At 55.3% G+C, this 114827-nt stretch carries 113 protein-coding genes, 2 tRNA genes, 1 other RNA gene and 1 pseudogene (1 of these 117 running past the window's edge); 67 read left to right on the forward strand and 50 right to left on the reverse strand.

All coding sequences use genetic code 11. From position 1 onward, the window contains the following. Both dkgA and yqhD read right to left on the reverse strand, forming a co-directional pair. A protein-coding gene (gene dkgA / locus BJP35_RS17605; protein ID WP_020883657.1) for a 2,5-didehydrogluconate reductase DkgA crosses the window boundary here: on the reverse strand, positions 1-5 show its 5' portion. The gene continues 823 nt to the left of window position 1, outside the view; 5 of the gene's 828 nt are visible here — the first part of the coding sequence; the start codon lies at positions 3-5; its stop codon lies beyond the left edge, outside the window. 105 nt (positions 6-110) lie between these two features. Next, positions 111-1274 (reverse strand): alcohol dehydrogenase, encoded by a 1164-nt coding sequence (gene yqhD / locus BJP35_RS17610; protein WP_044857771.1) that lies wholly within the window; start codon positions 1272-1274, stop codon positions 111-113. 195 nt (positions 1275-1469) lie between these two features. On the opposite strand from yqhD, the gene BJP35_RS17615 reads away from it, so the two are divergent. After that, positions 1470-2369, forward strand: a complete 900-nt coding sequence (locus BJP35_RS17615) for an AraC family transcriptional regulator (RefSeq protein WP_020883659.1) — start codon at positions 1470-1472, stop codon at positions 2367-2369. A 47-nt stretch (positions 2370-2416) separates the two neighbouring features. On the opposite strand, the gene yghB is transcribed toward BJP35_RS17615, so the two are convergent. Together yghB and metC are read right to left on the reverse strand one after the other, a co-directional pair. After that, complete coding sequence (yghB, locus tag BJP35_RS17620) at positions 2417-3076, reverse strand: DedA family general envelope maintenance protein YghB (protein WP_014171613.1); 660 nt, start codon at positions 3074-3076, stop codon at positions 2417-2419. A gap of 149 nt (positions 3077-3225) precedes the next feature. Next, complete coding sequence (gene metC / locus BJP35_RS17625; RefSeq protein ID WP_047743652.1) at positions 3226-4413, reverse strand: cystathionine beta-lyase; 1188 nt, start codon at positions 4411-4413, stop codon at positions 3226-3228. A 251-nt stretch (positions 4414-4664) separates the two neighbouring features. On the opposite strand from metC, the gene exbB reads away from it, so the two are divergent. Both exbB and exbD read left to right on the forward strand, forming a co-directional pair. Continuing rightward, positions 4665-5396, forward strand: a complete 732-nt coding sequence (exbB, locus tag BJP35_RS17635) for a tol-pal system-associated acyl-CoA thioesterase (RefSeq protein ID WP_047743650.1) — start codon at positions 4665-4667, stop codon at positions 5394-5396. Between the two features lie 4 nt (positions 5397-5400). Continuing rightward, positions 5401-5826 (forward strand): TonB system transport protein ExbD, encoded by a 426-nt coding sequence (exbD, locus tag BJP35_RS17640; protein WP_014171610.1) that lies wholly within the window; start codon positions 5401-5403, stop codon positions 5824-5826. 45 nt (positions 5827-5871) lie between these two features. Here exbD and BJP35_RS17645 read toward each other — a convergent pair whose 3' ends face one another. Together BJP35_RS17645 and BJP35_RS17650 are read right to left on the reverse strand one after the other, a co-directional pair. Next, a complete protein-coding gene (locus BJP35_RS17645) occupies positions 5872-6324 on the reverse strand; it encodes a hypothetical protein (RefSeq protein WP_014171609.1) in 453 nt (150 codons plus the stop codon). A gap of 1 nt (position 6325) precedes the next feature. Next, a complete protein-coding gene (locus tag BJP35_RS17650; RefSeq protein WP_020883662.1) occupies positions 6326-6730 on the reverse strand; it encodes a hypothetical protein in 405 nt (134 codons plus the stop codon). A gap of 102 nt (positions 6731-6832) precedes the next feature. On the opposite strand from BJP35_RS17650, the gene BJP35_RS17655 reads away from it, so the two are divergent. Next, positions 6833-7336, forward strand: coding sequence for an ESA_00282 family adhesion-associated protein (locus BJP35_RS17655; RefSeq protein WP_020883663.1), 504 nt, complete (start codon positions 6833-6835; stop codon positions 7334-7336). A gap of 81 nt (positions 7337-7417) precedes the next feature. After that, the gene (locus BJP35_RS17660; RefSeq protein ID WP_014171606.1) at positions 7418-7906 is read left to right on the forward strand and encodes a TIGR00645 family protein; all 489 of its coding nucleotides are present in this window, start codon (positions 7418-7420) and stop codon (positions 7904-7906) included. Positions 7907-7958: 52 nt separating this feature from the next. Here the strand turns inward: BJP35_RS17660 and BJP35_RS17665 are convergent, their stop codons facing one another. Together BJP35_RS17665 and BJP35_RS17670 are read right to left on the reverse strand one after the other, a co-directional pair. Further along, entirely contained in the window at positions 7959-8999 is a 1041-nt protein-coding gene (locus tag BJP35_RS17665; protein ID WP_047743648.1) for an aldo/keto reductase, read from the reverse strand. 148 nt (positions 9000-9147) lie between these two features. Beyond that, positions 9148-11739, reverse strand: a complete 2592-nt coding sequence (locus BJP35_RS17670; RefSeq protein WP_047743640.1) for an autotransporter outer membrane beta-barrel domain-containing protein — start codon at positions 11737-11739, stop codon at positions 9148-9150. A 507-nt stretch (positions 11740-12246) separates the two neighbouring features. On the opposite strand from BJP35_RS17670, the gene BJP35_RS17675 reads away from it, so the two are divergent. Further along, a complete protein-coding gene (locus BJP35_RS17675; RefSeq protein WP_020883666.1) occupies positions 12247-13794 on the forward strand; it encodes a methyl-accepting chemotaxis protein in 1548 nt (515 codons plus the stop codon). A gap of 80 nt (positions 13795-13874) precedes the next feature. On the opposite strand, the gene BJP35_RS17680 is transcribed toward BJP35_RS17675, so the two are convergent. Further along, positions 13875-14207: a glycine zipper domain-containing protein gene (locus BJP35_RS17680; RefSeq protein ID WP_020883667.1), complete on the reverse strand. Its 333-nt coding sequence runs from the start codon at positions 14205-14207 to the stop codon at positions 13875-13877. Between the two features lie 160 nt (positions 14208-14367). Next, positions 14368-15237: a glutathione-dependent disulfide-bond oxidoreductase gene (gene yghU, locus BJP35_RS17685; RefSeq protein WP_020883668.1), complete on the reverse strand. Its 870-nt coding sequence runs from the start codon at positions 15235-15237 to the stop codon at positions 14368-14370. A gap of 213 nt (positions 15238-15450) precedes the next feature. Here yghU and gss point away from each other — a divergent pair, with 213 nt between their 5' ends. After that, positions 15451-17313, forward strand: coding sequence for a bifunctional glutathionylspermidine amidase/synthase (gene gss / locus BJP35_RS17690; protein ID WP_025203162.1), 1863 nt, complete (start codon positions 15451-15453; stop codon positions 17311-17313). Between the two features lie 65 nt (positions 17314-17378). Here gss and pgaD read toward each other — a convergent pair whose 3' ends face one another. From pgaD to pgaA, 4 genes are read right to left on the reverse strand one after another with little or no spacing between them, the layout of a single operon-like run. Beyond that, positions 17379-17810: a poly-beta-1,6-N-acetyl-D-glucosamine biosynthesis protein PgaD gene (gene pgaD, locus BJP35_RS17695; protein WP_014171599.1), complete on the reverse strand. Its 432-nt coding sequence runs from the start codon at positions 17808-17810 to the stop codon at positions 17379-17381. Beyond that, positions 17807-19138: a poly-beta-1,6-N-acetyl-D-glucosamine synthase gene (gene pgaC, locus BJP35_RS17700; RefSeq protein ID WP_032678962.1), complete on the reverse strand. Its 1332-nt coding sequence runs from the start codon at positions 19136-19138 to the stop codon at positions 17807-17809. Before pgaC ends, pgaD begins: the two co-directional genes overlap by 4 nt. Continuing rightward, positions 19131-21134: a poly-beta-1,6-N-acetyl-D-glucosamine N-deacetylase PgaB gene (gene pgaB / locus BJP35_RS17705; protein WP_047743638.1), complete on the reverse strand. Its 2004-nt coding sequence runs from the start codon at positions 21132-21134 to the stop codon at positions 19131-19133. The genes pgaC and pgaB overlap by 8 nt, the downstream gene beginning before the upstream one ends. An 8-nt stretch (positions 21135-21142) precedes the next feature. Beyond that, complete coding sequence (pgaA, locus tag BJP35_RS17710; RefSeq protein WP_047743636.1) at positions 21143-23581, reverse strand: poly-beta-1,6 N-acetyl-D-glucosamine export porin PgaA; 2439 nt, start codon at positions 23579-23581, stop codon at positions 21143-21145. Between the two features lie 671 nt (positions 23582-24252). Between pgaA and BJP35_RS17715 the strand changes: the two genes are divergently transcribed. Next, positions 24253-24780, forward strand: coding sequence for a LuxR C-terminal-related transcriptional regulator (locus BJP35_RS17715; protein WP_044857798.1), 528 nt, complete (start codon positions 24253-24255; stop codon positions 24778-24780). Between the two features lie 54 nt (positions 24781-24834). Here BJP35_RS17715 and BJP35_RS17720 read toward each other — a convergent pair. Continuing rightward, positions 24835-24910 (reverse strand) — tRNA-Phe (locus tag BJP35_RS17720). A 95-nt stretch (positions 24911-25005) separates the two neighbouring features. Next, positions 25006-25719 (reverse strand): DUF554 domain-containing protein, encoded by a 714-nt coding sequence (locus BJP35_RS17725; protein WP_014171594.1) that lies wholly within the window; start codon positions 25717-25719, stop codon positions 25006-25008. 255 nt (positions 25720-25974) lie between these two features. Between BJP35_RS17725 and BJP35_RS17730 the strand changes: the two genes are divergently transcribed. Then, complete coding sequence (locus tag BJP35_RS17730) at positions 25975-28110, forward strand: ornithine decarboxylase (RefSeq protein WP_025203245.1); 2136 nt, start codon at positions 25975-25977, stop codon at positions 28108-28110. Positions 28111-28160: 50 nt separating this feature from the next. Here the strand turns inward: BJP35_RS17730 and BJP35_RS17735 are convergent, their stop codons facing one another. Both BJP35_RS17735 and BJP35_RS17740 read right to left on the reverse strand, forming a co-directional pair. Then, on the reverse strand, positions 28161-28853 hold the full coding sequence (locus BJP35_RS17735) for a response regulator (protein WP_014171591.1): 693 nt from the start codon (positions 28851-28853) through the stop codon (positions 28161-28163). Next, positions 28843-30468: a sensor histidine kinase gene (locus BJP35_RS17740; protein WP_047356734.1), complete on the reverse strand. Its 1626-nt coding sequence runs from the start codon at positions 30466-30468 to the stop codon at positions 28843-28845. The genes BJP35_RS17735 and BJP35_RS17740 overlap by 11 nt, the downstream gene beginning before the upstream one ends. 345 nt (positions 30469-30813) lie before the next feature. Between BJP35_RS17740 and BJP35_RS17745 the strand changes: the two genes are divergently transcribed. From BJP35_RS17745 to citG, 8 genes are read left to right on the forward strand one after another with little or no spacing between them, the layout of a single operon-like run. Beyond that, on the forward strand, positions 30814-32175 hold the full coding sequence (locus BJP35_RS17745) for a 2-hydroxycarboxylate transporter family protein (RefSeq protein WP_014171589.1): 1362 nt from the start codon (positions 30814-30816) through the stop codon (positions 32173-32175). A gap of 17 nt (positions 32176-32192) precedes the next feature. After that, on the forward strand, positions 32193-33056 hold the full coding sequence (locus BJP35_RS17750; RefSeq protein WP_014171588.1) for a fumarylacetoacetate hydrolase family protein: 864 nt from the start codon (positions 32193-32195) through the stop codon (positions 33054-33056). Between the two features lie 10 nt (positions 33057-33066). Beyond that, positions 33067-34092: a [citrate (pro-3S)-lyase] ligase gene (citC, locus tag BJP35_RS17755; protein ID WP_014171587.1), complete on the forward strand. Its 1026-nt coding sequence runs from the start codon at positions 33067-33069 to the stop codon at positions 34090-34092. A 16-nt stretch (positions 34093-34108) separates the two neighbouring features. Then, entirely contained in the window at positions 34109-34402 is a 294-nt protein-coding gene (citD, locus tag BJP35_RS17760) for a citrate lyase acyl carrier protein (RefSeq protein ID WP_020883681.1), read from the forward strand. Then, positions 34399-35274, forward strand: a complete 876-nt coding sequence (gene citE, locus BJP35_RS17765) for a citrate (pro-3S)-lyase subunit beta (protein ID WP_014171585.1) — start codon at positions 34399-34401, stop codon at positions 35272-35274. Before citD ends, citE begins: the two co-directional genes overlap by 4 nt. 10 nt (positions 35275-35284) lie before the next feature. Then, a complete protein-coding gene (gene citF, locus BJP35_RS17770; RefSeq protein ID WP_086463448.1) occupies positions 35285-36802 on the forward strand; it encodes a citrate lyase subunit alpha in 1518 nt (505 codons plus the stop codon). Positions 36803-36804: 2 nt separating this feature from the next. After that, complete coding sequence (gene citX, locus BJP35_RS17775; RefSeq protein WP_086463449.1) at positions 36805-37344, forward strand: citrate lyase holo-[acyl-carrier protein] synthase; 540 nt, start codon at positions 36805-36807, stop codon at positions 37342-37344. Further along, positions 37322-38131: a triphosphoribosyl-dephospho-CoA synthase CitG gene (citG, locus tag BJP35_RS17780; protein ID WP_086463450.1), complete on the forward strand. Its 810-nt coding sequence runs from the start codon at positions 37322-37324 to the stop codon at positions 38129-38131. Before citX ends, citG begins: the two co-directional genes overlap by 23 nt. An 18-nt stretch (positions 38132-38149) precedes the next feature. Here citG and BJP35_RS17785 read toward each other — a convergent pair whose 3' ends face one another. From BJP35_RS17785 to mutY, 4 genes are all read right to left on the reverse strand, one after another. Continuing rightward, on the reverse strand, positions 38150-39406 hold the full coding sequence (locus BJP35_RS17785) for a nucleoside permease (RefSeq protein ID WP_020883685.1): 1257 nt from the start codon (positions 39404-39406) through the stop codon (positions 38150-38152). A gap of 245 nt (positions 39407-39651) precedes the next feature. Continuing rightward, positions 39652-40728 (reverse strand): membrane-bound lytic murein transglycosylase MltC, encoded by a 1077-nt coding sequence (gene mltC, locus BJP35_RS17790; protein ID WP_025203253.1) that lies wholly within the window; start codon positions 40726-40728, stop codon positions 39652-39654. Between the two features lie 56 nt (positions 40729-40784). Further along, the gene (locus tag BJP35_RS17795; protein ID WP_013098674.1) at positions 40785-41057 is read right to left on the reverse strand and encodes an oxidative damage protection protein; all 273 of its coding nucleotides are present in this window, start codon (positions 41055-41057) and stop codon (positions 40785-40787) included. Positions 41058-41083: 26 nt separating this feature from the next. Continuing rightward, positions 41084-42136, reverse strand: a complete 1053-nt coding sequence (mutY, locus tag BJP35_RS17800; protein WP_020883686.1) for an A/G-specific adenine glycosylase — start codon at positions 42134-42136, stop codon at positions 41084-41086. A 144-nt stretch (positions 42137-42280) separates the two neighbouring features. On the opposite strand from mutY, the gene trmB reads away from it, so the two are divergent. The 3 genes from trmB to BJP35_RS17815 are packed head-to-tail and all read left to right on the forward strand — an operon-like array spanning position 42281 to position 44099. Next, positions 42281-43000 (forward strand): tRNA (guanosine(46)-N7)-methyltransferase TrmB, encoded by a 720-nt coding sequence (gene trmB / locus BJP35_RS17805; protein ID WP_020883687.1) that lies wholly within the window; start codon positions 42281-42283, stop codon positions 42998-43000. Next, positions 43000-43326 (forward strand): YggL family protein, encoded by a 327-nt coding sequence (locus BJP35_RS17810; protein WP_086463451.1) that lies wholly within the window; start codon positions 43000-43002, stop codon positions 43324-43326. The genes trmB and BJP35_RS17810 overlap by 1 nt, the downstream gene beginning before the upstream one ends. A gap of 56 nt (positions 43327-43382) precedes the next feature. Continuing rightward, complete coding sequence (locus BJP35_RS17815) at positions 43383-44099, forward strand: DUF2884 domain-containing protein (protein ID WP_020883689.1); 717 nt, start codon at positions 43383-43385, stop codon at positions 44097-44099. 61 nt (positions 44100-44160) lie between these two features. On the opposite strand, the gene BJP35_RS17820 is transcribed toward BJP35_RS17815, so the two are convergent. The 6 genes from BJP35_RS17820 to BJP35_RS17845 form a co-directional block, all read right to left on the reverse strand. Continuing rightward, a complete protein-coding gene (locus tag BJP35_RS17820) occupies positions 44161-44523 on the reverse strand; it encodes an endonuclease domain-containing protein (RefSeq protein WP_047743623.1) in 363 nt (120 codons plus the stop codon). A 63-nt stretch (positions 44524-44586) separates the two neighbouring features. Then, positions 44587-45729 carry a radical SAM family heme chaperone HemW gene (gene hemW, locus BJP35_RS17825; protein ID WP_014171573.1) on the reverse strand — a complete coding sequence of 381 codons (1143 nt, stop codon included), beginning with the start codon at positions 45727-45729 and terminating at the stop codon, positions 44587-44589. After that, positions 45722-46315, reverse strand: a complete 594-nt coding sequence (locus tag BJP35_RS17830) for an XTP/dITP diphosphatase (RefSeq protein WP_086463452.1) — start codon at positions 46313-46315, stop codon at positions 45722-45724. Before BJP35_RS17830 ends, hemW begins: the two co-directional genes overlap by 8 nt. Before the next feature lie 3 nt (positions 46316-46318). Next, positions 46319-46615: a DUF167 family protein YggU gene (yggU, locus tag BJP35_RS17835; RefSeq protein WP_014885193.1), complete on the reverse strand. Its 297-nt coding sequence runs from the start codon at positions 46613-46615 to the stop codon at positions 46319-46321. Beyond that, the gene (locus BJP35_RS17840; protein WP_014171570.1) at positions 46612-47178 is read right to left on the reverse strand and encodes a YggT family protein; all 567 of its coding nucleotides are present in this window, start codon (positions 47176-47178) and stop codon (positions 46612-46614) included. The genes yggU and BJP35_RS17840 overlap by 4 nt, the downstream gene beginning before the upstream one ends. 21 nt (positions 47179-47199) lie before the next feature. Then, positions 47200-47901, reverse strand: a complete 702-nt coding sequence (locus BJP35_RS17845) for a YggS family pyridoxal phosphate-dependent enzyme (protein WP_044865459.1) — start codon at positions 47899-47901, stop codon at positions 47200-47202. 17 nt (positions 47902-47918) lie between these two features. On the opposite strand from BJP35_RS17845, the gene BJP35_RS17850 reads away from it, so the two are divergent. Continuing rightward, positions 47919-48944: a type IV pilus twitching motility protein PilT gene (locus BJP35_RS17850; RefSeq protein ID WP_032678947.1), complete on the forward strand. Its 1026-nt coding sequence runs from the start codon at positions 47919-47921 to the stop codon at positions 48942-48944. On the opposite strand, the gene ruvX is transcribed toward BJP35_RS17850, so the two are convergent. From ruvX to BJP35_RS24320, 9 genes are all read right to left on the reverse strand, one after another. Then, the gene (gene ruvX / locus BJP35_RS17855) at positions 48910-49326 is read right to left on the reverse strand and encodes a Holliday junction resolvase RuvX (protein WP_014171567.1); all 417 of its coding nucleotides are present in this window, start codon (positions 49324-49326) and stop codon (positions 48910-48912) included. The genes BJP35_RS17850 and ruvX overlap by 35 nt on opposite strands. Next, positions 49326-49886, reverse strand: coding sequence for a YqgE/AlgH family protein (locus BJP35_RS17860; RefSeq protein WP_020883695.1), 561 nt, complete (start codon positions 49884-49886; stop codon positions 49326-49328). Before BJP35_RS17860 ends, ruvX begins: the two co-directional genes overlap by 1 nt. An 86-nt stretch (positions 49887-49972) precedes the next feature. Then, positions 49973-50920 carry a glutathione synthase gene (gene gshB / locus BJP35_RS17865; RefSeq protein ID WP_086463453.1) on the reverse strand — a complete coding sequence of 316 codons (948 nt, stop codon included), beginning with the start codon at positions 50918-50920 and terminating at the stop codon, positions 49973-49975. A 39-nt stretch (positions 50921-50959) separates the two neighbouring features. Further along, entirely contained in the window at positions 50960-51691 is a 732-nt protein-coding gene (gene rsmE / locus BJP35_RS17870; RefSeq protein ID WP_086463454.1) for a 16S rRNA (uracil(1498)-N(3))-methyltransferase, read from the reverse strand. A gap of 52 nt (positions 51692-51743) precedes the next feature. Continuing rightward, positions 51744-52451: a deoxyribonuclease I gene (endA, locus tag BJP35_RS17875; protein WP_020883698.1), complete on the reverse strand. Its 708-nt coding sequence runs from the start codon at positions 52449-52451 to the stop codon at positions 51744-51746. 94 nt (positions 52452-52545) lie between these two features. Next, complete coding sequence (locus BJP35_RS17880; protein WP_086463455.1) at positions 52546-53043, reverse strand: SprT family zinc-dependent metalloprotease; 498 nt, start codon at positions 53041-53043, stop codon at positions 52546-52548. Positions 53044-53101: 58 nt separating this feature from the next. Next, positions 53102-54499: a galactose/proton symporter gene (gene galP / locus BJP35_RS17885; protein WP_086463456.1), complete on the reverse strand. Its 1398-nt coding sequence runs from the start codon at positions 54497-54499 to the stop codon at positions 53102-53104. Between the two features lie 367 nt (positions 54500-54866). After that, entirely contained in the window at positions 54867-56021 is a 1155-nt protein-coding gene (metK, locus tag BJP35_RS17890; protein WP_014171559.1) for a methionine adenosyltransferase, read from the reverse strand. A gap of 147 nt (positions 56022-56168) precedes the next feature. Continuing rightward, positions 56169-56351 (reverse strand): hypothetical protein, encoded by a 183-nt coding sequence (locus tag BJP35_RS24320; protein ID WP_143349638.1) that lies wholly within the window; start codon positions 56349-56351, stop codon positions 56169-56171. Between the two features lie 332 nt (positions 56352-56683). Between BJP35_RS24320 and yqgB the strand changes: the two genes are divergently transcribed. The 3 genes from yqgB (at position 56684) to speB (ending at position 59929) form a co-directional block, all read left to right on the forward strand. Beyond that, entirely contained in the window at positions 56684-56815 is a 132-nt protein-coding gene (gene yqgB / locus BJP35_RS17900; RefSeq protein WP_071605459.1) for an acid stress response protein YqgB, read from the forward strand. Between the two features lie 8 nt (positions 56816-56823). Then, positions 56824-58800 (forward strand): biosynthetic arginine decarboxylase, encoded by a 1977-nt coding sequence (gene speA, locus BJP35_RS17905; protein ID WP_020883700.1) that lies wholly within the window; start codon positions 56824-56826, stop codon positions 58798-58800. Between the two features lie 208 nt (positions 58801-59008). Beyond that, a complete protein-coding gene (gene speB, locus BJP35_RS17910; RefSeq protein ID WP_047743616.1) occupies positions 59009-59929 on the forward strand; it encodes an agmatinase in 921 nt (306 codons plus the stop codon). A gap of 3 nt (positions 59930-59932) precedes the next feature. On the opposite strand, the gene BJP35_RS17915 is transcribed toward speB, so the two are convergent. Beyond that, a complete protein-coding gene (locus tag BJP35_RS17915; protein WP_047743614.1) occupies positions 59933-61144 on the reverse strand; it encodes an MFS transporter in 1212 nt (403 codons plus the stop codon). Between the two features lie 417 nt (positions 61145-61561). On the opposite strand from BJP35_RS17915, the gene BJP35_RS17920 reads away from it, so the two are divergent. The 14 genes from BJP35_RS17920 (at position 61562) to BJP35_RS17985 (ending at position 74256) form a co-directional block, all read left to right on the forward strand. Continuing rightward, positions 61562-61885, forward strand: a complete 324-nt coding sequence (locus tag BJP35_RS17920) for a non-heme iron oxygenase ferredoxin subunit (protein WP_013098654.1) — start codon at positions 61562-61564, stop codon at positions 61883-61885. Further along, entirely contained in the window at positions 61882-62190 is a 309-nt protein-coding gene (locus BJP35_RS17925) for a recombinase-like helix-turn-helix domain-containing protein (protein ID WP_014171555.1), read from the forward strand. The genes BJP35_RS17920 and BJP35_RS17925 overlap by 4 nt, the downstream gene beginning before the upstream one ends. A 10-nt stretch (positions 62191-62200) precedes the next feature. Beyond that, positions 62201-63223, forward strand: coding sequence for an aromatic ring-hydroxylating dioxygenase subunit alpha (locus BJP35_RS17930; protein WP_020883703.1), 1023 nt, complete (start codon positions 62201-62203; stop codon positions 63221-63223). Further along, positions 63223-63972, forward strand: a complete 750-nt coding sequence (locus BJP35_RS17935; RefSeq protein ID WP_063156838.1) for an SDR family oxidoreductase — start codon at positions 63223-63225, stop codon at positions 63970-63972. Before BJP35_RS17930 ends, BJP35_RS17935 begins: the two co-directional genes overlap by 1 nt. Before the next feature lie 12 nt (positions 63973-63984). Then, positions 63985-64773, forward strand: a complete 789-nt coding sequence (locus BJP35_RS17940) for an IclR family transcriptional regulator (RefSeq protein WP_020883705.1) — start codon at positions 63985-63987, stop codon at positions 64771-64773. Positions 64774-64851: 78 nt separating this feature from the next. Further along, entirely contained in the window at positions 64852-65778 is a 927-nt protein-coding gene (locus BJP35_RS17945) for a VOC family protein (protein ID WP_086463457.1), read from the forward strand. After that, positions 65775-66962, forward strand: coding sequence for an NAD(P)/FAD-dependent oxidoreductase (locus BJP35_RS17950; protein WP_086463458.1), 1188 nt, complete (start codon positions 65775-65777; stop codon positions 66960-66962). Before BJP35_RS17945 ends, BJP35_RS17950 begins: the two co-directional genes overlap by 4 nt. 25 nt (positions 66963-66987) lie before the next feature. Beyond that, the gene (locus tag BJP35_RS17955) at positions 66988-68244 is read left to right on the forward strand and encodes an MFS transporter (RefSeq protein ID WP_086463459.1); all 1257 of its coding nucleotides are present in this window, start codon (positions 66988-66990) and stop codon (positions 68242-68244) included. A 10-nt stretch (positions 68245-68254) separates the two neighbouring features. Beyond that, positions 68255-68785, forward strand: coding sequence for a cupin domain-containing protein (locus tag BJP35_RS17960; RefSeq protein ID WP_014171547.1), 531 nt, complete (start codon positions 68255-68257; stop codon positions 68783-68785). A gap of 9 nt (positions 68786-68794) precedes the next feature. Next, complete coding sequence (locus BJP35_RS17965; RefSeq protein WP_047956080.1) at positions 68795-69565, forward strand: alpha/beta fold hydrolase; 771 nt, start codon at positions 68795-68797, stop codon at positions 69563-69565. Next, entirely contained in the window at positions 69549-70343 is a 795-nt protein-coding gene (locus BJP35_RS17970) for an SDR family oxidoreductase (RefSeq protein WP_063214047.1), read from the forward strand. The genes BJP35_RS17965 and BJP35_RS17970 overlap by 17 nt, the downstream gene beginning before the upstream one ends. Positions 70344-70352: 9 nt before the next feature. Beyond that, positions 70353-71123 carry an aspartate dehydrogenase gene (locus BJP35_RS17975; protein WP_086463460.1) on the forward strand — a complete coding sequence of 257 codons (771 nt, stop codon included), beginning with the start codon at positions 70353-70355 and terminating at the stop codon, positions 71121-71123. Positions 71124-71132: 9 nt separating this feature from the next. Continuing rightward, complete coding sequence (locus BJP35_RS17980) at positions 71133-72602, forward strand: aldehyde dehydrogenase (RefSeq protein WP_086463461.1); 1470 nt, start codon at positions 71133-71135, stop codon at positions 72600-72602. A gap of 13 nt (positions 72603-72615) precedes the next feature. Then, positions 72616-74256, forward strand: a complete 1641-nt coding sequence (locus BJP35_RS17985) for a thiamine pyrophosphate-binding protein (protein WP_086463462.1) — start codon at positions 72616-72618, stop codon at positions 74254-74256. A gap of 59 nt (positions 74257-74315) precedes the next feature. Here BJP35_RS17985 and BJP35_RS17990 read toward each other — a convergent pair whose 3' ends face one another. Further along, complete coding sequence (locus BJP35_RS17990) at positions 74316-75584, reverse strand: OprD family outer membrane porin (RefSeq protein WP_086463463.1); 1269 nt, start codon at positions 75582-75584, stop codon at positions 74316-74318. A gap of 220 nt (positions 75585-75804) precedes the next feature. Further along, positions 75805-76563 (reverse strand): M48 family metallopeptidase, encoded by a 759-nt coding sequence (locus tag BJP35_RS17995; protein WP_020883714.1) that lies wholly within the window; start codon positions 76561-76563, stop codon positions 75805-75807. Between the two features lie 272 nt (positions 76564-76835). Between BJP35_RS17995 and tkt the strand changes: the two genes are divergently transcribed. The 7 genes from tkt (at position 76836) to BJP35_RS18030 (ending at position 85267) form a co-directional block, all read left to right on the forward strand. Continuing rightward, positions 76836-78827 carry a transketolase gene (tkt, locus tag BJP35_RS18000; RefSeq protein ID WP_020883715.1) on the forward strand — a complete coding sequence of 664 codons (1992 nt, stop codon included), beginning with the start codon at positions 76836-76838 and terminating at the stop codon, positions 78825-78827. A 381-nt stretch (positions 78828-79208) separates the two neighbouring features. Further along, positions 79209-80228, forward strand: a complete 1020-nt coding sequence (epd, locus tag BJP35_RS18005) for an erythrose-4-phosphate dehydrogenase (RefSeq protein WP_014171537.1) — start codon at positions 79209-79211, stop codon at positions 80226-80228. Positions 80229-80277: 49 nt separating this feature from the next. After that, positions 80278-81441, forward strand: a complete 1164-nt coding sequence (gene pgk / locus BJP35_RS18010) for a phosphoglycerate kinase (protein WP_020883716.1) — start codon at positions 80278-80280, stop codon at positions 81439-81441. A 91-nt stretch (positions 81442-81532) separates the two neighbouring features. After that, complete coding sequence (gene fbaA / locus BJP35_RS18015; RefSeq protein WP_014171535.1) at positions 81533-82612, forward strand: class II fructose-bisphosphate aldolase; 1080 nt, start codon at positions 81533-81535, stop codon at positions 82610-82612. A 186-nt stretch (positions 82613-82798) separates the two neighbouring features. Further along, positions 82799-83653, forward strand: a complete 855-nt coding sequence (gene mscS, locus BJP35_RS18020) for a small-conductance mechanosensitive channel MscS (RefSeq protein ID WP_014171534.1) — start codon at positions 82799-82801, stop codon at positions 83651-83653. Between the two features lie 146 nt (positions 83654-83799). After that, entirely contained in the window at positions 83800-84435 is a 636-nt protein-coding gene (gene argO, locus BJP35_RS18025) for an arginine exporter ArgO (RefSeq protein ID WP_014171533.1), read from the forward strand. Positions 84436-84526: 91 nt separating this feature from the next. Further along, positions 84527-85267 carry an oxidative stress defense protein gene (locus BJP35_RS18030; RefSeq protein WP_025203272.1) on the forward strand — a complete coding sequence of 247 codons (741 nt, stop codon included), beginning with the start codon at positions 84527-84529 and terminating at the stop codon, positions 85265-85267. A gap of 47 nt (positions 85268-85314) precedes the next feature. On the opposite strand, the gene argP is transcribed toward BJP35_RS18030, so the two are convergent. Further along, a complete protein-coding gene (gene argP / locus BJP35_RS18035) occupies positions 85315-86208 on the reverse strand; it encodes a DNA-binding transcriptional regulator ArgP (protein WP_008499727.1) in 894 nt (297 codons plus the stop codon). 127 nt (positions 86209-86335) lie between these two features. On the opposite strand from argP, the gene rpiA reads away from it, so the two are divergent. Next, on the forward strand, positions 86336-86995 hold the full coding sequence (rpiA, locus tag BJP35_RS18040) for a ribose-5-phosphate isomerase RpiA (RefSeq protein ID WP_086463464.1): 660 nt from the start codon (positions 86336-86338) through the stop codon (positions 86993-86995). Positions 86996-87267: 272 nt separating this feature from the next. Then, positions 87268-88500 (forward strand): phosphoglycerate dehydrogenase, encoded by a 1233-nt coding sequence (gene serA, locus BJP35_RS18050; protein ID WP_014171529.1) that lies wholly within the window; start codon positions 87268-87270, stop codon positions 88498-88500. Between the two features lie 45 nt (positions 88501-88545). Here serA and BJP35_RS18055 read toward each other — a convergent pair whose 3' ends face one another. The 3 genes from BJP35_RS18055 to zapA all read right to left on the reverse strand — a co-directional run bounded on the left by BJP35_RS18055 (position 88546) and on the right by zapA (position 89722). Then, positions 88546-89142 (reverse strand): 5-formyltetrahydrofolate cyclo-ligase, encoded by a 597-nt coding sequence (locus BJP35_RS18055; protein ID WP_032670177.1) that lies wholly within the window; start codon positions 89140-89142, stop codon positions 88546-88548. A gap of 25 nt (positions 89143-89167) precedes the next feature. Continuing rightward, a non-coding RNA gene (ssrS, locus tag BJP35_RS18060) (6S RNA) lies at positions 89168-89351 on the reverse strand. A gap of 41 nt (positions 89352-89392) precedes the next feature. Then, complete coding sequence (zapA, locus tag BJP35_RS18065) at positions 89393-89722, reverse strand: cell division protein ZapA (protein WP_006811891.1); 330 nt, start codon at positions 89720-89722, stop codon at positions 89393-89395. 168 nt (positions 89723-89890) lie between these two features. Between zapA and BJP35_RS18075 the strand changes: the two genes are divergently transcribed. From BJP35_RS18075 to BJP35_RS18110, 8 genes are all read left to right on the forward strand, one after another. Beyond that, positions 89891-90469 (forward strand): YecA family protein, encoded by a 579-nt coding sequence (locus BJP35_RS18075; RefSeq protein WP_025203274.1) that lies wholly within the window; start codon positions 89891-89893, stop codon positions 90467-90469. 31 nt (positions 90470-90500) lie between these two features. Further along, positions 90501-91814 (forward strand): Xaa-Pro aminopeptidase, encoded by a 1314-nt coding sequence (gene pepP / locus BJP35_RS18080; protein ID WP_025203275.1) that lies wholly within the window; start codon positions 90501-90503, stop codon positions 91812-91814. After that, positions 91811-92989 carry a 2-octaprenyl-6-methoxyphenyl hydroxylase gene (gene ubiH, locus BJP35_RS18085; RefSeq protein ID WP_047743604.1) on the forward strand — a complete coding sequence of 393 codons (1179 nt, stop codon included), beginning with the start codon at positions 91811-91813 and terminating at the stop codon, positions 92987-92989. Before pepP ends, ubiH begins: the two co-directional genes overlap by 4 nt. A gap of 12 nt (positions 92990-93001) precedes the next feature. Continuing rightward, entirely contained in the window at positions 93002-94204 is a 1203-nt protein-coding gene (ubiI, locus tag BJP35_RS18090; RefSeq protein ID WP_047743603.1) for an FAD-dependent 2-octaprenylphenol hydroxylase, read from the forward strand. Between the two features lie 430 nt (positions 94205-94634). After that, positions 94635-95729: a glycine cleavage system aminomethyltransferase GcvT gene (gene gcvT, locus BJP35_RS18095; RefSeq protein WP_047743601.1), complete on the forward strand. Its 1095-nt coding sequence runs from the start codon at positions 94635-94637 to the stop codon at positions 95727-95729. A 23-nt stretch (positions 95730-95752) separates the two neighbouring features. After that, the gene (gcvH, locus tag BJP35_RS18100; protein ID WP_014171522.1) at positions 95753-96142 is read left to right on the forward strand and encodes a glycine cleavage system protein GcvH; all 390 of its coding nucleotides are present in this window, start codon (positions 95753-95755) and stop codon (positions 96140-96142) included. 125 nt (positions 96143-96267) lie between these two features. Beyond that, complete coding sequence (gene gcvP / locus BJP35_RS18105; protein ID WP_047743599.1) at positions 96268-99141, forward strand: aminomethyl-transferring glycine dehydrogenase; 2874 nt, start codon at positions 96268-96270, stop codon at positions 99139-99141. Positions 99142-99216: 75 nt separating this feature from the next. Further along, positions 99217-99960, forward strand: a complete 744-nt coding sequence (locus BJP35_RS18110; RefSeq protein WP_047743597.1) for an SDR family oxidoreductase — start codon at positions 99217-99219, stop codon at positions 99958-99960. A gap of 36 nt (positions 99961-99996) precedes the next feature. Here BJP35_RS18110 and bglA read toward each other — a convergent pair whose 3' ends face one another. Then, complete coding sequence (gene bglA / locus BJP35_RS18115) at positions 99997-101430, reverse strand: 6-phospho-beta-glucosidase BglA (protein WP_047743596.1); 1434 nt, start codon at positions 101428-101430, stop codon at positions 99997-99999. Positions 101431-101546: 116 nt separating this feature from the next. Beyond that, positions 101547-102278, reverse strand: coding sequence for a MurR/RpiR family transcriptional regulator (locus tag BJP35_RS18120; RefSeq protein ID WP_040018863.1), 732 nt, complete (start codon positions 102276-102278; stop codon positions 101547-101549). A gap of 266 nt (positions 102279-102544) precedes the next feature. On the opposite strand from BJP35_RS18120, the gene BJP35_RS18125 reads away from it, so the two are divergent. Further along, complete coding sequence (locus BJP35_RS18125) at positions 102545-103204, forward strand: hemolysin III family protein (protein WP_014171517.1); 660 nt, start codon at positions 102545-102547, stop codon at positions 103202-103204. Positions 103205-103314: 110 nt separating this feature from the next. Here BJP35_RS18125 and ygfZ read toward each other — a convergent pair whose 3' ends face one another. Next, entirely contained in the window at positions 103315-104295 is a 981-nt protein-coding gene (gene ygfZ, locus BJP35_RS18130) for a tRNA-modifying protein YgfZ (protein ID WP_047743594.1), read from the reverse strand. Positions 104296-104589: 294 nt separating this feature from the next. On the opposite strand from ygfZ, the gene sdhE reads away from it, so the two are divergent. After that, positions 104590-104856, forward strand: coding sequence for an FAD assembly factor SdhE (gene sdhE / locus BJP35_RS18135; protein ID WP_003863437.1), 267 nt, complete (start codon positions 104590-104592; stop codon positions 104854-104856). Then, complete coding sequence (locus tag BJP35_RS18140; RefSeq protein ID WP_014171514.1) at positions 104837-105247, forward strand: protein YgfX; 411 nt, start codon at positions 104837-104839, stop codon at positions 105245-105247. The genes sdhE and BJP35_RS18140 overlap by 20 nt, the downstream gene beginning before the upstream one ends. 6 nt (positions 105248-105253) lie before the next feature. Here the strand turns inward: BJP35_RS18140 and fldB are convergent, their stop codons facing one another. Beyond that, on the reverse strand, positions 105254-105775 hold the full coding sequence (gene fldB, locus BJP35_RS18145; RefSeq protein ID WP_014171513.1) for a flavodoxin FldB: 522 nt from the start codon (positions 105773-105775) through the stop codon (positions 105254-105256). A 101-nt stretch (positions 105776-105876) separates the two neighbouring features. Here fldB and xerD point away from each other — a divergent pair, with 101 nt between their 5' ends. From xerD to lysS, 5 genes are all read left to right on the forward strand, one after another. Further along, positions 105877-106773 (forward strand): site-specific tyrosine recombinase XerD, encoded by an 897-nt coding sequence (xerD, locus tag BJP35_RS18150; RefSeq protein ID WP_014171511.1) that lies wholly within the window; start codon positions 105877-105879, stop codon positions 106771-106773. Between the two features lie 23 nt (positions 106774-106796). Then, positions 106797-107510, forward strand: coding sequence for a bifunctional protein-disulfide isomerase/oxidoreductase DsbC (gene dsbC, locus BJP35_RS18155; RefSeq protein WP_020883731.1), 714 nt, complete (start codon positions 106797-106799; stop codon positions 107508-107510). Positions 107511-107515: 5 nt separating this feature from the next. Continuing rightward, the gene (gene recJ, locus BJP35_RS18160; protein ID WP_044866092.1) at positions 107516-109249 is read left to right on the forward strand and encodes a single-stranded-DNA-specific exonuclease RecJ; all 1734 of its coding nucleotides are present in this window, start codon (positions 107516-107518) and stop codon (positions 109247-109249) included. A gap of 90 nt (positions 109250-109339) precedes the next feature. Next, a protein-coding gene (prfB, locus tag BJP35_RS18165; protein WP_104440355.1) for a peptide chain release factor 2 occupies positions 109340-110438 on the forward strand; the annotation gives its coding sequence in 2 pieces (ribosomal slippage) (positions 109340-109414 and positions 109416-110438; 1098 coding nt in all). Between the two features lie 9 nt (positions 110439-110447). After that, the gene (gene lysS, locus BJP35_RS18170) at positions 110448-111965 is read left to right on the forward strand and encodes a lysine--tRNA ligase (protein ID WP_044866096.1); all 1518 of its coding nucleotides are present in this window, start codon (positions 110448-110450) and stop codon (positions 111963-111965) included. 39 nt (positions 111966-112004) lie between these two features. Here lysS and idi read toward each other — a convergent pair whose 3' ends face one another. Then, a complete protein-coding gene (gene idi / locus BJP35_RS18175) occupies positions 112005-112547 on the reverse strand; it encodes an isopentenyl-diphosphate Delta-isomerase (protein WP_014171506.1) in 543 nt (180 codons plus the stop codon). 162 nt (positions 112548-112709) lie between these two features. On the opposite strand from idi, the gene actS reads away from it, so the two are divergent. From actS to BJP35_RS18195, 4 genes and pseudogenes are all read left to right on the forward strand, one after another. Further along, on the forward strand, positions 112710-113450 hold the full coding sequence (gene actS / locus BJP35_RS18180; RefSeq protein WP_014171504.1) for an amidase activator ActS: 741 nt from the start codon (positions 112710-112712) through the stop codon (positions 113448-113450). Positions 113451-113530: 80 nt separating this feature from the next. Continuing rightward, positions 113531-113604, forward strand: a tRNA-Gly gene (locus BJP35_RS18185). Positions 113605-113978: 374 nt separating this feature from the next. Further along, positions 113979-114212: a hypothetical protein gene (locus BJP35_RS18190; protein WP_078774200.1), complete on the forward strand. Its 234-nt coding sequence runs from the start codon at positions 113979-113981 to the stop codon at positions 114210-114212. 103 nt (positions 114213-114315) lie between these two features. Then, a pseudogene (locus BJP35_RS18195) lies at positions 114316-114702 on the forward strand (type IV secretion protein Rhs); the annotation flags it as partial. Between the two features lie 17 nt (positions 114703-114719). Here BJP35_RS18195 and BJP35_RS18200 read toward each other — a convergent pair. Beyond that, on the reverse strand, positions 114720-114827 hold a 108-nt coding region (locus BJP35_RS18200; protein WP_143349615.1), incomplete at its 5' end, for an IS3 family transposase.

The raw sequence follows: 114827 nt of genomic DNA on the forward strand, positions 1-114827 counted from the left end.
GCCATTTTTCCTCCTTCAGGTGCTCATCGTCGGAGGGAACCCCCGACGATGTGATGTGCATTAAGTCTGGACGAAATGTCAAAAAACGAAAGTCGGGATGTCAAAAACGCTTAGCGTGCCGCTTCGTAGATACGACGGCTCACTTCCAGCGTAATGTCGCCGTGCTCGCCCAACTGGGTCATACCGTGTTCTTCAAGTTTCGCCAGCAGGGCAGGGATGGAGCTGCCATCCAGACCATAGCCGGACAGACGCGTTGGCACGCCCAGACCTTCAAAGAAGCTGCGGGTTGCTTCGATAGCCGCGTCGATACGCGCATCGTCAGAACCTTCGGTGATGTTCCACACGCGCTCAGCGTATTGCAGCAGTTTGGCGCGTTTGGTATCACGTTTTTCGTTCCACAGTGCAGGCAGGACGACGGCCAGCGTTTGTGCGTGATCCAGACCGTGCATGGCCGTCAGTTCGTGGCCCAGCATATGGGTTGCCCAGTCCTGCGGCACACCGGCACCGATCAGACCGTTCAGCGCCTGGGTTGCCGCCCACATCACGTTGGCGCGCACATCGTAGTTTTCCGGCTCTTTCAGCGCTTTCGGGCCGTCTTCAATCAGCGTCAGCAGAATGCCTTCCGCGAAGCGATCCTGAATTTTGGCATCTACCGGGTAGGTAACGTACTGCTCAACGGTGTGCACAAACGCATCGACCACACCGTTCGCGACCTGACGTGCAGGCAGGGTGTAGGTGTAAACCGGATCGAGGATAGCGAATACAGGCTGAACGTGATCGTTCATAAAGGCCTGCTTATCACCCGTAGTTTTACGGGAGATAACGGCACCTTTGTTGGATTCAGAACCGGTCGCAGGCAGGGTCAGCACGGAACCCATTGGGATCGCGCTTTTGATATCGCTGCCGCGGGTTTCCAGAATGTGCCACGGGTCAATACCGTCCGCGTAGTGCGCCGCAGCGGCGATGAATTTGGTGCCGTCCAGGACGGAGCCGCCGCCGACTGCCAGCAGGAAGGTGACTTTTTCATCACGGGCGATCTTGACCGCGTTCATCAGTGTTTCATAAGACGGGTTAGGCTCGATACCGCCGAACTCACGCACGTCCAGACCTTCCAGCGCGCTGTAAACCTGATCCAGTACGCCGGTTTTTTTCACGCTGCCGCCACCGTAGGTGATCAGTACGCGGGCATCAGCGGGGATCTGTGCGCGCAGGTCGGCGATAGCGCCTTTACCAAACAGAATGCGGGTTGGGGTGTGGAGATTAAAATTATTCATTGCTCGTTCCCTTATGTGGGTGAAAAACCGTGGTGGCGCTGAAGGCGACCTGATGCTGCACATTGTGGCCGTCCGGGGCTATCCTCTCAATGCACATTCCTGCCGATGTCTTGCCCATTTCTACAGAGCGCTGGAGAAAACACGGTAAACTGCGCACACTGTCAACGTCGGAAACCGTAGCCGGAGTAACGTAAAATGAACCGTGAAGCGATCTGCCTTCAGCTTACTGCGCAGATTAAAAGACTGATTGATAAAGAAAATGGCGTCGGTGACATGTTGCCTGACATTCGTCTTCTGTATGGGACGCAGCCAGGGACACGCACACCGGTCATGTACCAGCCGGGCATCGTTTTTCTCTTTTCAGGCCATAAAATTGGCTACATCAATGAGCGCGTGTTCCGGTATGACACCAATGAATATCTTCTGCTCACAGTACCTTTACCCTTTGAATGTGAAACTTTCGCGACAGAAGCGGTACCGCTGGCGGGCATTCGTTTAAATGTCGATATTCTTCAGCTGCAGGAACTGCTGATGGAGATTGGCGAGGACGCATTGTTCCGGCCGTCGATGCCCGCGAGCGGGATTAACTCCGCGACGTTATCCGAGGAGATCCTCTGCGCCATTGAGCGTCTGCTCGACGTTATGGAACGGCCACTGGATGCACGCATCCTGGGCAAACAGATTATCCGCGAAATTCTTTACCATGTGCTGCTGGGGCCGGGCGGTGGGGCATTACTCGCGCTGGTCAGCCGCCAGACGCACTTCAGCCTGATTAGCCGCGTGCTCAAGCGTATCGAAAGCCAGTACACGGAAAACCTGAGCGTTGACCAGCTGGCGGCGGAAGCAAACATGAGCGTCTCGGCGTTTCATCATAATTTTAAGTCGGTGACCAGCACCTCGCCGCTGCAGTATCTCAAAACCTATCGGCTGCATAAGGCTCGTATGCTGATGATCCACGATGGCATGAAGGCCAGCGCGGCGGCGATGCGGGTGGGCTATGAAAGTGCGTCGCAGTTTAGTCGGGAGTTTAAGCGTTACTTCGGCGTCACGCCGGGGGAAGATGCGTCGCGCATCAGAATGATGCAGGGGACCTGAGGGGAGAGTCCAGCCGGGTAAGCGTAACGTCACCCGGCTTTTTTATATCACGCGCTGCAGTATTTCTTCTTAATCACGACCGCAATCGTCCCGAGCAGTCCCGCGACCAGCAGGAAAAGCGGGAGAATCATCAGGAAGGTCATTACCTGGTCTTCGTGGTGTTTCACAAAGGGGATCATATTCAGCGCGTAGCCAAGCGTGGTCACCACGCCTACCCACAGCAGGGCGCTCAACCAGTTGAAGAACTGGAAGCGGCGGTTTGACAGCCCGGAAATGCCTGCCATGGTCGGCAGCAGCGTGCGAACAAACGCCAGAAAACGCCCGGCCAGCAGCGCCAGCAGACCATGGCGGTCAAACATGCAGGTCGCACGTTGATGATATTTATGCGGTAACTGAGCCAGCCAGCCTTTCACGACGCGCGTATTGCCGAGCCAGCGGCCCTGCAGATAGCTCAGCCAGCAACCGAGGCTGGCAGCGGAGGTAAGTATGACCATCGTCGGCGTGAAGTCCATGACGCCTTTACCGATTAACGCCCCGGCCAGTAAAAGCAGGCTGTCACCGGGTAAAAATGAGGCTGGCAGTAATCCATTTTCCAGAAACAGGGTTGCGAACATCACGAAATAGACGATACCTACAACGTGAGGGTCCGCCAGCGCGGCAAAATCGTGTTGCCAGAGCGCCGCAATAATATCTTGAATAACAGCCATGGACTTTCCTGTGGAACAGCAGATGCAGATATAGCGCTATTGTACTCCCTAATTCGCCCGTGGGGTTTGATCGCGGGCGCAACTAATGCAGACTTTTCTGGTGGCAGTGTTCACAAAAGCGTCCAGGGAGTACATTTTCAGCATGCACTCTACACGATACGTTCAAACCCTGCCGCTAAATCCGCAATTAAATCGTCAACATCTTCTAAACCAATATGCAGTCGGATCAGCGTGCCGCTGAAATCCACTTCTCCACCGGGGCGCAGAGCCGCAATTTGCTCCGGCTGGTTAGGCAGGATCAGGGATTCAAACCCGCCCCAGGAGTAAGCCATGCTGAAAAGGGTAAAATGATCCAGATAGTTCGCCAGTTCGTCGTTACTGAGCCGTTTTTTTAGAACAAATGAGAACAACCCGCTACTGCCCGTAAAGTCACGTTGCCAGAATTCATGGCCTTTGCTGCCCGGAAGCGCCGGATGGTTAACGCGCTCGACCTGCGGGTGCCGGGCCAGCCATTCGGCCACCTTCAGACTGCTTTCATGGTGCTGACGCAGGCGCACCCCCAGCGTACGGATACCGCGGCTGGTCATGTAGGCCGTATCCGCATCCACCATCTGGCCCATCAGGTAGGCATTCTCCCGAAGTTGATCCCAGCAGCGCGCGTTGGATACCGCAGTACCGATCATGCCATCAGAGTGGCCAATCAGATATTTGGTCGCTGCCTGAATAGAGATATCAATGTCGAATTCCAGCGCCCTGAACAGCACGCCCGCCGCCCAGGTGTTGTCGATCATGATGATTGCCTCGGGGGCTTTGCTGCGCACTGCTTTCACAATAGCCGGGACGTCGTGCACTTCCATGGTGATAGAGCCTGGGGATTCCAGAAACACAATGCGCGTGTTCGGCTGGATAAGTTCAGCGATACCTTCGCCAATCAGCGGATCGAACCAGCCGGTGGTCACGCCGAGCTTGCTGAGGATTTTGGTGCAAAAATTCTGGCTTGGTTCATAAGCGGTATTGGTCATCAGGATATGGTCGCCCTGTTCCACAAACGCCAGAATGGTATTGGCGACTGCCGCCGCACCACAGGGGAACAGGGCGCAGCCCACGCCGCCTTCCAGTTCGCACATGGCTTCCTGAAGTGAAAAATGGGTTAGCGTGCCACGACGGCCATAGAACAGCCCGCCTTTGGCGCGGTTGCGCGTGGCGATTTTTTTATCCTCGACGGTATCAAATACCAGCGAGGAGGCGCGTTGAATCACGCTGTTGACCGATCCCTGTGTGTATTTTTTGCTGCGTCCTGCCTGTACCAGCGTGGTATCAAGATGCTTCTTTGTCATGTTCGCTAACCCTGTTTTTATACGTCTGGACGTCCAGACTACCACGATTGTAAAAATCTGCACCCGGGGGCTTATCGAATAAGCAGAAAATATTAGCAAAAATACGCATAAGAAATTTTTACTGCGTAAGCGCAAGGAAAGTGAACGAAAATTACGGCAGTATGTAAATACTAATGAGAACTACTATCAATTCGACGACGTTTTGATATTATTACGGTCAGATTTTGTGATTTGCGTCCTGGAGATACAGAGTGGGTAATAATTTGATGCAGACGGATCTCTCCGTCTGGGGCATGTATCATCATGCTGACATCGTGGTTAAGATTGTGATGATCGGCCTGGTTCTGGCGTCCGTGATCACCTGGGCTATCTTCTTCAGTAAGAGCGTCGACCTGCTGTCGCAGAAGCGTCGCCTCAAGCGGGAACAACAGCAACTGGCTGAAGCCCGCTCCCTGGATCAGGCCTTAGACATGACCACATCCTTCCATGGAAAAAGCCTGACCACCCTGTTAGTCAACGAAGCACAGAACGAGCTGGAACTCTCCGCAGGCAGTGAAGATAACGAAGGCATTAAAGAACGTACCGGCTTCCGCCTGGAGCGTCGCGTTGCTGCCGTTGGCCGCCATATGGGCCGCGGTAACGGTTATCTGGCCACTATCGGGGCGATCTCACCGTTCATCGGTCTGTTCGGTACGGTCTGGGGCATCATGAACAGCTTTATCGGCATTGCGCAGACGCAGACCACCAACCTGGCGGTGGTTGCGCCAGGGATTGCCGAAGCGCTGCTGGCGACCGCAATCGGTCTGGTCGCGGCCATTCCGGCGGTCGTCATCTATAACATCTTCGCGCGTATGATTGGCAACTATAAAGCCACGCTCGGTGACGTCGCCGCGCAGGTGCTGTTGCTGCAAAGCCGCGATCTTGACCTCAATGCCAGCTCCGTTAAACCGGTGCATGCGGCGTCTAAACTGCGCGTAGGTTGATTGTATGGCGATGCGTCTTAACGAAAATCTGGACGATAACGGCGAAATGCATGAAATCAACGTGACGCCGTTTATCGACGTCATGCTGGTTCTGCTGATTATCTTCATGGTGGCTGCGCCGCTGGCGACGGTCGACGTGAAGGTGAATCTGCCTGCCTCTTCCAGCCAGCCGCAGCCGCGTCCTGAGAAACCTGTCTATTTGTCGGTGAAAGCGGATAAATCGATGTTCCTCGGCAACGACCCGGTGACGGATCAGTCTGTTATCCCGGCGCTGGATCAGCTCACCGGCGGCAAGAAAGACACCACGGTTTTCTTCCGCGCGGATAAAACCGTCGATTACGAAACCATGATGAAGGTAATGGACACGCTGCATCAGGCGGGTTATCTCAAGATTGGGCTGGTCGGCGAAGAGAAAGCGGCCGCGAAATAACAAAGAAGCTGGCGAAAGCCGGCTTTTTTTATGCGTGTCGGGCGATCAGTTTTTTGTCTCAGTGGGCGCAGGCGCAGGCGCGTGGGACGCCAGCGCGTCTTCATCAAGCGCAACGCAGGTGACGTTTGACGTGCGGTACTCGCCGTCAGACAGTTTGCGCGTCAGGCGCAGGGTGGCCACTTCTCTGGCGAGCAGGTACTGATAATTGGCCTCCAGACGCCCGAGAAGCTTCTCTTTCAGCTCAGGCCGCTGTTCGATGAGGGTATTCATCACCGCGCCGTATATCTCTTCCTTCACCTGCAGAGGATAAATCTCGCGGCGATTATGCCATTTCAGGCGTACCAGCGTCGCCGGGATCGATACCAGGTCCTGAGTTATTCGCGTCATCTCAGCATTTTTTGTGTTTCGCAGTGCATCGAGATTTTGCTTTAAGATAAATTCATCACTTTTTTTGTTATCTAAAGCCAAATAAACGTCGTTATCTTTAATTTCTTTCACGTTACTCTTCCCCCAGGTTATAAAAAATAGGGTTGTTGGTTTCACGCGTAATTAGATTAAGCCAAATTTCATTGCCGGCTTCGTTTATTTCTTTGGTTTTTTCCGCGATTATTTGACTTAATTTCTGGGCATCTATTTCACCTTCGGCCTGCAGGTCATTCAGCAGGTGGACAAAGGCTTCTATTTTAACGGCGCGAAATAACCGGTCCTTTATATGACGGTCGTGCTCTTCCAGTAACATATTACGGGATTTACCGGTGCGAGAAACGCCTATTAATATGTCAGACTCGTAATCAGAGAGCTTTCTTTTCCCCTGAGTGAAATTAGCCTCTTTTTCTGCTTCCGTCGTTTGCTGTTCCACAGGCGCAATGTGGTACTTAGCCGGGACGAGGTAGTCGGGCAGCATTTTAATTTCCTTTAATTACAACAGGGTGGGGTTGGTAAAGGCGTGAGATTCGTTGACAATATCATGAGGCAATTTTAAAATCAAAAAAAATGGAGCCTACCCATGAACAGCATTTTTTTTACGGTCATCACATTACTATTACTGACCGCTGGTGTTCTTTTATTGATGCAGGAGTTCAATAAAACGCAAGTGTCGAAAGACGCCAGTGAACCTCCGCTACCTGAACTGATGACAAAAGAGGAAGGTGAAGACCATTTCTCCGTATTGATGAACTCGGTTACACCGGTTTGGTACTGGCGGGTGAACCATGAATATATCGACTTTTTGCACGCGACAATTAAGCGAATGAAAATGTCGGAAATTAATGACACGCCTGGGTTGTTTGAAGCGCAGCGCCGCTGCAGCGACCTGAATTCCGCGGTGTATAAATATTATGACAATATCAAAAAGCGTTGCCTTAACGGTGAGAAGGTCTCCTGTTCCGATCTGGACGTATTAAACCTGCGCCAGTGTTTTCGTGAGTTCAGCCTGGAGGCGTATCCGGAACTGGTGGTGCTGGTCTGGCCGGAGTATGCGCGCCCGGACGTCAATCCTGACAATGTCTGAACGTACAACGAGTGAGTTGTTGCAAACAGTCAGCGCCGTTGAGATATACTGGGCGCTGGTTTCGTTTGCAGACAGGACTTTATGGAACGCTTCTTTGAAAACGCGATGTACGCCTCTCGCTGGATACTGGCACCCGTCTATTTTGGCCTTTCGCTGGCGCTGATTGCGCTGACGATTAAGTTTTTCCAGGAAATCTTGCATGTTCTGCCGAACATCTTTTCCATTGCCGAAGCAGATTTGATTCTGGTTCTGCTTTCGCTGGTGGATATGACGCTGGTGGGCGGATTACTGGTGATGGTGATGTTCTCCGGCTATGAGAACTTTGTCTCTCAGCTCGATATCGACGAGCGCAAAGAGAAGCTCAACTGGCTGGGCAAAATGGATGCCTCGTCGCTGAAGAATAAAGTGGCTGCGTCGATTGTGGCGATCTCATCTATCCACCTGTTACGCGTATTCATGGACGCCAAGAATGTCCCGGACAACAAACTGATGTGGTATGTGATTATCCATCTGACGTTTGTGCTGTCTGCGTTCGTGATGGGGTATCTGGATAAGATCAGTAAGAAGTAATTTTCCCCCCCTCTTCCCAGGGGAGAGGGGGGCGTGAGCGCGACAGACCGCGCTATTTATCCGACGATGCCTGCCACAAATTCAATTCCCCATCCGCAACATGCTGGTCAATCCTTTTCAGCTCATCGTCGCTAAAGTGCAGGTTATTCAGGGCCTGCACGTTCTCTTCGATCTGCTCCGGACGGCTCGCACCAATCAGTACGGATGTCACGCGTTCATCCTTCAGCAGCCAGCTCAGCGCCATTTGCGCCATCGTCTGAACACGGGCCTGTGCCATCTCATTCAGTAAACGCAGGCTGTTCAGGTTGGCTTCAGTCAGCATGTTTTCCGTCAGACCGCGCACCTTCTTGCCTTCACGCTGCATACGAGAATCTTCAGGAATACCGTTCAGGTATTTTCCGGTCAGCAGACCCTGCGCCAGCGGCGTAAACGCAATGCAACCCGCCCCGTTTTTCTCAAGCGTATCCAGCAGGCCGGTGTGATCGACCCAGCGGTTGAGCAGGTTGTAAGATGGCTGGTGGATAAGCAGCGGGATCTTCCACTCACGTAACAGGTCCGCCATTTTCTGGGTGCGCTCCGTGGAGTAGGAGGAGATACCGACATACAGCGCTTTACCGCTCTGCACAGCCTGGGCCAGCGCAGCGGCGGTCTCTTCCATCGGCGTATTTTCATCCACGCGGTGAGAATAGAAAATATCCACATACTCCAGCCCCATGCGCTTGAGGCTCTGATCGAGGCTGGCGAGCAGGTATTTGCGCGACCCGCCCGACCCATACGGCCCCGGCCACATGTCATAGCCTGCTTTGGTTGAGATGATCAGTTCATCGCGATACGCGGCAAAATCTTCCCGCAGCAGACGACCCATGTTTTCTTCCGCGCTTCCCGCCGGCGGGCCGTAGTTGTTGGCAAGATCGAAATGGGTAATGCCGAGGTCGAAGGCTTTATGCAACAGCGCCCGCTGAGAGTCGAGAGGCTGTACGTGGCCGAAACTATGCCACAGACCAAGCGACAGTGCCGGCAGGCGCAGGCCGCTTTTTCCGCAGTAGCGGTACTGCATATTTTCGTAGCGGGCGGGGTAAGGGTGCCAGGACATGATGTCTCCTTTCTTGTCGATGAATTTTCGAAACAACGTTTTCATTCTGTGCTTATCAAATCACAAATCCTGTTGATAAGCGATGACATGTCTGACCACCCGGAATGATTAAAGCCCGGCAGCATCAGACTGACCGGGCGTTCACTCGTCAGAAGCTGTAACTCATCCCCGCCTGCACGCTGGCATCGTTGTCCACGTCACCGGTGCCGACATACACCCCGGTATTGAGCGTGAAGTTATGCGCGATGGTTGCATTGATGCCTGCTCCGAAGATCCCCATCGTGTTGTTATGGCCGGAGGTGGTGTGGTAATCCGCCGCCTGAATATCAGTATCGTCGCTGAACTCTTTCTGGAAGCGTGCGTCGATCCACGGCATCATCTGCACGTTCTTGTTCAGATCGCGAAGCGTTGTGGTGAGTCTCAACCCGACCCCACTGTTCCAGGAAGAGACCTGACTGTCGGCGAAGGTCACTTCACTGTCGGAGAAGCCGTTTGCTTTGGTTTGATCCCAGCCTAAGGTGGCGTAAGGTTGCAGCAGGGTTTCACCTGGCAGCAACACGTTCACACCGGTACGCGCCTGCGCCATATACAGGGTGCCATCCGTCGAACCGTGCAGTGCTTCGGTCATGCCGCTGGTATTCCCCGTCACGTTATTCGCAGACAGGGTGTACCGCATATCGCCATAGCTGAAGCTACCGTCGGCAAACATACCCCATGTTCTGCCGTTAAGCGCCTGCTGCCAGCCACCGTATAGGCTGTAGTAATTACCGTAGACGCTGTCATTAAAGCTATCAGCGCCGTCATGGGTATCCTGCACGCGGCTGCGTGTCCATGCCAGTGCAATACCGCCAGTGACGCTATCACCGTTGTCCAGATGCGCCGTCCAGTCCACGCCACCCTGAGCGCCCTGGGTGATGCTCTTATAGTCAACATCATTGCTGAAATTGCCATTCTGATAGAGGAAATCACCCCAGACCTGCGCACCTTCCTCCTGCTTGCCGAGCAGGTTAGCCAGATGCACCTGATTCATATGGTTGCTGATATCATCAGCCACCTGATGTCCGGCCTGCTCGGCAGCGTCCAGACCGGCAACAAGGCCCTGAACGTCGCTCGCGAGGCTGCCCTTCTGGCTGTTAAATTCGATATTCCACGACTGCGTATTATCGGCGGTAAGGCGTGTCTGCGGCGCGGTATCTACGGCCACAATATTCAGACTGTTGTCATAATTATAAGCGCCGCTACGGTTTTCAACATTCTGTTGGCCATTTGTGAAGGTAGCCGCTGCATAATTTTGCGGGGTGCTGGTGCCTGAAGTGGTGAACGTACCCAGAATCACGTTCTGCTGATTTTGTGCCGAGGGAGTAATGCTGTTGACGACAACGGCGTTATTAACCCCGGTGATATTGCCGAAATCAACAAAGCTGTCGGTGCTCATATTTACCATCGCATTACTGCCGGTGGTAGTAGCGACAAGCGTTGAGCCATTTTGCAAACTCCAGCTGGTGGCATCGTTAATTTTATCAATGGCGATGCTGTTATTGCTGGTCGTGTTCACCGTCTCGAACTGACTAATTTCACCAGAAACAGAACTGCCGGCATCCATTGACAGCGTGTCGCTACCGTCACCGCCATCAACATTGCCGTTAACATGAGAATTATTGGTCAGCACGACCGTATCATCGCCCGCACCGGTTGTAATATCACCATTTACGGTGGCATTGTTTTGCAGCGTGATGGTGGTATTGCCGCTGTTTTGACCGGTATTTACCGCACCATTAATGGTGCTGTTATCCACCAGAACAGAATTCGCTGAACTGCCGTTCAGGGTAATATTGCCATTCACGACGCTCTTATTAGTAAACGTAAGTGATGTCGACCCCTTTTCATTAATAACGCCAATATCGCCAGTGACGGTACTGTTATTCAGGGCCAGGGAATCGGCCTGGGTGCCGTACATAGCGATGGCAAGATCGCCCACGCCATCCAGGTTGATGTCACTGAACGGCTTATACGCGCTGAGTTTTTCGGCCAGGTCGCCCATGTTCTGCGCGATTTCACTCTGCGAGGCATCGACGGTGGCTCCGGTCAGCGTAATGCGGGTATTTGATTGATCGCTCCCTGCATAAATACCGCCCTTATCCATTGTACTGTTGCTGAGGGTAATATCCTGTTCGCCAGCGCCGGCGCTTACAATGCTGCCGTGCAGCGCGCTCCCGTTCTCAATATTGACGGTGTGGTAGCCTTTATCCAGTGGATCGAGATAAATCGCTGAGCCCATCATATAGGTTTTATCACCCTGGTAATTGCCTGTACTGTTTTCACCGTTCAGCGTCGCGCCATCAACCGTCACGGTGGTATTGGTGGTCGCTCCTCCGCTACCGACTTCAATCATATCGGCCGTAGCGCCGTTATTCAGGGTGATATTCGCGGTACCGCCGTTGCTTCCCTGGATATAGTGGCCTGACATATCCGTTCCGGATACCGTTAATGACTGCGTGTCGCCATCACCTCGATGACCATCCATGAAAATATTATTCGCCGTGGCGTCGGCCATAACCGCATTTGTTACACCGGGATTTTGATAAAAGCTGTCATCGGTATATTTCGTTAATCCACAGGTTTGCGTCGTCACGCCATCCTCACACGGTGTCGCTGCCGTCATTGCTGCCTGGGTACCGAAAGAGGTTAAAGCCATTAAGACACACTGCGAAAGCAATGTGCGGTTCATAAATTTACGCATCTGAAACTCCGTTAATAAAAAATCGTCGACATCCTTGTAAAGGAATTTATTTAATTTAAGGAATTTCTCATAAGTAAAGGATGTAATGAAATTTAAAAGATAAGGAGTAAGTTATTGGGGTATTTAAATCAGGAAGTCTGATAATTAGGTGTTAATATATTTATGTGATAAATAGAACTGAATAGTTACCCTGCAAATTAAGCGGGTTTTCGCGAAAGGGTAGCGCTATTGATTGACGCAATCTGTTGATGAGGTACTCCTCAGGAGGTATGGCCGTTAATTTAATGCGCTGCAGTTTTACATTTATTTATCCACTGACAAAGTAAAACACATTCTTAGCAGGGTAATTTTCCCCTTCGAAAGTGTCTCTTTTTTCTGAATGAACGCAGGAGCAGTAAAAATTTTAATAAAAATAATGCGTGAAAGGTGATGAATTTGCTCATTCCTGCCGATAACGAGGGTAAGACTCGCCTCTGGGCGAATTCACCCTCACGGCAAGGAAGACTTATGAATATGTTGCGTAATTTCACGATCCGTTTCGTCATGCTGACGATTCTCGGGATCTTTTGTTTAATGTGGGCGGGCGTGGGGCTTTACAGCACCTGGTCTCTGTCACGGGTATCTGAGGGCAATGAGGTGGATCGCCAGCTGGTCAAACAGATGACCATACTCAGTCAGGGTAACGATCAGTATTTTCGCTTTGTGACCCGGTTGAGTCGTGCGATGGAAGTGAAAGCCGCGGGTGGCACACCGGACCTGGCCCCAGCCCAGCAGGCGCTGGACAATATGGGGAAGAAACTGGCTGAGATGAAGGCAATCTCACCAGGACCGATGGATGAGCAAGTTTCAGCTCAGGTGATCGGTAGCTGGCAGGCTTTGCTTGAGCAGGGCGTAACGCCGCAAATGCAGCAGGCGAAGCAATCCTCTCTGGAGGGCTACCGTCAGCAGGCGAATAACATCACCCCTCCGCTGAGTCGTGCGTTTGGTGCTGCTGCGGAGAACTTTAACAATGCGGCTGCCCGGGCACTCGACAGCACCCGAGTCGTCGTGGACAGCCTGACCAGCATGACCCGTACGGTGATTATCACCGCCACGATTATTGGCCTGTTAATACTGCTCTTCACCGACCGTTACCTGGTGGCGATGCTGGTAAAACCGCTGGCTCGCATTCGCCAGCAGTTCCGCCAGATTGCCCAGGGCGATCTCAGTCAGCCGATTGAACCGTTCGGTCGCAACTGCGTGGGTCAACTGGTTCCTCTGCTGAGCGCGATGCAGGATAGCCTGCGAGAAGCGGTGAGCTCTATTCGCTCCGGCAGCGAGAATATCTGGCGCGGCGCGACGGAGATCTCCAGCGGTAATAACGATCTCTCGTCCCGTACCGAAGAGCAGGCCGCCGCACTGGAAGAGACTGCGGCCAGCATGGAACAGCTGACCGCCACCGTGAAGCTGAATGCGGAAAGTGCGCGTCAGGCCAGCCAGCTGGCGGATGTGGCGTCAACAACGGCCAGCCGCGGCGGCTCGCTGGTGGAAGAGGTGGTGACCACCATGAGCGGTATTTCTGAGAGCTCGAAGAAGATTGCTGAAATCACCAATGTGATCAACAGCATTGCCTTCCAGACCAATATCCTGGCGCTAAACGCTGCCGTGGAAGCGGCGCGCGCGGGCGAGCAGGGACGTGGGTTTGCCGTCGTGGCCGGCGAGGTGCGTAGCCTGGCAAGCCGCAGCGCCAACGCGGCAAAAGAAATTGAGGGATTGATTACCGATTCCGTTTCCCGCGTAGAGCAGGGCGCAAAGCTGGTGGGCGACACGGGCACCACCATGGATGCCATTTTGCGTGATGTGACGGAAGTGACGACCATCATGAAGCAAATCGCGTCTGCGTCTGAGGAGCAAAGTAAGGGGATTTCGCAGGTGGGTATTGCTATCACGCAAATGGATGGCGTGACACAGCAAAACGCCTCGCTTGTGGAAGAGGTCTCGGCAGCGGCCTCCGCGCTTGAACGTCAGACCGAAGAGCTCCAGCGGTCGGTGCAGAAATTCCGCCTCTCGGCATAAACACTGCTAAAAGGCCGCCGTGTGCGGCCTTTTTTTCGGTTAAATGCAGGCGAGCCAAACGGAGCGCCGCCCGCCGCTTATCAGTGGGTGGCTTCACCAATCAGTGCGCCAGAGCCGGCACCGACGGCGGCCCCTTTCAGTACGCTGTTGCCTGTTACCGCCGCAGCACCTGCACCCACCACGGCACCCACCGCACCGCCTTTACGCGCAGCTTTACCTTTGTCACCGTTTTTGAACATCGCACCGGTACCCGCGCCAACGACCGCACCGCCTACCGTGGATTTCAAATCTTTGCCCGTGGCTGCGCCAATTGCCGCACCGGCCACTGCACCGGCGGCGGTTTTATCTATCGCCATACCAGAAGTGGAAAAGATCAGGGTGCTGATAATCAGCGCTGTTTTCATCAATTTCATAACAAATCCTTTGTGACTGCTGTCGGTTGAGTCCGCTTTTCTCGTCATCTGACCTGAGAAAAACGTCCGCATAGTGCCAGTAATACCGGCTCAACCCTTAAGCAAATCATGCCCCTGGCAGGGATCCCTGTTGCCGGGCGGTGGTCCGCCCGGCAGAGCATTACGCCTGACGCTTGTCTTCCGTATTGGTCTCGAAGTCGCTTGCCGCGTGGCGTTCGTGGAGCTGCTCGTTGAGCTCGCCGCTGGTGCGGTTAACGATACGCCCGCGCTTCACGGCAGGGCGGTGTGCCACATCTTTCGCCCAGCGCTGAACGTTGGTGTACTTCTCAGCGTCGAGGAACTCGGCGGCGTTATACACGCTACCCAGCGCCACGCAGCCGAACCACGGCCAGACCGCCATATCGGCGATGGTGTACTCTTCACCGGCCACGTAGCGGCTACGCGCCAGCTGTTTATCCAGCACGTCGAACAGGCGTTTGGCTTCCATCGTGAAGCGGTCAATCGCGTACTCAATCTTCACCGGTGCGTAGTTATAGAAGTGGCCGAAACCGCCGCCGAGGAACGGGGCCGCGCCCTGCAGCCAGAACAGCCAGTTCAGGGTTTCCGTACGTCCCGCCGGATCTTTTGGCAGGAAATGGCCGAACTTCTCTGCCAGATAGAGCAGGATGCTGCCGGATTCAAATACGCGCGTGGGCGGTGTCGTGGAGTGGTCACGCAGCGCCGGAATTTTCGAGTTCGGGTTCACTTCAACAAAGCCGCTGGAGAACTGGTCGCCTTCACCAATGCGAATCAACCATGCATCGTACTCGGCACCCGTCACGCCAAGCGCCAGAAGCTCTTCCAGCATGATGGTCACTTTCTGCCCGTTTGGTGTGCCCAGAGAATAGAGCTGCAGCGGATGCGAACCCACGGGTAACTCTTTCTCATGCGTCGCACCGGAGATCGGACGGTTAATATTGGCGAACGCGCCGCCGCCGTTCTTTTTCCATTCCCACACTTTGGGTGGCTGATAGGTATTTTCGTCTGACATGTTGGCCTGCCTTTTTTGTGATGTGTTGAGGGAGTGTAGCAGGAGTTCATGGCAGGGTTTAGCGAACTGAGCGCAATACATTTCCCCTTCGCGCCACACTACACAGACAGCGGAACGGGTGTATGATAAATCCCACCTCTGTCAGGTTAATTACAACGTGCAGACGACGACAACCCTTTCAACATTGCCGCCTGCCCGTTTTAGGTTGGATACATGCGTAAAGGAAAGTTAAGCAGTGACGCGCCATTCGGGACGTTATTAGGTTATGCGCCGGGTGGCGTGGCGATTTACTCTTCAAACTACGGCAGTCTCGATCCGCGTCGTTATCCGGAAGACGCGGATTTTCGCAGCTATATTGGCAATGAATACATGGGCCATAAGTGGCAGTGTGTTGAGTTCGCCCGCCGTTTTCTGTTCCTCAATTATGGATGTGTTTTCACCGACGTCGGTATGGCGTGGGAGATCTTCTCTCTGCGCTTTTTGCGCCAGGTCGTGAACGATAACATCCTGCCGCTTCAGGCCTTTGCCAATGGGTCGAAACGCGCGCCGCAGGCCGGAGCGTTGCTTATCTGGCAAAAGGGCGGGGAATTTCATGAGACCGGCCACGTTGCCGTGATCGCGCAACTGTTAGACGATAAGGTGCGCATTGCCGAGCAGAACGTTATTCACTCTCCGCTCCCGCTCGGGCAGCAGTGGACGCGCGAGCTGCGAATGACCGTTGAGAACGGTACTTACACGCTGCATGACACCTTTAACGATACCGAAATTCTCGGCTGGATGATCCAGACGGACGACACGGAGCACAGCATCCCTCAGCCGGAACTCGACGGTGAACTGCTGAAAATCAGCGGTGCGCGGCTGAAGAATAAACGTCAGTTTGACGGGAAATGGCTCAACGAAAACGACGCCCTGCAGCAGGCGTATGTCCGCGCAAACGGCCACTTTATCAATAAAGATCCCTGCCAGTATTTTACCATTACCGAAAGTGCCGAGCAGGAGCTGATCAAAGCGACCAATGAACTGCACCTGATGTACCTGCACGCGACCGACAAAGTGCTGAAAGACGATAACTTACTGGCGCTTTTTGACATCCCTAAAATCCTCTGGCCGCGTCTGCGCCTCTCATGGCAGTGGCGTCGTCACCATATGATCACCGGTCGTATGGATTTCTGTATGGATGAGCGTGGCATCAAGGTTTACGAGTACAACGCCGATTCTGCCTCCTGCCACACGGAAGGGGGATTAATCCTCGAAGAGTGGGTGAAGAACGGTTATCGCGGTAACGGCCACAATCCGGCGGAAGGTTTGCTGGAAGAACTTACCGGCGCGTGGAAGCACAGCCATGCGCGTCCGTTCGTGCACATCATGCAGGACAATGACGTCGAAGAGGATTATCACGCGCTCTTTATTCAGCGCTCTCTGCTGCAGGCCGGGTTTGAAACCAAAATTCTGCATGGGCTTAACGCTCTCAGCTGGGATGCAGCCGGGCAACTGATTGACGATGAAGGCCGTCACGTTAACTGCGTGTGGAAAACCTGGGCGTGGGAGACGGCGATAGAGCAGATCCGCGAGGTGAGCGAAACCGAATACGCCGCCGTGCCGATCCGCACCGGGCATCCGGCAGGTGACGTACGGCTGATTGACGTCCTGCTGCGTCCGGAAGTGCTGGTGTTCGAACCGCTGTGGACGGTTATTCCCGGCAACAAGGCGATCCTCCCGGTGCTCTGGCAGCTGTTCCCGAATCACCGTTATCTGCTCGATACCGATTTCGAGGTTAACGACCTGCTGAAACAGACCGGTTACGCCATCAAACCGATTGCCGGACGCTGCGGCAGCAATATCGATCTGATTAGCGCCGGGGATGAAGTGCTGGATAAGTCGAGCGGCAAGTTTGTCGATCGCAAAAATATCTACCAGCAGCTGTGGTGCCTGCCGAAGGTGGATGGCAAGCATATCCAGGTCTGTACGTTTACCGTGGGCGGTAACTACGGCGGCACCTGCCTGCGCGGGGATGATTCGCTGGTGGTGAAGAAAGAGAGCGACATCGAACCGTTGATTGTGGTGAAAGACAAGTAAGCTGTTCCGGCTGTCAACACACACCCGCAAGTGTTCCTTGCGGGTGTTTTTCGTTTTCTGGCGGCTCAGGGATGCTCGTCGTGCTGCTGACTTATCTTCAGGTCAATGATGCGGCCGATCTGGTCATGATAGACCGTCAGCAAATTGTACTGACTCATCTCTGAAATGATTTGTGGGGGAACGTTAAAGCTTCTCGCCAGCTCATCGTGACGCCAGGCATCGGGACGCCGCCGCCTTACCTGAGCGCGACGGCGATTGTACTGATACCACAGAATGAGCAACCAGCCGTTAAGCGCGGCGATCAGCAAATAGATCAGCACCGTATTAAACGAGGCAATAATAATGCCCCAGCGGTAGTTGCTCTCCTCGGTTACCTGCATCCACAGATTGGCATAGAGGAAAAACAGAAAACCTCCCCATGCCAGCAGCGTCAGCACCGCATCAAAAAGACGGGGCAATAGCCGATGTTCAGTCAGAATTAGCGTATTTTCGTTCATTGAATGCTTCCTTTTCCCCGGTCCGGACTGATCCAGCGCGCACGTGCACGCTGGCGTTTAAGCATGACTTTTGGAAAGGCGACGAGGGTGGTGAACAGACCAATCATCCAGTACACCATCGGGAACCAGATCACCCAGAAAAGTGAACTCGCCACGTTTCTTTCATAGCGCCGCTCGATATACAAACTGACGAGGAATTGCATCAGACACATGACCCCCAGAAGCAACCCGGTAAATTCAGGAGGAAACAGGCTCTCGACGGTCAGGTTTGTGGGTAACGTAATGATATGGCTGACAATGAACAGCAACACGGTCACCGCATAGGCGAATGCCCACAGCGTTGACAACGCGTACTCTAAAAACAGCGGCCACATGCGATGATGTTCCCAGCGCACGATCTTGCGAAGGTTAACCAGAAAGACCTCTGCACCGCCCTGCGCCCAGCGTAAACGCTGTTTCCACAGACCTTTTAACGTCTCTGGCATCAGGATCCAGCACAGCGCCCGCGGCTCAAAAAAGATATCCCAGTGTCGAAGCTGAAGCTTCCAGCTGATGTCGATATCTTCGGTGATCATATCCGGGCTCCAGTACCCCACATCTGCCAGCGCCTGTCGGCGAAAGGCCGCAATAACCCCGGAGACGGTAAAGACCCTGCCGTAGATCCGCTGCGTCCGTTTGATGAGACCAATAATCGATGAGAACTCGCCTACCTGAATACGGCCAATCAGCGTTGATCGTGTGCGAATACGCGGATTCCCGGTGACGGCCCCGACGTGGGGATACTTAATCAGCGGCTCTACCAGATAGGCTGCGGTATCACGATCGAGCAGGGCGTCGCCATCAATACAGACCAGCAGATCGCCGCGCGCCGCCGCCGCACCGGCCTTAAGCGCCACCGCCTTTCCCTGATTTTCTGCGAGGTGAATGACGCGCAGGCGCGGCTGTTCCTGCGCCAGCTGCTGCAGCACCTCTGCGGTGTTGTCGGAAGAACCATCGTTGATCGCGATAACTTCGATATGGGGGTAGCGCTGATCCAGCGCGGCGCTAATGGTCTCCCGGGCATTTCTTTCCTCGTTGAAACACGGGATCAGGATTGAAATTAACGGATCGCCGTCTAACGTGGGAGCGGGCGTCTGCTTATCCCATGACCAGTGCCGTTCAAGCTGAAACCAGAAATAGAGCCCCCCGGTTATCCAGAGCACGGACATGAACAGTGGCCAGAAGAAGACAAAATCCAGAATCAGTTCTCCGGTAAAGAGGGCAGCCACGCCCAGAGGCAACCCGAATACCAGGCATAAAATAGAGAATGCGATAATGCGATCAGTCATTGTCAGGGTACCAGTACGAAGAGAATTCAGGCCTGATGCGTGAAATATCAGGTTGGTTGTTGATGAAATCGTCGGGGTAGTAACCATAATTTTTGATGCCGTTCAGCTGGAGAACGCGCATCCACTGCGCCAGACGCGTGTCGGGCACGGCACGTTGAGGTTTCTGCTCCCAGTCCCGGGCCTGTAGCTCGAAAATGGTTTTATTGAGCGCACCGGGCCGTGCGGCAACGGCGGCGATCAACCGCGTGAGCCAGGCATCGCTTTCCTCGGCCGGAACGGATTCCATCAGCGGCATAGCCATCGGAACCGTCCAGTCGTAGGTCATCAGAAAATCATCCAGATTTTGTGCAAACCACGCTTCGCTCTCGGGCTGCAGGATGGGCAGGGCGAACATATTCCGCGCGGTTTTAATCTGCGGGCCGCGTATGTTTTTCACCGCCAGGCTAAGGCTGCGGGTAAAGCCGATGAGCGTCTGACTTTTAAAGCGACTCCAGGCGTGAAGGGTGGCCGGATCGTGTTGCATTGCGGCGATACTGCGGTTATTCCAGGCGCGCAGGGCATCCGGGCCGGCATCTTCAAAGTCTGTCAGCACCGCATCGTCGTGAAATAAGATCCCATTGAAGCTGGCGTAGCGGGCAAGATCTTCATAGATTTCCGTGACCTGCTGACGAACCTCGGGGTTCCACGGGGAGAGGCGGATGTAGGGGTCGGTAGCCTCGTGCAATTGGCCCGTTTGACGATCCCAGCGCTGTACCCGCGGGAGTGCGGGTGAGAGATCGAAAGAGAGCACCGGCATCCACGCATAGACTTTTACGCCTGCACGGGTTTGCAGCTGCCAGGCGACAAAATTAAACAGATCGGCGCGCACCGGAAGCCGGCTGTTAGGGAAGTAGAGCGCTTTGATCGTGCCATCGCCCAGCGGATCGGAAAACGCCTGCAGGAAAACATGACTGATTTTCATGTCGTAAACCCGCTGGACAAGTTTATTGATGTTGTTGGTTTGCTGGGCCGGATCGGGATCGTAGACATAATCGAGATCGACATGCATGACGCGCACGGGATCGGCCTCCTGAATCTGGCTGACCGTGCTGGCAAAGGATTTGAGCGAGGGATTTCCGGAAATCAAAAGACGCGGAATATTGCCGAGATCGCGCACATCCGCCAGCCCATCCTCAAGGGTAAAGGCCAGTTGATAACCCTGCTTTCTGGCGATGGCGAGCGATGTGCCGTTCGCGGCGCCATAGGGCCAGACCCAGGCGCGGGGCGCTTTTCCTGTCACCCGGGTAATTTTGTCGGTAACTTTGCGCACGTCATCAGCGATCCGCTGGTTGAACTGCCGATCGGTTTCATAACGCCCCGTCGCTTTATCGTAAAAGCGGTTGGCGATGGCGGGTTCACGGCTTCCCTGTGGGTTAGCCGGTATGCCGTAATGCGAAGCCCAGGTATGCGAGCCAATCTCAACCAGCGGAGACTGGCTTAGCTCCCGCACCATATCCCAGGTTGCAAAGCGCTCGCGGGGCGTCATCAGTCCGCCGAAATTGACCTGCTGATTCGCTGGCGTATCTACCCAACTGCCCACCGGTGCCCACAGCGCAGGGACGTTCCAGGCCTGAAGAAGTGGCCAGACGCGGGTGTAGAAACTGCTGTAGCCATCATCAAAACTGAGTAAATAGGCTCTGGGCGGCAGCGTTTTTTTGCCCTCATGCGCATCCAGAATATCCTGCACGCTAATGGCGTGATAACCGTGATGCACAAGCCAGCCGATCTGCTCGTTTAGGGCGCTGGTACGAACGGACAGGTAGCGCTGATCGGCTGCATCATCTTCAACGTCATGGTAGGCCAGAACCAGAAAATGGTTTTTTGGCCAGGGTTTACTTGCCTCAGGCTGTGGCCGTTCCTGGGGGGACATAAACGAGAGGGCCTGAGCGCAGACGCTCGCGCTGAGGCATAACCAGCCGATAATTATCAGGCTCACAGAAAAACGTTTGTTCAGCATATTCATCCTTAAAAGCGTAAATTCGCATCAAACGTGACGGAGAGATTGCTTTCTCGTTTACCGTCGAAAGGGCGCTTGTCCCAGTTCAGCATCACGCCGCTATCAATGACGTTGTTCCATTGAATGCGTTGCCCGTAACCCAGCAGGGCGATGGCGCCAGCGGGCTGATTTTTCTGCCAGTATTCCCCGCCGCCGAGAACGACCTGCTGGCTCCAGAGCGTGTCGTAATGGCGGTACATCTGATGATCGACGGACAGGGCCGCCGTTACGGAGAGATCCCGCTCCGGGTTGTAATAGAGCGTGTCCCGCAGGGTGTTGGTACTCGCTGATATACCCGGTTCGAGATCCAGCGTCAGGGTGGGTGTCTGCCACAGCCGCTCTTTACCCGTAAGGGCGAACTCCTGGCGGCGGTTATGGTCGGAAAAGTGGCTGGCAGAGGCGTTAAACTGGTACTCACGGCGTTCGTTTTGATACCAGCGAACCCAGCCTTCTCCCCGGTTTGCGCTGACGCCATTACGCAGTGCCCGTAAAGGCGTCGTGCGTGAAAGACGTTCAAGGTTTCCGCCCACCTGCCAGCTATCGTTCAGGCTGTACGCCGCCGAGAGGCGAGCACCGGGCTTGTTTGCACCGTGATAATGGTTACCGGAGAGTTCTGCTTCGACCAGAAGGTCGCGAGGCCGCCATTCGATGCCGGCAAACAGGTGGCGGCTGCTGCCTTTGCCTTCGTCGAAATTGCCCTGCGCAAATCGGGTTCCACCAAACAGCCGCCAGTTATCCGCGACGGGCGGACCGTAGATCGTGGCATCCCAGCTCAGATCGTGTGTGCCGCTGACGGGGTTATCAGAGTGCAGTCCTTTGCCCGCGTTCAGACGCAGTTCGGACAGATGATGGACGTTTCTGAGCCTGTCCAGACGTCGGGCGCTCCCGTCGACAGGCGCGCGGGCGATAACGTCATCGGCCAATAAATCCATCTGTCGCCACTCCTGCAGATCCATTGCGACGTAGGCCTGCTGCCGTTCCAGCTCGATATTGGATGGCTCCAGCGTCTCGGCCATTTTGAGCTTTTGCTCCGCCGCCCGCGGCAGACCCCGCGCCTGAAGTAAGGTGGCGTAATCAATCTGTAATCCCTGATTTCCCGGTGCTGACGCAGCCAGACGTTGCGCCAGCTTTTCGGCTTGCGGAAGGGCATTGGTCATCAGCAAATAGTTAAAGGTGAGCGACTGCCCGATGAGCCATTGATCGTTGGGTTGCGGGGTTGGCGAACCGAAATCGTAGCGGGTCCAGCGCGTGTTACGGGTTATCTTCTCAACATACTGGCGAGCGGCCTGATACTGCCCGGTATCCAGCCAGGCGTAGAAAAGCGCATGATCGTCGTCCTGCGGATCCGGCGCATAGTCTGGATACCGTTTGAGAAGCGAGAGGGCGGCATCGGCGTTTTTCTCCTCCAGATACGCGGAGATAACCCAGCCAATTGCCCAGGTCGGCACGGGATGCTGAGCCGACGTTAACGCCTGATATTCCCTGATGACCTGTGGATAATCACCGTGGGCGTAAAACGCGCCAAGCCGATCGACACGGGCCCGGATTACGTCCTCCGCTGCCTGGGGTTCGCTTTGCCAGCGGGACAGCAGTTCGTCATAGCGGTTCAGCGCCGCTTGCGCGAGCTGCAAACGCTCTGTTTCGGTACGGGCAGGCACATCGGCAAGGCGTACCATTTCGGCGGCGGCGTTGAGTGCCAGGCGGCGACGTTGCGCGGGGGGCAGCGTCACCGTTTGTGAAAGCCGCAGGGCAGGCGTGTCGGCCCGGTTGTCTGTTAACGCATCAATCAACTCAGTACGAAGGGCGTCATCCGCTGGCGCACTATTCAACGCGCGGATGTCTGCTAAAAGCCGCTCCTGGTTTTTCCCCAGGCGTGAATAGACATAAGAGAGCATCTGGATGTGAGCCAGAGAGGGCTTTTCCGCCACCCGTTGCCGGGCTTCCTGCAGAGCCAGTGTATCCATGCGGGCGTCGGCGAGGGTTTTGATGTAGCCGATGCGATAATCGTCGTTATCCGGTGCAAGGTTACACGCCTCCTTCCAGAGCATTAACGCAGGTTGCCACGCCTTTTGGTTTCGCCTTGCCTGAGCAGCAGCAGCCACGCCACGGGCAGGAAGAGGCATATAGACCTTGTAACGCAGCCAGACCTGAATAACGTCGTCATCACGACCCGCCCAGGACGCCACCTGCAACCAGTCCGCAACCTGCTCAGGCGTCAGGGCATGTTGCTGCTGATAACGCTGAAGATATTGCAGAAAAGGTGCGTAATTACCGTTACGCGCCTGCTGAATCTGTTGTTCATATACTGATTCTGCTGCCTGAACCAGAAAGGGGAAAAGTAATAACAGAAACAATAAAGCGGGAGTGCGGTAAAAGAATAACGTATTGAAGCGAAGTGATCTTTCCATATCTATTTGCCATTTGTTTATCATAAATCCATTGCATAACACGGCCGCCTTTAAGCACGGGGTTAAAGGCCATAAATGAGAACGTTTAATCTGAATGCAGTTACGTTATGGGGTACTTACTTAAAGGTAATTATGGGTCCTTATGGTCAGGGCTAAGTGGCTGGTAATGTACACCCGATATGTTGGCAGATAAATATGTTGAAAAGCAGGGTGGTTGTTTTGAGATAATTCTGTAATGAGCTGTCCTAAACGATTATTTTGAAATGAGTTTATATTTGTAATTTTATGATTTTATTGGTTTTTATTTATATTGTGACAAATTTGTTTATATTTTTAATGTGCCTTATTGGTGTGAATTAAAGTACTTTCCGGTGCATGTTTGGGAAGTTTCATGACAAAAATTCTTAATATCCATAAAAGTGACTTTTCTGAGATTGTTTTTTACTTATAATTAATGGCAGCCATTGAATGATAGTCTATGGGAAGACGTATCAATGAATGTGCGAATTGAGGGTCAATCAAAGCCAGAATACATTTATCGTTAATATAAAAGCGCTATAAAACGAAGGCGGACTTCTTTCAGAAGGGTCGTTCTTGCTTTAATCTAAAAGGGATGGTTAGTGGCAACTTCAATAGTGTTAGTGACACAGGATCGCTACCTTGTCAGGGGGATGAGGATATTTTTTCCGGATATAATCCTGCTGGACTCCATTGACAGAAAGATATTTGATAACGGCGCAGATGAATATTCTGTATTGATTGATAGCCGTGCACCGCTGCGTTTATATGATTACCTGATACGCCATCCGGCCAGAACGAAAAAAACAATCTGCTGCGTTATGCTCGATATGCGGCATCGCGAGGAGAATCTGCTCAGCATGAAGTTGTTTATGAACACGTCGCTCACGGCACCCGATATGGCGTCGTTATTCAACCTGGTGCTCAACATGAAGGGCAAACGTCTGACAACAAAGTGGCTGCTGAACTTACGGCTGAGCACGCATGAAGCCATTATGCTGCGGTTGCTCAGGGCTGGCATGGCGATGGAAGAAGTGGCACAGGAACTGAATACGTCGATTAAAAGCCTCTACCGTAAACGGACCGCGCTTTCAGAACGGCTGGGGGCAGAGAACTTCAACGAGGCTTGTTTGTTTATCTTTAAAAATAAACTGCTGGATTCGGATGGGAACGATCCCTAGCTTTGATTTACCCCAAAAGCAAAAACCCGCCACGAGGGCGGGTTTTCTGAAGAGTGGTGCCCGGACTCGGAATCGAACCAAGGACACGGGGATTTTCAATCCCCTGCTCTACCGACTGAGCTATCCGGGCAACGGGGCGCATTAAACCTGATATGCCCTCTGCCGTCAACGAAATTTGTTGTTTTCGTAACGGACTGCACACTCTCTCACCAGTTCGCCGTAAACTTAAGCAAAAAAGTGCGTCCAGAGCGCGGATAGCGGCATCGCAATCAACAACGCGGGCAGCATATTCACCACTGCAAACATCTTTATTCCGCATATCCGCAGCCCTGTCGCCAGCAGCAGCAGGCCACCGACGGCGGTGAAGTCGGCCATCATTGCCGGCGTGGTGAGAGGAAGGATCAGTGTGGCGCAGGTAGCGAGGGCCAGCTGGATAAGCAGCATGGGCACGCAAATCGCGGCGACGGCGATGCCGAGGGTCGTGGCGAAAATGGTGGCCGTGAAGAAATCAAGAAACGCCTTCGCAATCAATATGCTGGGGTCGCCAGTCATGCCTTCCTGCATTGAACCGAAAATGCCTGTGCCGCTGGCGCAAAAAAGAATAATTATCGCGACGTAGTTCTGAATAAACGACTCGTGAGTGCCGTTTTTCGCCTTGCCCGGGTGGGCAATCAGGTTTTTGGCTTTGCTGACCGCACTGTTAATACCCTTTTCCAGATAGCAGAACTCGCCAATGAGCGCGCCGAGCAGGGTAGCAAGCACCATCACCGGCAGGTTGGCGCACTTGATCACCAGTAAAATGCCGATACCTAACGAGGCCAGGCCGAATATTGAGGGCATGGAAGAGCGAATACGCTCCGGCAACCGCTGACTTAATACGGCGCCAAGTACGCCGCCCAGCAATACGGCACCGGCATTGATAAAGGGTCCGATAACCACCGTGAACTCCTGTTAGTTAATCATGGGTATTGCAGGATTATGACACGCCAGGGGCCTGTTAAGCTTAGGTTTAGGCGGGTTAACGCATACTGATTGCTTCTTGCACCTCAAAATAAAAGGTGACATGATTGCGCGAAATTTCTCCTTCCTGTGTACGGAGCCGCCAATGATGATGTTGTCTGTCGCTGCGCGAACGCTCACCCGTATCGATATTATCTACTCCTGTCTCACCGTTCGGTGAGGGTAACTGCACTTATGAAAACCATGAAAATCGCCGTCAGCCGCGAGCTGGTCTCTACTGTGTCTACGCACCGCGAAAAGGTGACGCTGGATAACACTGATTTTACGGATGTGGCGGCAGTCGTCATTACCCCCGCGGAAAGTTGCAGCGGCATTCTGGCATTGCTTAAACGCACGGGCTTTCAGCTTCCGGTGTTTATTTACTCGCAAGAGCCGTCTGACGTTCCTGATGGCGCAACGGCAGTGATATCAGGTAAAGCTCAGGAGTTTCTGGAACTGGAGACGGCGGCCAGCCGGTATGAAGAGAATCTGTTGCCGCCATTTTTTGACACCCTGAGCCAGTACGTGGCGATGGGCAACAGTACTTTTGCCTGTCCGGGACACCAGCACGGTGCATTTTTTAAAAAACACCCTGCGGGACGGCAGTTCTATGAATTCTTCGGTGAGAACGTATTTCGCGCCGATATGTGCAATGCCGATGTGAAACTGGGCGATCTGCTGATCCACGAAGGCTCCGCCAAGCATGCCCAGAAGTTCGCAGCAAAAGTCTTTAATGCTGATAAAACCTACTTTGTGCTGAACGGCACCTCCGCTGCAAATAAGGTGGTCACCAATGCGCTGCTGACCCGCGGTGACCTGGTGCTGTTCGATCGCAACAACCATAAGTCCAACCACCACGGTGCGCTGATCCAGGCGGGTGCCACGCCGGTTTATCTTGAAGCGGCGCGTAACCCGTTTGGTTTTATTGGCGGGATTGACGCGCAGTGCTTTGACGACGCGTACCTGCGAAATCAGATCCGTGAAGTTGCGCCGGAAAAGGCCATGGAGAAACGCCCGTTTCGTCTGGCGATCATTCAGCTTGGTACCTACGATGGCACGATCTACAACGCCCGTCAGGTGATCGACAAGATCGGCCATCTTTGTGACTACATCCTGTTTGATTCGGCCTGGGTGGGCTACGAGCAGTTTATTCCGATGATGGCGGAAACCTCTCCGCTGTTACTGGATCTGAACGAGAACGATCCCGGCATTTTCGTGACGCAGTCGGTGCATAAACAGCAGGCCGGGTTCTCGCAGACTTCGCAGATCCATAAAAAGGATAATCACATTCGCGGCCAGGCGCGTTTCTGTCCGCACAAGCGCCTCAACAATGCGTTCATGCTCCATGCCTCGACCAGTCCGTTCTATCCGCTGTTTGCAGCTCTTGATGTGAACGCGAAAATCCATGAAGGGGAGAGCGGGCGCCGGCTTTGGGCGGAGTGTGTTGAGCTGGGCATTGAGGCCCGCAAGGCGATCATTGCCAACTGCCATATGATCAAACCGTTTATTCCGCCGATGGTGGCCGGGCGTCCGTGGCAGGATCATCCCACTCACGCCATCGCCAGCGAGCGCCGCTTCTTCAGCTTTGAGCCGGGGGCTAAATGGCACGGGTTTGAAGGCTATGCCAGCGAGCAGTATTTCGTCGATCCGTGCAAGCTGCTGCTGACCACGCCGGGTATTGATGCGGAAACCGGGGAATATACCGAGTTCGGCATTCCGGCGACCATTCTTGCGCACTACCTGCGTGAAAACGGCATTGTGCCGGAGAAATGCGATCTCAACTCGATCCTCTTCCTGCTGACGCCTGCCGAAAGCAGTGAGAAGCTGGCGCAGCTGGTGGCGATGCTGGGTCAGTTTGAACAGCATATTGAAGACGATACGCCGCTCGCTGACGTCCTGCCGACCATCTACCAGAAATACCCGGTACGGTATCGCGATTACACCCTTCGCCAGCTCTGCCAGGAGATGCACGATCTCTACGTGAGCTTTGACGTGAAAGATCTGCAGAAGGCAATGTTCCGTAAAGAGAGTTTGCCAGAACGGGCGATGAATCCGCAGGATGCGAATCAGGCGTATATTCGCGGGAAGGTGGAGTTGGTGCGCATCCGTGATGCCGGCGGACGCATTGCCGCCGAGGGCGCGCTGCCGTATCCCCCTGGCGTACTGTGCGTGGTGCCGGGTGAAATCTGGGGTGGGGCGGTACAGCGTTACTTCCTGGCGCTGGAGGAGGGCATCAACCTGCTGCCAGGCTTCTCGCCGGAGCTGCAGGGCGTTTACAGCGAAAAGGATCCCGACGGGATTAAACGACTGTACGGGTATGTTTTGTCATAGTCGCCGTCATCCGTAATCCCGGCCCTCTCCCCAAAAGAGAGGGTCAGGGCTCACACCGCACTTCTTTTATACATCCTGCGTGGATGCCCAATCTTCCCGTACAACATCTCTACGCTCAGAAACCCCGCCTCCACGCAGTGCTCCAGATAGCGTCGGGTGGTGGTTTTACTTAATCCTGTCTCCTGCACGACCTCGTCGACGGAAAAACAGTGTGTCGCCTTGTCGTTAAACAACGCCTGCACCCGTGCCAGCGTATTCTCCTCAATGCCTTTGCTGCCGTTATCCAGACGGTAGTTTTTCGCCTGCAGCTGGTAGAGCGAGTCGACGTTCTGCTGGTCGACAATCTTCCAGACCCGCTGTTGTTCGGCAAACTGCACAAAGCGTTCAAGCGACTGGCTGAGGCGTTTCCAGGAGACCGGCTTCAGGATGTAATCAAAGGCGCCATTTCGGATGGCCTGGCTGCAGGTGTCCATGTCGCTGGCAGCAGTAATGAAAATTACCGAACAGTTGGCGCGGGTGAGCATGGGGTCATTGATCAGTGTGATCCCTTTACCGTCCGGCAGATAGTTATCCAGCAGCATAAGCTGCGGCTGTTTGCTTTCAAGCTGGACCTGGGCGGCAGCGAGAGACGAGGCGATCCCTACCAGCCTCAGGCGCGGATGTTTACCGATAAGTTCCGCGTGCAGTTGCGCCAGTTCGTTCTCGTCTTCAACAATCAATACGTCGATAAGTTCATGTTGCATAGTCGGTATCTTCCAGTTGCTGGGCGGGACGCCGGGCGGGAATAAACAGAGAGAAAATGGCGCCGCGCGGGGTGTTATCGGCAATTTCTATCGCGCCGCCAGCCTGCGTAACATAGCTTTCGATCAGATACAGGCCAATCCCGTGATCGCCGCGTGTTTTGGTGGTGATGCCGCGTTCAAATATCCTGTCACGGATCTCCGGTTTGATGCCAACGCCCTGGTCGGCCACTTCGATAATCAGCTCCTGCTCGCTCAGTTTGATCAGCACTTCGACCGGTGCATGGGGGAGCGGTGAGCGCTGCGTCGCTTCGATGGCGTTATCCAGCAGGTTGCCGATGATTGAGATCAGCTCTTCTTCAGCCAGCGACGGGAACGGCCTGTCCAGCCGGCAGGCCGGGTCAAAACTGAGCTCGACCCCTTTCTCCCGCGCGCGGGCGGCTTTACCCAGCAGCAGGCCACACAGGGTCGGGGAGCTGAAGCGGGAAGAGATAAAGTCCAGCAGCTCCTGAGCGTGTTCCGACTGCGCCTGAATATAGCCAATCGCCTCTTCATAGCGGCCCATGTGCAGCAGGCCGGACAGGGTGGTCATGCGGTTCAACTGCTCATGACGCATGATGCGCAGGTTATCGACATAGCGTTTAACCTGGCTGAGCTGGGCGCTAAGCGAGTCAATTTCATTCCGATCGCGGAAAGTGATCACCCAGCCCTGCAGCGAATCCTCAAGCATGATGCGCACCCGGCTGGCAATCACCGTGAGGGTGTTAAAACGGCAAATTTCATCATGGGTATCTTTCGCCAGCATCGTCTGCGTCGAGAAGAACGGGACAGGGTCGATAACCTGGCTAATCAGCTGCCCGCGCAGTTCACGGGCTGGCTGGCTCAGGCCAAGCAGCTTGCGTGCCGCCTGGTTTATTACCTCGATGCGCAGCTCATCATCAATGGCGATCACCCCTTCATAGATAGACTCCATCATCGCCTTTTGCTGGCGCACCAGCAGGCCGATTTCCCGTGGCTCCAGGGAGAAGATCTGCTTCTTGATACTGCGGGTAAAGAACCAGGAGAAGATAAAGAGTGCGATTAGCAGCAGCACGGCGGCCAGCAGGATATTGACCACTTTGCTGACGGTAATGGTATCAAGGTAGCTGGTGAGATAACCCACCGAGACAATCCCCACCACTTGCCCCGCATCGTTGAAGATGGGCGCTTTGCTGCGCAGCGAAATACCCAACCCCCCTTTGCGGATGGTGGTGGTGCTTTTTCCCTGCAGGACCTCCTCATTGTCTCCACCGATAAGCGTCTTGCCCACTCTGTCGGCAAAGACCGAATGAAAAAGATGTAGACCTTTATTATCTCCAATCACAATAAAGCTGGCATCACTGTGAGCGGCAATTTTCTGCATAAAATCATGGATGGCTTTGATATCTTTTTGTTCAACCGCATCACGTAATGAGGGAATAAGTGCGATCTCTTCCGCCTGTATTTTGGCACGTGCGCTCATTTCCTGATAAAGCTGCTTGCCGACATCGACGTAATAATATCCGCCCAGTAACGCAAAAAGTACTGAGAAAAAGGCGACCAGCGAAATAAACAGCTTAATCTGAAACGATACTTTCATAACTATCACGCGAGGTAGCAGCAAAGATTGCCAATATATCATCTTTTTTCGCGCGGATACCCGGTTTGCCGAAAACTTGTGATCCCTTGCACAGCAGGCCCTGTAAAAGAATTTTCCGAATAGCCTATGCGCCTGAAGCCGTCTGGAGAAATGTTATTTGATTGTTCGTTTTAGAAAAGAAACCATAAAAACCACGGCAATAAATAAGGCGTAAATCACATTAAATAAAAGAAACCATTAAAACCATAGCTGCCATAAAAACTTCGCTTTTAATATGCCATCCCTCACATAAAGTAAGCCTTTGTGACTCTAAGCTGAACGCACAAAATAACTAAGGGGCTTATTATGAGCACAACTGACGATTCTTTCTCTGTTACCCACGACCCGATTGATATTCAGCGACCATCACTCAAAGAGCGCTGGTGGCATATTATGGATACGTGGAAAATCGGAATTATCCCTCTGCCACTTTTTGTCCTGGCCGGCGCGCTGATTGCCATTGATTGCCTCGGCGGCAAACTGCCCAGCGATATCGTGGTGATGGTCGCCACGCTCGCGTTCTTCGGTTTTGCCTGCGGTGAGTTTGGCAAGCGCCTGCCGATTGTCGGTAAACTCGGTGCGGCGGCGATTTGCGCCACCTTTATTCCTTCGGCACTGGTCTATTACGGTCTGCTGCCGGATGTGGTGGTGGAGTCCACCACGAAGTTCTACAAATCCACCAACATTCTGTATCTCTACATCTGCTGCATCATTGTCGGCAGCATCATGAGCATGAACCGCACCGTGCTGATTCAGGGCTTCCTGCGCATCTTCTTCCCGATGCTGTGCGGCGAAATTGTCGGCATGATTGTTGGCATGGGCGTAGGGATAGCGCTGGGCCTTGAGCCATTCCAGATCTTCTTCTTTATCATTCTGCCGATCATGGCGGGCGGTGTTGGGGAAGGGGCGATCCCGCTCTCCATCGGCTATGCCACCCTGCTGCATATGGACCAGGGCGTGGCGCTCGGTCGCGTTCTGCCTATGGTTATGCTCGGCGGCCTGACGGCAATCATTATCTCCGGCTGCCTCAATCAGCTCGGTAAACGTTACCCGCACCTGACCGGCGAAGGCCAGCTGATGCCTAACCGTGCGAATACTGATGAAACCACCGCACAGCCTGCGTTCTCCGGTAAAGCAGACGTCACCACGATCGCTTCTGGCGCACTGCTGGCCGTTCTGCTCTACATGCTGGGGATGCTCGGCCACAAGCTGATTGGCCTGCCCGCACCGGTTGGCATGCTGTTTATGGCGGTGCTGGTCAAGCTTTGCAATGGTGCTTCTCCGCGTCTGCTGGAAGGCTCTCAGGTGGTGTATAAATTCTTCCAGACGTCAGTAACCTACCCCATTCTCTTCGCCGTGGGCGTGGCCATTACCCCCTGGCATGAGCTGGTCGCCGCATTCACGCTGACCAACCTGCTGGTGATTGTCAGCACCGTCTCCGCGCTGGTGGCGACCGGTTTCTTCGTGGGCAAAAAGATTGGCATGCACCCGATTGATGTCGCCATCGTCTCCTGCTGCCAGAGCGGCCAGGGCGGTACCGGTGACGTGGCGATTCTGACCGCAGGCAACCGTATGAGCCTGATGCCCTTCGCCCAGATTGCTACCCGTATTGGCGGCGCGATTAACGTCTCCATCTCTCTGCTGATACTGGGCAACTTCCTCGTTTAAGTTTTCAGGAAAGAACAATGAAACTCGCAAGCTTTTTATACCAGGGAACACGCAGCTACGGCATCGTTCAGGCCGAAGGTGTGATTGATTTAGGTCGCCGTCTCGGCGACCGCTACAGCGACCTCAAAGCGCTGCTGCAGGGCAACGGGCTGGCTGAGGCCACCCGTTATCTCAACGACGCCGTGGATGTCCCTCTGAATGCCATCACCTTCTTACCGGTGATTGAGCAGCCGGAAAAAATCCTCTGCGTGGGCATGAACTACGCCGACAAACGCAAAGAGTTTGACCAGCACAACCCGGCGCCGACGCTGTTTGTCCGCTTCCCGGATTCGCAGACCGGCCATAACGAACCGGTGCTGAAGCCGCGCCATTCCAGTGAATTCGACTACGAAGGAGAGCTGGCGGTCATTATCGGCAAAGCCGGAGAGAACATCAGCCGTGATGAGGCGCTGCGCCATGTGGCGGGTTACAGCTGCTACATGGACGGCTCCGCCCGCGACTGGCAGCACACCTGGTTTACGGCGGGCAAGAACTGGCGTCAGACCGGAGCGTTTGGCCCGTGGATGGCGACGGCGGATGAGATCCCGGACCCGCACCAGCTGGCGATCCGCACCTGGCTTAACGGCCGTATGGTGCAGGAAGACAACACCAGCAGCATGATCCACAAGGTCGCGGAGCTTATCGAATACATCAGCACCTTTACCCGCCTCAGCCCGGGCGATGTGATCATCACCGGCTCCCCTGGCGGCGTGGGCAAAAAGCGCAACCCGCCGCTGTTCATGAAAGAGGGCGATCGCATTGAGGTTGAGATCGAGCATATCGGTCATCTGAGCAATGTGATCATGGAAGCGCCCGCCACCGGGCTTGCGGCAGCACACTGAGTAAAACGGCATGAACAGTCAACCCACTATCGATTTTCGCCACACCCTTGTGGCGAAACACCCGGAACGCTTAAGCCAGATCCGTTACCTGCTGGCAGACAGCGGCCTTGGCCTGGACAACGACATCACGCTGTTTGTCGAAGCCTGGTCCGGCACGCAGCTGGTGGGTTGTGCCGGGCTTGCCGCTAACGTCATCAAGTGCGTGGCGGTAAACGAGCAGCTTCGTGGGGAGAACCTCAGCGCACGGTTGCTGGCAGAGGTGGAAAATGCGGCGCTGGAGCGCGGCCATTTTCACCTCTTCCTCTGCACCCGTCCGTGCAACAAGGAGCGCTTTGGCCGCAGCGGCTTCTGGCCGATTGCCCAGAGCGGGAACAACGCGGTGCTGATGGAGAACACCCCGCAGGGGATCCAGCGCTACTGCCGCGCGCTCAAGTGTCAGCGCAAGGCCGGGAAGAAGATTGGCGCGATCGTGATGAATGCGAATCCGTTTACCCTCGGCCACCGGCATCTGGTCGAGCAGGCCGCGGGGCAGTGCGATGCGCTGCATCTGTTTGTGGTGCGCGAGGATGCCTCGTTCTTCCCGTTCAGCGCCCGGCTAGAGATGGTACGGGCGGGCGTGGCGCATCTGCCGAACGTGATTGTGCATGAAGGATCGCAGTACATCATCTCCCGCGCCACGTTTCCGGCCTACTTCCTGAAAGAGACCGGCAAAGTACAGCAGGCGTGGAGCGAAATCGATGTGCTGATCTTTCGGGACTTCATCGCCCCGGCGCTGGGTATTACGCATCGCTTTATCGGTTCGGAGCCGTTTTGCGATATCACCCGTCAGTACAACCAGACCCTGCACGACCTGCTGGCCTCACAGATTGACGTGGTGGAAATGCCGCGCATCAAGGTCACCGGCAACGCTATTTCCGCGTCGGAAGTCCGCCGCTTGCTCAAGACACAGCAGTTTTCCCGGATCCGGGAGATTGTCCCGGACTCCACCTTCGCGCACCTCGAAACGCATTACCGTGCGAGTGCGGAAGTCGCATAACTATCAGGAATTTATCATGAAAATTGTAAGGGAGGCGCTGGCCGGTACGCAGGAGTCCAGCGACCTGATGGTAAAAATTGCCCCCGCTCAGGGTGAGCTGGAAATTATCATCCACAGTGAAGTGATTAAGCAGTTTGGCGAACATATTCGCCAGGTCGTTAACGACACATTGCGCGCCATGAACGTGCACCAGGGATTAATTATTGTTGAAGACAAAGGGGCGCTGGACTGTGTGATCCGCGCCCGCCTGCAAAGCGCGCTCCTGCGCGCAGCCGATGAGCCGACACTCAACTGGGGGGCGCTGAAATGAGCAAACTCCGCCGCAGTATGCTGTTCCTGCCGGGCGCAAACGCCGCCATGCTCTCTACGGCATTTATCTACCGCCCGGACTCCATCATGTTTGACCTTGAAGACGCCGTCGCCCTGCGCGAGAAGGATACCGCGCGCATGCTGGTGTTTCATGCCCTGCAGCACCCGATGTATCAGGATATCGAAACCGTGGTGCGCATTAACCCGCTGAGCACGCCGTTTGGCTTGCTGGATCTGGAAGCCGCCGTGCGGGCAGGGGTGGATGTGATTCGATTGCCGAAAACCGACACCCCGGAGGATATCGATGAGCTGGAAGGGCATCTGGCGCGTATCGAGCGTGAATGCGGGCGCGAGCCGGGCTCGACCCGCGTCATGGCGGCTATTGAATCGGCGATTGGGGTGATTAACGCCGTGGCCATTGCCCGCAGTTCTCCGCGCTTAATCGGGATCGCGCTGGCCGCCTTTGATTATGTGATGGACATGCAGACGGAACGCGGGGATGGCACTGAGCTGTTTTATGCCCGCTGTGCCGTGCTGCACGCCGCCCGCGCCGCGGGTATCGACGCTTTCGACGTGGTGTGGTCGGACGTTAACGATGAAGCCGGCTTCCTGCGCGAGGTCGATTTGATCCGCAAGATGGGCTTTAACGGTAAATCGCTGATTAACCCACGTCAGATTGACCTGTTACATAACGCCTATGCCCCAACCCAGCAGGAAGTGGATCACGCGAAACGGGTGATTGAAGCGGCAGAAGAGGGGGAGCGTAACGGCCTGGGCGTCGTGTCGCTCAACGGCAAAATGGTCGATGCCCCTATTATTAACCACGCGCAGATGGTGCTGGAACGCGCGGCGGCCTCCGGCGTGCGTCGTTAAGGATTACACAATGAATCAGACAGAACTTCTCTATGTGAATTTCCCCCATCTGCGGGACTTAAAACCGTTTGAGGCCGCCCACAGCGCAACGCCATGGCTGAACAGCCCTGACGAAAAACACACCCGTAAGCTCTGTGCTTCGGTCGAAGAGGCGGTGTTACGCAGCGGGTTACAGGACGGGATGACCGTCTCCTTCCACCACGCGTTTCGCGAAGGCGACCGGGTGATCAATACCGTCGTGGCGCTGCTTGCGCGTATGGGCTTTAAAAACCTGACGCTGGCTTCCAGCTCGCTGATGACCTGTAACGACGCGCTGATCGAACACATCGAAAGCGGCGTTATCACCCGGATTTACACCTCCGGTATGCGGGGCAAGCTGGCGGACGCTATCTCACACGGGTTGATGGCCGAGCCGGTACAAATTCACTCCCACGGCGGGCGCGTGAAGCTGTTGCAGGACGGCGAGCTGAATATCGACGTGGCGTTTCTTGGCGTGCCGTGCAGCGATGAATTTGGCAACGCCAACGGCACGCACGGGAAATCGTGCTGCGGCTCGCTTGGCTATGCAATGGTGGACGCGCATTTCGCCCGCAAGGTGGTGCTGCTGACCGAAGAACTGGTACCGTTCCCGAATATGCCCGCCAGCCTGGTGCAGGATCAGGTGGATTACATTGTGCAGGTGGAGAGCGTGGGTGACCCGGCGAAAATCAGCGTCGGTGCAGCTCGCGTGACCAGTAATCCGCGTGAGCTGATGATTGCCCGCTACGCGGCGGATGTGATTGAACATTCAGGCTATTTCAAACCCGGTTTTTCCATGCAGACCGGCTCCGGTGCGGCGGCTACCGCCTGTACCCGCTTTATGGAGGAGAAAATGGAGCGCAGCGGCGTGAAGGCGCGCTTCGCGCTCGGAGGCATTACCGGCAGCCTGGTGGATCTGCACGAGAAAGGCCTGATCGAAAAGCTGCTCGATACCCAGTGTTTCGACGGCGAGGCTGCGGCCTCGCTGGCACGAAATCCGAATCATGTGGAGATCTCCACCAACGTTTATGCCAACCCCGGCAGCAAGGCAGCAAGCTGCGACCAGCTTGATGTGGTGATCCTCAGCGCCCTGGAAATTGACGTCGATTTTAACGTCAATGTTATTACCGGCTCTGACGGCGTAATGCGTGGGGCATCCGGCGGACATTGTGATGTGGCCGCGGCGGCGAACCTGACCATCGTGGTCGCCCCCCTGCTGCGTAGCCGTATTCCAACCGTCGTGAAGCGGGTGACCACCCGGCTGACGCCCGGGGAGAGCATCGACGTGCTGGTTACCGATCACGGCATCGCGGTTAACCCGGCACGCCCGGAAATCCGCGAACGACTGCTTGCCGCAGGCCTCAACGTTGTCGATATCAACGCGCTTTTCGAGCGGGCGATATCACTGACTGGCGTACCAAAACCCATTGAGTTTACCGACAAAATCGTCGGTGTGATCCGCTACCGCGACGGCAGCGTCATCGACACCGTTCGACAGGTGAAGGAGTAATGATGACTGTAGCGACACCCGTGCGGGCGGGTGTCAGCCTGGAGGAGCTGCTGGCGGCGAAAGAGCGCCGTGCAGCACGCCAGACTGACTGGCTCACGCACTATCAACAACCGGTGATTTCTCTCACGCTCGTCACCCCCGGGGAGATCAAAGACAGCCTGCGCTATCGCAATACGATGGGCGTGGCATTGCAGATGTGCGACCAGCTGCTGTGGGAAAACCGCTGGCAGGTGCTGGACCGCCAGGTGCTGTGGCTGCCCACCGGGCCAGAAGCAATCTGGTGCGTGGCGCATCCGGCGGCGGAAATCAAAGCGCACTGTACGGATCTGGAGCAGACTCACCCGCTCGGCAGGCTGTGGGATTTGGATGTGATCTGCCCGGCACAGGGGCATGTGGGGCGCCAGTCTTTAGGGGCACACCTCCGGCGCTGTCTGTTATGTGATGAGCCTGCCCACGCCTGTTCCCGTTCGCGTAAGCATCCTGTAGAGCAGGTGGTGGCTCGCGTGGAGAAGATGATCGATGACTGGTTTGCTCGCGACTAACCCGCAGCCATGCGATGTGCCAGGGCTCGCCGAAGAAGCGTTATGGCAGGAGCTGGCGTTGACGCCCAAGCCGGGTCTGGTGGATAAGCTCAACAACGGTGCACACCGCGATATGGATCACGCGCTGTTTGCCCGCAGTATTGCGGCCATCACCCCGTGGTTTGCGCGCTTTGCAGAGCTGGGTCATACCCATGCGGATAAACCCGCGACGGAACAAATACGGATCATTCGCCCGATGGGCATTGCCTGTGAACAGGCAATGTACGCTGCAACGTGCGGGGTGAACACGCATAAAGGCGGCATTTTTGCCCTCGGTTTGCTGTGCTTTGCCGCCGGACGTGTGAAACACGCCACGGCTGAGAGCCTCTGTAATGAGGTGAGTCACCTCTGTCGCGGGCTGGTGGCGCGTGAGCTGGCGGCCCGCAGTGGACAGGCGACGGCAGGGGAGCGGCAGTTTCAGCAGTATGGTTTAACCGGCGCGCGGGGCGAAGCGGAAAGCGGTTTTGCTACGGTGCGTGCAGCGCTGGCGCAATGGAACGGGCACGCGCTGCATGACCTGCTGCTGCGCCTGATGGCGATGAATCAGGACAGTAACCTGGTGTCGCGCGGCGGTATGGAAGGGCTGCGCTATGTGCAGGGTTATGCGCGGGCATTACTGACGCGTGGCTGGGATCGTGATGCATTAATACAGATGGACAATGCGCTCATTGAACGGAATTTAAGCCCGGGGGGCAGTGCGGATTTATTGTCGGTAGGATGGGTGCTGGCGAAATTACCCCTCTCCTGAAAGGAGAGGGGATCATCATTAATGCGCGATAGGCTGCGCAGCGTGCGGTTCGCGTACGTGCTTGTACTTGAACAGTGCGATAAACGCGAAGAACAGTACCAACGAGTACGCGGCGAAGATAAGCCACACGGGCTGCCAGTTGGTGATGCCGTTAGTGGTGTACATCTCAACCACTTTACCGCTCACCACACCGCCCAGAATACAGCCGAAGCCGTTGGTCATCATCAGGAACATACCCTGAGCACTGGCGCGGATTTCAGGTTTCACCTCTTTTTCCACAAACACCGAACCAGAGATGTTGAAGAAGTCGAAGGCGCAGCCGTAAACAATCATCGACAGAACCAGCAGCACGGTACCGAACGGGCTTGGGTCGCCGTAGGCAAACAGACCGAAGCGCAACATCCATGCAGCGATACTGATCAGCATGACGTTCTTGATGCCGTAGCGGCTCAGGAAGAACGGGATGGTCAGGATGAACAGCGTCTCAGAGATCTGAGAGATGGACATCATCACTGACGCATGTTCAACGATAAAGCTGCCAGAGAACAGCGGGTTATTGTCGAAGCTGTGCAGGAAGGTGTTGCCGAACATGTTGGTGATCTGCAGTTCCGCACCCAGCAGCATGGAGAAGATAAAGAAGATCGCCATACGTTTGTTTTTAAACAGCGCAAAAGCGTCCAGACCGAGCATGGTGCTCCAGCTTTGGTTTTTCTGCTGGTTAGACACCGGAATATGCGGCAGGGTCAGGGTGAACAGCGCCAGCACCACGGAGAGTGCCGCCCCGATGTAGAGCTGCATATGGCTCAGTTCGAAGCCTGCGAAGCTCACGCCCCACATTGCCATGATAAAGCCGATGGTGCCCCAGATACGGATTGGCGGGAAATCGGTGACGATTTCCATACCGGCAGATTTCAGGCGGTAGTAGGAGATGGTGTTGATCAGGCCAAGCGTTGGCATGTAGGCCAGCGAGTTAAACAGGATCACCATGAACATCGCCCCCGGCGTGGTGACCTGGGCTGCCATAAACAGCGTCCCCGCACCCACCAAATGGCAAAGCATGTACAGCCATTTCGCACTTAACCATTTATCCGCCACGATACCCAGCAGCGTTGGCATAAAGACAGCCGCAATGCCGAGCGAGCTGTAGACGGCACCGATAGACGCACCATCGAACTTGAGCGTCACAAACATATAGGAGCCGAGTGTAGTCAGCCAGCTACCCCACAGGCAGAACTGCAGAAACGACAATATTTTAAGCTGCAGCTTAAGGTTCATGTTACTTTCCTCACAAGTGAGCGGGAGATATGTTGTTATAGGAACATTCAGGGTTGTTATTTGATGCAATTCTATCAGCAGGCGAGTTTATGTTTTGTTACCTCCCGCAAAAAAATGCAATCCACATTAATTTGCAGTTTGGATTGTGATGCAAATAACATTTTCGTATGGGTGGGAGCGGGGAGGGTGCGGTCTGATGCCCTCACCCTGGCCCTCTCCCACAGGAAGAGGGCAGGGTAAAGGGTTTAGCGTCGACGGTAGTTTTTTTGCGCCGTGTTCACTTTATACAGATAACGACGCGATTCCGCAGACGGGTGTCGGGTGGTAAGCGTGGAATAGACATCCCCCGGCGCCATACTGTTGATGATATTCGCCGCCTGCACTTTGTCACTCGAGAAGACGCGCAGGACGCTGCCCGCACCGCCGTTATACGCGGTGATCACCGCATAGCGACGTGATGTCGGGTTATCAATTCCACCCAGGTAGACATTGTTGAGCATCGCCAGGTAGGCGGTGCCGGTATCAATGTTGCTTTGTGGATCGAACAGATAACTGCGGCTCGGCGTACCGGATTTACCCTGAGCGCGGAAGACGTCTTTACCTGCGCTGTGCTGCACGACCTGCATCAGTCCCAGCGCGTCGGAACGGCTTACCGCGTACGGGTTAAACGACGATTCGGTCTGCATGATCGCCAGGATCAGCGACTCATCCACGCCGTACTTACGCGAGGCCTGACGTACCATGCCAATGTACTTATGCGCACGTTTGTCGAGGTGGTTCGGCACGAGGTTGATGGTGACGCTGTAGATGATCTTCAGGCCGTTAGAGCGGCTTTTCAGGCGTGTCTGCAGCAGATAATCGGCAAATTTTGTGGCACGCCCTTCCCAGCGAATGGCCTGTCCGGTCTGATCGACAACCTGGCCGTACAGGAACGGTTCTTTGGAGATGGTGATGTCATCGGCGTCGGAGTAGAGATCGATTGAGCCTGGATCGTCACCCATCAGCAAGGTTTTCACGATCGCCTGACGTAACCGTGCGGCAGGTTCGGTGCCTGCGATGGTTTCAACCGTGATAGTCCCCTCATCAAAGTTGATGTGGCTACGGGTCTGATAGGCGTCGGTGTACTTAACGTAGTCCTTAGGTCCGGCAATAAGAACTTCGTTAAATCCCCATATATTTTCGATGTTATGGGCAAACTGCCCCATCAAAATGTCAAAACCGTTGGTGTCCTTTATCCAGGCTTCGTTGTAATCATCGCCTTTTTTGGAAGAACAAGAGACAAGCAACGGCGCAACAAGGGCTAGCGCTAAAAATTTTTTCATCATTCCGGGAGTGCGTGTTGTGTTTGCTTGTACGGCGGAGTTGCCCCCGCACGCTGTTATTTTTCCGGCGGCGTATAGCCTTCGATGTGGACGTCTTTGCCTTCGAACAGGAAGTTCACCATCTCCTGTTCAAGCAGTTTGCGGTGCTCCGGGTTCATCATGCTGAGTTTCTTCTCGTTGATCAGCATGGTCTGTTTTTTCTGCCACTGTCCCCAGGCTTCTTTGGAAATTTCGTTATAGATGCGCTTACCCAGTTCGCCCGGATAAAGCTGGAAATCCTGGCCTTCAGCGTCACGCTGCAGGAAAGTACAAAAAATAGTTCTGGCCATACTCATTCCTCTGTTGGTGGCTGATGCTAAACCATTGCACCGGCACGTAATTGCTGTAACAGGCGCTCCACGGGAGCCGCCAGCCCGACTGATGGCGGTTGCGCTAAGTTATACCAGAGAGCCGTTCCTTCATCCATGCAGGCGGTGATTGAGGACACGGGAAGCCACATCGGTACAATATCGAGATGGAAATGGCTAAAGGTATGACGAAACGCGGTCAGCTGCGTCAGGTTATCGGCAGCGATGCCGCGCTGTTTAAGCCATTCCCGTAACAATTCTTCATCTTCAAACTGTGGGAAGCAGTATAGACCACCCCACAGGCCGCTCGGCGGCCGCTGCGCCAGAAAGACGCCATCGCCATGCTGCATCAACAGCATGTAGCCGGTGCGCTCTGGCAGCGTCTGCTTTGGCTTTTTGCCCGGATACTGCGCCCATGAATGGTTCGCATAAGCCACGCAGAGATTATTGACCGGGCAAAGTTCGCATTTCGGTTTTGATCGCGTGCAGACCATGGCCCCCAGGTCCATCATCGCCTGGTTAAAGCGCTCCACGCCTTTTGCCGGCGTAACCGCTTCGCTGATCTCCCACAGCCGTTTTTCGACCTCTTTTTTTCCCGGCCAGCCGTCAACGGCATAGCATCGTGCGAGGACGCGCTTCACGTTGCCGTCGAGGATCGGGAAATGCTTGCCTAAAGACAGGGAGAGGATTGCGCCAGCGGTTGAACGTCCGACGCCCGGCAAATCAGCCACTTCATCGAAGGTTTCCGGAAATGTGCCGTGGTGTCGGGTCGCCACCTGCTGCGCGGCTTTATGCAAATTGCGCGCACGGGCGTAGTAACCGAGACCGGTCCACAGGTGCAGCACCTCGTCTAATGGCGCATTGGCCAGGTCGGTCACCGTTGGGAAACGTGCCATAAAGCGCTCGAAGTAAGGAATCACCGTGGCGACCTGCGTTTGTTGCAACATCACTTCGGAGAGCCATACTTTGTAAGGCGTTTTTTCAATTTGCCAGGGCAGGGTTTTACGCCCGTATTTGTCGTACCAGTCCAGCACCTGGGCTGAAAATTGAGAGGCTTGCATGGTCATCGATTCGCATAATCAGGGACGCCGATTGCAGCACAGCGTCAATCTGCTGTAAACCGGATCTTTCCCATGCTTGCATAGAAGCCTTAACTTTGGATAATGCCCGTTTCCCGAACATTCTCACAAGCAGACAACTCTTTTATGAAAAACGACGTCATTTCACCGGAATTTGATGAAAACGGTCGCCCGCTGCGCCGTATTCGCAGCTTTGTCCGCCGTCAGGGTCGCCTGACCAAAGGGCAGCAACATGCGCTGGACAACTACTGGCCGGTGATGGGCGTTGAGTTCAGCGAGCAGCCTCTGGACTTTACCGAGCTGTTTGGCCGCGACGCGCCGGTAACACTGGAGATTGGCTTCGGTATGGGGTCTTCACTGGTTACCATGGCCCACGCGCGCCCGGAGCAAAATTTCCTCGGCATTGAGGTGCACTCACCAGGCGTAGGCGCATGTCTGGCAACGGCTCATGAAGAGGGCGTTGAGAACCTGCGCGTTATGTGTCACGACGCGGTTGAAGTGCTGCACAAAATGATTCCTGACAATTCTTTGACCATGGTTCAGCTCTTTTTCCCTGACCCGTGGCACAAAGCACGGCATAATAAACGCCGTATCGTTCAGGCGCCGTTTGCTGAGCTGGTAAAAAGTAAGCTGAAACTGGGCGGTGTCTTCCATATGGCGACCGACTGGGAACCTTATGCGGAACATATGCTGGAAGTCATGTCGTCTCTGGACGGGTATAAAAACCAGTCTGCAAGCAACGACTATGTACCGCGTCCCGATTCACGTCCGGTGACAAAATTTGAACAGCGTGGCCATCGTCTTGGTCACGGCGTATGGGACTTAATGTTCGAGAGGGTGAAATAATGGCAAAGAATCGTAGCCGTCGTCTGCGTAAAAAAATGCACATCGAAGAATTCCAGGAAGTGGGCTTCTCCGTTGCGTGGCGTTTCCCGGAAGGCACCAGCGTAGACCAGATCGATCAGGACGTAGATGCGTTCATTAATGAAGTGATCGAGCCAAACAACCTGGCCTTTGATGGTAGCGGTTATCTGGCATGGGAAGGTCTGATCTGCACCCAGGAAGTCGGTAAATGCACCGAAGAACATCAGGCGCTTGTACGCAAATGGCTTGAAGACCACAAACTGGAAGATGTCCGCGTCAGCGAACTTTTTGACGTTTGGTGGGACTAATTAAGCAGTAAGGGGCCAGCATTAGCTGGCCCATTTTGTCTGAGGGAGTGTTTAAGATGCGCAAAACGTTGCTGGCTGTTGCCTTAATGGCAACCGGATTCACCGCTCATGCGGAGTATAAATGTAGCGTCACCCCGCGTGATGACGTGGTGTTAAGCCCGCAAACCGTGCAGGTCAAAGGCGAGAACGGTCATCTGGTGATTACGCCGGACGGGAACGTCACATTTAACGGTAAACAGTACAACCTGACCCCCGCTCAGCGTGAGCAGGCGAAAGACTACCAGGCCGATTTGCGTACCGCGCTGCCGTGGATTGATGAAGGTGCCCTGACGCGCGTAGAGAAGAGCCGCGTCGCGCTGGATAAGATCATCACCAAAGAGGTGGGAGAGAGCAGTAACATGCGCACCCGCCTGACGAAGCTCGACAAACAGCTGAAAGAGCAGATGAACCGCATTATTGAGCATCGCTCCGACGGCCTGACGTTCCATTACAAGGCAATCGATCAGGTTCGTGCCGACGGTCAGCAGCTGGTGAACCAGGCAATGGGTGGCATCCTGCAGGACAGCATTAACGAGATGGGGGCTAAAGCGGTGCTGAAAGGCGGCGGTAACCCACTGCAGGGCGTGCTCGGTAGCCTGGGTGGGCTGCAGACCTCGATTCAGAACGAGTGGAAGAACCAGGAAGACGATTTCCAGCAGTTCGGCAAAGACGTCTGTAAACGCGTGGTGTCGCTGGAAGATAGCCGCAAGGCGCTGGTGGGGACGCTGAAGTAATTTCCCCTCACCCTAACCCTCTCCCCAAAGGGGCGAGGGGATGGTTTGCTCCCTTTCCCTTTTAGAGAGAAGGCCGGGGTGAGGGTTGCAGCATTTGCAGTGTTTCAAGGATCTTTTCTAACACCGCTTCTTCGTTATTCCAGAGTTCGTTGTTCCAAAATCGAATGACATACCAGCCTTTCTCGTTAAGCCAGCACGTTCTTTGACGATCGTATTCCTGCTTTTCATCATGTTGCCCGCCATCCAGTTCAATAGCCAGATGAGCCGCACAGCAGGCGAAATCCAGAATGTAGTGATCTACAGGATGTTGTCGACGAAATTTATAATTTTCGAAACGGCGGCTGCGCAGTAGATACCAAAGCCGTCTTTCTTCTTTTGTCAGCTCCCGTCTGAGCTGTTTTGCATAAGTTCGAGTAATATCCATCCCCACACTCTGCCAGCCTTTCCCTCAGCCGGCAGAATGGGGTGCAAAATCCTGAATCAGCCTTCAGGAATCTTCTGCGAGGAACAACTCAAGCAGGGAGTTTAAAAACAGTTTGCCGTGCTCGGTGATCTGCCAGTAATCCTCACACTCGGTGAGATATCCCTGCGCCAGCGCCTCGTCAATCTGCGGACGAATCGTGGCTTCCGGCAATCCGGTATAACGCGCAAACTCCGCACGTGGTGCGGGTTCCAGCAAGCGGAAGCGGTTCATAAAGAACTCAAACGGTTTATCCGCCGCCTCAACATCATGCTGACGTTCAAGGTAGCGGCCTTCCATGTAACCACGCGGATGACGCGTTTTGGCGGTACGCAGGATGCGCCCGTCAGGGAAGGTCACTTTACCGTGTGCGCCACAGCCAATCCCCAGATAATCACCAAAGCGCCAGTAGTTCAGGTTGTGCTGACACTGGTAACCCGGCTTCGCGTATGCGGAGGTTTCGTATTGCTGATAACCTGCCGCGGTCAAAAGCTGATGACCTTGCTCAAAGATATCCCACAGGGCGTCATCATCCGGCAGCACCGGCGGACGGGAACCAAACAGCGTGTTTGGCTCAATAGTCAGCTGATACCATGAGAGATGCGGTGGGTTAAGCGCGATCGCCTGACGCAGATCGTCCAGCGCTTCCTCCAGCGACTGGTCCGGCAGACCGTGCATCAAATCCAGGTTAAAGCTGCGCAGACCTAAGCCAGTGGCCAGGTTTGCCGCGCGCTTTGCCTCTTCCGGGCCGTGAATGCGTCCCAGACGTTTCAGCTTCGGCTCGCTAAAGCTCTGGACACCGATCGAGATGCGGTTCACGCCTGCACGTTGATAATCGACAAAACGGTCGGCTTCAACGGTGCCGGGGTTGGCTTCCATTGTTATTTCAGCATCCGCGGCCAGGTTCAGGCGCGCACGCACGCCGTCCAGCAGCGTTTGCATCGCCGGGCCAGAAAGCAGGCTCGGCGTACCGCCACCAATGAAAATGGTCTTAACTTCACGTCCCTGTGCGTAAGGTACATCGGCATCCAGGTCGGCCAGCAGATGCGCAACGTAGTCATCATGCGGCACTTCACCTTTCAGCGCGTGCGAGTTGAAATCGCAGTACGGGCATTTCTGCACGCACCACGGGATGTGAATATAAAGACTCAGAGGCGGCAAATTAGCCATTACGCAGTGCTTCCAGTAACAGTTTCAGGGCGCGTCCACGGTGGGAAATCGCGCTTTTCTCTTCGCGGGACAGTTCCGCAGCGGTTTTGCCCTCAGACGGGACAAAGAAAATCGGGTCGTAGCCAAAGCCACCACAGCCTGCCGCTTCACGGGTAATCACACCCGGCCAGCTGCCGTGGCAGACGACTGGCGTAGGGTCTTCGGCATGACGCAGATAGACCAGTACGCAGTGGAACTGAGCCTGGCGTTTATCATCTGGCACGTCTTTCAGCGCGACAAGCAGCTTTTCCAGATTCTGCTGGTCGGTGGCATCGACGCCTGAATAGCGTGCGGAGTAGATACCCGGCGCACCGCCAAGGGCATCTACCGCCAGACCGGAGTCGTCGGCAATCGCGGGCAAACCGGTAATCTGTGCGGCATGGCGCGCTTTCAGGATCGCGTTTTCGATAAACGTCAGCCCTGTCTCTTCGGCGGAATCCACACCCAGTTCGGTCTGTGCAACAACATCCAGTCCAAAATCATTTAATAGCGAGGCCAGCTCGCGCACTTTACCGGCGTTACCGGTAGCGAGAACAACTTTCTGCATGGTTTAATCCTGCTCTGTCAGCGCCGCGACTTCCGTCGGGATAGATTGCGGGTTGAGAATTTTTACCTGTTTATGCCGCCCAAGTTCACCTTTCTCGATGATCACCTGGCTTTTGGCGACACGAAACTGTTTTGCCAGATATTTGGTCAGATGCGCATTCGCCTGGCCATCAACCGGTGGGGCAGTGATGGCGACTTTTAGCTCGTCGCCATGCAGTCCAACAATACTGTCACGGCTGGCTTTCGGCTGAATATACAGCCGTAAAACCAGCCCGTCAGCGCAAGTGCTCACTGCACTCATAGCGCCATCCACAGCCCCGGCAGCAGCATATCGCCCGTGGACTGTAACAGCTCAGCGATCCCCATATTCACGACGTACAGCAGCAGAACCAGGATCATCGGAGAGAAATCGATGCCGCCCATCGACGGAAGCAGGTTACGGATTGGACGCAGCAGCGGCTCAGCCAGCTGAATTAACGCGTACTCCACCGGGCTACGGCCCTGGCTTACCCAGCTCATGATCGCCATGACCAGCAGCACCCAGAAGATCAGCAGACCGACGGTTTTTATCAGGATCAGTACGGCGGCAATCCAGATTATCGGCTGGAAGGTGATAACCATAAACAGCACAATCGCTTTGATAACGCTCAGAATAAACGCGACCAGCAGAGAAGCACTGTCAATGGGGCCCATCGCCGGAATGACGCGACGCAGCGGTCCTACGATAGGTTGCGTGATTTTCACGACAAACTGCGAGAACGGATTGTAAAAATCACAGCGGGCCCACTGCATCCAGACGCGCAGTAACAGCGCCATCGTATACAGCTCAATGACCGTTGAAAGCAGGAAAGTCAACGTCTTCATGGCGTTCCTCAGGTTTCCTTATTATTGGGTGTAATCGCGCGCACCGAAAATTGCCGTGCCGATGCGCACCATAGTGCTGCCTGCCGCGATGGCGGCTTCCATATCATCCGACATGCCCAGAGAAAGCGTGTCTACCGTTTGATAGCGCGCTTTAAGCGCCTCAAATGCTACAGCCATTTGCTGTGCCACGGCAAACTGCCTTTCATAACTTGACTCCGGTGCCGGGATGGCCATCAACCCGCGCAGGGTTAAGCGCGGCAGTGCCGCGACGTCTGCTGCCAGCGCATCCAGTTCTTCCAGCGCAATACCGGACTTGCTGTTTTCGTCACTGATGTTGACCTGAATCAGCACATTCAGCGGCGGTAACGCTTCAGGGCGCTGGTCGTTCAGGCGCGAAGCAATACGCAAACGGTCAATGGTATGGCACCAGTCGAAATGTTCAGCGACCAGACGGCTTTTGTTCGACTGCAAGGGGCCAATAAAGTGCCATTGCAGATCCGTCTTCCCCTGTTCCTGGAAGAAGCGAATTTTATCCACGCCCTCCTGCACGTAGTTTTCACCAAACGCATGCTGACCCGCCTCAATCGCATCTGCGATGGCGCTCGCAGGCTTGGTTTTACTCACTGCAAGTAACGTAATTTCTTCTGAAGCACGGCCGCAACGTGTTGCTGCAGCTGAGATTTTGTCCCGGACCTGTGCCAGGTTGTGCGCAATGTCGTTCATTTTCCGAGGAGTATTGTATGGATGTGGAAGAAATTGTGGCCCTTAGTGTAAAGCATAATGTCTCCGATCTACACCTGTGCAGTGATTCGCCACCGCGCTGGCGCAGATCAGGTCGTCTTGAACCCGCGCCGTTTCCGCCTCCCGAAGTCGATACGCTATTAAAAGCGTGGCTTAACGACGAACAGCAGGGAACGTGGTGGGCGAACGGGCAGGTGGATTTTGCCGTCACCCTGGCGGGCAATCAGCGCCTGCGCGGAAGCGCGTTTAAACAGACAAGCGGCGTCTCTATGACGCTGCGGCTGTTGCCCGGGGTCTGCCCGCAACTCTCCGCGTTGGGGGTGCCCCGGGTTGTTCCTGAGCTGTTATCCAGTGACAACGGGTTGATCCTGGTCACCGGGGCAACCGGCAGCGGTAAGTCCACTACGCTGGCAGCGATGGTAGATTTTCTTAATCACCATACTGACGGGCATATTCTGACGCTCGAAGACCCGGTGGAGTTTCTGTACCAGAGCGAACGTTGCCTGATCCAGCAGCGCGAGATTGGCCAACACAGCCCGTCATTTGCCGACGCGCTGCGCGGGGCGTTACGCCAGGATCCTGATGTCATACTGCTGGGTGAGCTGCGCGACAGTGAAACAATCCGCCTCGCGCTGACGGCGGCAGAAACCGGACATCTGGTGCTCGCGACACTGCATACTCGCGGGGCAGCGCAGGCGATTGAGCGGCTGGTTGATACGTTTCCGGCGCAGGAGAAAGATCCGGTGCGTAATCAGCTGGCCGGCAGCCTGCGGGCGGTGCTGGCGCAAAAGCTCCTCCCCGATGCGCAGGGCGGGCGCGTGGCGCTTTATGAGCTGCTGGTGAATACTCCGGCGGCGGCGAATCTCATTCGCGAAGGAAAAACGTGGCAATTGCCCGGTATTATTCAAACCGGCCAGCAGGCGGGGATGCAGAACTTTGACCAGAGCCTGGCTGAAAGACGGGCGCAGGGGCAACTCCAGGCCCCGGCGCTCAATAACCCTGTTCGAAATAGCTTTCGAGAATGATGACAGCGGACGCGGAGTCAACGCTGCCTTTGTTGAGAGCCCTGAAGCCGCCGTGTTCAAAAAGACCTGCACGTGCTTCAACGGTACTCAGACGCTCGTCGTGGAGCTTCACGGAGACGCCAAAGCGGCCATGGATTTTATTGGCGAACTTCCGCGCTCGGGCGGTAAGCGGTTGTTCAGTGCCATCCATGTTCAGCGGTAACCCAACGATGACGTCATCCGGCTGCCACTCTTTTAGCAGGCGCTCGATGAGGTTCCAGTCCGGTGTGCCGTCACTGGCCTTCAGGGCCGTGAGCGGGCGTGCGGTACCCGTGATTCGCTGACCCACGGCGACGCCTATGCTTTTGGTGCCAAAATCGAAGGCCAGAAGTGTTCCGCTCATCAGGCATGCCCCGCTACGCCAGGCATAGTCAGGATATCAATGCCGATCAGTTTTGCGGCGTCACGCCAGCGATCGGCAATAGGGGTTTTAAACAGAATGTTCATGTCCGCAGGCGCGGTCAGCCAGGCGTTATCGAGGATCTCTTGCTCAAGCTGGCCTTTCTCCCAGGAGGAGTAGCCCAGGGCCACCAGCACTTCCGACGGCTGCTCAGCGGTACCCAGCGTTTCGAGCACGTCGCGAGAGGTCGTAATGACGGTGTTGTCAGAGATGCGAATACTGGAAGAGAAGACCGGCGGCGTATGCAGGATAAAACCGCGATCCTCTGCGAGTGGCCCGCCCAGCATCACCGGTTTATCAAGCCTGATTTCCGGCAGACGCTCTTCAGCCGAAATTTTCAGCTTGTCCAGAATCCCTTCAACCTGCAGGTTTTCCAGCGGTTTGTTGATGATAATGCCCATCGCGCCGTCTTCATTGTATTCACAAATATAAACCACGGCGCGGCGAAAAATCGGATCCTGGAGAGCAGGCATGGCAATAAGAAAGTGATGCTGTAAATTCATTGTCAGAGGTACTGTTTCCTGGTTTAAAAAGCGACAGCCCCAGTATGCGGACAAACCGGGGTGCTGTCACTAATAGTATTGAAAGGTTATTTCTGTAAACGTTTCTCGATGGCGTCCATCAGCATTCCGGTGATCGAAATCGGGAATTCCGCTTCGATTTCACGAATACAGGTTGGGCTGGTCACGTTCACTTCGGTCAGGCGATCGCCGATGATATCCAGGCCGACAAAAATCAGGCCCTTGGCTTTCAGTGTCGGGCCAACGCGGCGGGCAATTTCCCAGTCGCTTTCACTTAACGGGCGCGGCTCACCGCGGCCACCGGCCGCCAGGTTACCGCGGGTTTCGCCGCCCTGCGGGATACGCGCGAGGCAATACGGCACCGGTTCACCATCCACCACCAGAACGCGTTTATCGCCATCTTTAATGGCCGGGAGGTAGTTTTGTGCCATGCAGTAACGCGTGCCCAGCTCGGTCAGCGTTTCGGCAATCACCCCAATATTCGGGTCGCTCTCTTTCACGCGGAAAATAGATGCGCCACCCATGCCGTCCAGCGGTTTCATGATGATGTCGCCGTGTTTCTGCCAGAACGCTTTCAGCTGTGCCTTGTTGCGGGTCACCAGCGTTTCAGGCGTCAGGTCAGAGAACCATGCGGTATAGAGCTTCTCGTTACAGTCGCGCAGGCTTTGCGGTTTGTTGACGATCAGCGTTCCTTTCTCTTCCGCGCGCTCAAGGATATAGGTGGAGTAGATGTATTCGGTGTCGAACGGAGGGTCTTTACGCATCAGAATGACATTGAGGTCGGCAAGGGCAATATCCTGCTCGGTGCCGAATTCATACCATTTGTCGTAATTCTGCTCGACGTTAACGATGCGGGTGCGTGCGCGGGCTTCACCGTTGATCAGGTAAAGATCGTTCATCTCCATGTAGTGGAGTTCATAGCCGCGACGCTGCGCTTCCAGCAGCATCGCGAAGCTGGAATCTTTCTTGATGTTAATGTTTGCGATGGGATCCATCACGATGCCGAGCTTGATCATTTTCATCTCCGTTAAAAGCCTGAGGGCTCAGGCTTAGCGTTAACCCAGATCGCCAAAACGCACCTGTAGCGCGGTAATGGCTGTGAGTGCCGTTGTCTCAGTACGCAGAACGCGAGGTCCCAACAGAATATCAGTAAACTGGTAACGCGCCGTCATGGCAATTTCGTCAGCGGACAAGCCGCCTTCCGGACCAATCAGCAGGCGAACACGTTCAACGGGTAGCGGCAGCGTATTGATGCTGGCGCTGGCGCGTGGATGGAGATTGAGCTTCAGCCCGCTTTCCTCTTCAGCACACCAGTCCTCCAGATCCATCGCCGGGCGGATCTCCGGAATACGGTTGCGGCCACTCTGTTCACAGGCAGCAATGGTAATTTTCTGCCACTGCTGGATCTTTTTATTCAGACGTTCCGCATCCAGTTTAACGCCACAGCGCTCAGAAAAAAGTGGCGTAATGAGGCTTACACCCAGTTCAATGGATTTCTGGATGGTGAACTCCATCTTTTCTCCGCGCGACATCACCTGTCCCAGGTGTATGTGCAGCGGAGATTCACGGTCATCCACTTCGCCGCGCAATATCGTTACATGCACGCTTTTTTTATCAGCACGCGTAATTTCCGCGTCGAAAACCTGATTAGAACCATCAAACAGCTGAATAGCTTGTCCTGCTCCCATGCGCAGTACGCGACCAACATGGTTGGCGGCATCGTCAGAGAGGGCAATTTCGCGGCCGACGGTAATCAGCTCCGGGTGGTAGATGCGAGGAATGCGCATAGTCAGAAATTCCATATGTCATGCGGTGTAAGCGAATTGCCGCTAGTGTAGGTTAGCTCTTTTGCGCCTGGCAAGCCCGCTGGACGTAAGGGTTGTGATTACCCTGAACTTTCGCGATGCGCGCGTCACGCTGGCATTCCCATTCCGTCACCGGATATTGCTTGTCCCATGCGTTGAACAGCTGCGTCTGCTGGCGGGAAAGGTTGAGGTCGTAACGGTCACGCATATAGAAATAGGTGCGGGCGATACTGCCGCGCGCGCGGGCCGGGGGCTCAGCGACTTTCTCTTTAAAATCAACCTTCATGCCGCACTGGCCGTACTGACCCTCTCCGCCGTTCCACTGGCTGTACATAAAGTTGCCGCGATCGCCATTCACCTCGCCAACCGCGGGTTGCAGGTTGTGCATATCGCTTTCCATCTGGCGATAGACCGGATCTTTGGCGCAATTTTTACGACCGCCATCCTGCCAGCACTGACGCTGGTGGCCAAACTGCCATGCCGGCACCACATGTTCCCACTCGATGCGGCTGGCGCGGTTTTCATTCTTACGCACTTTATAGCCGCAGGATTCGAGATCAACGATCCCTTTTTTACCCTGCCAGTTAATCTTACAGCCGCAATAAAAATCACCGGGAACATCCGCGTTGACCTTTACGCCTGCCGCTTTTGCCTGGGAGAAACTGTTAATACCGTCGGCCAGAGCCTGGCCGGAGAGTGCTGTCGCCAGAAAAGCGACCGCGAGAGAAAAATTACGGGACATCTTACACTCCGTGTCAAAACGAGCCCGCAACGTAACGAATGTTGTTCCTGTATGCAATCAGTCAGATCAGGAAAGTTCCTGAAAGTTCAGTTGGTTATTCCGCGACCAGCGGTTCACCACATTTGACGCAACGGTAGGTGGCCTCGCCGCGCACCACGCGATTATGACGGCGAACGGTAAGCTGATGCTGCTGACACTGGCAGCGGTAGGGGAAGGTATTGCGGCGTACCGACTCAAGTTCAAACTGATGGGTTCTGCGTGCCGGAACGCCCAGCACGACTTCCATCATCCACTTCCACTCTTTGCCGTGGGGTGCCACGCGGCCAAAGTGTTTCCATACCAGCAGGTGCGCCAGCTCGTGTGGCACCACTTCCTCAATAAACGCCTGCTGATTTTCCAGCATCAGCACCGGGTTCAGGCGGATCTCATAGGATTCGAGCCACGCCGTGCCCGCCGCCGTGCCACGCTGTTGGTAGACGAGTTTCGGCTCAGGGTAATTCCGGCCGAGTTTCAGGTTGGCCTGGGCGAGTTTTTCCCGCAGGCTGCGCATAACGGCTTGCTGAAGGGCGATGGGGAGACGGGGTGCTTTCATAGGGGCAGAGCATAAAGCGCGAAGCGGGGAGGTGCAAGAGGCACCTCCCGCCAGAGAATTAGTCGTGTGCGCCAATCTCGCGCAGTGGACGACCTTTCATCAGGTTACGTTCAATATGTTCCAGTGACACGTGTTTGGTTTCAGGAACCAGCCACAGCGTCAGAACAATAAAGAAGATGTTCAGGCCGGAGTAGACCCAGAAGGTGTTCGCGTTGCCCAGCGTATTGAGCATGGTCAGGAACGTCGCACCGACAATCATGTTGGCAATCCAGTTGGTCGCGGTGGAGCAGGTGATACCGAAATCACGCCCTTTCAGCGGCTGGATTTCAGAGCACAGCACCCAAATCAGCGGACCGGCGCTCATCGCAAACCCGACGATAAACATCAGCAGCATGCCCACTGCGAAATACTGGGCGGTTGGAGAGTGAATCCCCACGTGCATCATCGTGCCGAGAACACCCATACCGGCGGCCATCACCAGGAAGCCCAGCGTCAGGGTTGGCTTACGGCCCCAGCGGTCCACCAGACCGATAGCAATAAAGGTCGCCAGAACGTTGGTCAGCCCCACGATGACGGTCCCCCACATCTGCTCGGTGGTGTTGGTATACCCCGCCAGTTCAAAGATTTTTGGCGCGTAGTACATGATGACGTTCATCCCAGTGAACTGCTGCATCACCTGCAGGAGCACGCCCAGGAATACCGCACGACGGAAGTTGCTGTTCTCTTTAAACAGCGTCCAGCCTGACTGTTTTACCTTCAGGCTCTCGCGGATCTCTTCCAGTTCGTTTTTGGCTTCCGCGCTGGTATCGCGCAGTCGCAGCAGCACGCGCTCGGCATCGACGAAACGACGCTTCGCTGCAAACCAGCGTGGGCTGTCCGGCAGGAAGAAAACGCCAATCAGCAGCAGAATGGCAGGGATAATGATCACGCCAAGCATCCAGCGCCATGCGCCGCTGTAGCTGAACGCGGTATCGGAAAGGTAAGCTCCGAGGATGCCGATGGTGATCATCAGCTGGTACATCGAAATCATACTGCCACGGATTTTCTCGGGTGCGATTTCAGAGAGATAGAGTGGGGCGGTATACGACGCCACACCCACGGCCAGGCCAAGCAGTACACGGGAAAGCAGCAATACCTCAACGTTTGGAGCCGCTGCTGAGAAGAGAGAACCGGCAACAAACAGGATTGCACCGATCATCAGGCTCTTTTTGCGGCCCAGCCTGAAAGAGAGCCAGCCGCTGCCCACGGCACCCACGGCCGCACCAAACATCATGGAACTTACTACCCACTCCTGGGTGTGAGCGCTTATCTGGAACTCTTCAGTGATAAAGGGTAACGCACCGGCAATCACGCCAATGTCCAGGCCAAAAAGTAATCCTGCCAGGGCGGCGAGGAAGCAGACGAAAAATGTCATCGCCTTATTGGACGTACGCCCCTGTTTTTTATTGTCAGGCATTATGCCCTCCAGTTGGGTTATCAGTTTTATCGATGTTAAGGGTAAGTGAGCAACCCGTATAAATATGTGAGATAAATCACATTGGTGTAATCGGTTACACTGGTGTGCAACCGTAAATAAAATTAAAGCTTTGAAAATATAGAGGTAAATTAGTTGATGCGCATCGCGTTTGAATGAATTTCAGACTTAACTGAAAGGAAATGTAACAGCATAAGACATGCGATCATGCAAAGAGATTATTCTGAAAGCGAGGTATATCGGGCGGGGTGTAATCGGTTTCACGCAAAGCGCAATGTCAGGCTCTCTGGCTGACAAAAGCAAAAGGCCAGCACGGGGCTGGCCTTTTTTAACATTCGCTGTCAGTCGATTATTTCAGACCGGCAGCTTCACGCAGCAGAGCGGCTTTGTCGGTTTTTTCCCATGGGAAATGTTCACGACCAAAGTGACCGTATGCAGCGGTTTCTTTGTAGATTGGGTGCAGCAGATCCAGCATCTGAATCAGACCGTATGGGCGCAGGTCGAAGAACTCGCGCACCAGCAGTGTCAGTTGCTCGGATGGCACTTTCTCAGTACCAAAGGTTTCAACCATGATGGAGGTCGGTTCAGCCACGCCGATAGCGTAGGAAACCTGAATCTCACAGCGGTCAGCCAGGCCAGCAGCAACGATGTTTTTCGCAACATAACGCGCAGCGTACGCAGCAGAACGGTCAACTTTAGACGGGTCTTTACCGGAGAAGGCACCGCCACCGTGACGTGCCATGCCGCCGTAGGTATCAACGATGATTTTACGGCCGGTCAGACCGCAGTCACCCATTGGGCCGCCGATAACAAAGCGTCCGGTTGGGTTGATGAAGTATTTGGTTGCGGAGCTCAGCCATTCAGTTGGCAGAACCGGCTTGATGATCTCTTCCATCACTGCTTCCTGCAGGGATTTCTGGTCGATCTCTTCGGAATGCTGAGTAGACAGAACGACCGCGTCAATACCGACGATTTTGCCGTCGTCGTACTGGAAGGTCACCTGGCTTTTCGCATCAGGACGCAGCCACGGCAGGGTGCCATTCTTGCGCACTTCAGCCTGACGCTGCACCAGACGGTGTGCGTAGGTCACGGGCGCTGGCATCAGCACGTCAGTTTCGTTGGTTGCATAACCAAACATCAGGCCCTGGTCGCCCGCGCCCTGTTCCAGCGGATCGGCACGGTCAACGCCCTGGTTGATGTCCGGAGACTGTTTGCCAATTGCGCTCAGTACCGCGCAAGAGTTGGCATCAAAGCCCATATCAGAATGGACATAACCGATCTCACGAACCGTGTTACGGGTAATCTCTTCGATATCCACCCATGCGCTGGTGGTGATCTCACCGCCAACCAGAACCATGCCGGTTTTGACGTAGGTTTCACACGCGACGCGCGCTTTTGGATCCTGCGTCAGGATCGCATCAAGCACCGCATCGGAGATTTGGTCAGCAATTTTATCTGGATGTCCTTCTGATACGGACTCGGACGTAAACAGGTGTTTTGCCATGTTTTATTTCACCTAAAAGGAATTTGTTTAGCTCAAGCTGCTGTGTGGAATAGCCAAAGGAGATAATTCTACCAAGGCCTGCAGGTTAATGACACTGGCAGTCTGAGTGTTAATCAGTATGGATGGATTAACATCTGGATGGCTATTTTAGGTCAGTTCTTCGCCCGATTTCCAGTTTTTTTTGACTAACCTCTCACTGAGTTGAATTCGCTGCTGGAAATTTTTCCTGACGACGCTGGCAACCCGCGCATTTATCTTTTGCAATTTACCCCTGTTCTCGGTATAAAACGCGGCGCGCGGCTCATACCAATAAGCGCTCGATGAACTCATCGTGTCGCCACTTCCAGCCGGGTTAAGCAGTGAACTTTTAGCTTTGGCTTGTGGTCCGTTTCAGCAGGAGCGGCCGTGGAGGTGATACGAGATAATGAACCAGTGTTTTCCGCTAATTCAGCGCAGCCGTTCTGGCGCGTATTTGATTCCCGCAACCCGCATTTCTAATCTGCAAACCTGCCGATGTTATACCCATCTCGGGGCTTCTCAGGATTCCAGGGCCGGTCACGCTTTGTGAAAACTGAACAAGGGCGCTCTTGTTAAGACAAGAGTTTTCTCGTGGTTTCGCCGAACGTTGTCATAATTAAGTTCGGACACGTGTTTACAATGATATGAATATGAAACCGGTCGCACGGTCTGGTTTTCAGCATAGTCTGCTGGGAAATGGATCCGTTTATGGGTTGTTATCGCCGTATAACGCTGCGATAGTAGTCAACTGTTTTACACTTAATACAAAGAGTTGAGGTTCGCTATGTCTGACGACATGTCTTCGCTTTCGCCTTCGTCAGCGGGCGAACAGGGTGTACTACGTTCCATGCAGGAGGTTGCGATGAGCTCCCAGGAAGCCAGCAAGATGCTGCGCACTTACAATATTGCCTGGTGGGGCAATAACTACTACGACGTCAACGAACTGGGCCATATCAGCGTTTGCCCGGATCCTGACGTTCCTGAAGCGCGCGTGGATCTCGCCAAACTGGTGAAAGCACGCGAGGCGCAGGGCCAGCGTTTGCCTGCACTGTTCTGCTTCCCGCAGATCCTGCAACATCGTCTGCGTTCCATTAACGCCGCGTTTAAACGCGCGCGTGAATCTTACGGCTATAAAGGCGATTACTTCCTGGTTTACCCTATCAAGGTGAACCAGCACCGCCGCGTGATTGAATCCCTGATCCACTCCGGTGAACCGCTGGGCCTGGAAGCGGGTTCCAAAGCGGAGCTGATGGCCGTGCTGGCACATGCTGGCATGACCCGTTCGGTGATCGTCTGTAACGGTTATAAAGACCGTGAATACATTCGTCTGGCGCTGATTGGCGAAAAGATGGGCCACAAGGTCTATCTGGTTATCGAGAAGATGACAGAGATCGCTATCGTGCTGGAAGAGGCGGAGCGTCTGAACGTTATCCCGCGTCTGGGCGTGCGTGCGCGTCTGGCGTCGCAGGGTTCCGGTAAATGGCAGTCCTCAGGCGGCGAAAAATCCAAATTTGGTCTCGCGGCGACCCAGGTTCTGCAGCTGGTTGAGATTCTGCGTGAGCGTGGTCGTCTGGACAGCATTCAGCTGTTGCACTTCCACCTCGGCTCGCAGATGGCCAACATTCGCGACATTGCCACCGGCGTACGCGAATCAGCACGTTTTTACGTTGAGCTGCACAAGCTTGGCGTAAACATTCAGTGCTTCGACGTGGGCGGTGGTCTGGGCGTGGATTATGAAGGTACCCGCTCGCAGTCCGACTGTTCCGTGAACTACGGCCTGAACGAATATGCCAATAACATCATCTGGGCGATTGGCGATGCCTGTGAAGAGCACGGCCTGCCGCACCCAACGGTGATCACCGAGTCTGGCCGCGCGGTTACCGCACACCACACCGTGCTGGTATCGAACATTATCGGCGTTGAACGCAGTGAAATTTCCGAGGTAACCCCGCCAGCTGAGGACGCGCCTCGTGCGCTGCAAAGCATGTGGGAGACCTGGCAGGAGATGCACGAGCCGGGTACCCGCCGTTCGCTGCGCGAGTGGCTGCACGACAGCCAGATGGATCTGCATGATATTCATGTGGGGTATTCATCGGGCACGTTCAGCCTGCAGGAACGCGCATGGGCAGAACAGCTTTATCTGAACATGTGCCACGACGTACAGCAGCAGCTGGACCCGAGCAACCGTGCTCACCGTCCGATTATTGACGAACTGCAGGAGCGCATGGCGGACAAAATGTACGTCAACTTCTCGCTGTTCCAGTCGATGCCGGATGCCTGGGGTATCGATCAGCTGTTCCCGGTTCTGCCGCTGGAAGGGCTGAACCACGCCCCGGAACGTCGTGCGGTGCTGCTGGATATCACCTGCGACTCCGACGGTGCTATCGATCACTACGTCGACGGCGACGGTATCGCGACCACGATGCCTATGCCAGAGTACGATCCGGAGAACCCGCCGATGCTGGGCTTCTTCATGGTCGGTGCTTATCAGGAGATCCTCGGCAACATGCATAACCTGTTCGGTGATACCGAAGCGGTTGACGTGTTTGTCTTCCCTGACGGCAGCGTGGAAGTTGAGCTGTCCGACGAAGGGGACACCGTGGCGGATATGCTCGAATACGTTCAGCTGGATCCGAAAAAGCTGCTGACCCAGTTCCGTGACCAGGTGAAAAATACCGGTCTGGACGATGCGCTGCAGCAGCAGTTCCTGGAAGAGTTTGAAGCGGGTCTTTACGGATACACCTATCTGGAAGACGAGTAAGTAAACCTGCCTCTCTCTGTTGGAGAGGGGCGGCGTGAGGGCAAGGGGCAATACCCTCGCCTATACTCACTTGAACCCGTATGAATTAGCGGCGATAATTCGCCCCAATAAGCGATTTACAAATCAATCCCTTCCTCGTCGGGTTTAACGACGCGGAGGGGATTTTTTTCATCTGTTTTTAATGTATCGACTTTAAAGAGGTCAGGACATGAGCACTTTAGGCCATCAGTACGATAACTCTCTGGTATCTAACGCGTTTGGTTTTTTACGTCTCCCGATGAACTTCCAGCCGTACGACAGTGACGCTGACTGGGTGATCACCGGCGTGCCGTTTGATATGGCCACGTCAGGCCGTGCTGGTGGCCGTCATGGTCCGGCAGCTATTCGTCAGGTTTCCACTAACCTGGCCTGGGAGCACAACCGCTTCCCGTGGAACTTCGACATGCGCGAGCGCCTGAACGTGGTTGACTGCGGTGACCTGGTGTACGCCTTTGGCGACGCGCACGAGATGAGTGAAAAACTGCAGGCCCATGCCGAAAAACTGCTGGCTGCCGGTAAACGCATGCTCTCCTTCGGGGGTGACCACTTCGTCACGCTGCCGCTGCTGCGTGCTCACGCGAAGCACTTCGGTAAGATGGCGCTGGTGCATTTTGATGCCCATACCGACACCTATGCGAACGGCTGTGAATTCGACCATGGCACCATGTTCTTCACCGCGCCAAACGAAGGTCTGATCGATCCAAACCACTCTGTGCAGATTGGTATTCGTACCGAGTTTGATAAAGATAATGGCTTCACCGTGCTGGATGCCGGCCAGGTGAACGATCGCGGCGTGGATGACATCATCGCTCAGGTAAAACAGATTGTCGGCGATATGCCGGTTTACCTGACCTTCGATATCGACTGCCTGGATCCGGCGTTTGCCCCGGGCACCGGCACGCCGGTGATCGGCGGCCTGACCTCTGACCGCGCCATCAAACTGGTGCGCGGCCTGAAGGATCTGAACATCGTGGGTATGGACGTGGTGGAAGTGGCTCCGGCTTACGACCAGTCAGAGATCACTGCTCTGGCAGCGGCCACCCTCGCGCTGGAGATGCTCTACATCCAGGCCGCGAAAAAAGGCGAATAAGCCTTACGCCCGGATTGCTGCTGCGCGACGCATGCGCAGCAGCAACATGCCTCCTGCCAGCAGGGTGATAACCTGCGAGACGACCAGCACCGAAAAACCTGAGCTGACTGAACCCACCGATTTCATCACCATCCCCATCAGCAGCGGAATAAACGCCGCGCAAATATTCCCAATCCCGTTGATGATCCCGTAGGCACTGCCAACGGCTTCCCGCGCCGCATGATGCTGGATAACCGCCGGAATGGCGGCCCCCTGAAGTCCCCAGAAAATATTGGCAGAGAGCATAAACAGCGCCAGCCAGCCGGGCTGGTGGCTCAGCATCAGCATGACGACGGAACTCGCCGTTAAGATCCCGCCCACCACAAACAGCAGCGGTGCCTGGTCCGGGCGCATTTTGTCGAGCAGCACACCGCCCAGAAACTTTGAGCCAAGACTCAGCAGGAAGGGGATAGCCGCGAGAAAGCCGGTCGCGTGCAGGGAGAAGTGGTGTTCATCGCGCAGCCAGGCCGGAAGCCAGGCGCTGCTGCCCCAGAGATAACTCAGCGTGGCGATTTCAACCAGCAGGATCCAGCCCAGAAGCGGCGTCTGCCAGGCAAGCGTAAAGGTCTGCACAAACCCGGACGTTCGGCGCTTTTCCGTATGTTGAGGGGCCGGCAGGAAACGCCAGATTAACCCTCCACCCAGCGCCAGATTGATCGCCGCGAGGGCATAAAATGAGCCCGCCCAGCCAAGGTGTGCCATCAGCCAGGTGATCAGCGGAAAGCCTACCGCCAGCCCCAGTGAAACGCCCAGCGCGGTAACGGCGTTGGGCTTACCAATTTCCCCGGCGCTAAAGTTATCGCTGATAAAGCGTGTTTTCAGTGAAAAGAGTGGGCCTTCGGCAATGCCCAAAATCAGTCGGGCGATGAGCATGCCCATCAACGACCCCAGCAGTGGCGAGATGGCGCAGACCACGGCCCATATCGCAATGCTGGTTAACAATCCCTGTCGGTAATGTAATTTGCTTTCGATAACTGGAGTCAATAGTAAAGCGGAAAAACCATAACCCAGCAAAAAGCAGGTCATGAGCATTCCTTGTAACATTCTGTTTTCATTTAGCTGAAAATGTTCGGCAAATTCAGGGTTTAAAATCATCACCGAGATATTTACGCGGTCAACGTAGGAAATAATAATGAGCACCAGAAGTGCCAACGTGCCTTGCCATCTTGCCGTCATTTAATCCGCCTTAATCGTGCTGTCTGTTTATATTTTTTATGAACGTTATTGTCACGTAACTAAAATGGTTAACCTGTGAAACTCATTGTTTTAATGGGATAAATTAAATTAAAGTTTCACAGGTGAAACACCAGAGGTATGCGCGTATATAATTTTTAAGGAATAAAAAGAAAAGAAGTCAATCTCTATTTTAAAAAATAAAAGATCATCAAAAAAATGTATTCATTCACGCCTGAATAATGAAAATTTCATATCGCTGCATTTTTTCGTGATCGCTTGCACACTTAGCTAATTAAACCTTGACTGATTAACAAATTCGTCACATTCGCGCTTGACGAAACATTCATCGCTTTTATATTGACCGTATTAAATAAGAAACAGAGTTTCATATATGAAACAAAAGCCTGGAGGATCGTGATGAGCTGGATAGGCGTATGTGACGCAGAACAAGTACAGGAAGATTTCCCTTTTAGCGGTAACGTCGAGGGCAAAGAGATCGGCGTTTATTTGATTGATGGCGAATATTACGCACTGGAAGACGTATGCCCGCACGCTTACGCGCTGCTGAGTCAGGGTTTCGTCGAGGACGGTAAAGTGGAATGTCCGCTGCATGAGGCGGTTTTCGATGTCAAAACCGGCCAGTGCCTGCACGGCCCCGGCGGACGTAACCTCAATCGTTACCCGGTTCGGGTATTTGAAAACCAGATCCAGATTACCTTCGTCGAGGAGACAGTGGCATGAGCGAAAGTCTGAACTTCAACCCGGCGCTGCCGGAAAGCCGTCAGTTTACCCCTCCGGCTGAGGGCGGTAACGGCGCCATCCATAAGCCCGGTGATTACCAGAACCTGATCTGGCAGACCCGCAGCCGCGTACCGGAAAACTGGGAAATCACGCTTATCTCCACGCTGGAAGACCTTTTCGAACAGGGCGCGGAAACCGTGCCGGAACTGGTCAACGGACTGAACGCGGTACGTATGCACGATCAGCAGGGCGAGCCATGGAGCGATGCCAGCTTCCAGGCTTTCTTACAGGTTAACGGCTACTGAGGGCAATGCGATGACGACTACCGTACAAAACTATCTTGATAAAGGTCTGCGCGGCCTCTGGTACCCGGTGCTGGCCAGCTGGGAAGTTCAGTCTGCGCCCGTGGGGATCACCCGTCTGGGCGAACAGATTGTGGTCTGGCGCAACAAAGATGGCCAGGTGCAGGCGCTGGAAGATCGCTGTCCGCACCGTGGTGCGCGTCTGTCGATGGGCTGGAATCTGGGCGATCGTATCGCCTGCTGGTATCACGGCGTGGAAGTGGCGGGTAACGGCGAAGTGAAGGATGTGCCTGCGGTGGATAAATGTCCGCTGGTCGGCCAGCAGTGTGTGCGCAGCTACAACGTGCAGGAAGTGCACGGGGCCATCTTCCTTTGGTTTGGCGTTACCGCCGATCAGCAACCCGACGAACTGAGCTTCCCGGACGAACTGGCTGACACCGACGCCTACAGCAATTTTCTCTGCACCGCCGCGTGGAAATGCAATTACCAGTACGCACTGGAAAACGTGATGGACCCGATGCACGGCACCTATCTGCACTCTTCGTCGCACTCCATGGCGGAAGGGGATCGCAAAGCGGATATGGTTCTGCAGCCGACGAAAACCGGGTTTATCTTCGAGAAAAAAGGCCAGAGCGGCGTCAACTTCGACTGGGTTGAACTGGGCAACAGCGGCACCTACTGGATGCGTTTGTCCATTCCTTATAAGAAGCGTTTCGGGCCGGGCGGTCACTTCTTCATTGTTGGCATGGTGGTGCCGGAAGATAACGATAACTGTCGCGTCTTCTTCTGGCGTATCCGCCGTGTGCAGGGCTGGCAGCGCGATATGTGGCGTTTCATGTACCGTAACCGTCTGGAAAAACTGCACTGGGAAGTCCTTGAGCAGGACCGCGTGGTGCTGGAGAGCATGGCGCCAGATGCACGGGAACACGAATACCTTTACCAGCATGATGTGGGCCTCTCGCGCCTGCGCCGCATGATGCAAAAAGCGGCGAAAGAGCAGCTGGCGGCGCGTGAAGCTCAGCAGGGAGCCGCCTGATGAATGGGCTGCTGAACGGGAAACGCATCGTGGTGACCGGTGCCGCGCGTGGGCTGGGCTTTCATTTCGCGAAAGCCTGCGCAGAGCAGGGCGCGGCGGTGGTGATGTGCGACATCCTTCAGGGCGAGCTGGCTGAAAGCGCGCATGGCTTAAGTGAGAAGGGCTATGCGATTGAATCACACGTTATCGATCTGGCCGATCCGCTCTCCATTTCGCGGGTGTTCAGCACCATTGGCGAACAGGGACCGATCGACGGTCTGGTCAATAACGCGGCGATGGCGACCGGGGTCGGCGGCAAGGACATGCTTGATTACGATCCGGATCTGTGGGACCGGGTGATGAGCGTTAACGTCAAAGGCACCTGGCTGGTTACCCGGGATGCGGTACCGCTGCTGCGCGAAGGGGCAGCCATTGTCAATGTGGCTTCCGATACCGCGCTGTGGGGCGCGCCGCGCCTGATGGCCTACGTGGCCAGCAAGGGCGCCGTGATTGCCATGACCCGTTCAATGGCGCGCGAGCTGGGTGAAAAACGCATTCGTATTAACGCCATCGCCCCGGGCTTAACCCGCGTCGAAGCGACGGAATATGTTCCTGCAGAGCGGCATCAGCTTTACGAAAACGGCCGGGCGCTCACCGGGGCGCAGCAGCCGGAAGACGTCACCGGCAGCGTGGTCTGGCTGTTAAGCGATCTGTCGCGGTTTATCACCGGACAGCTGATTCCGGTCAACGGCGGTTTTGTCTTTAACTGAGGTAAAGCAACTATGGCAAGCGATCACGAAGTGAAGTACCTGGTGCCGGGGCTGGAGCGAGGCTTACAGCTGCTGCTGGCCTTTGGCGAGCAGCACCGTGAACTGACCTTTGCCGAGCTGCACAGGCTGGTCGATATGCCGAAAGCCACCGCCTACCGCGTGGTACAAACGCTGGAATACATGGGTTTTCTGGAGCGCAACACGCGAACCAATACCTTCTCACTTGGCATGAACGTCCTGCGTCTGGGCTTTGAATACATCGCCTCACTGGATGTGGCGCAGGTCGGTCAGCCGGTCATCGAGCAGCTGCGTGACGTCAGCCAGTGCAGCAGTCATCTGGCGATCCGCGACGGGCGCGACATCATCTATATCGCCCGCGTCAGCGCCGCCGGTTCTCGCATCAATCAGGTGAGCATTGGTACCCGTTTGCCGGTGCACTGCACGTCGCTGGGGCGCATGCTGCTGACTGATATTTCGCGAGCCGATTTCGAACAGCTGTTCCCGCACGAGCGTCTGCCGGGCAACACGCCGGGCCAGATCCACGACCGTGAAGCGTTGTGGCAGATGGTGCAGCAGGACAAAGCACGCGGCTATGTGATCGGCGAATCCTTCTTCCGTCATGGCATCTCCTCCATCGTTTATCCGGTGTATGACCGCAGCGGAAGGGTGGCGGCCGTGGTGAGCATTCTGGTGCCTTCGGAGGAGATCCCGCAGACCGATCGCGAGCGCCTGCAAAACGATGTCCGCATGGCGGCGGATAAAATTTCTGGCTTCTTAGGGTATTTGTCACAGGCCAGTTAAATCATCAGGTTAACGCCAGGCGCTTCATTGCGTCGGGCATGTTTTACGCCCAATCTGGGCCAGACGAGGCAACGAACGATGTGTATAACCGGAATTGAAAAGCTGGAATTTGGCGTCGAGAACCTGACGCACTGCGCCAAATTTATGCGTGATTTTGGCCTGACGGGCGATGCCAGCGGCCAGCGTTTTACTACCCTGAGCGGCGCGCGCGTGGAGCTTAATCCTGTCGACAGCCCTGACCTGCCACCAGCGTTTGAAGCAGGAAATACGTTGCGCCGGATGACCTGGGCAGTCGCCACCCGGGACGATCTGAAGGCGCTGCGCCCGAAGCTTGAGAAGCAGCCCGGTTTTCGTGAGGTGGGCGACGCGCTGGAGTGCCGCGATCCGAACGGCATGACCCTGCGCGTACAGGTCAGCCATCAGGTGCCGGTGGAGCTGAACGTCGAGCCGATTAACCAGTGGGGCGATGCCCGCCGTATCGACACGCCAAGCCCGGTCTACGATCGCGCCCAGCCTATTAACGTGGGCCACGTGGTGTTCTTCGTGGAGGAGCTGGCGGCGGTGGAGACGTTCTACCGTGAGGTGCTTGGGTTCCAGGTGTCTGACCGCTACATCAACCGTGCGGTGTTCCTGCGCTGTGGCGTGCGCGGCGGGCATCACAACCTGTTCCTTCTTCAGCTGCCTAACCGTAAGCGGGGTCTGAACCACGTGGCCTTTACCGTACGCGACATTCACGAGGTGATCGGCGGTGGGATAGCGATGAACAAAAACGCCTGGAGCACCTTTATTGGCCCGGGGCGTCATCCGGTCTCCTCGGCCTATTTCTGGTACGTCAACAGCCCAACCGGCGGGGCGTTTGAATACTACACCAACGATGATTACCTCACCGAAAACTGGCAGCCGCGCGAGCTGGAACATTCGCTGGTGTCGTTCACCGAGTGGGCGGTAGAGGGTGGGATTGACCACGACACGCGCCGTCAGCAGAAAAAGCCGGAGGCGGTATGACCTCGCGCATTGTCATTATTGGCGGCGGTCAGGCAGGTGGCTGGGCGGCGAAAACCCTGCGTGACGAAGGCTTCGACGGCGAGATTTGCGTCGTGGCGGAAGAGGCGTGGGATTTCTACGAACGCCCGCCGCTATCCAAGGCTGCGTTACTGGAGCCGGACGCGCCGCTACCGCGTCTCTTTCCTGAAGCGGTGCAACAGGCATTGGACCTGACATGGTGCCGGCCGGTGCGCGCGGAATCTCTCGATCGTCACGCGAAAACGGTGCGTTTAAGCAACGGTGAATACCTTAGTTACAACATTCTTTTAATCGCTACCGGTGGTCGGGCGCGTCTGCCGGGCGATGCATGGGCGGCCCACCCGCAGGTCTATACCCTGCGCCACTGGCAGGACGCACAGCGGCTGAAGGCGCGCCTGGCAGAGAGTCAAAACCTGGCGATTATCGGCGGAGGCTGGATTGGCCTGGAGATTGCGGCCTCCGCGCGTAAATGTGGCGTCGACGTGACGCTGTTTGAGCAGCAGCCCGCGCTGTGCATGCGTTCGGTGAGTGCCGAGGTATCGCTGCAGCTGGAAACACTTCACCGCGAACAGGGCGTGGATATCCGCATCGGCTGCGGAACGCTGGAGCTGGAAGATAACAATGGTCTGCCGGTCATTCACTGTGACGGCCAGCGTGAAACCTTTGATGCCGTGGTCGTCGGGATCGGTGTTGATCTCAATCTGGAGCTGGCGCGCGATGCGGGTCTGCAGACTGAGCGCGGGATCGTGGTGGACGCTCAGGGGCGAACGTCGGATCCGTTTATTTTTGCTGCCGGTGATGTGGCCCAGCACCATCACTATGGGCTGTGCATTCAGTCGTGGGCCTTTGCCCAGAATCAGGCGGTTGCCACGGCAAAGGCGATGCTCAATCCCGATGCCCCCGACTATGACGACGCGCCGTGGCTGTGGTCGGATCAATACCAGCACAACATTCAGATCCTCGGTATTCCGCAGGCCGGCTGCACAACCCTTGCCCGGGATAATGCGCTGTTTTTCTCACTGGATGAAAACGGACGGCTGACCCAGCTGGTGGCGTTCAACGATGCGCGTACCGTCAAGCTTGCGAAGCGCTGGATGGCTGCCGGAAGGGATCTGTCCGATGTGCCGCTGGCTGACCCGACTTTTTCACTGATGTCATTGCGATAGCTAACCCGCACCCGTAGGGGGAGACATGACCACATTTGAGACTAACACCGCGCCGGTTGAGGCAAGCGGTGAGGGCACCCGCACGCCCGAAAAAGCGGTGCGCTGGGCCATCCCGCTGTCATTGCTGGCCTGCGTGCTGCTGGCATTTTTCGACAAAATCAGCATTGCGGCGCTCTTTTCCGACAGCCATTTTCAGCAGGCGATGGGCATTGATTTTGACACCACGCGCCTCGGCATTCTGATGAGCGCCTTTCTGCTGAGCTACGGCTTCTCATCGGTCTTTTTAAGCGGACTGGGGGACAAGATTGCACCGCTTCGCCTGCTCACCGGCATGATGGTGGTGTGGTGCGTGCTGATGGTGGCCATGGGGTTTACCCATAACTACACGGTCATGATCGTCCTGCGCATTTTGCTGGGCGTGGCAGAAGGGCCGCTGTTTCCGCTGGCGTTTGCCATTGTGCGGCATAACTTCCCGCAGCATCTGCAGGCGCGAGCCACCATGTTGTGGCTGCTGGGTACCCCGGTAGGCGCGGCGATTGGTTTCCCTCTCTCTATCTGGCTACTGAATGCCTTCGGCTGGCAGAGCACCTTCTTTGTGATGGCGATGCTCACCGTGCCGGTGCTGGTGTTCGTGCGCATCGGTCTGCGCGGGATCCGTCTGGGTGCCAAACCGGCTGCGGATCGCGAATCACAAGATGAACGACGTGCCGCGCGGCGCGAGCTGTTTGTCAGCCCGCACTTCTGGATTATCTGCATCTTTAACATCGCGTTTCTCACCTACCTGTGGGGAATCAATGGCTGGCTGCCGGGTTACCTGATTAAAGGGAAAAGCATTCATCTTGAACACGCGGGCTGGCTGTCGTCGATGCCGTTTATTGCCATGCTGGCGGGTGAGGTGATTGGCGCATGGCTTTCTGACCGGGTCGATAAACGCGCGGTGGCCTGCTTTATCTCGATGGCTGGCGCGGGATTAGGCCTGACGGCGGTCATGCATCTTGATACCCCGCTGGCCGTTATCGCGGCGATGAGCTTTAGCACCTTTATGTGGGGCACCGGTGCGCCGAACATTTTCGCACTGCTGGCGAAGGCTACCCATCCCCGGGTGAGCGCGACGGCGGGCGGTATTTTCAACGGGCTGGGAAACTTTGCGGGCGCGCTGTCGCCGGCGGTGATGGGCGCGTTGATCGCCTTCACCCACAGCATGGATTCCGGGCTGATTTTTCTGGCGGTGATGGCGGCGGTGGGCTGCGTCCTGTTACTGCCGCTGCTGAGACGTTACTGAGGAGAGTGTCATGACTGATTCAACCGTAACTGCAAAACCAGGCATTAAACCTGACCATCTGACCATGGAAGAGTGGGTCGAGTCGCGCATTGCGCGCTTTGAAGGGCGTAAATATGACTGGAACGCGCTGAAGTTCCAGGCCGATTTCGATCCTAAATACCGCCGTGCGCAGATGCGCTACATCGGTACCGGGGCGACGGGCGTGGCAAGCGATACCAATACCGTGCCGGCTGAGCACTTTACCTTCTCCACCATGGTGCTGCCGTCGAAGTGCGAGGGACCATTGCATCTGCATGACGACGTGGAAGAGGTGTTCTTCATGCTTAAAGGGCAGATCACGCTGATGATCCAGGACGGCGATCACTACACCGAAACCGTGCTGCGCGAACGCGATCTGATCTCCGTTCCGCCGGGCATCTATCGCGGTCTGTTCAATCATGGTGAAGAAGAGGCGCTGATGTGCGTGATGCTCGGCACCAACAAGCCGGAAATCCCGACCTATCCGGCCGATCACCCGCTGTCGAAAGTGAAGCGGAACTAAGGGGGCGCGATGACGGGCTTTCGTGAACAGGGAAGCGGCATCCCGTTGATGCTGCTCCACGGCATCAGCTCCGGCGCTGCCTCCTGGCATAAACAGATGGCGCTGAACGGTTTTCGCGTGCTGGCGTGGGACATGCCCGGTTATGGCGAAAGCCCGATGCTGGCAACTGAGCGCGCCAACGCGGGGGATTACGCCGACGCGCTGGCGGCCATGCTGGACCGCGCGGGCGTCAGGCAGGTCGTTCTGGTCGGGCATTCGCTTGGGGCGCTGGTGGCAAGCGCCTTTGCGGCGAAGTATCCCGAACGCGTGCTGCATCTGGTGCTGGCCGATGCCGCGCAGGGTTACGGCCAGGCCGAGCCGGCGCAGCGCGAGCAGGTCTGGCGTAATCGGGAGCAGCAGATGGCGCTTGGGGGCGAGATCCTGGCGCAAACCCGGGCCGCTAAATTATTACGCCCGGGCGCGCGTGAGGACGATATTGCCACCGTTGCGGCGGGCATGCGCAAACTTCGCCCGGAAGGCTACCTCGCTGCCGCATGGATGCTGGCACATGACGATATTCACGGCTGGCTGAAGCGTTACGCCGGTGATTTTGAAGTCTGGTGCGGCGAGCAGGACGCCATTACCCAGCCTGAGCTGGTTCAGGGGCTGGCGCTACGTTACGGCATGCCGTTTACCGCGATTCCCCTGGCCGGGCACGCCAGCTATCTCGATAACGACGCGTTTTTTAATCAACAGCTTTTACGTATCAACGAAGAGGTGCGCGATGAATGCACAAATTGACGGGCGCGTAGCGGTAGTCACCGGCGGTTCTTCTGGCATTGGTTTTGAAACACTGCGCTTGCTGCTGGGCGAGGGGGCAAAAGTGGCGTTCTGTGGCCGCGACCCGGACCGGCTTGCCAGCGCGCATGCGTCGCTGCAAAACGAATTCCCTGATGGCGAGATTTTCTCTCACCGCTGCGACGTGCTGGACGCAGACCAGGTTCAGACCTTTGCCCAGGCCGTTAAGTCCCGCTTTGGCGGGACAGACTTGCTGATTAATAACGCCGGACAGGGGTATGTGGCGCACTTCAATGACACCCCGCGCGAGGCCTGGCTGCATGAAGCCGAACTGAAACTGTTTGGGGTGATTAACCCCGTGCAGGCTTTTCAGGCGCAGCTGGAGCAATCGGATATTGCCTCCATTACCTGCGTGAACTCGCTGCTGGCGCTGCAGCCAGAGGAACACATGATTGCCACCTCCGCAGCACGTGCCGCGCTGCTCAATATGACGCTCACGCTCTCGAAAGAGCTGGTGAGTAAGGGTATCCGCGTGAATTCCATTTTGCTTGGCATGGTGGAATCCGGCCAGTGGCGGCGTCGCTTTGAGAACCGGGCGGATAAAAGTCAGAGCTGGCCGCAGTGGACGGCGGATATCGCCCGCAAACGCGGCATTCCGATGGCGCGTCTCGGTAAGCCACAGGAGCCTGCGCAGGCTCTGCTGTTCCTCGCTTCGCCGCTGGCTTCGTTTACCACCGGTGCGGCGCTGGACGTTTCCGGCGGCTTCTGCCGTCATCTGTAAGGACACATCATGAAAAAAATCATGTTAATCGGCTACGGTGCCATGGCGCAGGCGGTCATTGAGCGTCTGCCCGAGCAGGTGGCCATCGGCTGGATCGTGGCGCGCGGGACGCATCATGCCGCGATTCGCCAGCAGTTTGGCGATGCGGTGGTGGCACTGACCTCGCCCGCATTATGTACGGATACTCCCGATCTGGTGCTGGAATGTGCCAGCCAGCAGGCGGTGGCGCAGTACGGGGAAGCAATTTTACGCCGTGGATGGCATCTGGCGGTGATCTCCACCGGCGCGCTGGCAGACAGCGCGCTGGAACAGCGTCTGCTTAACGCAGGCGGAAAGCTGACGTTGCTCTCCGGGGCGGTGGCGGGCATTGATGGCCTGGCGGCAGCAAAAGAGGGCGGGCTTGAGAAGGTGACCTACCAGTCGCGTAAAAGCCCGGCCAGCTGGCGCGGCAGCTATGCCGAGCAGCTTATCGATCTTAACGCTGTGTCCGAGGCGCAGATCTTCTTTGAAGGCAGCGCACGCGAAGCGGCACGACTGTTTCCGGCCAACGCCAACGTGGCGGCGACCGTGGCACTTGGCGGCGTGGGGATGGATGACACCCGCGTGCAACTGATGGTGGACCCGGCCACTCAACGCAATACCCACACGCTGCACGTCGAAGGGATGTTTGGCGAGTTCCATCTGGAGCTGAGCGGGCTACCGCTTGCCAGCAACCCCAAAACCTCCACCCTGGCGGCACTCAGCGCGGTTCGCGCCTGCCGTGAACTGACGCAGCGCTGAGGAGCGACGATGGACGATCTTAACATTTTCATTGGCGGCAACTGGCGGCGTGGCGGTGGTAACCTGATGCAGAGCCATTTCCCGGCAGACGGTGCGGTGAACGCCACGCTCCACGCGGCAAGCCTGGAGGATCTGCAGGAGGCTATCGACGCCGGAGAGCGCGCGTGGCGCGATCCTGCCTGGCGTAACAGCCTGCCGCATGCGCGTGCGAAGATCCTGCATAAGGTGGCGGTTCTGATCGAATCCCGCGTCGATGAACTGGCCCGCATGCAGAGTCGCGACAACGGTAAACCGCTGGCGGAAGCGCGGGGTCTGGTGATGAGCGCGGCAGGCACGGCGCGTTATTTTGCCGCCGCCTGCGAGCTGCTGGAAGGTGAACTGCCGACACCACGCCAGCCTGATGTGCTTACCCTCAGCCGATATGAACCGCTCGGCGTGGTGGCAGCTATCACGCCCTGGAATTCCCCCATTGCCAGCGAAATGCAGAAAGTGGCGCCGGCCATTGCTGCCGGTAACGCGGTGGTTCTCAAACCAGCCGAAGCCACCCCGCTGATGGCGCTGGAGCTGGCGCGTATTTTTGAGCAGGCAGGCTTACCCGCCGGGCTGCTGAGCGTGCTGCCGGGCAAAGGCTCGGTGATTGGCGATGCGCTGGCGCGTCACCCGAAAGTGCGAAAAATCTCCTTTACCGGTGGCACCACCACGGGCCGTCATCTGGCGCACGTGGCGGCGGAAAAATTGATCCCGGCCTCGCTGGAACTGGGCGGTAAATCCCCGACCATCGTGCTGGAAGATGCCGACGTTGAGCTGGCTGCGCGCGGGATCTGCTACGGCATTTTCAGCTCGGCAGGTCAGGCCTGTATTGCCGGTTCGCGGCTCTTTATCCATGAGCGCCTTTACGCCCCACTGATGGCGAGGCTGCTCGAGTTAACGCGCGGCCTGCGGGTCGGGCATCCCTTTACCGACGGCACCCATGTGGGACCGCTGATTAACGACGCGCACCGCAAGAGCGTGCAGGCTTACGTTGAACTGGCAAAGCGTGAAGGGGGCCGCGTGCTGTGTGGCGGGGAGATCCCTGCCGATCCACTGCTGGCAAACGGCAGTTACTTCCAGCCCACCATCATCGAAGGCCTGACCAACAGCGCGCGCGCCTGTCAGGAGGAGATCTTCGGCCCGGTGCTGGTGGCGATGCCCTTTAGCGATGAAGCCGCGTTGATCCGTGAGGCGAATGACTCCGTTTATGGCCTTGCCGCCGGGATCTGGACGCGGGATACCGGGCGCGCCCTGCGCCTGAGCGAGCAGCTTGAAGCGGGCACGGTGTGGATAAACACCTACAAAGTGTTTGCAATTTCGACCCCGTTCGGGGGCTTTAAAGAGAGCGGTCTGGGCCGCGAAAAGGGCATTCAGGGGCTGAAAGCCTGGATGCAGCAAAAGAGCATTTATCTGGCGACGGGTAACAGCGTCAACCACTGGTGCGACTGAGAAAGGGTGAGTAATGAGCGAAATGATAACCGTCGGCGACGCCATCGCCAGAACGCTGGAGCAGTATCAGGTTGAGGCCATCTACGGCGTCATCTCCATCCACAATTTACCCATCGCCGATGCGGTAGGGCAGCGCGGGAATATTCGCTTTGTACCCGCACGTGGCGAAGCGGGGTCGGTCACCATGGCCGATGCCCACGGCCGTTTTTCCGGGCTCGGTGTGGCGCTGACCAGTACCGGCGCCGGGGCGGGTAACGCCGTCGGCGCGCTGGTGGAAGCCATGAATGCCTGTACGCCGCTGCTGCACATCACCGGTCAGGTGGAAAAAGCCTGGCTGGATGCCGACACCGGCTTTATCCACGAAACCCGCGACCAGCTGACCTTCCTGAAGGCCAGCTCAAAACGGGCATACCGCATCAGCAACGCAAACCAGGCGATAGCGATCCTTCACAAGGCCATTCAGGAGGCGCAAACTCCGCCCTGCGGGCCGGTTTCCGTGGAGATCCCGATTGATATTCAGGGGGCGAAAATCCCCGTGTCGCTGATCACCGCTCCGGTGAAACCCACGTCGGTTTCCGCAGTTGATACGACAGTGGTCGACACGCTGTGGGCGCAGCTTAAACAGGCCAGACAGCCGCTGCTGTGGCTGGGGGGCGGAGCGCTCGGTAGCGCTGATGCGGTAAAAAAACTGGCGGATGCGGGAGTGACGGTTATCTCCAGCACCCACGCGCGCGGCGTGCTGCCGGACAGCCATCGCGCCAGCCTGCGGGCGTTTCATAACTCGCCGTCAGTTGAGGCGTTGATCGCCCAGTGCGACTTTACGCTGGTCGCCGGCTCACGCCTGCGCAGCAACGAAACCCGCTCGTGGACGCTTGAATTACCGCATCCCCGCGTCCAGATTGATATCGATCCCGCGGCGGCGAGCCGCAACTATCTGATGGACACAACCCTTGTGGCGGACTGCGCGGCGCTGTTAACCGCGCTGGCGGCTAAAGCGCAGGGGCGTGAATGGGGCGATGCACAGTGGGATACACAGGTGCAGCAGGCGCTGGCGAAAGCCGTTGCGGGACTGCGTGAGCAGTGCGGTGCTTATGCGAAGCTCAACGACGCCATCGAGAACGCGCTGCCGCAAGATGGCCTGCTGGTCCGTGATATCACCGTATCCGGAAGCCTGTGGGGCAGCCGTTTGTTCCGCGCCAACGGACCGCTGATGAACATTCACTCGCTGGCAGGCGCCATCGGCATGGGGCTACCGATGGCGATTGGCACGGCGATTGCCAACCCGCAACGCAAAGTGGTGGGGCTGGTGGGCGATGGTGGCGTAAGCCTGAATCTGGGCGAGATGGCAACGCTGGCGCAGGAGAAGGCCAACGTGACGCTGCTGGTGATGAACGACGGCGGTTACGGCGTCATGCGCGGCATTCAGGATAAGTATTTCGGCGGGCGTCAGTATTATAACGAGCTGCATACCCCGGACTTTACGCAGCTGGCGCATGCGATGGGGTTACAGGCGTGGAGCGTCGAACGGGCGGAGGATTTTGAGGCGGTGATGACCGAAGCGCTTGCCATGCCAGGACCGTCGGTAGTGGAAGTGCGGATGGGACAGATTGGCGCGCTGAAGTTTGCCGGGCCGCCGCAGAAGACGTTGTACTAAGCGTGTTTACCCTCACTCCAGCCCTCTCCCTTAGGGAGAAGGGCGGGTGAGGGGCTTAATCAGAACACGTTAAACGGGTATTCCACGTACGCGCGGATCTCATCCCCGCCCACGTTATAGTCGCTGGCGTTGCTGGACACGCGCAGGACGGAGTAACGGAGTTTCAGTTTCAGATCTTTAGCCGGGCCGTCCTGCACCTGATACTGGATCTGGTTAAACCACTCATGCTCTTTACCGTTGCTGGTTTCAGAGGTCTTGATGTTGTCGCCACGCACGTAAGCTGTGGTCCAGCTCAGACCCGGTAAGCCCAGACCGCCGAAGTCCAGCGCGTAAGAAGCCTGCCAGGAGCGCTCGTCTTCGCCGTTGAAATCAGACCAGTAGGAGTTCGCCAGCCAGATGGTATTGCCGCCGTCACCTACGCCACCCTGATCGCGATAGCTGCCATAGTGATAGCCGGTGCTGCCGCTGCTCTGCTGATACGCCACCTTGAAGGTATGAATATCCCAGATGTAGCTTGCCGCCAGGCTCCAGATGCTATTGCTGCGTCCGGTATCAAGGCTGTCTGCGTAGCGCTGATCCAGGCGTGAGTTATAGCCGTTGAAATCGAGCACCAGCTGTTGCCCGGTGCTGAACGGCTGTTTGAAGTTCATTCCCAGGTACTGCTTGTTCATCACCTCTTCCACATGAGAGGCATACAGCGCACCGCTGAACTGGTCGTTGAACTGGTAGCTCGCACCGCCGAAGGAGAGGCTCTTCAGGCCACTGTCGTGGCGGTCGTCACTTTTGCGCTGCTCATCGGTGAAGTAACCGGCGTTCACTTCCAGACCCACGATCTCTTTTGAGGTCAGCATGGTGCCGGTAAAGCTTTCAAACAGCAGACGGGAATTGTCGGCATTAACAATCGGTAATTCCGGACGCTGGTTACCGTAGCTCAGCACGGTATTGGAGATACGCATTTTTGCTGTGGCGCCAAATTTCGCCAGATCGGATTTAGCCCGGCCATCGTCTTCCTGTTTAAAGAAGTCAATGCCGCCCGCGCCGCTCTTTCCACGACCGCCGTCCAGACGCACGCCATACTGGGCAATGCCGTCCACACCAAAGCCAACCAGCCCTTCGGTATAGCCGGATTCAAACGTGGCAACGATGCCCTGACCCCATTCGGCTTTGTCCTGCTGGCCCTGATGATAATCACGACTGATATACGCATTGCGTAAAAACAGATCTAAATGGCTGTCGTCAACAAACCCTTTGCTGTCGGATTGCTGGCTTGCAACGGCGGGTAATGCGGCGAATAAACTTAACGCAATTAATGATAATTCTTTTTTCACGGAGGGAACGTCTCTGTCTTAATATTGTAAATTGAATTACTGCGAGCTCGATAATTACCCGAATGGTAAATGATTGCAATAATTATGTGACGAGACGTTTCAGGGCGATAAGCCAGTGTTTGCGCGGCTTAGAAAGGTACTAAAGTACTATTACCGATATGTGCGGTTAAATTAACAATTCATGCGAAATAAAAAGGAGGCAAATATGCCTCCTTTCGAATTATTTAATTCCGTCTGCGGCCATACGGTCGCGAATATGCTGTGCGCGCTCTTCTGATGCCGGGTGGTCATCAAACATGGAGCTCTGGCGACCGGCTTCCAGTTTGGCCAGTTTTTCGAAGCTGGTGGCTAAACCTGATGGATTAATGCCACGTTTGCGCAACAGATCGTAGGAGTAGTCATCCGCTTCGGATTCCTGACGCTGCGAGAACTGAGAGTTAACCAGCTTTTCACCCACATCGCCAAGCTGCGACTGTGACAGGCTGCCGACGATACCGCCCGTAGACGCCGCCGCGGCGCGGATGGCGTTAGTGCCTAACGCAACCTGCATGCCTTTCTTCACGTGGCCAAGTGCAACGTGGCCCATTTCATGGCCGATAACCGCTTCAACTTCGTTGTCGGTCATCATATCCATCAGCCCGCTGTAAACGCGGATGCAGCCGTTCGCCATCGCGAAGGCGTTTACATCTTTGGCCATGTACACCTTATAGTTCACCGGCTGGCCATTAATGTTATCACCCAGCGCGGAGGCTATCTTATTCAGACGCTGCGTGTAGGTACTATTGGCCGGGGCAAGCGTGGCTTTTCCGTCCATATCTTTACAGGCCTGGTCGCTCAGCGCTTTAACCTGTGCGTCGCTCAGGGAGTAGGCCTGAAAGGCTTCTGCGCCTGAGGACATCAGGCCGTTAGAATCCATATTCTGACAGCCGCTCAGCAGGAGCGTTGTACCCAGGGCCAGCACTATTGCACGCATTTTCATGATGTCGCTTCCGTACTCGTTAATCTGAATAAAATCTGAAAAGTGCACCGGCAACGAAGCCGGGGTCGGGCTAAGTATAAGGAATATCTACGGGGCCGGGCGAGCAGATTGCGCAACATGCGAGCATGATCCAGAGATTTCTTAAGCTGCAAAAGAATGCTCCATGTACATGACATGCCGCTTGGGTTACATTGTTGGCACTTTTTTCCGGCGTAGCCCAAAACGCGCTGTCGTCAAGGGCATGGCCTTTAACAGTCCGATCTGGAGTTAAAATGTCCTCACGTAAAGAGCTTGCTAATGCTATTCGTGCGCTGAGCATGGACGCAGTACAGAAAGCCAAATCCGGCCACCCGGGCGCCCCTATGGGGATGGCTGATATCGCCGAAGTCCTGTGGCGCGATTTCCTGAACCACAACCCGCAGAACCCTTCCTGGGCTGACCGCGACCGTTTCGTGCTGTCTAATGGCCACGGCTCAATGCTGATCTATAGCCTGCTGCACCTCACTGGCTACGATCTGCCAATTGAAGAGCTGAAAAACTTCCGCCAGCTGCACTCCAAAACGCCAGGTCACCCGGAAGTGGGTTACACCGCAGGTGTAGAAACCACCACCGGCCCGCTGGGTCAGGGTATTGCTAACGCGGTGGGTATGGCGATTGCCGAGAAAACCCTGGCCGCGCAGTTCAACCGTCCAGGTCATGACATTGTTGACCACTTCACCTACGCATTCATGGGCGACGGCTGCATGATGGAAGGCATTTCTCACGAAGTGTGCTCCCTGGCAGGTACCCTGAAGCTGGGCAAACTGGTTGCGTTCTATGACGACAACGGCATCTCCATCGACGGTCACGTTGAAGGCTGGTTCACTGACGACACCGCGAAGCGTTTCGAAGCTTACGGCTGGCACGTTGTGCGTGGCGTTGACGGTCACGATGCTGACTCGATTAAACGTGCAGTAGAAGAAGCGCGCGCAGTGACGGACAAGCCGTCACTGCTGATGTGCAAAACCATCATTGGTTTCGGTTCTCCAAACAAAGCGGGTACCCACGATTCCCACGGTGCGCCACTGGGCGACGCGGAAATCGCACTGACGCGCGAAGCGCTGGGCTGGAAATATCCTGCTTTCGAAATCCCATCTGAAATTTACGCGCAGTGGGATGCTAAAGAAGTGGGTCAGGCGAAAGAATCCGCATGGAACGAGAAGTTCGCTGCCTATGCGAAAGCCTTCCCACAGGAAGCGGCTGAATTTACCCGTCGTATGAAGGGTGACATGCCGTCTGACTTCGACGCCAAAGCGAACGAGTTCATTGCTAAACTGCAGGCGAACCCATCCAAAATCGCCAGCCGTAAAGCCTCTCAAAATGCGATTGAAGCGTTCGGTCCGCTGCTGCCAGAATTCCTGGGCGGCTCCGCTGACCTGGCGCCATCTAACCTGACAATCTGGTCTGGTTCTAAAGCAATCAACGAAGACACTGCAGGTAACTACATCCACTACGGTGTGCGTGAATTCGGTATGACTGCGATTGCGAACGGTATCTCCCTGCACGGTGGTTTCCTGCCGTACACCTCTACCTTCCTGATGTTTGTCGAGTACGCGCGTAACGCCGTGCGTATGGCTGCGCTGATGAAACAGCGTCAGGTGATGGTCTACACCCACGACTCCATCGGTCTGGGCGAAGATGGTCCAACTCACCAGCCGGTAGAGCAGGTGGCTTCCCTGCGCGTGACGCCAAACATGAGCACATGGCGTCCATGTGACCAGGTTGAGTCCGCCGTGGCGTGGAAATACGGTGTTGAGCGTCAGGACGGTCCAACTGCACTGATCCTCTCCCGTCAGAACCTGGCACAGCAGGAGCGTACTCCAGAGCAGCTGGCGAACATCGCCCGTGGTGGTTACGTGCTGAAAGATTGCGCGGGTCAGCCAGAGCTGATCTTCATCGCGACCGGTTCTGAAGTTGAGCTGGCTGTTGCCGCATGGGAAAAACTGTCTGCCGAAGGCGTTAAAGCGCGCGTGGTTTCCATGCCGTCTACCGATGCGTTCGACAAGCAGGATGCCGCCTACCGCGAATCCGTACTGCCTAAAGCCGTTACCGCGCGCGTGGCAGTAGAAGCAGGTATCGCTGACTACTGGTTCAAATATGTGGGCCTGAACGGCGCAATCGTCGGCATGACCACCTTCGGTGAATCTGCTCCGGCAGAGCTGCTGTTCGAAGAGTTCGGCTTCACCGTTGAAAACGTTGTCGCGAAAGCAAAAGAACTGCTGTAATTGTTTGTAGGGGAGGGGAGCGAGCCCCTGTCCATGCTCTCACTGAGAAGAGGGCGCAAACACCCTAAACGGTAACCTTTGGGTTACCGTTTTGTTTTTTCACGCTATCCGCCTTATATGTCCACTATTCCTCAAACATGTAACGTTCCTGTGAATTATTCCATCCAAAATGTGACGCAAGTCATATAGCGCGCTTATTGCTCTGGACAGACATTCCTTTTATTCACTGATTCGCTTATTCTAGCTGAAGCGTTTCAGTCGATTAAATGTTCGACAATTGACCAATCAATCGCAGTTTGTGACAGCAAGGATTCCCCTTCGGGCGTAGCTGGATTACTCTTTCAGCCACCTCAAACTCAGGGATAGCTTTGCAGGAGATCTATGACCGTACGCGTAGCGATTAATGGCTTCGGTCGCATCGGGCGTAACGTGGTTCGTGCTTTATATGAATCCGGGCGTCGGGCGGAAATAACCGTGGTGGCTATCAACGAACTGGCGGATGCTGCGGGCATGGCGCATTTGTTGAAATATGACACCAGCCACGGACGCTTTGCCTGGGATGTTCGCCAGGAAAGAGATCAGCTGTTTGTCGGCGACGATGCCATCCGCGTGCTGCATGAGAGCAGTATTGCCGGGCTACCGTGGCGTGAACTGGGTGTGGATATCGTACTTGACTGTACTGGCGTATACGGTAACCGCGAGCATGGCGAAGCGCATCTGACAGCAGGTGCGAAAAAAGTCCTGTTTTCCCATCCTGGCAGCAACGACCTCGACGCGACCGTCGTATTTGGCGTGAATCAGCATGAGCTGCAAGCCGAACACCGCATTGTTTCCAACGCCTCCTGCACCACCAACTGCATTATTCCGGTCATCAAACTGTTAGACGATGCGTATGGCATTGAATCCGGCACTGTAACCACGATTCATTCAGCGATGCACGATCAACAGGTGATTGACGCCTACCATCCGGACTTACGACGCACGCGAGCCGCGAGCCAGTCAATCATTCCGGTGGACACAAAACTGGCGGCAGGTATCACCCGTTTTTTCCCGCAGTTTAATGATCGTTTTGAAGCAATTGCCGTACGTGTACCGACGATTAACGTCACCGCAATTGACCTGAGCGTGACGGTGAAAAAACCGGTAAAAGCCTGTGAAGTCAACCTGTTGCTGCAAAAAGCGGCACAGGGGGCATTTCATGGTATAGTTGACTATACGGAATTACCGTTGGTCTCAGTAGATTTTAACCACGACCCGCACAGCGCCATTGTCGATGGCACTCAAACGCGCGTCAGTGGCGCACACCTTATCAAGACGCTGGTCTGGTGTGATAACGAATGGGGCTTTGCTAACCGAATGCTCGACACCACGTTAGCAATGGCCGCTCAAGGTTTCAGGTAAGACGCATCGTGCGTCTGCAAAACTTTAAGAATCAACGAGAGGATTCACCATGTCTGTAATTAAGATGACCGATCTGGATCTGGCTGGTAAACGCGTTTTCATCCGTGCTGATCTGAACGTACCGGTTAAAGATGGCAAAGTGACCAGCGACGCGCGTATCCGTGCATCTCTGCCAACCATCGAACTGGCTCTGAAGCAGGGCGCTAAAGTGATGGTGACCTCCCACCTGGGTCGTCCAACTGAAGGCGAGTACAATGAAGAGTTCTCTCTGCTGCCAGTTGTTAATTACCTGAAAGACAAACTGTCCAACCCGGTTCGCCTGGTAAAAGATTACCTGGACGGCGTAGACATCGCTGCCGGTGAACTGGTTGTTCTGGAAAACGTTCGCTTCAACAAAGGCGAAAAGAAAGACGACGAAGCGCTGTCCAAAAAATACGCTGCTCTGTGTGACGTATTCGTGATGGACGCCTTCGGTACTGCTCACCGTGCGCAGGCTTCAACCCACGGTATCGGTAAATTCGCAGACGTCGCGTGTGCCGGTCCTCTGCTGGCTGCTGAGCTGGACGCACTGGGTAAAGCGCTGAAAGAACCTGCTCGTCCAATGGTTGCAATCGTTGGTGGTTCTAAAGTTTCTACCAAACTGACCGTACTGGATTCGCTGTCTAAAATCGCTGACCAGCTGATCGTTGGTGGTGGTATCGCGAACACCTTCGTGGCGGCACAAGGCCATAACGTCGGTAAGTCCCTGTACGAAGCGGATCTGGTTGACGAAGCAAAACGTCTGCTGACCACCTGCGATATCCCGGTTCCAACGGATGTTCGCGTCGCGACTGAGTTCTCTGAAACAGCGGCTGCGACCCTGAAATCTGTTAACGACATCAAAGATGATGAGCAGATTCTGGACCTGGGCGACGTTTCTGCACAGAAACTGGCTGAAATCCTGAAAAACGCAAAAACTATCCTGTGGAATGGTCCTGTTGGCGTGTTCGAATTCCCGAACTTCCGCAAAGGTACTGAAATCGTTGCTAACGCTATCGCAGACAGCGAAGCGTTCTCTATCGCAGGCGGCGGTGATACGCTGGCAGCAATCGACCTGTTCGGTATTTCTGACAAGATCTCCTACATCTCCACTGGTGGCGGCGCATTCCTCGAGTTCGTGGAAGGCAAAGTACTGCCAGCAGTAGCAATGCTCGAAGAGCGCGCTAAGAAGTAAGCCATTCAAGGGCAGGGAAACCTGCCCAATTTTCAGCGCGCTTTAAGAGCTCGCACCTTTTCTAACGGCCGAAGATACAGGACTAAGCAACATGTCTAAAATTTTTGATTTCGTAAAACCTGGCGTGATCACTGGTGATGACGTTCAGAAAGTGTTCCAGGTAGCTAAAGAAAACAACTTCGCTCTGCCAGCAGTTAACTGCGTTGGTACCGACTCCATTAACGCCGTACTGGAAGCTGCTGCAAAAGTTAAAGCACCGGTTATCGTTCAGTTCTCTAACGGTGGCGCAGCATTCATCGCTGGTAAAGGCGTGAAAACTGACGTTCCTCAGGGCGCGGCAATCCTGGGCGCAATCTCTGGTGCGCACCATGTACACCAGATGGCTGAACACTACGGTGTTCCGGTTATCCTGCACACTGACCACTGCGCGAAGAAACTGCTGCCGTGGATCGACGGTCTGCTGGACGCGGGTGAAAAACACTTCGCAGCGACCGGTAAGCCACTGTTCTCTTCTCACATGATCGACCTGTCTGAAGAGTCCCTGCACGAAAACATCGAAATCTGCTCTAAGTACCTGGCGCGCATGGCCAAAATGGACATGACCCTGGAAATCGAACTGGGTTGCACCGGTGGTGAAGAAGACGGCGTGGACAACAGCCATATGGACGCTTCTGCACTGTATACCCAGCCAGAAGACGTTGATTACGCTTACACCGAGCTGAGCAAAATCAGCCCACGCTTCACCATCGCAGCGTCCTTCGGTAACGTACACGGCGTTTACAAACCAGGTAACGTGGTTCTGACCCCAACTATTCTGCGTGATTCTCAGGAATACGTTTCTAAGAAACACAACCTGCCGCACAACAGCCTGAACTTCGTCTTCCACGGCGGTTCCGGTTCTTCTGCTCAGGAAATCAAAGACTCCGTAAGCTACGGCGTAGTGAAAATGAACATCGATACCGACACCCAGTGGGCAACATGGGACGGTATCCTGCAGTACTACAAAACGAACGAAGCTTACCTGCAGGGCCAGCTGGGCAACCCGAAAGGCGAAGACCAGCCGAACAAGAAATACTACGATCCACGTGTATGGCTGCGTGCTGCGCAGACTTCCATGGTGGCGCGTCTGGAGCAGGCTTTCAAAGAACTGAACGCGGTTGACGTTCTGTAATTTAAGCTCCTCATAGCATCAGAAGGCCCGCGAATGCGGGCCTTTTTTTATGCTTTTTCAATGGTCTGCCCGGCCCGTTTATGTGATCTGTTTGGCAAAACCGGTCCTTTTTGTTTACCCTTTACTGACCTGCCTGTCTCCATGGGGGATGGATTTTGTGTTTTGGGATAACAAAAGGAAGACTAAATGGAACAACTCGATGTTGTAGACAGCATCAATAATGCCGGTAACTGGCTGGTGCGCAACCAGGCGCTGCTGCTGAGCTATGCCGTTAACATCGTCGCGGCGATTGCCATCATCATCGTCGGGATGATCGTGGCGCGTATCGTATCAAACGCCGTAAACCGCGTGATGCTGGCGCGTCACATTGACGCCACTGTGGCTGACTTCCTCTCTGCACTGGTGCGCTACGGTATTATTGCCTTTACGCTGATTGCTGCACTGGGGCGTGTTGGCGTACAGACTGCCTCGGTGATTGCTGTTCTCGGTGCCGCCGGTCTGGCCATTGGTCTGGCACTGCAGGGGTCGCTCTCGAACCTGGCAGCGGGTGTGTTGCTGGTAACCTTCCGACCGTTCCGCTCTGGCGAGTACGTTGACCTGGGCGGTATTGCCGGCACCGTACTGCAGGTGCAGATTTTCTCAACCACCCTGCGAACTGTTGATGGCCGTATCGTGGTGGTACCGAACGGGAAAATCATCGCGGGCAACATCATTAACTTTTCCCGCGAGCCGGTGCGTCGTAACGAGCTGATTATCAGCGTGGCGTATGACTCTGATATCGATCAGGTGAAATCGCTGATCGCCAATATCATTGCCTCCGACGATCGTATTCTGAAAGATAAAGAGCAGACCGTTCGCCTGAACGAGTTGGGGGCATCGTCCATCAACTTTGTTGTGCGCATCTGGAGCAAAAGCAGCGATCTGCAAAACGTTTACTGGGATGTTCTGGAACGTATCAAACGTGATTTTGATGCCAACGGGATCAGCTTCCCGTATCCACAGATGGACGTGAACCTTAAACGCGAGAAAGAAGCCGAGTAATCCTCTTCCTCAGGAGGCCCGGTGAGCGGCAACGCCACCGGGCCTTTTTATTAGCAATACTAATCACCAATTAATATTATCAATTTCCTCTAATAAGATTCTCGCAGTATAGTCAGCTCCCAGGACAACTTGCTGAGAATTTATTCATGTTATCTTATTATTTTCAAGGTCTTGCATTAGGTGCGGCCATGATCCTTCCCCTTGGCCCGCAGAACGCGTTCGTGATGAACCAGGGCATTCGCCGTCAGTATCATCTCATGATTGCCCTGCTGTGCGCGGTGAGCGATTTGCTGCTGATCTGCGCCGGAATCTTTGGCGGCAGTGCGCTGCTGATGCAGTCTCCCTGGCTGCTGGCGCTGGTGACCTGGGGTGGGGTAGCGTTCCTGCTGTGGTATGGGTTCGGGGCGCTGAAAACGGCAATGAGCAGCAATCTCGAACTGGCGAGCGCCGAGGTCATGAAGCAGGGCCGCTGGAAGATTATCGTTACCATGCTGGCGGTCACCTGGCTCAACCCGCACGTTTATCTGGATACCTTTGTGGTGCTGGGCAGCCTGGGTGGGCAGCTCGACGTTGAGCCGAAACGCTGGTTTGCCCTGGGTACCGTCAGCGCCTCATTCCTGTGGTTCTTCGGTCTCGCGATTCTGGCGGCATGGCTGGCCCCGCGTCTGCGTACCGCTAAAGCCCAGCGGATCATCAACACGCTGGTGGGCGTGGTGATGTGGTTTATTGCCTTTCAGCTGGCAAAAGAGGGGATTCATCATGTTCAGGAATTGCTCAACTAAGCGTTGTCTTATGGACAACTGAGCGAGAGCCGCTAAGCTTGCTGGCATGCGCCCTGTTGTTGGGCACTCTTCGCAACATGGAGGAATGACAGTGAAGTTTAAAGTGATGGCCCTGGCGGCATTAGTGAGTTTAGGTGCGGTGTCGGTGCAGGCAAGTGAATTGCCTGATGGCCCGCACATCGTCACTTCAGGCACCGCAAGCGTGGATGCGGTACCCGATGTTGCAACGCTGGCAATTGAAGTGAACGTGGCCGCGAAAGATGCCGCTTCTGCCAAGAAGCAGGCTGACGATCGTGTTGCGCAATATCTCTCTTTCCTGGAGCAGAACGGTGTCGCTAAAAAAGACATCAGCTCTGCCAACCTGCGTACCCAGCCTGATTACGACTACCAGAACGGTAAAAGCATCCTGAAAGGCTACCGTGCCGTGCGCACCGTTGAAGTGACCGTGCGTCAGCTCGATAAACTGAACTCGCTGCTGGATGGCGCGCTGAAAGCGGGTCTGAACGAAATTCGTTCCGTCTCACTGGGCGTTGCGCAACCGGAAAAATACAAAGACCAGGCGCGTAAAGCCGCCATTGATGATGCAATCCATCAGGCGCAACAGCTGGCGTCCGGGTTCAACAGTAAGCTCGGTCCGGTATACAGCGTGCGTTACCATGTCTCAAATTATCAGCCAAGCCCGATGGTACGGATGATGAAGGCCGACGCGGCGCCGGTGTCTGCTCAGGAAACTTATGAGCAGCCGACGATTCAGTTCGACGATCAGGTTGATGTGGTGTTCCAGCTGCAGCCGACCCAAAGTCAGCAGACTGAGCCGGCAAAAGCGCAGTAATCTGTCTTCACAATTCCCCTCTCCCGTCAGGAGAGGGGAATTGTTCCTTAATCCTGTCTCAACACCTTATGCCCATACGCCAGCAGCGCGTCGGTGACGTTGCGCATCATGCGGCTTTCTGGCGCAAAACGGTGCCAGTAGAGCATCCGGCGCTGATACAGCCCCGGCGTTAAGTCAATCAGCTCACCGCTTTTCAACTCTTTCTCTATCTGCAGGTGCGGGATCATACAGCAGGTCGTGCCCTGACGTGCGAGCTGCACAAACGCTTCAGACGAGTTCACGATATGACATGGCACGCTGCCCGGCGGCAGATCGAAGTTTTGCTGCAGGAAGGCCTGATGCATATCGTCCAGATGGTCGAACGCTACCGCAGGGGCTTTCAGCAGCGCGGCGCGGGTGACGCCGTTCGGGAAGTAGCGCTCGGCAAACGCTTTTGAGCCGACAAACAGGTAGTCCAGTGCGCCCAGCTGATCGACAAGACAGCTCGGCAGCGCCTGAGGCTGGATACTAACCGCCCCAACCACTTCACCGCGACGCAGGCGCTCCTGCGTACGGGTTTCATCTTCAACCTGCAGATTCAGGCGAATCGGGGAGTCTGCTAATACCGGCGCAAGGGCTGGCAACAGCCAGGTTGCCAGACTGTCGGCGTTCACCGCCAGCGAGAGCAGCAGCGGCGTTGAGCCGGTCTGTTCGTCACCCAGCCACTCATCTTCGAGCAGTTCAACCTGGCGCAGCAGGGCGAGGAGCTTTTGCCCTTGCTCCGTTGGACGCGGTGGAACGGTACGTACCAGCAGAGGCTGCCCGAACATGTTTTCCAGCTGCTTGATGCGTTGTGATACGGCGGACTGAGTGATACAAAGCTTTTGCGCTGCGCGCTCAAAACCGCGTTCACGAATAACTGCATCAAGTGCCTGTAGTGTTCTGTAGTCCGGACGTTTCATTGCTCTGGCTGACTCCTTAATTTTGCTTAATCTGCACTATGACACAATTTTCCCTTCGTGGCAGACGAAATCCACCCGGCGTGTTCTATAATGCGGCCTACGTTTTCACACCACAGGCTAAACGATCATGACGCAGGATGAACTGAAAAAAGCAGTAGGATGGGCCGCTCTCCAGTATGTGCAACCGGGTACCATTGTCGGTGTTGGTACGGGCTCGACGGCGGCACACTTTATCGATGCGCTGGGCACGATGAAAGGGCAGATCGAGGGCGCAGTTTCCAGCTCCGACGCTTCCACGGAAAAGCTGAAAAGCCTTGGCATCACCGTTTTCGATCTGAATGAAGTTGACCGTCTTGGCATCTACGTTGATGGCGCGGATGAAATCAACGGCCATATGCAGATGATCAAAGGCGGCGGTGCGGCGCTGACGCGTGAGAAAATCATCGCCTCTGTGGCGGATAAATTCATCTGTATCGCCGATGCGTCAAAGCAGGTTGATATCCTGGGTAAATTCCCGCTGCCGGTAGAAGTGATCCCAATGGCGCGGAGCGCTGTGGCGCGTGAACTGGTGAGACTGGGTGGACGCCCGGAATATCGTCAGGGCGTCATCACTGATAACGGCAACGTGATCCTCGACGTTCACGGTCTGGAAATTCTCGACGCCATTGCGCTGGAAAATGCCATTAACGGTATTCCAGGCGTAGTGACTGTAGGGTTATTCGCCAACCGTGGCGCGGATGTCGCGCTGATCGGCACGGCAGGTGGCGTGCAAACCATCGTAAAATGATCTGATGGGGGGAGGCCTCCCCCCGCTAAAAAAATTTTGAAAAGCTAAATTCGGTGACTTGTGTCACGCTTTTTACCCCTCGTTTGCCGATCCTGCCGCATTCGCAAATTTCTACAGCATTTTCCTCTGCCATTTTGCTCTGTATGACTTTTCTTCAGAGTGCCGACGCAAACGTTCATATTGCTGCAATAGTTTTTTTTGATATGTTGGCTACAGCGGATTTAAATCCAGCACAACATCAGTTCAGACAAAAACAGGGTCGGGTAAGGTAAATGGCAAAGGTATCACTGGAGAAAGACAAGATTAAATTCCTGCTGGTTGAGGGCGTGCATCAGAAAGCGCTTGATAGCCTTCGTGCAGCAGGTTACACCAACATCGAATTTCACAAAGGCGCGCTGGACACCGAAGAGCTGAAAGCGTCCATCCGTGATGCCCATTTCATTGGCCTGCGATCCCGTACCCAACTGACTGAAGACGTGATTGCCGCGGCGGAAAAGTTGGTTGCCATCGGCTGTTTCTGCATCGGTACCAACCAGGTTGACCTGAATGCCGCCGCAAAACGCGGTGTGCCTGTCTTTAACGCCCCGTTCTCCAACACCCGTTCCGTGGCGGAGTTAGTGATTGGCGAGCTGCTGCTGTTACTGCGTGGTATTCCGGAAGCTAACGCCAAAGCGCACCGCGGCGTGTGGAACAAACTGGCTGCGGGTTCATACGAAGCCCGTGGTAAAAAGCTCGGTATCATCGGCTATGGTCACATCGGTACTCAGCTGGGGATCCTGGCTGAATCCCTGGGGATGCATGTCTATTTTTATGATATCGAAAGCAAACTGCCGTTGGGCAACGCCACTCAGGTTCAACACCTCTCTGACCTGCTGAACATGAGCGACGTGGTCAGCCTGCATGTGCCGGAAAATGCGTCGACGAAAAACATGATGGGTGCTGAGGAACTGGCGCTGATGAAGCCAGGTTCACTGCTGATCAACGCCGCGCGCGGTACGGTTGTCGATATTCCGGCACTGTGCGATGCGCTGAAGCGTAAGCATCTGGCGGGGGCGGCAATTGACGTCTTCCCGACTGAGCCTGCTACCAACAGCGATCCGTTCACCTCTCCGCTGTGCGAATTCGACAACGTGATCCTGACGCCGCACATCGGCGGCTCGACGCAGGAAGCGCAGGAAAATATCGGTCTGGAAGTCGCGGGCAAGCTGAGCAAATACTCCGACAACGGTTCTACGCTCTCTGCCGTGAACTTCCCGGAAGTGTCTCTGCCGTTGCACGGTGGCCGTCGTCTGCTGCACATCCATGAAAACCGTCCGGGCGTGCTGACTGCGATCAACCAGATCTTTGCCGAGCAGAGCGTCAACATTGCCGCACAGTATCTGCAAACGAACTCTCAGATGGGTTACGTGGTGATTGATATTGAAGCGGACGAAGATGTAGCGGAAAAAGCGCTGCAGAGCATGAAGGCTATTCCGGGTACCATTCGTGCCCGTCTGCTGTACTGATTCTGTTTCTGTGAGCATAAAGCCGGGTCGCTACCCGGCTTTATTTTACCAGCGCCAGGTTTTGCCCGGCGTCACTACCGCAGGCAGCGGAATATCCCACTTCTCTACCGGCAAGGCTTCCACGCCCTGACAGTCATGTGCGTACCCCACAGGCTGTAAATGATACTGCTGCCAGTTTTGCAGCGTCCTGTCATAAAAACCGCCACCCATCCCTAAGCGCTGACCCTGCTCATCAAACGCCACCAACGGCGTGATCAGCACATCCAGTTCTGAGAGGGGGAGGACGTCGCGGACGTCGAGTTTTGGTTCGGTGATTTTCAGACGATTCACCACCAGTTCGCTGTGCGGATGGTAGTGTAAAAACAGCAGATTTCCCTGGCTAAACGGATGCAGCACCGGCAGGTACACTCTCTTCCCGGCGCGCCACAGCTGTTCGATCAGCGGTTGAGTATCCAGCTCGCCATCAAACGAGAGGAACAGGGCGACGGTACGCGCCATCACAACAGGGGGATAGGCCATCATACGGGCTGCGCCTTGCTGGGCAAACTGTGCTTGCTGTTCGGGAGTTAACGCACGACGGCGTTGACGCATGAGCTGACGGATGTCCTGGCGTGAGGAAGAGACTTCAGGGAGTTGGGTCATGGTAGTCGGTAGAAGAAAAAGAGAGGGAATCTCCGAGATGCCGCCGCAGGCTGTAACCCTTGAACCCTTGGTTCAAGGTGAATGTGTCGTCATAGTTTTAAGGCTTCTCGGACGAACCGAGCATGCTCACCAACCATGGAGCGCCACATTCTTGTGGTATGAAATATCGGCTCAGGGGACTGGCCCGCTTGCGAACATCTCAGAGAAATTTTGTCTTCACAGTTACTCTACCATAGTCAACTGAGAAGTGTTATTCAAACTTTGGTCCCGGTCTTTCGGGATTGCGACCTTGATCAAGCAATGCCTGTTCTATGGTCTGCTGGAGCATTTTAATGCGCTGCTCCATGCTTGCCGCGTAATCGCGGGTCTTCGCTTTTTCCTGAGTCAGTTCATAACTGATGTTCAACGCGGCGATGAAAACCAGCTGCTCAGTATTTGTGACTCTAGTGCGTTCTTTGAGATCTTGCAACCGCTGATTCAAATCGTCCGCAGCCTGATTCAAGGCATCCCTTTGTTCAGGCGGACAATTCACTCGCAGTGAACGGCCAAAAATCTGGAGATCGACGGGTTGTGCAGACATGCCACCTTCCTGCTGATTGACTGCGCTGCCTTCGCTTACTGCCCCGGGGGCTGCGAAGGGGCGACACTATAGCTACCCTGATGTGAAGATACAAGCCCTTTTCTGGTATCACCAGGGTCCAAAGTGGTAGCATATCATGAATATTCCTCCCAACGATGACGAATGCGCATGTCTATACAGAACGAAATGCCTGGTTACAAGGATTTAAACCAGTTACTGAACCAGCAGGGAGTCGGTTTAACCTCTGCGGAAATGCACGGTCTGATCAGTGGCATGCTGTGCGGCGGAAACAGCGACAGCTCATGGCAGCCGCTGATCCACGACCTGACGAACGAAGGGCTGGCGTTTGGTCACGAGCTGGCGGAAGCCGTGCGTAAAATGCACTCCGCGATCAGCGATTCGCTGGAAGACGATGGCTTCCTTTTTCAGCTTTATCTGCCTGAAGGCGATGACGTCAGCGTCTTCGATCGTGCCGATGCGCTCGCAGGTTGGGTCAACCACTACCTGTTGGGGCTGGGCGTCACGCAGCCGAAACTCGATAAAGTGACCGGCGAAGCGGGTGAGGCGATCGACGATCTGCGTAACATTGCGCAGTTGGGCTACGATGAAGACGAAGACCAGGAAGAGCTGGAAATGTCTCTCGAAGAGATCATCGAATACGTTCGCGTTGCTGCTTTGCTGTGCCACGACCACTTTACGCGTTCGCAGCCGACCGCGCCGGAAGTCCGCAAGCCAACCTTACATTAAGAAAAATAACGCACAGGAGGGTGTCATGGTTATCTCAAATCAAGAGTATTCGCGCCGTCGTCAGGCGCTGCTGGCCAATATGCAGCCGGGCAGCGCCGCGCTGATTTTTGCTGCGCCAGAAGTGACGCGCAGCGCCGACAGCGAATACCCCTATCGCCAGAGCAGCGATTTCTGGTACTTCACCGGCTTCAACGAGCCGGAAGCGGTACTGGTGCTGATTAAGAGTAATGACACCCACAACCACAGCGTGATTTTTAACCGCGTTCGCGATCTCACAGCCGAAATCTGGTTTGGCCGCCGCTTAGGGCAAGAGGCTGCGCCAGAGAAGCTGGGGGTGGATCGGGCGCTGGCATTCAGTGAGATCAACCAGCAGCTCTATCAACTGCTGAATGGCCTGGATGTGCTTTACCACGCGCAGGGCGAGTATGCGTATGCCGATGAGATTGTCTTTACCGCTCTGGATAAGCTGCGCAAAGGTTCGAGGCAGAATCTGTCCGCCCCGGCCACCCTGACGGACTGGCGTCCGGTGGTGCATGAGATGCGTTTGTTCAAATCGCCGGAAGAGCTGGACGTGATGCGCCGCGCGGGTGAAATCAGCGCGCTGGCGCACACCCGCGCTATGGAGAAGTGCCGCCCGGGAATGTTTGAGTACCAGCTGGAAGGGGAAATTCATCACGAATTTAACCGCCACGGCGCGCGTTATCCTTCTTACAACACCATTGTCGGTGGCGGTGAAAACGGCTGCATTCTGCACTACACCGAAAACGAAAGTGCGCTGCGCGATGGCGATCTGGTGTTGATTGACGCCGGATGCGAATTCCAGGGGTATGCGGGCGATATTACCCGTACGTTCCCGGTGAACGGTAAATTCACCCCCGCACAGCGCGCGGTGTATGACATCGTCCTCGAATCGCTCGAGACGGCGCTCAGGCTGTACCGTCCAGGCACGTCCATTCAGGAAGTGACCGGCGAAGTGGTGCGCATCATGATCACCGGTCTGGTGAAGCTCGGTATCCTGAAAGGCGACGTGGATACCCTGATTACCGAGAACGCGCATCGTCCGTACTTTATGCACGGCCTGAGCCACTGGCTAGGGCTGGATGTGCATGACGTGGGGGCATACGGTGCCGATCGTTCCCGCGTGCTTGAGCCAGGCATGGTATTAACCGTTGAGCCGGGGCTGTATATCGCGCCGGATGCCGACGTGCCGGAAGCATACCGTGGGATTGGCATTCGTATCGAAGACGACATCGTCATTACCGAAACCGGCAACGAAAACCTGACCGCCAGCGTCGTGAAAAATGCTGACGATATCGAGGCGCTGATGGCAGCGGCACGCGTATGAGCGTGATTATCGTTGGCGGCGGGATGACCGGAGCCACGCTGGCACTGGCCATCTCGCATTTTACGCAGGGAAAACTGCCGGTGCATCTGGTGGAGGCCGTTGCGCCAGAGGCCTCTGATCACCCCGGTTTTGATGCCCGCGCCATTGCACTGGCGCAGGGTACCTGTCAGCAACTCTCACGCATTGGCATCTGGCAGGCGATAGCCGACTGCGCGACGGCGATTAAAACCGTTCACGTCAGCGATCGCGGTCATGCCGGTTTCGTTACTCTGGATGCGCATGATTACCGTATAGATGCGCTGGGCCGGGTCGTGGAGCTGCACGACGTCGGGTTACGCCTGTTCCGCCTGCTTAAGGATGCGCCAGGCGTGACCCTGCATTGCCCGGCGCGTGTGGCCAGCTTTAGCCGCAGTGACGCATCGGTCAACGTGGTGCTGGATAACGGTACCGTCCTTGAAGGCCAGCTTCTGGTAGCGGCAAACGGTTCGCGCTCTTCGCTCGGCACGCAGTGCGGCGTGGAGTGGCGACAACAACCCTACGGGCAGGTGGCCGTCATTGCTAACGTTTCGACAGCGGGCGCTCACAACGGCCGCGCTTTTGAGCGTTTTACCCAGCATGGCCCGCTGGCGATGCTGCCCATGTCCCACGATCGCAGTTCGCTGGTGTGGTGCCATCCGCAGGACAACGCGGCTGAGATACAGACCTTGTCTGACGAACGTTTTTGTACCGAGCTGCAAAAAGCCTTTGGCTGGCGGCTGGGACGTATTACCCACGCGGGAAAGCGGAGCGTATACCCGTTGTCGCTGACCACCGCCTCGCAGTCTATCTCCCATCGCATGGCGCTGGTCGGCAATGCCGCGCAGACATTGCATCCCATCGCCGGGCAGGGGTTTAACCTCGGGCTTCGCGACGTGATGAGCCTGGCAGAAACGCTTTCGCAGGCGTGGAGCGAGCAAAAAGACTGTGGTGCCTGGTCGGTGCTCAGCCATTACCAGAAGCGACGCCGGGCAGATAAAGAGGCGACGATTGGTGTGACGGATGGTCTGGTGCACCTGTTTGCCAATCGCTGGGCACCCCTGGTTGCAGGCCGCAATCTTGGGCTGATGGCGATGGAATTATTCATTCCGGCACGTGACGTGCTGGCGCAGCGGACTCTTGGTTGGGTCGCGCGTTAAGGAGTTATCACCGTGCAAAATGTTGATGTCGCCATCGTTGGCGGCGGAATGGTAGGACTGGCGCTGGCCTGTGGTTTACAGGGCAGCGGCCTGCGCGTTGCGGTACTGGAGCAAAACGTGCCTCAGCCTGTCGCGCAGGACGCGCCGCCGGAACTGCGCGTCTCGGCAATCAATGCGGCCAGTGAAAAGTTGCTGACGCACCTTGGCGTCTGGTCAGAGATCGTGGCGCAGCGTGCCAGCTGTTATCACGGCATGGAAGTGTGGGACAAAGACAGCTTTGGTCATATCGCGTTTGATGATGAAAGCATGGGCTACAGCCATCTGGGACACATCATCGAAAATGCCGTTATTCACCATGCTCTGTGGCAAAAAGCGCAGTCCTGCAGCGATGTCACGCTGCTGGCACCGGCGCAAATCCAGCAGGTCGCCTGGGGAGAAAACGACGCCTTTATCACCCTGCAAAGCGGTGACATGCTGACCGCGCGACTGGTTGTGGGCGCTGACGGTGCCAACTCCTGGCTGCGTAACAAGGCGGATATTCCGCTGACGTTCTGGGACTATCGCCATCATGCTCTGGTGGCAACGATTCGCACTGAAGAGCCGCACGGTGGGGTGGCGCGCCAAATCTTCCACAATGACGGCATTCTGGCATTCCTGCCGTTGAGCGATCCACATCTGTGTTCGATTGTCTGGTCTCTGGTTCCTGATAAAGCGCAACAGATGCAGGAGGCGACTCCCGAGGCATTCAACCAGGCGCTGTGCGTCGCGTTTGATAACCGTCTTGGGCTATGCACCCTTGAGAGCGAGCGGCTGGTGTTCCCGTTAACCGGACGCTATGCGCGTCAGTTTGCGGCGCACCGTCTGGCGCTGGTGGGTGACGCGGCGCATACGATCCATCCGCTGGCCGGGCAGGGCGTGAACCTTGGCTTTATGGACGCGGCAGAGCTGGTAGAAGAGTTGCGTCGCCTGCATCGCGAAGGCAAAGATATCGGCCAGCATCTCTATCTGCGTCGCTACGAACGCAGCCGTAAGCACAGTGCAGCGCTGATGCTGGCAGGCATGCAGGGTTTCCGTGAGCTGTTTGCCGGCGCGAATCCAGCGAAAAAACTGCTGCGCGACCTCGGCCTTAAACTTGCCGATACCCTTCCGGGCGTAAAACCTCAACTCCTTCGCCAGGCGATGGGTCTTAACGACCTGCCGGACTGGCTGCGCTAATATAGACCCCCGTCACACTTTATTTTCCCGGCCTCTGCGCCGGGGAAATTCGCTCGTTTGAAATAATCTAATTTCACCGCATTTTTCGCATTAGAAAATCTAATCTTACTATTTTTTTGTTACGTAAATTCCGCCCGTTTTTCCGCATGAAATATCACCATCTGCTAAATCCTGTTAGAGCAATGTTAATTTTATGCGGGTTTAATCGCAGTTTGCCAGTGAATAACTCTGTAAGCTTTTTCGTGTTTTTAGGTCATAAGCTAATGTGATGACCCGTTTTACCTTATGGTTAATCGCCGGTTTCGGTGGTAAGTTCAGGTAAAAGAGAACGTTTGCGTCGGGGTCCAGAAAGCGATCGCGGCGCCGGGTTTCGTGGCACTGTTCAGGTGTGCGAAACGCAAGACAGCCCTGCTTATTCAACGAGGAAAAGATGGCTCAACAGACTCCTTTGTACGAACAACACGTGTTATGCGGCGCACGCATGGTGGACTTCCATGGCTGGATGATGCCGCTGCACTACGGCTCGCAGATTGATGAGCACCACGCGGTGCGCACCGATGCCGGTATGTTCGACGTGTCACACATGACGATTGTCGACCTGCATGGCAGCCGCACCCGGGAGTTTTTACGTTATCTGCTGGCAAACGACGTCGCCAAACTGAAGACGCCAGGCAAAGCGCTCTACACCGGCATGCTGAATGCCTCCGGCGGCGTAATTGATGACCTCATCGTCTATTACTTCTCTGAAGATTTCTTCCGCCTCGTTGTAAACTCCGCCACCCGCGAAAAAGACCTCTCCTGGATTACCCAACACGCTGAGCCTTACGCCATCGACATCACCGTCCGCGATGATCTGTCGCTGATCGCCGTACAGGGGCCGAACGCGCAGTCTAAAGCCGCCTCTCTGTTCAGCGATGAGCAGCGTAAAGCCACCGACGGCATGAAGCCGTTCTTCGGCGTACAGGCGGGCGATCTGTTTATCGCGACCACCGGCTACACCGGTGAAGCGGGCTATGAAATTGCCATGCCGAATGAGAAAGCCGCCGATTTCTGGCGTGCGCTGGTGGAAGCTGGCGTTAAGCCGGCAGGTCTGGGCGCGCGCGATACGCTGCGTCTGGAAGCCGGTATGAACCTCTACGGGCAAGAGATGGATGAAGGCGTGTCACCGCTGGCGGCCAACATGGGCTGGACCATCGTCTGGGAACCGGCTGACCGTGAGTTTATTGGCCGTGAAGCGCTGGAAATGCAGCGTGAAAAGGGCACTGAACAACTGGTAGGCCTGGTGATGACCGAGAAAGGCGTGCTGCGCGGCGAGCTGCCGGTGCGTTTTACAGATGCTGACGGCAACCCACGTGAAGGCGTGATCACCAGCGGTACCTTCTCCCCGACGCTGGGCTACAGTATTGCACTGGCGCGTGTTCCGGCGGGCATTGGCGAAACGGCAGTGGTGCAAATCCGCAACCGTGAAATGCCGGTCAACGTGACCAAACCGATTTTTGTTCGCGCCGGTAAGCCGGTCGCCTAATCATTTTTATCAGGAGAACTTCAATGAGCAATGTGCCAGCAGAACTGAAATACAGCAAAGAACATGAGTGGCTGCGCAAAGAGGCGGACGGCACTTACACCGTAGGGATCACCGAGCATGCGCAGGAGCTGCTGGGCGACATGGTGTTTGTTGACCTGCCTGAAGTCGGCGCATCCGTGGAAGCAGGCGATGACTGCGCCGTGGCCGAGTCCGTTAAAGCGGCTTCTGATATCTACGCCCCGGTAAGCGGTGAAATTGTTGCCGTGAACGACGCCCTGAGCGACTCCCCGGAGCTGGTGAACAGCGAGCCTTATGAAGGCGGCTGGATCTTCAAGATCAAAGCCAGCGACGAATCGCAGGTCGCCGCGCTGCTGGATGCCACCGCGTACGAAGCGCTGTTAGAAAACGAGTAAGCCTTAACCCTCTCCCCCTTGGGGGGAGGGTAGGGTGAGGGGAACAGACGACACCCTTACCCCAGCCCTTTCCCTCAGGGAGAGGGAGAAAACACATTCACTGCACGTTTCAGGAACCATCGCTCATGACACAGACTTTAAGCCAGCTTGAAAACCGTGGCGCCTTCATTGAACGTCACATTGGGCCGGATGCTCAGCAACAGCAGGAGATGCTGAAGACAGTTGGCGCGGATTCATTAAATGCACTGATCGGCCAGATTGTGCCAAAAGACATCCAGCTTGCCACGCCGCCTCAGGTGGGTGAAGCCACCACTGAATTCGCCGCTCTGGCGGAGCTGAAGGCAATTGCCGGCCTGAACAAGCGCTATAAGTCTTATATTGGCATGGGCTACACCAACGTGCAGTTACCTCCGGTTATTCTGCGTAATATGCTGGAAAACCCGGGCTGGTACACCGCCTACACCCCGTATCAGCCAGAAGTTTCTCAGGGCCGTCTGGAAGCGCTGCTGAACTTCCAGCAGGTTACGCTGGATTTGACCGGCCTGGATATCGCGTCCGCTTCACTGCTGGATGAAGCCACCGCCGCCGCCGAAGCAATGGCAATGGCGAAGCGCGTGAGCAAACTGAAAAATGCCAACCGCTTCTTCGTGGCAGCGGACGTGCATCCGCAAACGCTTGATGTGGTTCGTACCCGTGCCGAAACCTTTGGTTTTGACGTGATTGTCGACGACGCCGACAAAGTCCTCGATCATCAGGATGTGTTTGGCGTGCTGCTGCAACAGGCCGGCACCACCGGTGACGTTCACGACTACAGCGCACTGATTGCTGAGCTGAAGGCCCGCAAAGTGGTTGTCAGCGTCGCGGCTGATTTTATGGCGCTGGTCCTGCTGACGGCTCCAGGTAAACAGGGCGCGGACATTGTTTTCGGTTCTGCACAACGCTTTGGTGTCCCGATGGGCTACGGTGGCCCACATGCGGCGTTCTTTGCCGCAAAAGATGAATTCAAACGCTCCATGCCTGGCCGTATCATCGGCGTTTCAAAAGATGCCGCCGGTAACACCGCGCTGCGCATGGCAATGCAGACTCGCGAGCAGCATATTCGTCGTGAGAAAGCGAACTCCAACATCTGTACCTCGCAGGTCCTGCTGGCCAATATCGCCAGCCTGTACGCTGTCTTCCACGGTCCGGTTGGCCTGAAACGCATTGCCAGCCGTATTCACCGTCTGGCGGATATTCTGGCCTGCGGTCTGCAGCAGAAAGGCCTGAAACTGCGCCACGCCCATTACTTTGACACGCTGTGCGTTGAAGTGGCAGACAAAGCCGCGGTGCTGGCTCGTGCTGACGCGGCAGAGATCAACCTGCGTAGCGACATCCATAACGCGGTAGGCATTACCCTGGATGAAAGCACTACCCGCGAAGATATCGTAAACCTGTTTAACGTCTTGCTGGGCGATGCGCACGGCCTGGATATTGATACGCTCGATAAAGATGTCGCGCTCGACAGCCGCTCTATCCAGGAAAGCATGCTGCGTGATGATGCGATCCTGACTCACCCGGTGTTCAATCGCTACCACAGCGAAACCGAGATGATGCGCTATATGCACTCTCTGGAGCGCAAAGACCTGGCGCTGAACCAGGCGATGATCCCGCTGGGCTCCTGCACCATGAAGCTGAACGCTGCGGCAGAGATGATCCCAATCACCTGGCCTGAATTTTCCGAGCTGCACCCGTTCTGCCCACCAGAGCAGGCGGAAGGTTACCATCTGATGATCAACCAGCTCTCCGACTGGCTGGTGAAGCTGACCGGTTACGATGCACTCTGCATGCAGCCAAACTCCGGGGCGCAGGGGGAATACGCGGGCCTGCTGGCAATTCGTCACTATCACGAAAGCCGCAATGAAGGGCATCGCGATATCTGCCTGATTCCGAGTTCTGCGCATGGCACCAACCCGGCGTCTGCCCAGATGGCGGGTATGGAAGTGGTGGTGGTGGCCTGCGACAAGAATGGCAATATTGACCTGGCCGATCTGCGTGCGAAAGCCGAGCAGGCGGGCGAAAAACTCTCCTGCATCATGGTGACCTACCCGTCCACCCACGGTGTGTACGAAGAGACCATCCGTGAAGTGTGTGAAGTCGTCCATCAGTTCGGCGGTCAGGTTTATCTCGACGGTGCAAACATGAACGCACAGGTTGGCATTACCTCTCCGGGCTTTATCGGCGCGGATGTGTCGCACCTGAACCTGCATAAAACCTTCTGTATTCCACACGGCGGTGGCGGCCCGGGTATGGGCCCAATCGGTGTGAAAGCACACCTGGCGCCGTTTGTCCCAGGCCACAGCGTAGTGCAGATTGAAGGCATGTTGACCCGTCAGGGCGCGGTCTCTGCGGCACCGTTCGGTAGCGCCTCAATCCTGCCCATCAGCTGGATGTATATCCGCATGATGGGCGCGGAAGGGCTGAAGCAGGCAAGCCAGGTGGCTATCCTCAATGCTAACTACATCGCAACGCGTCTGAAAGAAGCGTATCCGGTGCTCTACACGGGCCGTGATGGTCGCGTGGCGCACGAGTGCATCCTCGATATCCGTCCTTTGAAAGAAGAGACCGGTATCAGCGAGCTGGATATTGCTAAGCGTCTGATCGACTACGGATTCCATGCGCCAACCATGTCGTTCCCGGTGGCGGGTACGCTGATGGTTGAACCCACCGAGTCTGAAAGCAAAGTTGAGCTGGACCGCTTTATTGACGCGATGCTGGCTATCCGCGCTGAAATCGACCGCGTGAAAGCCGGTGAGTGGACGCTGGCTGATAACCCGCTGGTTAACGCACCGCACACCCAGAATGAGCTGGTCTCCGGGTGGGAGCACGATTATACCCGTGAGCAGGCGGTGTTCCCGGCTGGCATAGCAAACAAATACTGGCCGACCGTGAAACGTCTCGATGACGTCTACGGTGACCGTAATCTGTTCTGCTCTTGTGTGCCAATGAGCGAATACCAGTAATCTTTCCGCGGTTATAACGTGTTACAGGCCGGGTCAGCGTTAACGCTACCCGGCTTTTTTTATAAGGAGACATAGATGGCAATTGCACTGGTCACCGGCGCCAGCCGCGGTATTGGTAAAGCTACCGCGCTGCAACTGGCGCGCGAAGGCTACACCGTGGCGGTGAACTATCACCACAACATTAAAGCCGCGACGGATGTGATCACGATGATTACCGACGCGGGGGGCACCGCGTTTGCCGTGCGTGCAGATATCAGTGATGAAGCTCAGGTGCTGGCAATGTTCGACAGTATCGATCGTGAAGCCGGACCGCTTACCGCACTGGTGAACAACGCCGGGATCCTGTTTGAACAATCCACGATTGAACACCTCTCCGCTGAACGGATCAACCGCGTGTTAGCCACGAACGTGACCGGTTATTTCCTCTGCTGCCGCGAAGCGGTAAAACGCATGTCGTTCAGACATGGTGGCAAAGGCGGCGCGATCGTGAACGTGTCATCCGCGGCATCGCGCCTCGGTGCTCCGGGTGAATATGTGGATTACGCCGCGTCCAAAGGTGCTGTCGATTCGTTGACGACGGGATTATCGCTGGAAGTGGCAGCGCAAGGGATCCGCGTAAACTGCGTGCGTCCCGGGCTGATTTACACCGAGATTCATGCATCTGGCGGTGAGCCGGGCCGGGTGGATAGGATCAAATCCATGCTGCCTATGCAGCGTGGCGGTCAGCCGGAAGAGGTGGCGCAGGCGATTGTCTGGCTGCTGAGCGAGAAAGCCTCGTATGTGACGGGAAGTTTTATTGAACTGGCGGGTGGGAAATAAACGTCTCCTCTCCCCATCGGGGAGAGGAGAAAAGCGTTAAAGCGTCTCGCCGTTGCTGGCAATCACGTCTTTGTACCAGTTAAAGCTCTTTTTCCGCGAGCGTGACATATCGCCGGTACCGTCGTCGTGCTTGTTCACATAAATAAAGCCGTAGCGCTTACTGTACTGGCCGGTAGTGAACGACACGCAGTCGATGCAGCCCCACGGGGTATAACCCATCAGATCCACGCCATCATACGTGACGGCTTTCATCATCTCTTCCACGTGCGCACGCAGGTAGTCGATGCGGTAGTCATCATTGATGCTGCCGTCTTCTTCTACTTTGTCGTAGGCGCCAAAGCCGTTTTCCACGATAAACAGCGGTTTCTGATAACGCTCGTACAATTCGCACAGGGAATAGCGCAGACCCACCGGGTCAATCTGCCAGCCCCAGTCAGAGGCTTTCACATGCGGGTTCGGTACGCTGCCTTCAAAGCCTGAGATAGCATCGCCAGTACCGCCTTCCGCTTTCACGGCGTTGGTCATGTAATAGCTGAAGCCCAGATAGTCACAGGTGCCTTCACGCAGGATCTGCTCGTCACCCGCTTCCATATGGATGGTGAAGCCACGGCGTTCCCATTCATTAAGCACATAGGATGGGTAGTAACCGCGCAGCTGGACATCGGTAAAGACATAGCGTTCACGCATGGATTCCTGTGCAAACATCACGTCCTCTGGTTTACAGGAGAACGGGTAGAGCGCCACCATTGCCAGCATACAGCCGACTTTCATTTCCGGGTTAATGCGACGCGCCGCTTTCACCGCCAGCGCGCTGGCAACGAACTGGTGGTGCAGCACCTGGTACATGGTCTCTTCCGGATTGTCATGCTCGGTATAAACCACGCCTGAGCAGCAGTAGCCAAACAGCGGCGCACGCCAGTTACGCTGGTTGTTGATCTCGTTAAAGGTCATCCAGTATTTGACCTTATTTTTGTAACGCTCAAACACCACTTCTGCGAAGCGCACAAAGAAATCCACCACGTTACGGTTGGTCCAGCCGCCGTACTCCTGCACCAGGTGCAGCGGCATTTCGAAGTGGGAGAGGGTAATGACCGGTTCAATATTGTATTTCAGCAGCTCATCGAACATGTCGTCGTAGAACTTCAGGCCTTCTTCATTCGGCTGTGTTTCATCCCCTTTCGGGAAGATACGCGTCCAGGCGATAGAGGTGCGGAAACATTTGAAGCCCATCTCAGCAAACAGCTTGATGTCTTCTTTGTAATGGCCATGGAAGTCGATAGCTTCGTGGTTAGGATAGTATTTCCCCGGCACGACTTCCTGCGTGATTTCGCGCGGCACGCCGTGCGCACCGCCCGTTAAGACATCGCAGATGCTCGGCCCTTTACCGCCTTTGTTCCAGCCGCCTTCAACCTGGTGAGCGGCCACTGCACCGCCCCATAAAAAGTCTTTTGGTAGGGTAAGTTTTTTCATCGCTGCTATTCTCAGTAAATGACATATTGCGTTCGAGTCTAGCAAAGCGGAATTAAATGTCACGATATAACAATTCGCTGAAAATGTAATTTGTCACATCGAAAAAACAGGGTGTTTTATTCTGTCAGTTTCTTCGCCAGTTTCCGGCCAAGCGATTCGAGAATATAGATGACGGGTATTTGTGTGGTGATATCGTACACGCCGCCTATCCGCGTCTGAGGGACATGCCAGGAGAGGTTAAAGTCCGCGAGCTTTGCCAGGCGCGAGTGCTCGTGGCTGGTAATGGAGAGCACTTTGCAGCGATGCAGGCTAAACTGGCTGGCAAAGCGCAGGATCTCTTCGGTTTCACCGGATACCGACAGCACAATCGCCAGCGCGTTTTTAGCCATATCATTGGTGACCGGGAAATAAGGATCGTCGATGTGGTTGCTGAATTTACCGATATTCGAAAAGAAGCGTGCGCCATATTTTGCCAGCGAGCCAGACGTGCCCGCGCCGACAAATATAATACGTTCGGAAGATAAAATAATATCGACCGCCTCATCTAATAAAGCATCGAACTCTTCGTTATTAACGCCTTTAAAGAAGCTGATAATTTCACTGGCACCAAAATTTGCCTGCTGAGGTTCGTTCTGCTCTAAATAGAGCTTAAAGCGCACGCGGAATTCAGAGTAGCCTTCGCAGTTGAGTTTGCGGCAAAAGCGCAGGATAGTGGTCGTTGAGACGCCAGCCGCATCCGCCAGCTCGCGGATGGTCATGTACATGACTTTGTCACGATTTTTAATGACATAGTTGTAGACCATCATTTCCAGATTATTGAGACTGGCAATGGCGGCGTGGGTGAACATACTCACAATGGCGAAACTCTCATTCAGACCTCATTTATCCATCATAACATGCAGCAAGGCGGCAGGATCCAATTTTATGCCCTTGATTCTTAATGATTAAATTTTAATGTGAACAAATGTTAGGTGAATAATTTATTTATGTTCATGATTTATAGACAAAAATTATGTTTGTGAAATTATTTTAGCTAACAGGTGTTCACTGGAATCATTCTCAGTTAGCATAGACAGGTGATGAATATTCATCGTTAGTTTTCCCGGAGTTTTGTATGGTGAGCAGACCATTAATTGCACAGGGATATTCGCTGGCTGAGGAAATAGCCAACAGTATTAGCCACGGTATTGGCCTGGTTTTTGGGATTGTCGGTTTAGTGTTATTGCTGGTGCAGGCGGTGGATACGAATGCCAGCGCAATGGCCATCACCAGCTACAGTCTGTATGGCGGGAGTATGATCCTGCTGTTCCTGGCGTCGACGCTGTACCACGCTATCCCGCATCAACGGGCCAAGATCTGGCTCAAGAAATTCGACCACTGCGCTATCTATCTTCTTATTGCAGGGACCTACACGCCTTTCCTGCTGGTGGGTCTTAACTCGCCGCTGTCGCGTGGCCTGATGATTGTTATCTGGAGCCTGGCGCTGCTGGGGATCCTGTTTAAGCTGACCATTGCGCACCGGTTTAAGGTGCTGTCGCTGGTGACCTATCTCACGATGGGCTGGCTTTCGCTGATTGTGGTTTATCAACTGGCGATCAAGCTGGCGGTAGGGGGCGTGACGCTTCTGGCCGTTGGGGGCATCGTCTACTCGCTGGGCGTCATTTTCTATGTCTGCAAGCGTATCCCGTACAATCATGCTATCTGGCATGGGTTTGTGCTGGGCGGTAGCGTGTGCCACTTTTTAGCGATTTATCTCTATGTGGGGCAGGTTTAATTTCAGAACGTTGATCTTCTTGCCTCCGCCCTCTCTTCGTGAGAGTAAGCAAAAAAAAACGGTAACCGTCAGGTTACCGTTTTTTTATCTCGTCGCCGGCCAATGACGCCTTACTCTTCCAGCGAATACGGCAGAGGCTCAATGCTCAGCGTATTGGCATCGTCACGCACGCGGAACACGCTGTCGGCTTCCATATCGTTGTTCATGACGGCCTGAACCAGAAGGCGGCCATCATCCAGTTGAACTGCGGCTAACACCGTGCCGGTACGGCGCCAGTTCTCGCCCATCTTCAGTTCTAAATCTTCACCAGCGTCAGGCACGCGGCTGGCGTGGCCCGCCAGGGTCCACAGTGCGCGTTTGTTGGCTCCGCGGAATTTGGCGCGTGCCACCATCTCCTGGCCGGTATAGCACCCTTTCTTAAAGCTAATGCCACCCAGCGCCTGCAGGTTGGTGGCCTGAGGAATGAACTGCCCGCTGTTTGCGGCGTCAATCACCGGCAGACCGGCTTCAATGTTCAGCGCCAGCCACTGTTGGCTGTTATTAAACTGGGCTTCACCACGCAGCGCCTCGGTGACGCGTTCGGCGGTCGCGGTATCCGTGACTAACAGAAAGCGTTCCGCCGGGTGTTCAAACCACAGGATAGACGTTGCGCCTTCGCTGACGACCTGTTTCTGGGCATCCGGGAGTTCACTGAACAGATTTTTCAGCGCCGCACGGGCCTGGAAGCCTGCCACGCCCAGCAGAACGTGTTCATCATCCGCGGCGATAGTGACTTTTGAGAAGACCGCGTATTTTTTCAGCTCGGTGAGCTGCGCGTCCCGCAGGCTGCGGCGCTCAATAAAGGCAAAATCCTCCTGGCGACGGAACAGGCGCAGGTTGCTCCACATCTTCCCTTTTGGATCGCAGTGTGCGACCAGCAGATGCTGGTGTTCGTCCATCTGGCTGACGTCGGCGGTTACCTGGCCCTGCAGGTATTTTTCGCTGTCTGCACCGGTGAGTGTCGCCAGCGCCCAGTCATCAAGAGTAATAAGCGTCAGCGGCAGACGCGCAGAGGCGGCGGGCTGGCGAGGAGAAAATGGTGTAAAGGCCATAACGATATCCTGAATTGCTTAACGCTTTGATAATGCCTAATGGTAAAAGAGCCTGCTGGCATTGCAAGCGCTTTCAACAGGCCATTTGTGCCATAACCCGGTTATGCGTAGCGCCACGCAAAATAGTGTAATCCGCTGTCTTTATAGGGTTTATTGTGGAAGCGCGCTCGTGGTTCGCAATATTCCAGTAAAGAAACGGTCAAAAACACGTTACACTAGCTGGTGTCCCCGCAGAGAAATCAAGAACACTGGACGGGGTGCCGACTGTGCCAAACGTAATGCAGGAAACAGAACATGGATATTAACAACAAGGCCCGTATTCACTGGGCGTGCCGTCGCGGCATGCGTGAACTTGATATTTCCATCATGCCTTTCTTCGAATATGAGTATGACAGCTTAAGCGATGATGATAAGCGTCTGTTTGTTCGCCTGCTTGAGTCTGACGATCCTGATTTATTTAACTGGCTGATGAATCACGGCAAACCCGCCGACACCGAGTTGCAACGGATGGTGCAATTAATTCAAACACGGAATCAGGAACGTGGTCCTGTGGCAATCTGACCTTCGCGTCTCGTGGCGCTCGCAGTGGATGTCGTTGTTGCTCCACGGCCTGGTCGCGGCCTTTGTGTTACTGATGCCGTGGCCGCTTAGCTATACGCCTCTGTGGCTGCTGTTGCTGTCGTTTGTGGTGTTTGACAGCGTGCGCAGCCAGCGCCGCATTCATGCCCGTCAGGGGGAGATCAAATTACTGATGGATTCCCGCCTGCGCTGGCAGGGAAAAGAGTGGGAAATTCTCGGTATGCCCTGGATGATCGCTTCCGGCATGATGCTGCGGCTACGTAGCGTGGACAGCGGGCGTCGCCAGCATCTGTGGCTGGCCGCGGACAGTATGGATAGCGCTGAGTGGCGGGACCTGCGTCGGATGTTATTACAGCAGCTGACGCAGGAGTAATTCGCGTTAGCTGAACTGTTCTGCCATTTCGCCCAGAATCTGCTCACACCAGCTTTGCAGGCGCTCATCGCTGAGATCGTACTGGTTGGTTTCATCCAGTGCCAGCCCGACAAACAGCTGCCCATCGGCAATAATCGGTTTCTTACTGGTGAACTCGTACCCTTCGGTTGGCCAGTAACCGATAAACGTGACGCCCTTCGGTGCCAGTTTGTCGTGCAGCATGCCGAGTGCGTCCAGGAACCACTCACCGTAACCCAACTGATCACCCATGCCGTACATGGCAATGATTTTGCCGTCGAGGTTAAGCGTATCAAGCTGGTCCCAGATGGCTTCCCAGTCTTCCTGTATTTCGCCGAAATCCCAGGTCGGGATGCCGAGGATCAGCACGTCGTACTGCTCCATCAGCGTAAGCGCGTCATCTTTCAGGTTATGCAACGTCACCAGTTCCGGGCCAATGATGTCCCGAATTTTCTCTGCCGCCATTTCGGTATAGCAGGTGCTGGAACCATAGAACAGACCAATATTCATCGCGTGACTATCTCAATTCTTGCTTTGACTTTGCGCGTAGTGTACCAGAAACCGATCGCAATCAGGCATAATGGCCTGACTGCAGAATCAAAGGGGCTGATGTGGAAAAGGATCTCGCACTCATCGAACAGTTTCTCGATGCACTGTGGCTGGAGAAGAACCTGGCCGAGAATACGCTCAGTGCCTACCGGCGCGATCTCACCATGCTGGTGGAGTGGCTGGCGCACCGCGGGCTGTCGCTGGCGAACGCACAAAGCGACGACCTGCAGGCGCTGCTGGGCGAGCGGATGGAAGGGGGCTACAAGGCCACCAGTTCCGCACGTTTGCTCAGCGCAATGCGTCGGCTGTTCCAGCACCTCAACCGTGAGAAAATTCGCGAAGACGATCCCAGCGCGCTCCTGGCCTCCCCGAAACTCCCGCAGCGGCTGCCGAAAGATCTCAGCGAAGCACAAGTTGAGAGATTATTACAGTCACCCGCAGTTGACCTGCCGCTGGAGTTACGCGATAAAGCCATGCTTGAGCTATTGTATGCTACCGGTTTGCGTGTTTCTGAACTGGTCGGCCTGACGATGAGCGACATTAGCCTTCGTCAGGGCGTGGTTCGCGTAATCGGTAAAGGAAACAAGGAAAGGCTGGTGCCGCTGGGTGAAGAGGCGGTGTACTGGCTGGAAACGTATCTGGAGCACGGTCGTCCATGGTTGCTTAATGGCGCTTCAATCGACGTCTTGTTCCCCAGCCAGCGCGCACAACAGATGACGCGGCAAACGTTCTGGCATCGCATCAAACATTACGCCACACTGGCGGGTATCGACAGTGAAAAGCTTTCGCCACACGTTTTGCGTCATGCCTTTGCGACGCATCTGCTGAACCACGGCGCCGACCTGCGCGTGGTGCAGATGCTGCTGGGACACAGCGATCTTTCCACGACCCAAATTTATACCCATGTCGCGACGGAACGGCTGCGGCAGCTACACCAACAGCACCACCCGCGAGCGTGAGTGCCGACGAATTAGGATCTTATATGAAAAAGTCTTTCGCGCTGTTCACCCTGCTGGCAGCCTCATTTACCGGTTTTGCCCATGCGGATGACGCCGCTATCAAACAGTCTCTGGCGAAGCTTGGCGTCACCAGCAGTGATATCCAGTCTGCACCGGTTGCCGGCATGAAAACGGTTCTGACGAACAGCGGCGTGCTGTACGTGACCGAAGACGGAAAACACATTATTCAGGGGCCAATGTACGACGTAAGCGGTGCGCAGCCGGTCAACGTAACCAACCAGCTGCTGATGAAAAACCTGAACGCGCTCGAAAAAGAGATGATCGTTTATAAAGCGGCGCAGGAAAAACACGTCATTACCGTCTTCACCGACATCACCTGTGGCTACTGCCATAAGCTGCATGAAGAGATGAAAGATTACAATGCGCTGGGGATCACCGTGCGTTATCTGGCCTTCCCGCGCGCGGGCGTTGAGAGCAAGCCAGAGCAGGATATGAAAGCTATCTGGTGTGCGAAAGACCGCAACAAAGCCTTTGATGACGCGATGAATGGCAAAGGCGTGCAGCCTGCATCCTGCGACATTGATATCGCTAACCACTACGCGCTGGGTGTGCAGTTTGGCGTGAACGGTACGCCAGCGATTGTCCTGAGCAATGGCTATGTTGTTCCGGGTTATCAGGGACCTAAAGAGATGAAAGAGTTCCTCGACGCGCACCAGAAACAGTTTGGTGGTAAATAATTCGCGTGAAAGCCCCAATAAAACTGCGCCGCCGCGAGGCGGTTGAACATGCTGATTTGCCTGACGACCTCCCGCCGCTGTTAAAGCGGCTTTACGCCAGCCGTGGCGTGCGTACCGCTGCCGACCTTGAGCGCAGCGTTAAAGGGATGTTGCCATGGCAGCAGTTAAACGGCATCGAAAAAGCCACAGAAATACTCTACAACGCGCTGTGTGAAGGTACGCGCATTGTGGTAGTGGGGGATTTTGATGCTGATGGCGCAACCAGTACCGCGCTGAGCGTGCTGAGCCTGCGCGCGCTGGGCTGCGACAACGTGACATATCTGGTGCCGAACCGGTTTGAAGATGGTTACGGCCTCAGCCCGGAAGTGGTCGATCAGGCCCATGCCCGCGGCGCACAGCTGATCCTGACCGTAGACAACGGGATCTCTTCCCATGCGGGCGTCGATCATGCGCATCAGTTGGGGATCCCGGTGCTGGTTACCGATCACCACCTGCCGGGTGAAACGCTGCCTGCCGCGGAAGCGATCATCAACCCGAACCTGCGCGACTGCGATTTCCCGTCGAAATCACTCGCAGGCGTCGGCGTGGCATTTTATCTGATGCTGGCGTTACGCACGCTGCTGCGTGATAAGGGCTGGTTCGACGCCCGCGGTATTGCCGTGCCGAACCTGGCCGAGTATCTCGACCTGGTCGCACTGGGGACCGTCGCAGACGTGGTGCCGCTCGATACCAATAACCGTATTCTGACCTGGCAGGGCTTAAGCCGCATCCGGGCGGGCAAATGCCGTCCCGGTATCAAAGCGCTGCTTGAGATTGCTAACCGCGATCCGCTCAAGCTGGCGGCAAGCGATCTGGGCTTCGCCCTGGGGCCTCGCCTGAACGCGGCCGGCAGACTGGACGACATGTCCGTTGGCGTCGCGTTGCTGCTGTGCGACAACATTGGTGAAGCGCGCGTGCTGGCTAATGAGCTGGACGCCCTGAACCAGACCCGTAAAGAGATTGAACAGGGAATGCAGGTTGAAGCGCTGACCCTGTGCGAAAAACTGGAACGCAGCGGCGATACGCTGCCGGGCGGCCTGGCGATGTATCACCCTGAGTGGCATCAGGGCGTGGTGGGCATTCTGGCTTCGCGTATTAAAGAGCGTTTCCACCGCCCGGTCATTGCGTTTGCACCGGCTGGTGATGGCACCCTCAAAGGCTCCGGGCGTTCGATTCAGGGGCTGCACATGCGCGATGCGCTGGAGCGTCTGGATACCCTCTACCCGGGTCTGATGCTCAAGTTCGGCGGTCATGCCATGGCGGCAGGTTTGTCGCTGGAAGAGGCGAAGTTCGACGAGTTCCAGCGTCTGTTCGGCGAGCTGGTCACCGACTGGATTGACCCGGCCCTGCTGCAGGGCGAAGTGGTTTCCGACGGCGAACTCACGCCGGTTGAGATGACGATGGAAGTGGCACAGATGCTCCGGGATGCAGGGCCGTGGGGGCAGATGTTCCCGGAACCCCTGTTCGATGGCCGCTTCCGTCTGCTGCAACAGCGCATTGTTGGTGAGCGCCATCTGAAAGTGATGGTCGAGCCTGTAGGCGGTGGCCCGCTGCTGGACGGTATTGCCTTTAACGTCGATACCGCTGTCTGGCCGGACAACGGCGTGCGCGAAGTTGAGCTGGCATACAAACTGGATATAAACGAGTTCCGCGGTAACCGCACCCTTCAGATCATCATCGACAATATCTGGCCAATTTAGCGGCAGTAATCTCTATAAAAAAGGGCGTGGATTCGGTACAATCCCGCTCTTATCACCGCATTTTGACAAGTCCATAAAAGAAAACAGACCATGTTTGAAATTAATCCGGTAAAAAACCGTATTCAGGACCTCACGGAGCGCTCTGACGTTCTTAGGGGGTATCTTTGACTACGATGCCAAGAAAGAGCGTCTTGAAGAAGTAAACGCCGAGCTGGAACAGCCGGACGTCTGGAACGAACCTGAACGCGCGCAGGCGCTGGGTAAAGAGCGTTCCTCTCTCGAAGCTATCGTAGATACGCTGGATCAAATGGCTCAGGGGCTGGAAGATGTTTCCGGTTTACTGGAGCTGGCCGTCGAAGCTGACGACGAAGAAACCTTTAACGAAGCCGTGGCTGAACTCGACGTGCTCGAAGAGAAGCTGGCACAGCTTGAATTCCGTCGCATGTTCTCCGGTGAATACGATAACGCTGACTGCTATCTCGATATTCAGGCAGGTTCTGGCGGTACCGAAGCCCAGGACTGGGCCAGCATGCTGATGCGCATGTATCTGCGCTGGGCGGAAGCCCGCGGCTTCAAAACCGAAATCATCGAAGAGTCTGAAGGTGAAGTGGCCGGTATTAAATCTGTCACCATCAAGATTATTGGCGATTACGCTTACGGCTGGCTGCGTACCGAGACGGGTGTTCACCGCCTGGTGCGTAAGAGCCCGTTCGACTCCGGCGGCCGTCGTCACACCTCCTTCAGCTCCGCATTTGTCTATCCGGAAGTTGACGAAGATATTGATATCGACATCAACCCGGCGGATCTGCGTATTGACGTTTACCGCGCATCCGGCGCGGGTGGTCAGCACGTTAACCGTACGGAATCTGCGGTGCGTATCACCCACATTCCAACCGGGCTGGTGACGCAATGCCAGAACGACCGTTCCCAGCATAAGAACAAAGACCAGGCCATGAAGCAGATGAAAGCGAAGCTTTATGAGCTGGAGATGCAGAAGAAAAATGCTGAGAAACAGGCGATGGAAGATAACAAATCTGACATCGGTTGGGGCAGCCAGATCCGTTCTTACGTCCTTGATGACTCCCGCATCAAAGACCTGCGTACCGGGGTTGAAACCCGTAACACGCAGGCGGTGCTGGACGGCAGCCTGGACCAATTTATCGAAGCAAGTTTGAAAGCAGGGTTATGAGGAACCAACATGTCTGAACAACAAGCACAGGGCGCTGACGCGGTAGTCGATCTTAATAACGAACTGAAAACCCGCCGCGAGAAGCTGGCAGCACTGCGCGAGCAGGGCGTGCCGTTCCCGAACGATTTTCGTCGTGACCATACCTCAGACCAACTGCACGCTGACTTCGACGGTAAAGAGAACGAAGAGCTGGAAGCGCTGAACATCGAAGTGGCCGTTGCTGGCCGCATGATGACCCGTCGTATCATGGGTAAAGCCTCCTTCGTGACGCTGCAGGACGTTGGCGGCCGTATTCAGCTGTACGTCTCCCGTGACGACCTGCCGGAAGGCATCTACAACGAGCAGTTCAAGAAGTGGGACCTGGGCGATATCCTGGGGGCGAAAGGTAAGCTGTTCAAAACCAAGACCGGTGAGCTGTCTATCCACTGCACCGAACTGCGTCTGCTGACCAAAGCCCTGCGCCCGTTGCCGGACAAATTCCATGGCCTGCAGGATCAGGAAGCGCGCTACCGTCAGCGTTACCTGGATCTCATCTCCAACGATGAATCCCGTAAGACCTTCAAGATTCGCTCTCAGATCATGGCCGGTATCCGCCAGTTCATGGTTAACCGCGACTTTATGGAAGTGGAAACCCCAATGATGCAGGTGATCCCAGGCGGTGCGTCTGCACGTCCGTTCATCACCCATCACAACGCCCTCGATCTGGACATGTACCTGCGTATCGCGCCGGAACTGTACCTGAAACGTCTGGTCGTCGGTGGTTTTGACCGCGTGTTCGAAATCAACCGTAACTTCCGTAACGAAGGCATCTCCGTGCGTCATAACCCAGAGTTCACCATGATGGAACTCTATATGGCGTATGCGGATTATAAAGATCTGATCGAGCTGACCGAATCACTGTTCCGTACCCTGGCGCAGGACATTCTGGGCACCACTAAAGTGCCTTACGGTGAAGAAGTCTTCGACTTCGGCAAGCCGTTTGAAAAACTGACCATGCGCGAAGCGATCATGAAATACCGTCCAGAAACCAACATGGCCGATCTGGATAACTTCGACTCTGCGAAAGCGATCGCGGAAAGCATCGGTATCAAAGTTGAGAAGAGCTGGGGTCTGGGCCGTATCGTGACCGAGATCTTCGAAGAAGTGGCCGAAGCGCACCTGATTCAGCCGACCTTCATCACCGAATACCCGGCAGAAGTTTCTCCGCTGGCACGTCGTAATGATGTGAACCCGGAAATCACTGACCGCTTTGAGTTCTTCATCGGTGGCCGCGAAATCGGCAACGGCTTTAGCGAGCTGAACGATGCAGAAGATCAGGCTCAGCGCTTCCAGGATCAGGTTAACGCGAAAGCGGCGGGCGATGACGAAGCGATGTTCTTCGACGAAGACTATGTGACTGCGCTGGAGCACGGTCTGCCACCAACCGCAGGTCTGGGGATTGGTATCGACCGTATGGTTATGCTGTTCACTAACAGCCACACCATCCGTGATGTGATCCTGTTCCCGGCGATGCGCCCGGTGAAGTAAGCCGTTAAGACAGTAAAAAAAGCCCCGAAAGGGGCTTTTTTATTGCGCCGCGAAGGCCCTGAGCGCGTCGCGGGCGACCGTCGCTTCCTGCACCATCCACGGGCTAAAGCTCCAGGGGGCAGCGTCCAGTGCGCGGAACAACGCTTCCAGCTCGACCCATTCATACTCCATCACTTCATCGTGATTAATATGCAGTTCGCTGGTGACGCGTGCTGCGAATACCGGGCAAATCTCGTTCTCCACGATCCCCGAAGGATCGGCTTCACGGTAACGGAATTCAGCGGCGATGGGGGTGATATTGGCGATCTCCGCGCCAACCTCAAAGCGGCAACGGCGGATGATAGCCTGTTCCGTCTTTTCACCGGACTGAGGATGTCCGCAAACGGAGTTGGTCCAGACCCCTGGCCAGGCTTTTTTGCTTAAGGCGCGTCGGGTAACCAGACACTCACCTCTGGCGTTAAAAAGCCACGATGAGAAAGCCAGGTGCAGCGGGGTGTGGGCGGTGTGCGCGGCGTACTTTTCCTGAGTGCCAATCACCATTCCCTGGTCATTTACCAAAATAACGTGTTCTTGAATACTCATTGATGCTCCAGTGCCAACGATGCGGATGGCTCTGCACCATCAGCAGCTGCATTATACTGCATTCCTCCATGCGCCGTTTGCTCTCAAGAGCGGAAAAGGGCTGACCCATATCAGTCTGGGCTGGTATCATAGTGCGCCATTCACGCTGACCGAGGATCTGTTTTGTTTGCAGGAAGCCTGACGAGAAATCCCATTACCGCCGTTTTTTGTCTGACGCTGACGCTATTACTGGCAGGCTGTTCAGGAAGCAAGTCGTCGGATATGGGCAGCTATTCCGGCGCGGTCTATACCGTTAAGCGCGGGGATACGCTGTATCGGATTTCGCGCGCAACGGGGACCAGCGTGAAGGATCTGGCGCGTCTGAATAACATCTCTCCACCCTACACCATCGAGGTGGGGCAGAAACTGAAGGTTAACGGTGGCGCGTCTTCAACGAAGAAATCCTCTAAAGGCAAAACAGCTAAAGTGACGCCGTCTTACGCGGTGCCGCAGTCTTCATGGCCTCCGGTCGGCCAGCGTTGCTGGGTCTGGCCTGCCAGCGGCAAGGTCGTGTTGCCTTACTCCTTGTCTGAGGGGGGCAATAAAGGCATTGATATCGCTGCTGCGCGCGGCACGCCAGTCTATGCATCAGGGGCAGGGAAGGTGGTCTACGTCGGCAACCAGCTGCGCGGTTACGGTAACCTGATCATGATTAAGCATGGGGAAGATTACATCACTGCCTATGCCCACAACGATACGATGCTGGTGAACAACGGGCAGAATGTGAAGGCTGGGCAGAAGATTGCCACCATGGGCAGTACCGGTACGGACTCGGTGAAGTTACACTTCCAGATCCGCTATCGCGCCACAGCCATCGATCCGCAGCGTTATCTTCCGGCGCCAGGCAGTAAGCCAAAGTGCTAAGTGATTATATATTCGCCATTTAGTTGCAAAGAGGCTTGTATGAAGAGGCGTAAGGTCTATAATGCCTTACGCACCTCAAAGCGGGCGTAGTTCAATGGTAGAACGAGAGCTTCCCAAGCTCTATACGAGGGTTCGATTCCCTTCGCCCGCTCCAGTCTCTCCCTTTCTGAAGAAGCCCTTTAAATCCTTCTCTATCAGCAAATTAAATAGTTACCTGTTTTAGTCGCCTATGGGTTCTACCATTATGATCCGCCCCTGGTAACTGTCACGCTAAGTTACACGGTGAGATGACAGGATAACTCAGCGTTGGCGGCAGTTGCATCCTCACATCGCGATAGTAAAACGTGAAAAAAACCTATCCTGGCATTGTTATGACATCGACAGACTGATCACTCGCATTAAAGCCCGATATACAGGCTCTTCCAGCGCTTCGACAGATATACGAGCACCCTGATAAGGTGTGATCCTTCTGACAATATGATGAAGTCGCTACGCTCTGCTTGTTGCTTGTACCGCTAACGGGGCTTTATGACTGCTATTGTCCAAAATCTGTTAGTTGCGCATTTTATGCACCCTGGATACCCTGAGATTAATCCTATTAACTCAAGGGTGAGCATGGCTAGCGGGAAGAGACAGAACCAAAAGGAATCACCTGAAGAAGAGTTAGATCGCTTGCTGGATGAGCTTGAACTCACACAAGAGCAACGAGAGTTTATAGAATCTATGCGGCAAGAGGAGGGGGATAAAAGCAACGGGGAGTAGTGTTTGCACCGTCACTGCGTTTGATGAATGGCTAAAGTTCGCGTATAGACTATTTCGAATTATGATTTTACGATGTAGATAAATCATACAAGGAGGGCAGTTTATGAGCGCGCAGGCGGAGGAAGGTACATTACGCCGGATGACGTTAGGCGAGATTGCAATGGCTCGTAGGGTGTTCGGAGATTCAATAGTTTATAGCCGTGTCTGGATTCATTGCGACAGCTATTTACCCTTCGGACTACAGAAACAAAACTATGCGATGACTCCCAACGGAGAGTTATGGTACAGAAAGTCGATGTACAGAGAAGATTTTTCCGCAAACTCTGTTTTTATCGAAGATAAATACGTTTTCATCCATGAACTGGGGCATGTGTGGCAACACCAACATGGGCAATGGGTGAGAGTGAGGGGGGCTTTTAGCTGGGCTGCTGAATATACCTACAAGCTGGATAAAGAAAAGCTCACTGATTACTCTCTTGAACAGCAAGCTGAATCGCCACGGATAATCTAGACACTTCCGAGCCGTTGATAATACTGGTTTTCATATTCTGTCGGTGACATCTGATTGCTCGAACCATGCCGACGCTTACTGTTATAAAACATTTCGATGTAATC

The sequence above is a fragment of the Enterobacter sp. J49 genome (assembly GCF_002148625.1).
GTDB lineage: Bacteria > Pseudomonadota > Gammaproteobacteria > Enterobacterales > Enterobacteriaceae > Enterobacter > Enterobacter ludwigii.

Bases quoted from the DNA above. Each gene is read 5' to 3' on its own strand.
- yghU (WP_020883668.1), bottom strand. From the start codon at position 15,237: ATGTCAGACGAAAATACCTATCAGCCACCCAAAGTGTGGGAATGGAAA.
- citE (WP_014171585.1), top strand. From the start codon at position 34,399: ATGAGCAAACTCCGCCGCAGTATGCTGTTCCTGCCGGGCGCAAACGCC.
- BJP35_RS17955 (WP_086463459.1), top strand. From the start codon at position 66,988: ATGACCACATTTGAGACTAACACCGCGCCGGTTGAGGCAAGCGGTGAG.
- bglA (WP_047743596.1), bottom strand. From the start codon at position 101,430: ATGAAAAAACTTACCCTACCAAAAGACTTTTTATGGGGCGGTGCAGTG.
- rsmE (WP_086463454.1), bottom strand. From the start codon at position 51,691: ATGCGCATTCCTCGCATCTACCACCCGGAGCTGATTACCGTCGGCCGC.
- pgaD (WP_014171599.1), bottom strand. From the start codon at position 17,810: ATGAACGAAAATACGCTAATTCTGACTGAACATCGGCTATTGCCCCGT.
- pgaA (WP_047743636.1), bottom strand. From the start codon at position 23,581: ATGGAAAGATCACTTCGCTTCAATACGTTATTCTTTTACCGCACTCCC.
- BJP35_RS17680 (WP_020883667.1), bottom strand. From the start codon at position 14,207: ATGAAATTGATGAAAACAGCGCTGATTATCAGCACCCTGATCTTTTCC.
- dsbC (WP_020883731.1), top strand. From the start codon at position 106,797: ATGAAAAAGTCTTTCGCGCTGTTCACCCTGCTGGCAGCCTCATTTACC.
- BJP35_RS17960 (WP_014171547.1), top strand. From the start codon at position 68,255: ATGACTGATTCAACCGTAACTGCAAAACCAGGCATTAAACCTGACCAT.
- BJP35_RS17670 (WP_047743640.1), bottom strand. From the start codon at position 11,739: ATGCGTAAATTTATGAACCGCACATTGCTTTCGCAGTGTGTCTTAATG.
- pgaC (WP_032678962.1), bottom strand. From the start codon at position 19,138: ATGACTGATCGCATTATCGCATTCTCTATTTTATGCCTGGTATTCGGG.
- BJP35_RS17830 (WP_086463452.1), bottom strand. From the start codon at position 46,315: ATGCAGAAAGTTGTTCTCGCTACCGGTAACGCCGGTAAAGTGCGCGAG.
- BJP35_RS17665 (WP_047743648.1), bottom strand. From the start codon at position 8,999: ATGTCCTGGCACCCTTACCCCGCCCGCTACGAAAATATGCAGTACCGC.
- yqgB (WP_071605459.1), top strand. From the start codon at position 56,684: ATGAATATGAAACCGGTCGCACGGTCTGGTTTTCAGCATAGTCTGCTG.
- yqhD (WP_044857771.1), bottom strand. From the start codon at position 1,274: ATGAATAATTTTAATCTCCACACCCCAACCCGCATTCTGTTTGGTAAA.
- citC (WP_014171587.1), top strand. From the start codon at position 33,067: ATGAACAGTCAACCCACTATCGATTTTCGCCACACCCTTGTGGCGAAA.
- BJP35_RS17745 (WP_014171589.1), top strand. From the start codon at position 30,814: ATGAGCACAACTGACGATTCTTTCTCTGTTACCCACGACCCGATTGAT.
- BJP35_RS17650 (WP_020883662.1), bottom strand. From the start codon at position 6,730: ATGCTGCCCGACTACCTCGTCCCGGCTAAGTACCACATTGCGCCTGTG.
- endA (WP_020883698.1), bottom strand. From the start codon at position 52,451: ATGTCCCGTAATTTTTCTCTCGCGGTCGCTTTTCTGGCGACAGCACTC.
- pgk (WP_020883716.1), top strand. From the start codon at position 80,278: ATGTCTGTAATTAAGATGACCGATCTGGATCTGGCTGGTAAACGCGTT.
- BJP35_RS18075 (WP_025203274.1), top strand. From the start codon at position 89,891: ATGTCTATACAGAACGAAATGCCTGGTTACAAGGATTTAAACCAGTTA.
- speA (WP_020883700.1), top strand. From the start codon at position 56,824: ATGTCTGACGACATGTCTTCGCTTTCGCCTTCGTCAGCGGGCGAACAG.
- gcvP (WP_047743599.1), top strand. From the start codon at position 96,268: ATGACACAGACTTTAAGCCAGCTTGAAAACCGTGGCGCCTTCATTGAA.
- BJP35_RS17810 (WP_086463451.1), top strand. From the start codon at position 43,000: ATGGCAAAGAATCGTAGCCGTCGTCTGCGTAAAAAAATGCACATCGAA.
- BJP35_RS17815 (WP_020883689.1), top strand. From the start codon at position 43,383: ATGCGCAAAACGTTGCTGGCTGTTGCCTTAATGGCAACCGGATTCACC.
- hemW (WP_014171573.1), bottom strand. From the start codon at position 45,729: ATGGCTAATTTGCCGCCTCTGAGTCTTTATATTCACATCCCGTGGTGC.
- BJP35_RS17660 (WP_014171606.1), top strand. From the start codon at position 7,418: ATGGAACGCTTCTTTGAAAACGCGATGTACGCCTCTCGCTGGATACTG.
- BJP35_RS17980 (WP_086463461.1), top strand. From the start codon at position 71,133: ATGGACGATCTTAACATTTTCATTGGCGGCAACTGGCGGCGTGGCGGT.
- BJP35_RS17950 (WP_086463458.1), top strand. From the start codon at position 65,775: ATGACCTCGCGCATTGTCATTATTGGCGGCGGTCAGGCAGGTGGCTGG.
- argP (WP_008499727.1), bottom strand. From the start codon at position 86,208: ATGAAACGTCCGGACTACAGAACACTACAGGCACTTGATGCAGTTATT.
- gshB (WP_086463453.1), bottom strand. From the start codon at position 50,920: ATGATCAAGCTCGGCATCGTGATGGATCCCATCGCAAACATTAACATC.
- pgaB (WP_047743638.1), bottom strand. From the start codon at position 21,134: ATGCTGAACAAACGTTTTTCTGTGAGCCTGATAATTATCGGCTGGTTA.
- BJP35_RS17985 (WP_086463462.1), top strand. From the start codon at position 72,616: ATGAGCGAAATGATAACCGTCGGCGACGCCATCGCCAGAACGCTGGAG.
- BJP35_RS17845 (WP_044865459.1), bottom strand. From the start codon at position 47,901: ATGAACGACATTGCGCACAACCTGGCACAGGTCCGGGACAAAATCTCA.
- gss (WP_025203162.1), top strand. From the start codon at position 15,451: ATGCGTAAAGGAAAGTTAAGCAGTGACGCGCCATTCGGGACGTTATTA.
- BJP35_RS17975 (WP_086463460.1), top strand. From the start codon at position 70,353: ATGAAAAAAATCATGTTAATCGGCTACGGTGCCATGGCGCAGGCGGTC.
- citF (WP_086463448.1), top strand. From the start codon at position 35,285: ATGAATCAGACAGAACTTCTCTATGTGAATTTCCCCCATCTGCGGGAC.
- epd (WP_014171537.1), top strand. From the start codon at position 79,209: ATGACCGTACGCGTAGCGATTAATGGCTTCGGTCGCATCGGGCGTAAC.
- fldB (WP_014171513.1), bottom strand. From the start codon at position 105,775: ATGAATATTGGTCTGTTCTATGGTTCCAGCACCTGCTATACCGAAATG.
- BJP35_RS17940 (WP_020883705.1), top strand. From the start codon at position 63,985: ATGGCAAGCGATCACGAAGTGAAGTACCTGGTGCCGGGGCTGGAGCGA.
- BJP35_RS17850 (WP_032678947.1), top strand. From the start codon at position 47,919: ATGGATGTGGAAGAAATTGTGGCCCTTAGTGTAAAGCATAATGTCTCC.
- BJP35_RS17675 (WP_020883666.1), top strand. From the start codon at position 12,247: ATGAATATGTTGCGTAATTTCACGATCCGTTTCGTCATGCTGACGATT.
- serA (WP_014171529.1), top strand. From the start codon at position 87,268: ATGGCAAAGGTATCACTGGAGAAAGACAAGATTAAATTCCTGCTGGTT.
- mltC (WP_025203253.1), bottom strand. From the start codon at position 40,728: ATGAAAAAATTTTTAGCGCTAGCCCTTGTTGCGCCGTTGCTTGTCTCT.
- BJP35_RS17945 (WP_086463457.1), top strand. From the start codon at position 64,852: ATGTGTATAACCGGAATTGAAAAGCTGGAATTTGGCGTCGAGAACCTG.
- BJP35_RS17785 (WP_020883685.1), bottom strand. From the start codon at position 39,406: ATGAACCTTAAGCTGCAGCTTAAAATATTGTCGTTTCTGCAGTTCTGC.
- gcvT (WP_047743601.1), top strand. From the start codon at position 94,635: ATGGCTCAACAGACTCCTTTGTACGAACAACACGTGTTATGCGGCGCA.
- rpiA (WP_086463464.1), top strand. From the start codon at position 86,336: ATGACGCAGGATGAACTGAAAAAAGCAGTAGGATGGGCCGCTCTCCAG.
- BJP35_RS17735 (WP_014171591.1), bottom strand. From the start codon at position 28,853: ATGCAACATGAACTTATCGACGTATTGATTGTTGAAGACGAGAACGAA.
- BJP35_RS18110 (WP_047743597.1), top strand. From the start codon at position 99,217: ATGGCAATTGCACTGGTCACCGGCGCCAGCCGCGGTATTGGTAAAGCT.
- ygfZ (WP_047743594.1), bottom strand. From the start codon at position 104,295: ATGGCCTTTACACCATTTTCTCCTCGCCAGCCCGCCGCCTCTGCGCGT.
- BJP35_RS17995 (WP_020883714.1), bottom strand. From the start codon at position 76,563: ATGAAAATGCGTGCAATAGTGCTGGCCCTGGGTACAACGCTCCTGCTG.
- BJP35_RS17880 (WP_086463455.1), bottom strand. From the start codon at position 53,043: ATGAAAGCACCCCGTCTCCCCATCGCCCTTCAGCAAGCCGTTATGCGC.
- yghB (WP_014171613.1), bottom strand. From the start codon at position 3,076: ATGGCTGTTATTCAAGATATTATTGCGGCGCTCTGGCAACACGATTTT.
- mutY (WP_020883686.1), bottom strand. From the start codon at position 42,136: ATGCAAGCCTCTCAATTTTCAGCCCAGGTGCTGGACTGGTACGACAAA.
- metK (WP_014171559.1), bottom strand. From the start codon at position 56,021: ATGGCAAAACACCTGTTTACGTCCGAGTCCGTATCAGAAGGACATCCA.
- metC (WP_047743652.1), bottom strand. From the start codon at position 4,413: ATGACAAAGAAGCATCTTGATACCACGCTGGTACAGGCAGGACGCAGC.
- ubiH (WP_047743604.1), top strand. From the start codon at position 91,811: ATGAGCGTGATTATCGTTGGCGGCGGGATGACCGGAGCCACGCTGGCA.
- BJP35_RS18190 (WP_078774200.1), top strand. From the start codon at position 113,979: ATGACTGCTATTGTCCAAAATCTGTTAGTTGCGCATTTTATGCACCCT.
- speB (WP_047743616.1), top strand. From the start codon at position 59,009: ATGAGCACTTTAGGCCATCAGTACGATAACTCTCTGGTATCTAACGCG.
- BJP35_RS17920 (WP_013098654.1), top strand. From the start codon at position 61,562: ATGAGCTGGATAGGCGTATGTGACGCAGAACAAGTACAGGAAGATTTC.
- zapA (WP_006811891.1), bottom strand. From the start codon at position 89,722: ATGTCTGCACAACCCGTCGATCTCCAGATTTTTGGCCGTTCACTGCGA.
- exbD (WP_014171610.1), top strand. From the start codon at position 5,401: ATGGCGATGCGTCTTAACGAAAATCTGGACGATAACGGCGAAATGCAT.
- BJP35_RS17730 (WP_025203245.1), top strand. From the start codon at position 25,975: ATGAAAACCATGAAAATCGCCGTCAGCCGCGAGCTGGTCTCTACTGTG.
- BJP35_RS17860 (WP_020883695.1), bottom strand. From the start codon at position 49,886: ATGAATTTACAGCATCACTTTCTTATTGCCATGCCTGCTCTCCAGGAT.
- BJP35_RS17970 (WP_063214047.1), top strand. From the start codon at position 69,549: ATGAATGCACAAATTGACGGGCGCGTAGCGGTAGTCACCGGCGGTTCT.
- BJP35_RS18055 (WP_032670177.1), bottom strand. From the start codon at position 89,142: ATGACCCAACTCCCTGAAGTCTCTTCCTCACGCCAGGACATCCGTCAG.
- mscS (WP_014171534.1), top strand. From the start codon at position 82,799: ATGGAACAACTCGATGTTGTAGACAGCATCAATAATGCCGGTAACTGG.
- BJP35_RS17965 (WP_047956080.1), top strand. From the start codon at position 68,795: ATGACGGGCTTTCGTGAACAGGGAAGCGGCATCCCGTTGATGCTGCTC.
- BJP35_RS17840 (WP_014171570.1), bottom strand. From the start codon at position 47,178: ATGAAGACGTTGACTTTCCTGCTTTCAACGGTCATTGAGCTGTATACG.
- citX (WP_086463449.1), top strand. From the start codon at position 36,805: ATGACTGTAGCGACACCCGTGCGGGCGGGTGTCAGCCTGGAGGAGCTG.
- sdhE (WP_003863437.1), top strand. From the start codon at position 104,590: ATGGATATTAACAACAAGGCCCGTATTCACTGGGCGTGCCGTCGCGGC.
- ruvX (WP_014171567.1), bottom strand. From the start codon at position 49,326: ATGAGCGGAACACTTCTGGCCTTCGATTTTGGCACCAAAAGCATAGGC.
- BJP35_RS17615 (WP_020883659.1), top strand. From the start codon at position 1,470: ATGAACCGTGAAGCGATCTGCCTTCAGCTTACTGCGCAGATTAAAAGA.
- citD (WP_020883681.1), top strand. From the start codon at position 34,109: ATGAAAATTGTAAGGGAGGCGCTGGCCGGTACGCAGGAGTCCAGCGAC.
- citG (WP_086463450.1), top strand. From the start codon at position 37,322: ATGACTGGTTTGCTCGCGACTAACCCGCAGCCATGCGATGTGCCAGGG.
- argO (WP_014171533.1), top strand. From the start codon at position 83,800: ATGTTATCTTATTATTTTCAAGGTCTTGCATTAGGTGCGGCCATGATC.
- idi (WP_014171506.1), bottom strand. From the start codon at position 112,547: ATGAGTATTCAAGAACACGTTATTTTGGTAAATGACCAGGGAATGGTG.
- fbaA (WP_014171535.1), top strand. From the start codon at position 81,533: ATGTCTAAAATTTTTGATTTCGTAAAACCTGGCGTGATCACTGGTGAT.
- BJP35_RS17740 (WP_047356734.1), bottom strand. From the start codon at position 30,468: ATGAAAGTATCGTTTCAGATTAAGCTGTTTATTTCGCTGGTCGCCTTT.
- BJP35_RS18120 (WP_040018863.1), bottom strand. From the start codon at position 102,278: ATGTTCACCCACGCCGCCATTGCCAGTCTCAATAATCTGGAAATGATG.
- BJP35_RS17820 (WP_047743623.1), bottom strand. From the start codon at position 44,523: ATGGATATTACTCGAACTTATGCAAAACAGCTCAGACGGGAGCTGACA.
- BJP35_RS17655 (WP_020883663.1), top strand. From the start codon at position 6,833: ATGAACAGCATTTTTTTTACGGTCATCACATTACTATTACTGACCGCT.
- BJP35_RS17750 (WP_014171588.1), top strand. From the start codon at position 32,193: ATGAAACTCGCAAGCTTTTTATACCAGGGAACACGCAGCTACGGCATC.
- BJP35_RS17915 (WP_047743614.1), bottom strand. From the start codon at position 61,144: ATGACGGCAAGATGGCAAGGCACGTTGGCACTTCTGGTGCTCATTATT.
- galP (WP_086463456.1), bottom strand. From the start codon at position 54,499: ATGCCTGACAATAAAAAACAGGGGCGTACGTCCAATAAGGCGATGACA.
- tkt (WP_020883715.1), top strand. From the start codon at position 76,836: ATGTCCTCACGTAAAGAGCTTGCTAATGCTATTCGTGCGCTGAGCATG.
- BJP35_RS17930 (WP_020883703.1), top strand. From the start codon at position 62,201: ATGACGACTACCGTACAAAACTATCTTGATAAAGGTCTGCGCGGCCTC.
- BJP35_RS17925 (WP_014171555.1), top strand. From the start codon at position 61,882: ATGAGCGAAAGTCTGAACTTCAACCCGGCGCTGCCGGAAAGCCGTCAG.
- BJP35_RS18125 (WP_014171517.1), top strand. From the start codon at position 102,545: ATGGTGAGCAGACCATTAATTGCACAGGGATATTCGCTGGCTGAGGAA.
- BJP35_RS24320 (WP_143349638.1), bottom strand. From the start codon at position 56,351: ATGAGTTCATCGAGCGCTTATTGGTATGAGCCGCGCGCCGCGTTTTAT.
- trmB (WP_020883687.1), top strand. From the start codon at position 42,281: ATGAAAAACGACGTCATTTCACCGGAATTTGATGAAAACGGTCGCCCG.
- lysS (WP_044866096.1), top strand. From the start codon at position 110,448: ATGTCTGAACAACAAGCACAGGGCGCTGACGCGGTAGTCGATCTTAAT.
- yggU (WP_014885193.1), bottom strand. From the start codon at position 46,615: ATGAGTGCAGTGAGCACTTGCGCTGACGGGCTGGTTTTACGGCTGTAT.
- BJP35_RS17795 (WP_013098674.1), bottom strand. From the start codon at position 41,057: ATGGCCAGAACTATTTTTTGTACTTTCCTGCAGCGTGACGCTGAAGGC.
- BJP35_RS17715 (WP_044857798.1), top strand. From the start codon at position 24,253: ATGAGGATATTTTTTCCGGATATAATCCTGCTGGACTCCATTGACAGA.
- gcvH (WP_014171522.1), top strand. From the start codon at position 95,753: ATGAGCAATGTGCCAGCAGAACTGAAATACAGCAAAGAACATGAGTGG.
- BJP35_RS17935 (WP_063156838.1), top strand. From the start codon at position 63,223: ATGAATGGGCTGCTGAACGGGAAACGCATCGTGGTGACCGGTGCCGCG.